Below are 115,343 nucleotides of genomic sequence, written 5' to 3'. Positions count from 1 at the left end.
CAAAACGAATGTGTTTTGCTATTTTTGCATTTGGCTGTAGTTTTAACGCTGATATATTAAATCCATGCGCCCAATTTAATTGCGTTTGAATAAGCGTATCAGCATTTAAATTACCAACTAACGGTGCTTCGTAAACACCTTCGGATTGGCTTAAGTAAGAGTGCTTGTTCCAATTAAAATCTCGTGCCTTGACCACTGTTTGCGCAAGCTCTTCGTCTGTTATTACTCGGTGCTGCGCTATTTGATCACTACTTGTAACAGCCATTGGTTTTACCCCATCTGGGATTTTCTCATTGAGCGTTGTGTCTACTAAGCTGCCATTTTCTAGCAAAATAAGACCGAACTCTTTTGCCATATCAAATACTTGTGGAGCCCAAAGCACTCTGCCAGGATCGTCACTGCCAAGTACTGCATACAAGTAACCTATACCATCACCTACGTTTTCAAATCCTCTAAAAATATCTAAAGGAATCGAAATAATATCGCCTTCATTTAAAATTACCCTGGCATCTTTACCACCTACACCGGTATAAAATGCCCATGTGCCACTGTGTACAACAAATATTTCTTCTGTTAAGTGGCTATGCTGCGAGTTTAAGCATCCAGCAGGTTGACGAGCACCACCAATATTAAACCCATGAGGTATGGAAATATGCACATGCTGATTAGGGTTCTCTGCAACACCTGGACCTATAATAGTAAAATTTTCTTTTTGATCACTACCAAGCGATCGCGTATCAATAAAGGCGTTCTTACACGGAATTAAATCATCGTATCGTACTAAGCGATCTGCAAATAAACTCATTATTCTCTCCTAAATTAATTACTGAGCGGTCCAGCCGCCATCAATTTTTATACTTGTTCCTGTGATCATTGCTGACAGTTCACTCAGTAAAAATACACAAGCATTTGCGACATCATCCGTTTGAGCAATTTTTTTCATTGGGATCATGTCATAAACAAATTTTTTGAAATCGGGATTTTCAAGCATGGGCTTAGTCATTGGGGTTTCAACAAACGTAGGAGCAACGGTATTAACACGTACATTTTGCGTTGCAAGTTCAACTGCCAGCGCCTTTGTTAACCCCTCTACTGCATGTTTACTCATGCAATACAAAGTGCGATTAGGCGAGCCTACAAATCCCATTTGCGATGACATATTAACCACAGCACCGGCACCAGAGTTGATTAAGGCCGGTAATGCCGCTTGGCTTATTCGATAAACACTGCGAATATTCATCGCAATAACATCGTCAATGTTCTCATCGGTTTGCTCAAGCATTGGCGCAACACGGTTAATACCTGCGTTGTTAAGTAAACCGTCTAATTTAGAAAGTCCGCGTAAACGCTCATAAAAAGCATCACTGTTTATATCAAGCGGCCAGATTTCTATTTGCGAAGGAGCATATTGCTTGAGCTGCTCCAAATCGTGTTTTGTACGCGCCACAGCAATTATATTTGCACCCGCATCTACACACTTTTGTACGCATGATTTACCAATCCCTTTACCTGCACCCGTTATCAAAATGGTTTTACCAAGTAAAAGAGTTTTATCAAATCCCATTTGTTCACCTAAAATCTATATTGCATTCGAAGTCATTATTAATTAGAGTACCCCCAGATGCAAGACATTATTTAACCAGTACGTCTCATCAACAGTGTATAAAAAAACTAATCACTAAGGATATAAAAAATGATAAAGCATTTAAAAAAAGGTCAGCCTGATGACTCAAAAAAAGAACAAAATCAGTCAGTAAGAGATATTGTAGAAAATATTTTAACGCGCGTTGAATCTGAAGGTGATGCAGCAATTCGTGAATATTCTGAAAAATTCGACAAGTGGACTCCGAAGTCTTTCAAACTTTCTGCTGACGAAATTAAAGCATGTTACGCACAGCTTGATGATCAATTAATCAACGATATAAAATGGGCACAAAGCCAAGTCCGTAATTTTGCTCAAATTCAACGCGACTCAATGAAAGACGTTGAAGTAGAGACGCTACCTGGCGTTACGCTTGGTCATAAACATTTAGCAATGGACAGCGTAGGTTGTTACGTACCAGGTGGAAAATATCCACTACTAGCATCTGCTCATATGAGTGTATTAACGGCTAAAGTAGCCGGTGTTAAACGTGTTATAGCTATGGCTCCGCCTTTTAATGGCAAGCCATCACCAGAAATTGTGGTTGCAATGGACATGGCAGGCGCAGATGAAATTTACTGCCTCGGTGGTGTACAAGCCGTTGCCGCAATGGCTATTGGAACACAAACTATTGCCCCAGTAGATATGATTGTAGGACCTGGTAACGCCTTTGTAGCCGAGGCTAAACGACAGTTATTTGGCCGAGTTGGTATCGATTTATTTGCAGGTCCTACCGAAACACTCGTTATTGCTGATGACAGTGTAGATGGCGAACTATGTGCTGCCGATTTACTAGGCCAAGCAGAGCACGGTCCTACTTCTCCCGCTATTTTACTAACTAACTCTGAGCAATTAGCAATTGATACAATGGCTGAAGTAGAGAGGCAACTTACCATATTACCTACTGCTGATATTGCAAGTGTGGCATGGAAAGATCATGGCGAAGTTATTGTATGTGATACCTACGAGGAAATGATTGACGTTGCTAACGATCTTGCATTTGAACACGTACAAGTAATGACTCGCAATACCGACTACTTTAAAGAAAACATGCAAAACTATGGGGCATTGTTCCTAGGGCCGCAAACCAACGTTTCTTATGGCGATAAATGTATTGGTACAAACCATACACTACCCACAGGTAAAGCAGCGCGTTATACTGGTGGGCTATGGGTAGGAAAATTCATAAAAACATGTACTTTCCAACGAGTAACAGAAGAAGCCTCGGTTGTTGTTGGTGAGTATTGTTCACGTTTATGTGCTGCAGAAGGGTTCGCTGGCCACAAAGAACAAGCAGACATACGAGTAAGACGATATAGGAAATAAATCATTGTCAAAGCAAAAACGAGTCACCTCATATGATGTAGCCCGCGAAGCGGGTGTATCACAATCGGCGGTATCGCGTGTATTTAGACCCGGATTTAGCGTGTCTAAAAAAACCCGCGAAAAGGTAGTCGCAACAGCCAATGAAATGGGCTATCGCCCTAATGCCATTGCCCGTATGTTGATCACTAAACAGTCTGGTATGGTCGCGGTTATTTTGTCATCGCGAGCAAACTTGAACTACCCTGAGGTACTCTCTGAGCTTAATAAAGAGTTGGCACTTAATAATAAACGAGTGCTGCTCTTTACTCTTGATGACGCAGACGAACTAGACGAATTACTCGAAAACATTTGGACCTTTCAGGTTGATGGCGTAATTGCTCTAGCGGCTCACTTTGATAGTAAAAGCTTAGATTTATTTGCCAAGCACAGCACACCGATTGTGCTTTATAACCGTAATGTGCCTGAATCGAATGCAAACACAGTTTGCTGTAATCACGATAAAGGCATTAAACAGCTAATTGATTTATTACACCAATCTAACCATAAGTCGTATTTAATTATTGCTGGCCCAGAAGATTCTGACGTTGCTAACGAGCGCCGCGAAATAGCTCAAAATTATTTACACACTTTAGGTATCCAAAATACGCCTGTTATTTATGGTGATTATGGCTATAAATCAGCACGAAGTGCATTAGAAGATTGGTTAAAAACAAACCCCCTACCTGATGCCATTATTTGCAGTAATGATGTAATGGCCATTGGCGTAATTGATGAAATCAAACAAAACTTAAACTTAAGCGTACCCGACGATGTGTCGGTGGTAGGGTTTGATGGTATTAGTGCTGCGTCTTGGTACAACTATCAAATAACCACAATACAACAACCTATGAAACAGCTAACTAAAGCCGCTGTAGATATACTCATGGAACGTATTGAAAACCCTCAAGCAGCTGCTGAAGCACGAGTTTTCACTGGTTCATTGATAACAGGGAACTCTATTAAAACACGTTAAGTTAAGGAATTTTTGTGGCCAAAAATCCTGTTTATATTTTACCTGGTACTTTATGTAACCACCGTATGTTTGAAGCGCAAATAATTGCTCTGCAAAATGCGGGTTATACTCCTCACGTTATTCCCTTTACAGAGCAAACAAGCATTGCACAAATGGCTGAGCTTACTAAAACTATAGCTCTAAAGCCTGCCCCTTTTATTGGTTTTTCAATGGGTGGCATTGTTGCTCTTGCACTTTTAAAATCAGATCCTGAGCTTATACAGTCACTGTGTTTAATTTCCAGCAATAGTTTGGCAGATAAACCAGAACGTCCATCTATTAGGCAAAAGCAAATAAAGCGGGCACAAGCAACTAGCACTGCTGATGTGCTAAAACACGACTTTATACCGCATTATTTTCACCAGCCAAACTCAGAGCACAATAAGCTTGTATTAAAAATGGCAAATGAGCTTGGCCTTAATGCTTTTAGTGCACAATTAAATGCACTTGCAACGCGCGAAGATACCTTAAACGTTATTGAAAAAACCAATAAAAAATTACTCTTTGTTGGTGGTGAGCATGACGTTCTATGTCCAAGCACTATTCAAAAAACAATGCATAAAGCCTGCCCTAATAGCGATCTTATTTTATTAGGTAATTGTGGACATTTCGTACCGCTTGAAAGAAGTAACACCCTAAACGCACTACTCTTAGATTGGTTGGAGTCAATATTATGAATTTAAAACAAAAGTTAAACAATAAAGAGCTACTATTAGGCACTTTTATTAAAAGTACTCATTATCATAATACCGAAGTACTTGCCCACACCAGCCTCGATGTACTGTGCCTTGATGCAGAGCATGCCCCGTTTGATCGAGGCGATTTAGACAGCTGTATTATGGCAGCGCGTACGAAAAACATGCCGACCCTTATTCGCGTAAGTAATACTGATCACGCCACTATACTGAGCAGTTTAGATATCGGTGCTGACGGCTTAGTACTACCTCATATTAAGACGCCAGCGCAAGCAAAAGCGATTATCAAAAACTGTTTTTATGGTAATAATGGTAGAGGTTACGCAGGTTCAAGCCGCTTTGCAGGCTACACTACACATGCATTAACCGATAACTTAGCAGCCAACAAATCATCTACCTGCATTATTGCTCAAATAGAGGATGCCGATGCGCTTAAGAGCATCGATGAATTGTGCCAAATAGACGAAATAGATTGTATTTTTATAGGCCGAATGGACTTAACTATTTCCCTCGGTGAAACCAACCCGAGCGCCCCTGTTGTTATTGATGCTGTTACTAAAATAGCTAACGCAGCAGCAAAATATAATAAATGCTGTGGCATGTTTGTTGGTAATTTAAGTGAGCTCAGTCATTGGCAGTCGTTAGGCGTAAGCTTTTATTTATTAGGCTCTGATCATAGCTTTTTACTAAGTGGTGCTAAGCAATTACGTGCAGACTTTGAATCAGCTACAAGTGAATCAAAAATATGAGTATTCATAATAAAAATAAAGAGTTACTTAAAAAATTTAGAAATGCACTTTATAACTTTGATATAAACACGCTCAAAAAAGAAGTGACAAACTTATTTGCTGATGACGCGTTAATACAACTTTGTTACCCGTTTGAAACACTTGCAAACCCTAATGCACTAATTGAAGATGTTTATAACCCCCTTAGCAATGCATTTGTAGGCCTTGAACGCCGCGATACCATTGTAATGGCGGGTAGCTCAATAAACGACTCTGATTGGGTTGGCTGCTGTGGATACTATACTGGCTCATTTGAAAAACCATGGCTAGGCATTCCACCCACAGGGCATCAAGTAAGCATGCGTTTTCATGAGTTCTATCGCATTAAAAATAATAAAGTGGTGGAATTACAAACTATTTGGGATATTCCCGAAGTAATGATGCAAGCAAACGTATGGCCACTGTCTCCAAGTTTAGGGAAAGAGTGGCATGTCCCAGGGCCTGCCACACAGGATGGGTTAATCACCCGTCCTTATAATAGCGAACAAGCTGCGCAAAGTTTAAAGCTTGTGGGCGATATGTGTGAGCATCTTGGATTTTATGCTAAAGGTGGCATTGAAGCCATGAAGCTAGATCAATTTTGGCATCCGCATTGTAGCTGGTATGGACCAAGCACAATAGGCACTGCACGCGGTATAAAAGGCTTTAGAAATTGGCATCAAATCCCGTTTTTAAATGCCCTCCCCAATCGTGTAGGCGATGCTAATAAAGGTTATTTATTTGCCGATGAAAACTACGTAGGCTTTACTGCATGGCCAGGTATGAGCATGACTATTAGTAACGGTGGTTGGTTAGGTATTGCACCCGCAAATCAGCAAATAACTATGCGTAGCCTCGACTTTTGGCGAGCCGAAAACAATTTAATTCGTGAAAACTGGGTGCTGATAGATATACTCGATGTGTACAATCAAATTGGCGTAGATATATTTGCCCGAATGAAAGAACTAACTAAAGCGCGCTACTTAAGCTTTGCTCCGTAGCCTTTTATATAACCGTTATAAAAAGCTCTGTCATTACAGAGCTTTTTATAACTTGAAAAAATTAAGTGCTCGGGTTTGCAATACTTTGCGTGCGTTTTAAAATATCTAAACCTTGTTGTTTTAACCAATACGGTAAGTCAATGATTACCCAGTTTTCAACTAATTTGTCACCTTCACGATGATATACATCAACCACGCGCATATCGGCAGGAGTATTAGCTCCAGGTAATCCTAAAAAGCCACCAATGGCGGTATTTGTTAAGTTTGGCCAACCAAAAAAGCATGCATACTCATCTTCAGCAAACCGGCAAATATGGCCATTAAATACTTTACCCGTTAACCCTTCCCTAAACGGATACATATGTTGTTGCTGATAACGCTCAATTGTATATGTAGCGCCAATCCCCGCAGGGCCATACCAAACCATGTTCTCGTCCCATGTTTTTGCAAGCACTTCGGGTGGGCAAGTATTTATACCGCTTTGATTAAGCGCGGTTAGGTTATCAATCATCTGATTAACCAAGTTCATTGTTCGCGTACCTTGCTCATCGCTACCCTTACCTAATCGCACGCCATCGTGTGTACGTGGTCCTGGGTATGTAAAATACTGCCCTGTAGAGAGCGGTAACGGGTTTAAGCCTACTTGCAGCATAACCCCAATAATATCGACAAAAAAACCAGTTTGAATAATTTTACCGTCTTTAACACAGTTAAATTCAGCGTAGCGAATTGTCGCCAATTTATGAGAAGGCGCAATACCTAACCAGTCACGATCAAACAAGCCCATAAAGTGGCCCATACTCATTACCCACTCGCCGCCATCAGCTTCGCTTTGCCCTGCAATAAAAATATCTTCGCGGCGCTGAAGTGCTTTAAAAGAGTGGAATAAAGGCTGCCAAACATGCTCAATTACATCATTGGCATTATTTAATTCATTAAACGGATGCACACCTTTAAAACTGTAATCATCTGCCAAGTATTCTTTAAATACAGCATTTAAATCATTACCTTGCGTTTTTTCTAATGCAGCATGAAACTGACGAACCAACTGCTTATTATTAATTATTTCTGCCATGATGTTCCCTTGTTGTTTGCGCAATCAAATTAACACTCTTAAACCGCAAATAAATACGCATTGCTAAAATGTATTCTATTTAAAGAGTAATTAAAAGCCTGTAAATACTAAGTTATAAATCGATTTAAAATAATACTAATGACAATTGACTTCGAAGTCAAAGTGATTCATGATGATTCAAAATAAAAAGTATAAATAGGCTAATTAGCCCGTAATACCTAATCTAACAGGATTAATTATGAATGATTTTGGATTATTGAATTGGAGCATTCTCATCGGGTACATTATTGCAAACCTCATACTTGGGTTTGTAATAAGTAAAAAGGTGAGCAGTGCTAATGATTTTTATATTGGCCGAAAAAATACACCTTGGTGGGCTATTGGTATATCAGTAGTGGCAACCTATGTTAGTGCGCTTACTTTTTTAGGTGCACCAGCGTGGTCTTACAAAGAAGGTTTATCGGTTATTGCCATACACTTAAACTACCCACTCGTTATAGTGGCTGTTGTGTGTTTGTTTTTCCCGTTTTTTTACAACGCGGGTGTCGCCTCAATATACGAATACCAAGAACGTCGTTTTGGTAAAAAGGCACGTATTTTAATATCAACAATCTGGCTTATTTCACAAACGATGGGGTCAGCCGCCGTACTTTATGCAACCTCTTTAGTACTTGCCTTTATTGTTGATATTAACGTTATTACCGCCATATTTTTAGTCACTATTATCGCGCTTATATATACCATGCTTGGAGGTATAACTGCCGTAATATGGACCGATGTAATCCAATCGGCAATATTATTTATTGGCGCCGGCATTATTATGTATGCACTTATTACCTCTATGGATGGCTCATTTAGCTCAACCCTTACTGAATTAAAAGCACAAGGCAAGTTAGACCCTCTTAATTTCTCGTTTGACTTCACAAAAGTCACCACCGTTTGGTCTGGCGTACTAGCAATGTCGCTCTATCACATCACCGTTTATGGTACTAACCAAATGATGGTACAGCGTACCCTTGCAGCTAAAAATATTGGGGATGCTAAAAAGTCGTACTTACTAATGGGCTTTATTGCATTCTTTATTTACCTGTTCTTTATATTTATGGGCGTGTTGTTTTACAGCTATTACGGCGGACGCACATTTGAAAACGACAACCTAATTATTTTACAGTTTGCATCCGACTATGGTCTGCCAGGATTAATGGGAATTATAGCTGCAGCAGTAATGGCTGCTTCTATGTCGAGCCTTGATTCAGCGCTTAATTCGCTTTCAACAATTAGTACTATCGACTTTTACAAAAAGTATTTTGCACCTGAAAAAAACGACGCACATTATTTAGCTGCAACACGTTTATTTACCCTTGGCTGGGCAATCATCATCATTGTACCCGCCATTATGTATCACCTTTACAGCGAAGGCTCTATTTTAGAAATACTCACCAAGGTAGGTTCATACTTTGTAGGTGCTCAGCTAGGTATGTTTGCACTAGGATTTTTCTCTAAGCACACCACCGAAAAAGGCCTACTTATTGGCACATTAGTATCGTTTGTAACCGTTGCAATATGCGCCCTTTACACCGATATAGCATGGCCTTGGTATTGTGCAATTGGTGCCCTAACGTGTGTAGTGTTTAGTATTGTTTTGAGTATCGCTTTTGATGGTTTTCAAGAGGAGTACAACGAGTACACAATTAAAGGCCAGTTAAAAGTATTTAAAGAGCAAAACCGACCAGAAAAAGAAAACGGCTGGTATTTGGTCCCTGGTAAATTTGACTCAATAAACTACTGGTTACTTGGCTTTTTTGTAGTGAGCTTCGCGTCTCTCATGTTATTTGAACATTTTGTATAAGGTGAAATAAATGAATATTTTAGAACAACTTTTTGAAAACTTCAGCGCTGCAAAATTACCAAATCAAGCATTGCTTGCTGATACCGTTCAATGGCAGGTAAGCCACCCTTTTGAACCAATTACATCTAAACAAAATGTAATTAATAATTACTTTGGTGTGCTTAAAAACTCATTACCCGATATAGAACGTAAACCCTTTATTTCTATTAAGGGCGACTACAAAGGCGAGCAATGGATATGTGCAACAGGCTACTTTACCGGCACATTTACAAAACCGTTATTAGGTATTCCAGCCACCGGTAAAAGTATTTTTATTCGCTATAGCGAAATGGCTCAAATAGAAAACAATAAAGTAATTAACGTTTATACCTTTTTAGATTTAATCGATGTAATGAACCAAGTAGGTGTAAACCCGCTGCGTCCAAGCTTAGGTTATCCGGGTTTAATAATGCCCCCCACTACACTTGATGGTGTGCCTGCTACAGCTAAAAACGACGAACTAAGTAAAGCCAACGAACAGCTCGTAATTGATATGCTTACTGAGCTTGGCCGCTACGATGGTAAAGATCTGTACAGCATCAATTTAGAAAAATACTGGCACCCAGATTTTATTTGGTATGGCCCTGCAGGTATAGGAACAACTCGAGGCATTAGTGGTTTTAGAGAACACCACCAAGCTCCATTCTTAAAAGGGTTCCCTGATCGTGGGATCAATAAAACACTCTGCTTAGTAAGCCACGACAACTTTGTAGCAACGGGCGGTTGGCCGCATATGTACGGCACTCATACAGGGGATGACTGGCTTGGTTTACCTGCATCGGGTAATAAGCTGTTTCCGCGTGTTATGGATTTTTGGCGCTGCGAAAACGGTATTTTAAAAGAGAACTGGGTCGCTATCGATATTCCTCACTTATTAGAGGGAATGGGTATTGATATATTCGAGCAAATGCAAAATAAAATAGCAGCAGCAAACTAAGAGATACTTATGAGCACACAAAACACAATTACCCAACCTTACTGGCTGCCTTTATCGAGCGTATTAAATCCGCAAAGTAAAAAACAGCAAGCGCTTGTAGGGTTTGACGAAGAGTTTGTTGATATTGTTGATTACATTTTACGTATTACGCACCGCATTTGGGAGCAAAAAAACATTGGTTTATGTTATCGCTATTACGCTGATGTATGTCCTGTTTTTACACTTGGTGCTTACGGCGAAAATATTGAAGATGTTATTCAAGGCACGCTTAAAACCATTGCCGCATTCCCAGATAGAAGCCTTATTGGCGAAAACGTCATTTTTTCAGAAGACGGTAATGAGCATTACTACTCATCACACTTAATTAGCAGTGTAATGAGTAATACCGGTAACTCAGAATTTGGCCCAGCTACCAATAAAACAGGCCGAGTAACAACCATTGCCGACTGCGTTTGTTTTGAAAATAAAATAGTAAAAGAATGGCTAGTACGCGACAACGGCTTTTTAGTTAAACAACTTGGCCTTAATATTATAAATGTAGCCAAGCACATGGCCAAAATACCAAGTAAAGAAAAACACATACAATGGCTTGATGAAGAGTTTACCCGGGTACAAGCAATTGATCATCGCACGCCAAGCACTCCAATTTTAGACGGTGAACTGGCCGCATTTGCGCATAACTGGTTAGATACGTTATTTAACCAAAAGCAATTTGCTAAAATACACGAGTTTTATAACTTAACGGCCACACAACAATGGCCAAGTGGCAGAATGGCAACCGGCCTTGCACAAATTAATGGTGTCTTTATACAGTTTTTTGCCAATTGCCCTGATGCCAAACTAACCGTCGATCACTTAGCAGTTACCCCCTTTGGTGAGAGCACCACAGATGTTGCTATTCGTTGGTCACTTGCAGGGCATTTCAATCCACAAAGCGATGAACTAAGTGAGCTAAAAAATCTTCCTTATTTTGTGTTAGGCGCCTCACATTTACGTATCAAAAATCAAAAGATTATTGAAGAAGTCACCGTTTTTGACGAAGTTGCGCTACTCGCAAACCTATTTAGATCACACGCATTAAATAGCCAAACAGAATTGGAGGTAAATGCATGATCAACGCAATTATCGATTTATACACCAAAGCAGATATTAAAACTATTTCAAGTAAATTGTTGCGTAGTAGCCGTTGGCAACAACATCACTTTACCGCGATGGGGTCATTGCAAGCACAACCGCTATGGCTTGATTTTTTGGCGCAATATGGCGTATCAGAATTAATATCTAAAACGCACAGTAAAGGCCAGGAACTTGAGACTTTACAGCTGATATTACAACCTAAAAAATTACTAAAACCAGTAAGACTTTCGTTTGTAATTAAGCACAATAATACCTTCATAAAATCAGTGAAATGTGTTGTTGATACGCTATTATTGGCTAACAACGAATTTACAGGTGAGGCAAGTAATAATACGCTGGTGATCCCTAAGTTACCTAAAAGCGACCCTATTATGGTTTGCGATTTAGATAACCAGCTGCACCCAACGACCTTTCATGCAACGCCCAGTGATATTTGTGAATTACCAACGCAAACCGCCGAAACATTAAATAATTGGTGGCAAATTTGGCAGCTTAATAACTTAACTAATTTTGAAAGTGTTTATGCTAAAAATGCAGACGTTATTCTTGCTGGCAGTAACGAAACACAATCAAAAGATGCGCTGTTAAATTGCCATTTAGCGCTTTCACAAACCCTAAGCAGATGCTACGCCCAATTAGAAACCGTACAGTTTGACAGTGCCTTAAACCAAGCAACAATTTGCTGGACACTCGATGGTACTTTTAATGCTAAAAACGTACGCGTTCGCCAACAAATACTCACCGTTATTACAATTACTAACACTCTAATATCAAGCGAAGTAATGCAATTTGACACCCTCGCGTTAAATCAGCAATTCGCACTGTAAACACTTATTACTTCCCTTCAAGCGCTCACTGAGCGCTTTTTTTGTTTATAATTTTAACTTTTTTAGGTACATTAAACCTCAAATTATAATAATTAAGGACAATAAATGAAGTATCTCAGTATCGGTATCGTCTTACTTTTAACTGGCTGCCAATCTACGCCTACATTATGTGAAGTAGAACCTAACGCGCTTTTGTGTGACTCAAGTACTTATAATGTAGCGACGGTAAATGCATTAACCACATTCGAGTCAAGAGCTGGCAGAAAAGCATTCGCACTAGGGAAAACCGAAAATGGTGGCGAGTTTTATGGCTTTTCAGAGGGTTACAGCTCACAATCTAAAGCAAATACAAGAGCCTTGGATGAATGCAAAAAAATACTCGCCAAATATGATACTAATGCTCAGTGCGAACTAATTCGATAGCTTTTTTTAAATAAAAAAGCCAGCTAATAAATTTATTAGCTGGCTGAAAGTTATGGCCATGCGGCCATTTAGGAAACCTTAAAACTGGTATTTCAAGCTCGCACCCCACGTACGCGGGTTGCTCCAGTTTGCTTGTACTGAGTTAGCTGGCAAACCATCAACAATTTGTGAATGCACCACACCACGCGTTAATATGGCTTTGTCACCAATATTCTTAACGTATGCTTCAACCTGTACGCTGTCGTTTATAAACCAGGTTAAACGCGCATCAGCCATTAAATGCGCATCTACTCTTACCTCAGGGATGTTTGTATCAAACGCGTAGTAATCGTCTAAGTAATTCATTTGAATATACGGTACTAAGTACGAATCGCCCCCTAAACTAAACTCATAACGCGCCGAAAGCCCCATGCTGTATTCTGGTGCCATTGCAGGTCGCCAGCCTTCAAAACTAAATTGGCTAGAATTATCGTTTATATCTTGGCGGCCACCTTGGTTACCAAGTGCTAGTAATGGACGAAGTTGCTCGTTACCCACAGCGTAACCATCAGCAAATTCGCTATCCAATAACGATAACGTACCGGTAAGCGTTAAATTATCAATTGGTACCCATTGAAGGTCGGCTTCAAGGCCTTTAGTCTCAACGTCACCGCCATTTTCGTAATATTCGAAAGTTGTGGCTGTACCTGCAGACACACATTCTAAAACGGTATCTCCCGTTGTTGTATCGTTACATGACGTTGCAAACAACTGTGCTTTTACGTCTTCGTACTTATTCATAAATACCGATATATTTAAGCGCATTGCACCATCTAGCAAGTAGCTTTTCATACCCATTTCATACGAAATAACATCTTCGTTATCATAAAGGGGGTCTGCACCACGTGCTACCACGCGCGAATCGTTTGCACCACCCGTTCTGTAACCAGTGGCGACGCTTGCATACACCATTATGTCTTTGTTTATATCGTACTCTGCAGCTGCTTTATATAACATTGCAGAATCATCCCAATCGGGAATGACATCACCAGTAAACGTTTTATCGTCTTGGTTTACACGTAAACCACCTACAATACGTAAGTCTTCACTAATTTGATAACGTAACTGCCCATACGCTGCGATAGATTTAGCTGTATGCGGGTCATAATCTGGATTCCCCCACGAAGGCACAACGACAGAGTCTGATACACCATCACCTGTTGTATCTGCATGCGATAACCAGCTCCAATCTGCTTCTTGATCAAAGTAGTAAAGTCCACCAATCCACGAAAAATCAGAGTCGTCATTATTTGATGCAAACTGTAACTCAGACGATAATGTTTTTTGGTCGTCCACTCGCCCAAAACCACCTACAAAATCAATACCGCCATCGCTATAGTCGTTGTCGTAGTATTGCTTGCCGTTAAGGGTTGAATAGTTAGTCGTCCACTTAATATCAGCAAAGTCGGTATACCACTCAAGTGCTACTGTGGTCGAAAAGCTTTCTTGTTTATCAAGCGAAAAGCTATTGCGATAAACATCATATGGACCAAGGTCGTCATGTTGCGTATCACTTGGCTGATAAATATGCCCAGCTGTAATTGTAGGGTTAGGATCAAATATGCCGGAGCCAGGTGACGTTTCGCTTATTTGGTAACCCGCAATTTGCTGATAGCCCCAAATAGCTTCTGAGTTTGAGTTTTTACGCGAGTAGTCAAAACGTACCGTTGCGTTAAACTTATCGTTTGGTTGCCACTTAGTGACATTACGCATATAAAACTGATTTTTTTCGCGTAAATCATCCGAAGGCCCTGGAATCACTAAGTTATTGATATAGCCATCGTGACGTTCAGAGGCCACTACAAAACGGGTCGCGAGCGTATCGCTTACAGGTATATTTATAATACCCTCGTAAGCACTGCGGTTATAACTCCCTGTTTCAACTTTTATACTCCCCAGTAAATCGTCAAAAACAGGTTGATTAGTAATTATATTAATACTGCCAGCAAAGGTGTTACGTCCGTATAGAGTACCTTGTGGGCCACGCAGCACTTCTATGCGCTGCACATCCACCAATGCTCCTAAACCAGATGAGGTAGTCGGTACGTAAATACCATCTTGAAATATACCGACTATTTGCTCAGCAATACCGGTGCCTGCTACACCCACCTCATTAGTGCGTGCGCCGCGCATTGCAGGACGAACCTCACCACCGGATGACCCCATACGTAAACCCGGTACAACCTGCTCAAGACCCGTAACATCAATAATACCTGCACGGGCTATATCAGCCTCCCCTAGTGCAGTGATTGATGATGATACTTCCTGTAGATCTTGTGAGCGACGGTTTGCAGTAACGGCTATGCGTTCAATGGCTGGTTCTTTAATTTGCTGCTGAGTTTGTGTTGATGTTGCTTCTTCGGCGCTGTGAGCATTCATTGTGGTTGCTGTAATAGCAGTTGTTACAGCAAAATGAACGAGAGTCCGTGTAAATTTAGCTTTCATTATAATTATTCTCCCGAGTTTAAAACGTGTCTACTTCTCCCCAACTCTACATTTTCAATTATTACATTAAACAAATTGTATCAATTGAAAATGCATTGATACAAAATAGACTTCGAAGTCAAAAAGATCAACAACTTTCTGCCAAATAATTAACCTGAACTATAAAAAACATAAATAACAATGATTTAAAATCAAAATAATAATGATTTCGAAATCTATAAAATAAAAAGGCCAGCAATACAATATTGCTGGCCTTTTAAATAATATCCAATTTTATTAATAACTTAACTTTAGTTAAACCCTAACCGAGTATAAAGCAGTTAAAACGATAACTGGCTTAAAAGTTATAACCTATTCTTACGCCATAAGTGCGAGGATTAGCATAGTCAGCAGCCGCTACGTTACCGCCAAAGCGAACCGTTCTAAGCAAGATAAGTTCATCGCCTGCATTTTGAACATATGCGCGTACAGCCCACTCATTATCGGCCGAATACCATGCAATACTGGCATCGTATTTTTGATAGCTACCTTGCGTACCAAACGAAAACGGGAGATCGTTGGTCGTATACGAATCCGATAACTGAATACTGGTAGCAGGCACAATGCGGCCTTTATCACCTAAATCAAACTCGTAACTCGCTAAAAGGGTAATGTTATATTTGGGACTTAACTGCACTTCGTTACCGTCAAGTTGCAGTAAGTTATCTACGCCATTTATAGTCTCTCCGCCTTCTTCAAACACATTTGGCGTAACAAAGTCACCATAAGTAGAATCTGTAAACGCGGCACGTGCACCTAGGCGCAATGCATCACTCGCTTGCCAATCAATTTCAAGCTCAAGACCAGCTGCATCAATTTCGCCCGCATTACCAAAAAATGATACCGCCGTACCGCCTACATTTTGAAAACGCGTAGAAAGTAAATCTTCGTATTGGTTGTAATATAAAGAGGCGTTAAATCTTAATGAATTATCAAGCAGCATGCTTTTAAAGCCTACTTCGTAAGCCGTTACTGTTTGCTCATCGTAACTGTTTTCACCGTTAAAAGCGCCCTGTGCATTACCAGCTAAAAAGCCTGTAGATACTGTAGCGTATAGTAGCTGATCGTTTGTTAAGTCGTGTTCAATACCAACTTTCCACGTTACTTTACTCCAATCGCCATCTGCATCTTTTACCTCTAACTCTGAAAAATCGATCGTGCTTAAATCATTGGTATTTTGACCGTAGATATCCCACTCACGTTTATCATTTGTGTACCTTATACCTGCTATACCGCGTGTATCATCACTAAATGTGTAGTTACCTTGAAAGTAAGCCGCCGCTGATCGCGTTTCTAGCTGAATTTGGTTTAACCATGGTGCATATTGAAGTGCTTGAGGCTGCGTTGTATCGGGTACATTATCAACCACAGCTCCGTAGCTCGCATTTAAAAAAGCGTTATCTAGGTCCTCTGAAAATAAGTAAATACCAGCCACCCATTCAAAATCACTTTCGTAGGTAGAGCTAACTTGTACTTCTAACGAGTTAGTTTTAGATTCAATTGCGTTACCATCTACTGTGGTTGCATAAGTCGAAAAATCACCATCGGTAAGGCGTGTTTCTTCGTAATCCATTGAGGCTGCAATTACTTTTAAATCAACCGACTCAAGCGACCAGTTTAACTCGGCGCTAATACTTACATCGCTCACATTGCGTGATGGCTTATAATCAAACTGCTGAGTAAATGGGTCTGACGATACACCTTGGGCAGTATCAAGCCCAGGCGTTGCTGCATTATCTAGGCCTGCACCAAAACGACCACAATTACTGCCACACACATCATCGCGACCAATGCGCTGAGTTAATGGTGCAGATAAGCTTGTTTTACCTGTCGCTGGGTTTATAGGCACACCTAAAATATGGTAACCAAAAGCACCGCCGCCATTTGACTCGTCCTGCCACGTTTCTACTTTTACATTTAAATTTACATCGTCGTTAAATTCAGTAAATACTTGGCCACGTAAAAAATACATATCGGCATCTTTCAAGCCTGCTGATTCATTAAACGAATTCTCTACGTACGGGTCACGTATTTCTCGCACCCCAGTAAAGCGTACTGCGGTGTCATCGGTTAAAGCAGCATTAAAAAAGCCTTCACCGCGCAAATGGCCATAATTACCAAACGTTGTAGCCATACCACCTTCGGTGATATCAAGTTCAGGCTTTTTAGCTATTACATCAATTGCGCCACCAAATGAGTTACGCCCGAACAACGTCCCTTGCGGGCCGCGTAGTACTTCAACACGTTCTAAATCAACAAAGCCAGCGAGTGCTTGCCCATGGCGTGGGCGATAAACACCGTTAGAGTAAAATGCAATAGCAACATCATTAGCCTCTACTTGCTCTGTTCTGGCACCGCGCATAGCTGGACGGGCATCGCTCCCCGACACACCCGACTTTAAACCCGGCGCTAGGCTATCAAGGCTTAAAATATCGGTAATGCCATTTTCTAGTAAATCTTTAGCCGACACCGCAGTAACTGCTAAAGGCACCGACTGAATACTTTTAACTCGCTTAGTAGAGGTAACAGAAATCACCTCCAGCTCTTTATTGGGGTTTAACTTTGCTTCTTGTGAAAATACAGATGCTGAGCCTAATAACGCCGTATTTACAGCAGCAAAAATAAGTGTTTTACGTAAAATATTCGTCGTCATGAGATAAATTCTCCACCTGTTGAAATGAATTTTATTAAGCATTTATGGACGCTATGCTCCACCACCGAATTTTTATTATTTATAATTATTAAAAACGCAGTATTTAAATGACTATTTTTTCGACTCATAAAAACTACCGCCTTTTGCATTCGAATGCAACAACGATTAATGCAACTTTTACATGTAACTAACAGGTGTTATAAAAACAAAAGCTTAAAACCCACTCAAGCAGCTAATAGTAAACAAATTTAATTTTTATGGCGGATTTAAAATTACTGGTTTGATCAGTTTAATGCGAGGGATTTAAACAAAGAAAAGGAATGAAATTCGAATAGAGCATATAATTTAGACTTCGAAGTCTAAATTATATTAAAGACCCACTTTAAGTGGCAGCACATAATTAATTTTCAATTAAGTGCTGATTATTCATGGCATAACTATTTAGTGGCTTTTAGTTAACCTGAAGATCTATTCACTACTTTGGGATTGCTGAATAAGTAACAATAACTCAGCAGTAGCCGTTGCATCAGCAAGTGCGCGGTGATGGCTGGTTAAATTTAAATTAAAATGCGATGAGAGATTACCAAGCGAATACGACTTTAAGCCTTTAAACGCTTTGCGCGATTCAACCACGGTGCACATTTTTGGCATTTTAAAAAAGTGCCCTGCCATCTCGCATTCTTTTTTAATAAAACCGTAGTCAAAATTAACGTTATGGGCTACAAAAATACTGCCTGCGAGTTTATCTAATAGCGGCTTGGCTATATCGGCAAATACAGGCGCGTTATAAACCATGCCGTCGCTAATACCAGTTAGTGACGTTATAAATCCAGGTATATGGCGCTCGGGGTTAACTAAGCTTGTCCAAGTATCAATTACTTTACCGTGCTGTACTTTTACAAGGCCAATTTCGGTAATACGGTTACCGCCTTTTAAGCCGCCCGTGGTTTCTATATCGACCACACTGTAAATACGGTTAGGATCTACAAACCATTTAACCGCAGCAATGTGTACTGTAAAGCCCACATTTTTTAAATTATCAATGGTGGTTAGTTGGTTGCGTCTAAGCTTATCGCCCGGGGCTTTTACCTCTTCAAAATGTACTTGTCCATTATTAATTACCATTAAGTCGGGGTAGCCGTCTTTTAGCTGTAAGTAATGTTTGCTCATGGCTGTTAAGTGCGCAATTAGCGCCTTAATAGGGCTGTTTAAAATAAGCGCCTCTAGTGGCTCTAATAAATTGCTGCGCCATCTAAACAAACCGTTAGGTTGATCAAAGTATTGCGCTGCATGTTTGCATACTAAATTAAGTAATGCTTGCGGCGTTTGACACTGTGCTAAGCGCTCATTTATCTGTGTTTGCTGCGCTTCATAAAAATTACCAAGCCTTAATACTTGCGGATAAATATCAAACTCATTGCATGGCGGATAAGGCGACTCCACAAATAACTCATGCCAAAATACTAAACCAAACAAACTTTGCCAAAGCGTGTTTTCGGTATTAAATACAGCCATACCTTGGCGAGTATAATAATCGTTTACGCCCTGCTCTACTTCACCTCGGTACAGTTCATCTATTTCTAGCACGCACTGAGTGTTGGCAAGCATTGCACTTAAACGCGAACGTGTTTTTTTATTAAACTTACGCATTAAAAAATCGTCAGCAAAATAAAGTAAATCATCAGTAAGCGGATTTTCGATAATGGCTTCTAACCGTGCTTTTACCCACTCTTTATTATCAAGCCTGTATTGCTCTCTTATTTGAATTTCTTGTGCTTCGCTATCATCCACGCACCCTTCAAGTAAGCTAAAAGCAAGTTCGCTATCAACTGTTTTTAGCTGCCTATAAAGCCTAACTAATAATTTGTTTTTTAACGCAACAGCAATGGCACCGTGCGCAGCTTGCACTAAAACCTTTGGCGCTAAAGCAACGTAATCGCTCTCATCGGTTATATTTTTAAATGCTAACCGGTAACGGTTTAATAAATAGTTTGATTGCGCTTCATCAAGTGTTTCAAAGCGCGACAAGCTCTCGCTGTGCCCTTCGCGCGTAGCGGTTAAACCTAAATCTCGCATTACAAAACGGTTTTGATGATTCACATCACCACGGCTTAGTTTACCTGCAAATAAAAACTCAAAATACTCGTAGTAATCACTGCGGTTGTTAATTACATACTGGCTATTAAGTGGCGCAAGCTCTTGTGGGCAGTCTTTAAAAAACTCCCGCGCAATATCCACCAGCGCGCCTTTAGCTGCGCTCTTTTTAAAGCTTATTTGCTCACTGTAATTACTTAGCAACTCAACCAAAGAAGGTTTGGTTAAGTGCGCTAAAAGCGGCGAATAATGCTGCTCGTTTGGCTCAAATAAAATATCGGCTTTTTTAAGCGTATAAATAGCCTGATGCGGCGATGTTATTTCTTCATAATTGAGCGATTGCGCCTGAACCAAATAAGGCTTTCGCGAGTATACCCGCGCTAACATGCACTGGCTTTGCTCATCTAGCTTGTTAATTTTACTAATAAATTCACTATGTTTAGGCTCAAGTAAATGCATACATTTACTTGTTACAAACTCAATAAGCTCTCTAAAATGCGCTAAATAGTATTTTGCTGGTAATTCTTTTTTCATAATATCGCCATAACTGTATATAAAAACAGTATCTAGTATTTGCGCTTATTATTCAATCTTAAACTTGTAATCAGTAATGGTTATAGTTGCCATATATAAATAATGTAGAGTCGATAAGCACTAAATGTAAAAAGCGACATATTACAAGCCATACAATACAAACAAACCATTGCCATACATTGCAAAGGCGGCGCTGGCCGCACAGAATTGGTAGCTGCACTTATTTTAAATTCGACAGGTTACACAAAAGAAGAGGTATACAACCTAGTACAAGGCATTCGCCCTAAAGCACTCACTATAGAATTACAAAAAGAGTACTTTGATAACTTTGAGGTGTAAGACAGAGGTTGGGGAAGATTTAGCACTATAAATAGTGCTAATAATTCTATTTATAGCCTGTAATGAATTAGCACTGATAAGATTGATCACTTGTTATGCAACTCATTTAAACTTTGCCAAGAAATCATTTTTAATACATGCCTTAATACAGAAACTACTATAATTGTTAAAACGCATTAATTGCCAGATGACACCTTGTCCAAAGTCCAAATAAACTGGTTTTGTTGCTTTAAACCAAACATATCTAGGCCTTTTCCACTCAAAGAGGAAGTGTCCTACATGCGTGGATTTAATTATTCCATCTATTTTATCTGAGCTATGTATTTCTACTAACTCATTCGGACCTCGATACTCAGAAATAAAAGAATAAACGAAATGAGTTTTATGATTACTTGAATGAATAGATATATCTTCCATTGATTCATGCAGAGGATCAGGAAGCATCGCACGTAATTTTATGTTTTTCGCTAGATTACGACCATTAATTACCCAAATCATATCCCCGTAGAAATCCTCTCTTGATTTCAACTCAGCTTCAGACATTGGGGAGTTTTGAAATTCAATTACAATATTCTGCTCATTAACAACATCTGCAATATGCTTTTCACCACTTTTATCAAAGTATACTATTTCTTGATTACGATCTTCCCAATGATTTTTCCAATCTCGATGCCATTGGGATTCATTATCCCACCAAGGATCACAACTACATTTTACCTTGTGCGCCCAATGCCATCTAATTTTTGAACCACACTTTGCTACGGTTGGACTACCACAATATATACAAACTCCTTTCATCTTGGGCAGAGGAGCTTGCTTAAATCCGTCAACTAATGAAAATTTCATAAGTACATAACACTCGGTTGTATAATGCCTCAATCAGCCGCTGCTGGATTGGCTTGTTATATTTATTTACCCAATTCAGGAGCGGGTAAAGTTTTTGTAATACTTTTATTTAGCGAATGATTGTCAAATGCTATAGAAACCATTGAAAGCTTCGCCACCAATTTTTTCCCCTTAAATAGAGCTAAATCCGTTCCTAATTCTGCACCGTCAAGATCGGAGAGTGGAAAAGTTTTGTCAATTTTTTTCCAGCCAGATAATCCTTTAAGTAGGATTACTTCACTGTCTATTTTGATTTCGTATTGCCGAAAGCTGAGTACCATCCACCAAGCAAAAATAGATGTTGTAACCAAAGCGAGAATTAACGCCAAAAGTTGTTCATTTGGCGATAACGAAGTATTACTCTCGCTAAGGAATAAAAGAGCGCCAGCATATATTGCAAAGAATCCGATACAGTTAAATAATAGTAAAAAAATTGATTTAAAAATGATTTGAAAAACTGAGCTACGAATTACAGACATGGTATCTCTATAAATATGACAATTTAATCTACGACATTTGACGCTTTATAAACCGACAAATGTCCCTATTTTATAATCTATTAACCTTAACCACCAAATAACCACATGTAAACAATTACTAAACCTCATATCAGTTTATGTAATTGCAAAAACATACCAAAATGGTAGAGAACAGTGATATTGCTCCAACAGGCACTTTCCATAAAGTGCATATTATTCTTTGAAATTTAGTTTTTGTTATTAAAAGGCGCTACTTAATTTCAAAGTATTGAATCTAACGCCTTTAGCTAATACCTTTAAATTGAAACCTTTAAAAACAACTTAATTTATACTTGCCAATCCCTTTATACCCGCACAAGCATATTCAACCATAACGCTTTACGATATTATGCTCTTTTATATTTAATTTAACTTTCAGGGCATATAATGACAACGCACACACCGCCTTCCAACACAGCTGAACACACCTCTCTTTTTTACGTAATATTTATATCGGCCGTGGCTGCTATTGGTGGCTTTTTATTTGGTTTTGACTCGGGCGTTATTAACGGCACGGTATCGGCACTCGGTAATGCGTTTAATTCAAGTAGTGTGGCTACGGGCTTTAATGTTGCCTCTGTGTTACTTGGCTGTGCCTTAGGTGCACTTGCTGCGGGGCCGCTGGCAGATAAGTTTGGCCGCCGTGCAATTATGATCATCACCGCGATTATTTTTGCCATTAGTGCCTTTGGGTCGGGCATTAGCGAAAGCTCTGCGGAGTTTATTTTTTACCGCTTATTTGGTGGTTTAGGTATTGGTGCTGCATCGGTATTGGCGCCAGCTTACATTGCTGAAGTTGCACCACCCGCTCTTCGTGGTCGTTTAGCGACACTACAACAACTCGCTATTGTACTGGGTTTGTTTGCGGCATTTTTAAGTAACTATTTAATTGCTGATGCAGCAGGTAGTGCGCAAAATATTTTAATGCTTGATATAGCCGCTTGGCGCTGGATGTTTTGGGCTGAGCTTGTGCCTGCAGTATTGTTTTTAGTCGGTGTTTTGTTTATTCCGGAGTCGCCTCGTTATTTAGTGGCGCAAGGTAAAGTGGATGATGCAAAATCGGTATTTAGCAAAATATCGAACGACAATGCCGATGCGCAAATAAGCGATGTTAAACGCTCATTGCATAGCGACACAAAGCCAAGTATTCGCGACTTATTTATTGATAACAGTAAAAAAGTACACCCAATTGTTTGGGTGGGTGTGGCACTGAGTGTATTTCAGCAATTTGTGGGTATTAATGTGGTGTTTTATTACGGCTCTGAGCTTTGGCAAGCCGCTGGGTTTGATGAGTCGCAATCGCTATTTATAAATGTGCTCGCAGGTACTACTAATATTGTATCGACCTTTATTGCCATTGCCCTAGTTGACAAAATTGGCCGTAAACCACTGCTATTAGTAGGCAGTATTGGTATGTTTATCAGCTTAAGCGCGCTTACTTATATATTTGGCAGTGCAGGCCTTGATGAAGCAGGCAAACTTGCCCTTAGCGATAACATGGGTACGTTTGCGCTTATTATGGCTAACTTATTTGTGGTATTTTTTGGCTTAAGTTGGGGCCCAATTGTATGGGTATTATTGGGCGAAATGTTTAATAACCGTATTCGTGGTGCAGCCCTTGCTGTTGCGGCTAGCGCACAATGGATTGCTAACTTTGCAATCACTATGACCTTCCCTATTATGCTGGCTAACATTGGACTTGCAGGCGCTTATGGCTTTTATGCGTTATCGGCACTTATAAGCATATTTTTTGTTGTTAAATACATTAAAGAAACCCGCGGTAAAACGCTCGAATCTATGTGATTTTTAAAAGCGGTGATATTAATCGCCGCTTTGCTTTTACATACAATAGCGCCATTTAATAATGGCGATTTAAATAACCTAAACGTTAAATAATAAATCTACTTTATGCAGCTATTAATACGCAAACGCCCTTTTGCCAGCAAACTTTTAATACCAAAGTGTATAGCTAACGGTTGCATACTTAAATATCATTATAGCTCAATACGTTAGTGAATCTTTTAACTTAAGCTAAGGCTGAATAGCAATCTACGCTCATTTATTTTAACTTTATAACCATTGCCGTATTACCTTTTATTATAACTAATCTATTTAAATTCCTTTTTAGAATATCAAAAATTAGCTATTGTCCGCCCATTCCAACTTTATGTATTTACTAAAATGAAAAAACAGTTAATTTCAGGCTTAGCTTTAACGTGCGCGTTAGGTTCGTTCAGTACATTTGCTACTAATGGTTATTTTACTCACGGCTATGGCATGACCCACAAAGGCATGGCTGGCGCAGGTGTAGCGCTGTCAGAAGAGTTAATGTCTGGCGCTAATAATCCAGCAACCTTTTTACCTAACGGAACAGAGCTATCTCTGGGCTTAGAGCTTTTTTCACCTGAACGAAAATATACTGCATCAAAAGTAGATACTTTTTACCCTGGCGCATTTTATCTTGAAGCAAAAACACAAAAAAGCGACAACACCGTATTTGCAATTCCAGAGTTTGCTATTGGCCATCAATTAAATGAAAAAGTAAATATTGGTTTATTAGTGTATGGCAACGGCGGTATGAATACCGAGTACGGCGCAGAATCCTCTACTGAGGGGACTTTTTACGCTGGTACGGCAGGCGTTGATTTAAAACAACTCTTTATTAGCCCAACAGTAAGCTATAAGTTGAATGAACAAACACGCCTTGGTGTATCCCCTATTTACGTGGTGCAACAGTTTGAAGCACAAGGGCTTGAAAACTTTGCTCCTTTTTCGCAATCGCCAGAAGCGCTTACAAATAATGGCACCGATACAAGCACAGGCTTAGGTATTCAACTAGGTATTAGCCAAGATATAAATTCGTCATTAAGCTGGGGGGCAAGTTACCGCTCATCTGTGTCTATGCAAGAGTTTGATAGCTATAAAGGTTTGTTTGCAGAGCAAGGCGGATTTGATCTGCCAAGTTCGTTTCAACTTGGTGCAGCTTATAAGCTTACCCCAGCTAATCAGGTTGTATTTGATTGGCAAAAAATAAATTACAGCGAAGTAAAAAGTATTGCAAATCCAATCAGTAACTTGATGTCAGCACCTTTAGGGGTTGATACAGGCGCTGGGTTTGGCTGGAACGATATGACTATTTATAAGCTTGGCTATCAGTGGCAACGTACATCGCAACAAAAAATTCGTTTTGGGGTATCTTATACCGAGCAACCTATTCCTTCATCAAACGTTTTGCTTAATATTTTAGCCCCAGGCGTTCAAGAGTGGCATTTTACTACTGGCTTTAGCCATTCTTTTACCAACAAGGTACAATTAAACGCTATGGCTTTTTATTCGCCAGCAAAAAAAGTAACGGGTGCTAACTACTTAGCACCTAATCAACAATTATCAATCGAAATGAAACAAACCGGTTTAGGCGTTTCTATTGTTTGGGAAATTTAAAAATGATAACAGAATTCACTCCAGTATCGGCTGCAATAGGCGGTGCATTAATAGGAATAGCGTGTACGTTATTACTGGTTTTATACGGAAAAATTGCGGGTATATCAGGCATTGTTAAGTCTGTATTCGCTAAAGCAAATTCAGACTCTCGTTGGCAGTTATACTTTATTTTAGGGTTATTGTTGGCAGGAGTCGCTGTAAGGGTATTTGCGCCTTCTTTATTAGAAGGCGAATTGCAATTGTCGCCTTGGCTTATTGTTGTTGCAGGACTTTTAGTTGGCGCTGGTACAACTTTAGCTAATGGGTGCACAAGTGGCCATGGTGTGTGCGGCATGTCGCGCTTTTCTGCTCGCTCTTGGGTTGCAACATGTACATTTATGCTTGTTGCCTTCATTACAGCAAACCTTGTAGGATAAATAATGAAAGCAATTATGATGGTTGTTATAGGCTTTATATTTGGCTTAGGGCTTATTATTAGCGGGATGACAAACCCTGCTAAAGTGATTAACTTTCTTACCTATGGAAACCAATGGGATGGAAGCTTAATTATAGTGATGGCTGTTGCCATGCTAATAATGATGCTTACATGGTTATGGGTTGCAAAAAAAGAGAAACCACTTATTTCAGGAACATTTAATTTAAGTAATTTAAAAAATATTGATGCGCGCTTAATTATCGGCTCAGTATTTTTTGGTTTAGGCTGGGGTTTAAGTGGCATTTGCCCAGGCCCTGGCTTGGTTCAATTGGTATCTCTTAAAATGGAATTTTTGTTATTTTTTGCAGCCGTCTTAGGCGGTATGTGGTTAGCCAAAAAAGTATAATATTTGCTGCCGACTAAAACTCGGCAGCTACTTTTCCAAACAAAGGTACATAACTTGCTGCAATATATATAAAACTATATTGAACAGGTTTAAGTTATGCTAAATAAAGCGCTGGAATTTTCCAACAGCACCCCCTGGTTAAGCGCGATTTCATCTCTCTTACTTATAGCTATACTACTGTTTTTAATTCGCTTTTTTGTAATGTACTGGCTAAAAAATGGACTTCAAAAACCAAGTTTATATTCGATACTTTACTTATAGAGTCAATATCTAAACCGCTAACACTGTGCACAATTATTGTGCTACTCACCATTTTAGAGCACGACACCTTCATTATTAGTACTTCTATTTCTCAACAAATTCCTTTTAATAGCATTAATATTGTACTAGCTCTACTGGCACTTATTATGTTTTTAGACCGCTTTATTATTGGCACTATTAATTACTACGGCAAACAATCTGCCGTTGTTTTTAATTCAAAAAGCATAATTAAAGGCGTGATACGCGTTACATTATCATCCGTAGGAATACTAGTATTAATGGGCACGTTAGGTATTTCTATTACACCCATTATTGCCTCGCTAGGTATTACATCACTGGCTGTTGCCCTTGCTTTACAACCTACCCTCGAAAACTTTTTTTCTGGCGTGCAGCTAGTGATAGATAAACCCATAAGAGTGGGCGATTTTATTGAGCTGGAATCAAAAGAACAAGGTTTTGTAGATCATATAGGCTGGCGCTCTACATGGGTTAAAATGCTACCGAATAATATGATTATTATACCTAATAGCCAATTATCTAAATCGCGTATTATTAATTACTTTTATCCTGAAAGAGAGCTAAGCGTCCCTGTAGATATAAGCGTGCATTACGATTCGGATTTAGAATTTGTTGAGCAAGTAACACTTGAAGTGGCTCGTGAAATACTTATTTCACACGAATGGGGCGTTGATGATTACAATACCTTTGTGGTTTTTCATACCTTTGACAGATCAAGTATTAACTTTACGGTTATGCTGCGCGCAAAAGAATACTTTAATCGCTTTTGGGTTAAATCTGCTTTTATAAAAGCCCTGCATAAACGCTATAAAAAAGAAGGCATTGTAATTCCCTTCCCTATTACGGCTATTAACACTACACAAGAATCCGCTAAATTTAATAGTGATAAAAAGGTGCAAGGCGATACTTAAAACAAAGCGCGAGAGACTCTCGCGCTAATAAGTATTAAAACTTGTAGGTTATTTGCCCAACAATTTCACGCGGGCTACCCGGAAAGTGACCGTTACGCTGGTTAAATCCGCTTACAGCATATTCCTTATCAAACAGGTTGTTAATATTTACACTCAGTAATACGTCATCAAAGCGACTCGTCCAGCTCATATCAAATACGGTAAATGGTTTTACTTTTTGGCCATCGGAGCTTACTTGCTCACTCACATAATTAGCGCCAAACGCAATAGAGGAATTAATCGAATCGAGCCCAAAGCGTGACCATAAACCCGCCTGGTGACGTGGTGCATTAGCAAAGCGCGAGCCATCACCAAATGTATCTGAAAGCGTATCACCCGTTACACCGTCTACTACTTGCGTATCGTTGTAAGCGTAGTTAGCCGTTACGGTCCAGTGCGCTGATAAATCGCCTACTAAGGTTGTTTCAAATCCACGGCTTTCTACTTCACCTATATTTAAAAGTGCAGCAATGCCATCTCCCGCGGCAGTATCGTCTGGGTTGCTCATTACCACGTTTTCTTTATTAATTTGATAAACAGCAAATGTACTCATTATTTTGCCATCAAACCATCTGTTTTTCATGCCCAACTCGGTTTGCTTACCTGTTTCCGGGTCTAAGTTGCCCTCGCCTACCACATCTTCCTGATCGCCCGACGAGGTTGGGTTAAAGCTTTCAGAGTAGTTTATGTAAACAGAGGTGTTTTCTATTGGCTGGTACGTTACTGCAACGCGAGGCGTTACACCGTTGTCAGAATAGCTAAAGCCTGTTTCCTTATTTAATTCTTTAAAATAATCGTAGCGTAAGCCTGCAATTACGGTCCATTGTTCGCCAATACTTATAACATCTTGAGCGTATACACCAAAGCGATCGGTATCTACACCATCACGATCTAAATCGGTTAAGTTATAGGTGCTAGGGTCTGTTTCACCGTAATTAAGTGTATAAATATTTAAGTTTGCTACACCATCAGCCTCATATCGGGCACGCAAGTAATCGTACTGCGTTTCTACCACATGGTAATCGCCACCAAATAAAAATTGATGCTCTAAATTACCTTGCTCAACGTTATATACAAAATCAGTTGTTAAGCTTATTTCTTCGTTTGCTCGAAACTGTTTGCGGTATTCTCGTCTTATGGTTTCATCATCTATATTAGCAACGCCATCACCATTTACGTCAACCCAATTTTGCGACTCGTGATACGCTTGGTCGCGCTCATTATCAAGGTATCGCACAGTAGTGCTAACAGAGAAATCATCAGAAAAACTATGATTTAACTCAGCTTGAAGCACCAAAGCTTCCATATCTTGATAGTCAAATGATTCGTTCGCGTTATACGAAGGATCTACCAGAAAGTTGCCGTTATCATCTACCGGTACTCCACGTAAGCGATTGCCACCTAAGTCTTGTTTTATGTAATCAACACTTGTTGTAAGCGTTGTTGAATCACTTAAATCAAATAACAATCCACCTGTTAGCTCGGTGTTTTTTGAGTCTGCATTGTTACGAAAGCTGTCTTGCTCTTCATAAAAACCACCCAACCTATAAGCCATTGTATCGCTTAAACCACCGGTCATATCGAGTGATGCGCCACGCGTATTGTAGTTACCCAAGGTGAGCTTTAATTCGCGCTTTTCTAAGTAGCTTGGTTTTTTGGTTACGTAATTAATCATCCCACCAGGTTCGCCACCGCCATACAAAGCAGAGGCTGGCCCTTTTAATACTTCAACACGTTCTACATTAAATAACTGCGGTACACCAAAGCCCGAATATGGGTCGCCACGCACACCATCGTAAAATACATTTGCGTCATCTCTAAAACCACGAAAAGTAACGCCTGAGTAGCTATATTCGCTCACTCCCGCAATAGATCGGTACAAATCGGTAATGTCACGCGCTGCTTGGTCAATTATAAGTTGCTCTGTTAAAACCTGAGCCGATTGCGGAAGCTTAATAAGATCTAAATTAGTTTTAGTACCAATTTTACTTTCGGTTTCTAGGTAAAATTGCTGGGCACGGCCAGTTACTTCTATTTTTTCAATATCGTTATTTTGCTCTGCAAATGCCATATTAGAAAAAGCAGATAAAGACGCAGCAATACTTAATGCCAAATAATTAGGGTTAAACATGATAATTCCTGGGAGAAGTGTAGATAGCCAACAAGCTAAATGATAACTCTTATCATTTTCATAATCAACACAGGAGCGGGTTTAATACATCTAAATATTAGAACTAATTTTACTTAAAACAGAGCGCTAGCCCTTTTATTGCAGTTAAAATAAAACCCCTACTGTATTAAATACAGTAGGGGTTATTAAGTAATTCTTAAATTAGTTTTAGCGTGTAATTTACCCAGCAATATTGCTAATTTGAATTACTGGAGACACGTTAGTAAAATTAACTAAATCAGCCGCTATTACTTCTTGATGAGGTGCAAAGGCTTGCTGAAAAGATTCTACCGATTCAAACACTAAATGCCCCATAGCAATATAAGTTGGCGCTTCGCCCGGTGCGCCACCAGCTAAACCTGCATCTGCACTACTTGATATAAGCGCTTTACCAACTAACTCTGCAACTAGTGGTAAATGTGTTTTACAGTAGTAGTCCATATCGAAAGTAGCACTTTCATTATTTGGGTATAATACGCTTACTTTAATCATTACATTCTCTCTTTTATTTACTAAAAAATTTAAAGCTGTGCTAATAAACAGCTTTACAAACTAGTGTTCAAAGCGTCTTTTGAAATAGTATGAATCATACTCAAGTAAAAAGCGCATAAGTGAGCAGTCGCTCAATTATGTAGTATTCATGCTCATAGCGCCAGTAATTTGATTGCAATGCGTATTTTAATTAAGGTGATACTTCGCTAATTTACTTAAGTGCGGGTCGTTTTTTAAAAGGTTTGGGCGGTAAAGACTCTACAAAGTTAACGCACGTATTTACCCAATATGTTAAATCAGAATCAGACTCAAAACCTTCAGGCAAAATATAAACCAAGCCCTTAACTGGCTTTCCGGTAAAGTCCATTTCAGTTACATGAGGTTTAGCTAAACAATCGCTGTAGTTTTCAGGCCCTACTCGCACCATCAGCTTGTTGCCTATTATTACGCAGCACATATACTCCGAAATTATAAAACATAAACCACCAAAGATTTTCTTTACTACTAAATCGTGGCGCGCATTAAACAACTCATAGAGTCGCTCTTCTAACCCTCTGTCAAAAGCCATTTAAGCATCTCTATTTTTTAATAAACACATTACACACTTAATAACGGTAATAGCACTTAAACCTAAGTAAATAAAATAATAAAAGGTGGCTGGAAAAGGTATGCAAAGAGTAGGTATAAAATTATTTTGGACTTAAAGTTTTTATTAAACCGCACTAATCAAAGCTGATTGAGCTGACACTAGTGCGGTTCAAAAGTAAGTATAAAACTAACTAATTCAATATTAATAAACTAAAATGCTTATGCTGACAGTTGCACTGGAGCATCTGCTGCAGATACTTTTTTCATGCTGCCTTGTTGTTCAAGGCGAATATGCCAACTAAATGCTTCTTCAAGTAAATGAGGGGTATGCCCGCCACGCTCACAAGCGCGATTGTAGTAATCTAACATATCGTCACGGTAATCTGGGTGCACACAATGCTTAATGACTTGTATCGCTCGCTCACGCGGCGCTAAACCGCGTAAATCAGCTAAGCCTTGCTCGGTTACTAAAATATCAACATCGTGTTCGTTATGATCAACATGACTGGCCATAGGCACTACGCTTGAAATAGCGCCATTTTTAGCAATCGATTTAGTCACAAATATTGCTAAATGAGCATTACGAGCAAAATCACCAGAGCCACCAATACCATTCATCATCCGTGTGCCACAAACATGTGTTGAATTTACATTGCCATACATATCAAACTCAAGCGCAGTGTTTATTGCAATAATTCCTAAACGGCGCACTATTTCAGGATGGTTCGAAATTTCTTGAGGGCGTAATACTAGCTTGTCTTTGTATTGTTCTAAATTATTAAATACTTGCGCATTACAACGCTCAGACAAAACAATTGAGCTGCCCGATGCAAAACTAAGCTTACCTGCGTCAATTAGGTCAAACGTCGAATCTTGCAGTACTTCAGAGTACATTGTTAGGTCTTTAAAGTCAGAGTCGAGTAGTCCCATCATCACTGCATTAGCAATGTTACCAATGCCTGCTTGTAGCGGGCCTAAATTAGCTGGCAATTTATTTTGAGCCACTTCGTCTTTAAAAAAGTTAACTAAATGGCGCGCAATAGATGCGGTATCTTCATCAGGGTCGGTAACGGTAGAAAACGAGTCGCTTTGGTTAGTAAAAACAATACCAACAATTTTTGCAGGATCGATAGGAATTGCAGTACTACCAATTCTATCATCTACCTTAACTAACGGCATTGGTTGGCGAGTAGGACGATACGAAGGGATGTATATATCATGCAAACCTTCAAGATTCGGGTTATGCAGCATATTAATTTCAACGATTACTTCTTTGGCAAAAATAGCAAAACTCGCTGAATTACCAACCGATGTAGTCGGCACAATATGCCCTTCTTCGGTAATGGCAACGGCTTCAATAACAGCCACATCAGGCATGGTTAGTTGATGGTTACGTAAATGCTCAACTGTTTCAGATAAATGCTGATCAATAAACATTACTTCACCGTTATTAATCGCTTTACGTAAAGTGCTATCTACTTGAAAAGGCATACGACGCGCTAAAATGCCCGCTTCTGTTAATAGCTTGTCGAGATCATTACCTAATGACGCACCCGTCATTAAATTTATTTTGATTGGATTTTTTTTGACTTGCTCAATTAATGCTCTGGGTACTGCTTTAGCTTCTCCGGCGCGAGTGAAACCACTCATCCCTACAGTCATTCCATCTTTAATAAATTGGCTTGCTTGTTCTGCCGGCATCACCTTGTCATGCAGGTTACTATTGCGAATACGTTCCAAGTGCATACTGAGCTCCTCTCTAAATTTGACATTATTCTAATCCTAACTTCGTACTACACAATCTAGACTTAAGTCGTATTTACGAATCGAGGATGAGCAACATGTTTAAAAGGGAGGTTAATTTACTTTTAATTAATACTATCATGTAGTTATTAGTAATATTTTTAACAAAAATGACATAACAATCTATAAAGTAATTTATAAAGTAATCTATAAATAAATAGTATTATTTAATTAGAGGAATTATTTTTGAGGAATTAAGTTTATTAGTTCAAACACCCAAATGAGGAATTTGGGTGGCAGTCTTACCAGCCACATCTCGGCACACACGTCACAAACTGTGGCTGCTCCCTTCCGGGCCTGACCAGGTTCGCCTGCTAGTGTTGCGAGAGGACCAATAAGACTACCATTGAGGGCCTTGGTTGGCGCGGGAGGGATTATCTCTACTTTTGCTCTGTTATTCAAGGGATAATCTAAAAAGAAAGTGCGATTGCATACTTCATATACAATCGCGGCGTATTTAGCTATTTTAGTGCGTATTAATTGTTCTCTAACTGCGCTTTTATATTACGTAATGCTGCTTTTACTTTTTTCATGTTTTCTGGACCCATACGTAAAAGCTGTTTTTGTGCATCTGGTAATTGCTCCCACTCCGAAAACGCATACTGGTACGTTACTGAATCACGAAGTAACGGCAAGTCACCTTCAGGCTCTGGCGTATCAAGTAATAAATCGATTGCATCGGTTAGCGTTTGATTAAACTCGTCATCGCCGTAACCAATTTCACTGTATGCATTATTAATAAGTGGCTTGTACTCTTCGTACATGCGAACGGCTTGCGCTGCACTCATACTGGTAAATATTTTCACATACGGTGTATAACGCTCGTAGCTGTTAGGGTTAATCGTTAGGATATCACCTTCATTCACGCTAAATTTTTCTTCTGGCTGTACAACAGGCATGTGTTTTTTAGCTATTTTTCCTTTTGCTAAGTTATCTACATATACCACACCACGACGAATAACATCGTCGGTCACCATTAAGCTCATTACTGAGTCGCTTAGGTACTCGTCCATTTTAGCAACAACAACTGCATCACTTTCGTTAAGCGTTGGTAGTGGCTCTACTTCTGGCACTGGCTCACTTGGACTTTGTGCTGGTACTTCAAGCTCTGCTGGCTTTTCTGGATTTACAGACGGCGCATCTACCACGGGGTCGTTCTCGGGTTTAAGCTCCATCATAGGTTGTTCTTTAACTGTGGGCTCTACCTCAGTGCGTGTTGCTTGCTCGTCACTGGGTGTTAGCAATACGAAGGCGGCCGCACATGCTACGACTATTAAAATAATAACGGCGAAAAGAATATTGTTATTAGGTGGACGTTTTTGAACATCTGATGCTTCTGGTTTATCTGACATACGAACTCCATAAAAATTAAAATGCGATATCACTTAGAGTACGCTAAGTGGATTAAATTCATTCTTACACAAATACTATTACATTTTATAATACGGCAATTATAGCAAAGTAAGTTACGTACTAAATTGGGTGATTAAACAATGTAATAAGTATTAGGGCAGTTATCCTTTGATTCTTCTAGCTTAAAGACTTACAGTTAATAAATAAAGTAAAGACGTAGAACAGTTTAACCACCAATATGAAAATCAAGCAAGTTGATCCACAAAAACCTAAAATTGCCTTATTACTCACAGGTGGTGGCGCACGTGCTGCTTATCAAGTGGGTGTCCTTAAAGCGCTAGCTCATAGTATGCCTCGTACCGCTCCATTGCCATTTAGAGTAATAAATGGCACCTCTGCTGGGGCTATTAACTCAGCTGCGTTAGCATGTTACGCCTCCTGTGCGCATTTGGCTGTACGAAAGCTTGAATCAGTTTGGAAAAACTTTTCAACCTCTATGGTCTATAAAAGTGATTTTTTAAGCGTATTTGGTCATATTGCGCGTAATATTTTAACGAGCTTTCAGTCAGAACATATTAACCATCCACCAGCGAGCTTGCTAAACAACCGCCCTCTGCGTGGTTTATTAAACGAAATTTTAGATTTACACCGCATTGAGCGCAATTTACATCGTAATTATTTAGATGCGCTGTCTATTACGGCCTCAAGTTATACAACGGGCGACTCTGTTGCATTTTTTCAATCTAATACGCAAACATCTTGGCAGCGTGCTAAACGCGAAGGCCGTGCAACTCGTATTAATGTTGAGCACTTAATGGCATCGAGTGCCATCCCTATGGTGTTTCCAAGTGTAAATATTTATAACCATTACTTTGGGGATGGCTCTATACATCAACTTTCTCCGCTGAGTCCGTCGATTCATTTAGGCGCTGAAAAAATATTTATTATTGGGGTCGACCAACCCAAAGAATTACACCCACCGGGTTACTCGCCACATTATCCGGGTCTATCTGCTGTTGCAGGGCATTTACTCGACAGTGTATTTACCGACACTATGCAATCGGATTTGGAGCGTTTGGCTCGTGTTAACCGTACATTAGGGTTATTACCCGCTCGCGACAAACATCAAGAACTTAAACAAATAGATACCTTTGTCATTAACCCTTCGCAAAACTTTAATGCCATTGCAGCGCAGTATTACGACGATATGCCATGGGCCATTAAAGTATTGCTACGTACCATAGGTGTAAAAAAGCATTCGCAATCGAGCTTAACCAGTTACCTATTGTTTGAAAAACGCTACACCCAGCATTTAATGCAAATTGGCTATGAAGATGGTATGGCGCAGCTGCCTAAGATGCGTGAATTTTTAGAGTTAGATTAATCTTTTAGAGTTAGATTAATCTAAGTCACTATTCGATTCCGTCGAGCAGATAGTGCTCTACCCGCTCAACACGCCTTGGTTTACCTTGTAATACTAAAACGTCATTAGCCAATAATGTTGTTTGCGCTGATGGCGTATCTATTTCGGCTCCTTCTCTGCGCAGTGCTTTTACGAGTACTCGCCGCTTTTCTAAATTAAGATCTTCAATTGTTTTACCCACGGCATAAGCTTGTTGAGGTAGCGCTACAACATGTAAGTATTCTAATCGTTCACTTGAGGCATCTTCGCTATCTTTAAAATACCCAGCGTAAAAGCTTTGCATTAACGGATAGCGATTACGACGTTCTTTACTTACTCTACGCACAATACGCGTCATCGGTACGCCCGACATAGACAACACATGCGACACGAGCATTAAGCTCGCCTCTAACGACTCTGGCACTACTTCGGTTACGCCTAGCCCTTTTAAATAATCTAACTGGCTATCGTCACGAGTACGAATAAGTATTTTAACGTTGGGCGCTATTTGTTTTATGGCATCAATAACAACTTGTGCGTGATCAAGCTCTGTAAAAGTAATAATAACCAAGCGAGCTCGCTCTACTCCTGCGCACTTTAAAATATCTTTTTGTTTAACATAGCCAAATATAACAGGCTCACCTGCCGCTTTGCCTTCTTGTACTAAAATTGGGTTACTTTCAATGGCAACGTAGTCTATTGCTTCGGGCTTTAAAAAACGCGCTATAGTTTGCCCAACACGCGAAAAACCACAAATAACAATATGGTCACTATAAAGTGTACTACTTTGTGGCTCACTCTCCAGCGCTAAACTAGGGCGATCGAGTATACCCAAACGCTTTAAAATAAATGGCGTTTTATCAATCAAAAATGGTGTAAATGCCATTGATAACACACCAAGGGCAATTAAAAATGAAGCTTGCTCTGAGTTTAATAACTGATGCTGGCCAGCAAGTGCGATAAGTACAAAACCAAACTCCCCCATTTGCCACAGCATAATGCCACAGGCGAGCGAGTCTTGGTTTCGCTCATGCATTAGCCGCGCACTAAGTGCTACTACTGTAATTTTTAATACGAGTAACCCAAGCAATGCGCCAATAATTATTACTATATGCGCCAGTACAAATAAAATATCCAACTGCATACCCACAGTTACAAAAAACAGCCCCATTAAAATATCGCGAAATGGACGTATATCGGCCTCTAACTGATGCCTGTAATTGCTCTCACCTAACATCATTCCCGCTAAAAAAGCGCCCAATGCCATAGACAAGCCAAACATATACGTTAAAAAGCCCGCAAATAAGGCGACTAATATAGTGGTAAGCACAAACAACTCATCGGTTCGTACTTGCGCTATTTCTTTAAACACAATGGGCAATACCCATTTACCAATTGCCCAAAGAAGCACGCATACAAATGCGCCCTTACTTAGGGCAAACGCTAAAGCCCAGCCAATACTTTGAGAGTCGCTTGATGCAAATAAAGGAAGTATTATTAATAGAGGAACAACAGCAATATCTTGAAAAAGCAGTACACCAACGGCCAATTGCCCACGGCGCTGATTAAGCTCACCCGTTTCCTTTAATAGCTTAACCACTACAGCCGTAGAAGAAAGCGCCATAATTGTACCAATGGTAAAACTGGTGAGTAGGGAAAAGTCTAAACAATATAAAATAATAATGAAGAGTAAGCTGGTTATACCTACTTGTAACGAGCCCAGCCCAAATACTAGGCTTCGCATTGCCATTAGCCGCGAGATAGAAAATTCTAACCCCAAACTAAATAACAAAAACACAATCCCAAGCTCTGCTACAAACTCTATTTCATGAGATTGCGCTAACCAACCAATACCATGACTACCGGCTAAAACCCCCGTTGCTAGGTACGCCAAAATAGGCGGCAAGCCAATGCGTTTAAAAAACCACACAAAAAGAACTGCTGCCACTAGCAAGCCAAAAATTTGAACGTTAATACTCTGCAAATTCGGCCTCACGCGTCAATTAAACCAAGGGACTTACTTTAAATATAGCAACCTTCTGTTTTTCAGCCAGTTTTAAAATATGGCACAAAAATCGCTTAGTAATTGCAAAGTAACACCCTCGGGGGAGAATTTAATGGAAAACGTCCATATTTTGACGCAGCGTGTGTCTGGTCGCGGTGATTTTTTGCCGTTTTCGGCTGAACATTCGCCAACAAATGAAATAACAGAAACACATAAACTCGTTACAGAGCTACAAACTAGCTTAGTGATTGAGGATGTTTTAGCTATATACGCAAAATTTACAAAACAATTGTTGAATTTCTCTGGTTTACAGTTTCAGTCAACACTGGGAACTACGCAAACATCACAGAGTGATACAAATAGTACACCCTATATTTTTGATTTGGCGATTGGTAAAGAACACTTAGGGCAGCTAATTTATTTTAGTAAATTCCCGCTTGGTCAAGCCATTGAGAAAAAGCTACATACTTTGCATACTGCGCTGGTTTATCCACTTCGTAATGCGATGATGTATAGCCGAGTATTAAAACTTGCCACAAAAGATGCGTTAACAGGCTTAAATAACCGTAGTCAGTTTAATGACTTTTTACTACAAAAGCTTGAAAACTGCCGTCGTTACCAGCGTCCATTTAGTTTAATGCTGCTTGATTTAGATAATTTCAAACAAGTTAACGACAACTTTGGCCATAAAATTGGTGACGATACACTTAAAGAGTTTTCAAAAGTACTGTGTAGCAGCATACGCGGCACTGATTCGGTATTTAGATTTGGTGGTGATGAGTTTGCTTTACTTATTGAAGACCCTGAGTTTACAACGAATAAAGTGATTGCTGAGCGGATAATGTGCTTAGTAAGAAAATCGCCTCTAATGTCTAAGTATAAAGTAACAACCAGTATTGGTTTTACTTTAGCTAACAGCCAAGACAGCGAAACTGAAATATTTGCTCGCGCCGATAAAGGCTTATACAAAGCAAAAGCATCTGGTAGAAACTGCGCAAAAGCATATTAGTCTTTACTTAACTGCATTAAATAAAAAGCCTAGCTTCCCCCGCTAGGCTTTGCACTTACCAATTTATAAATAAACAACGCGGCACAAAAACCAAAAAAGAATCCGCTAATTAAATTAAGTAATGCGGTAATAGTAGCAAGCGGTGTAAATAATACTAAAAGCAGTGGCAGGCTCACGCCTAAAATAAAAAACAATCCACCTTTACCTAACCAATAAGCTAATAAAAGCACTGCAGATACAATTCCACCCGCAACTGCATAACCTAGCGTAACTATATTTAGCTCAAGTAAAATATTAGCAATAATAGCTATAACGGCCGTTATTAGCATACCCACTGGCGCTTTTGTTACTAACGACAAACCAACATGCGGCTGTTTACTCATTTATTTACACTCCCAAAAAATACCATTTTCATCAATATGCTTAGCACTTATAAAATAACCAACCACTTGAACTAATTCATCATTATAAAAAATAAGCGGCACACTGGCGCGAAGCCAGGGCGCTATTTTTGCATCTTTAAACCAATGCTTAACTGTATTACTACCAGGCTTTTTAAGTGGTTTAATGCGTGCGCTATTGCAATCAAAGCGCACTATTACTTGCTCATTGGCGTGTGGAGGTCTTACTCCACAACCGGTGCTTTTAATTAATAAGCGCCCGTCTGCCAGTTTTAGCTGTGAATGATTCAGCTCAATATCTGTTAATACTTCACTTGGTGTTACAAAATACAAATAACCTTGATGACGACGTATTTGCCCATCGAGCAAATCAATACGCATTTGTGCATCGTTTTTTGCGCACATTGCTTGATTAATAATTTGCTCGAGCTGCTTTTGCGATGGCATCACTTGTGTAAATAGTGCAAGCCACGCACGTACTATATTTGCAATGCGCGCTGCGCTGTATTCGCTTATCTGGCCAATGCAAAGTGCTTGATGCTCGTTAATACACTTATTTAAATCAAGCTGAGTATATTCATCAAGTAATGTTTGTTGCTGCTGTAGTAGCTCAATACTTCGTGCAGTGCATTGTTCAAACCCATTAAAGCGCTCAGCTAACACAGGTACTATTTTTGAGCGTAAAAAGTTACGATCAAAACTTTCATCTGTATTAGAGTCATCGGTTATGTGGCTAACACTAAACTGCGTTGCAAACGCTTCTATATCGCTGCGAGCTACATTTAGTAATGGTCTAAAACATATACGCCCACTTTGCAGCAAGCGCTCTTTATACATAGAACCTAGCCCTTTTAAACCTGAGCCACGCTTTAAGCGCAGTAAAAACGTTTCTACTTGGTCGTTTAAGTGTTGGCCCAGTAAAATAATGCTGCCTTGTGGGCTTAGTTCATCAAGTGCTTTATAACGGACGTCGCGTGCTTGGGCTTCAAGACTTGTGCGCGACTGCGGCTCAATAACAACTTTCGCAGCTTCAAAAGGCACATTAAGCTCAATGCATACGTTTTTGCAAAAGTGTTGCCAGTCATCAGCATACTGGCTCAAACCATGGTGAACATAAATAGCCGATACATTAATTGCAGGGTTATCTTCTTTTAAAGTGCGCATTAAATGCAACAGCACCACAGAATCAACGCCACCAGAAAGCGCCACTGTAAAAGCGGTGTTACCTTGCTCAATATAGCTATTTAATGATTTTTTTAATTGCTGATAAATTGCTGATGTATACATATGGGCGCACTTTTATATAAAAACTCTGAACATTTTAAAGCAAAAAAGCCGCATAAGCGGCTTTTTTTAACATTTAATGTGTTTAGCAATAACCAAACGACATTAAACGTTTATAACGTTGATCAAGCATTTCTTCAAGCGTAAGCGCTTGTAGGTCTGCTAAGTCACGTTTAAGGCGAACTTTTAAGTTACGTGCCATAGCATCGTAATTGCGGTGCGCGCCACCTAGAGGTTCATCAATTAAGTTACTGATTAAATCTAGTTCTTTAACTCGCTCTGCGGTTACACCCATTGCTTCTGCTGCAAGTGGTGCTTTGTCGGCGCTTTTCCAAAGAATAGACGCACAACCTTCAGGAGAAATTACAGAGTAAGTGCTGTATTGCAACATGTTAACTCTGTCGCCAACACCAATCGCTAATGCACCACCTGAACCGCCTTCACCGATAACCGTACATATTGTCGGCACTTTAAGTGTCGCCATTACTTTTAAGTTACGCGCGATTGCTTCAGATTGACCACGTTCTTCAGCGCCAACACCTGGGTATGCACCCGGCGTGTCGATAAAAGTCATAATTGGCATTTTAAAACGCTCAGCCATTTCCATTAAGCGTAATGCTTTACGGTAACCTTCTGGCTTTGGCATACCAAAGTTGCGTTTAATTTTTTCAGCAGTGTCACGGCCTTTTTGTTGGCCAATAACCATTACTGGTTCGCCATCTAAACGCGCAACGCCTCCTAAAATAGCCGGATCGTTAGCAAAAGTACGATCGCCAGCAAACTCGTCAAATTCCGTGAAAATGCGCTCGATATAATCTCGAGTGTAAGGACGCAACGGATGACGTGCTAACTGTGATACTTGCCAAGCGCCTAAATTAGAAAAAATCTCCTGTTTTTGTTTGGCACTTTTTTCTTTTAATTTGCTGACTTCCTCTTCTAACTCAAGGTCTAATTCGCCAGCGCGGCTTATATTTTGTAATTCTTCAATTTTTGCTTCTAATTCTGCAATTGGAAGCTCAAAATCAAGATAATTGAGGCTCATGCTCTAAACTACCTAATCAGTTAAATTCTAGTTCTACATCTTGCGCAGCCATTAGTGATAACTTATGAATTAAGTCGTCACTTGGCGTAACACACCATTCGATCCCAAGAGTTAATTGCGCCAACGCATCTGGACGTTGGTAATAAACCTTGATCGGACACGTTCCCATTTTATAGGGTTCGAGTACTTTTTGTAATTTATCGAAGAAACCTGCCTCGACTTGCACCATGTTCAGCGTCATTTTAATCGCTTTAATACGCTTTTCACGCGCTTGAGCAATGGTGTTTATTTCTCTGGCGGTCATTGTAATACCACCGGAGAAGTTATCAAAGCTGACCTGTCCAGATATTACCAAGATATTGTTAACTTGGAGCATATCTTGGTACTTTTCAAACTCGTCTGAATACAAGCGTACATCAATCCGTGCACTCTTGTCATCTAAAGTTACTAAGGCCCAACGATTTCCTTTTTTGTTAATTAATACCCTAGAAGCAATCACCAAACCTGCGGCTGTTGCAAATACATCGCGGTTCGTTGGCTGTAAATCAACTATTTTTCCGCTGGTATAATGCCTAAGTTCGCGGCGGTACTGATTTATCGGATGCCCAGTTAAATAAAGGCCTAGGGTTTCTTTTTCACCATCTAACCATTCGTTATCAGTTAGGCCTGTGGCTTTAATAAAGGCTTGTTCTACTTCATCAGGCTCAGTGGCTAATAAACCAAACAAATCACTTTGCCCTAATAGCTCAGCTTTGTTGTGTTGGTCGGCTGCCCGCATTGCACTTTTTAAACTCGCTAGTAATGTAGCACGGCCAGCTTGGGTTTTTTCTGGCCCTAAATTATCTAGTGCACCTGAATAAATTAATTTTTCGGTCACGCGTTTATTTAAGCGTTTTAAATCAACTCGGGCACAAAAATCAAATAAATCTTTAAATGGGCCCCCTTTTGCACGCGCTTCTAATATTGCATCAACCGGTGCTTCACCTACGCCTTTTATCGCGCCAATGCCGTAAACAATCTCGCCTTGCAAGTTTACTGTAAACTTAAACTCACCTGCATTCACATCTGGCGGCAATAAGGTGAGCTTCATGTTTTCACATTCATCCACCAAAATAACGATTTTGTCGGTGTTATCCATATCAGCCGACATTACCGCAGCCATAAACTCTGCAGGATGATGCGTTTTCATCCACAGCGTTTGATACGAAACAAGTGCATACGCCGCCGAGTGAGATTTATTAAAACCGTAACCTGCGAACTTTTCTACCAAGTCGAAGATTTTTATTGCGAGTTCGCCGTCAATGCCGTTATTTCTTGCGCCATCTTCAAACGTTGAACGCTGCTTTGCCATTTCTTCGGGTTTTTTCTTACCCATTGCACGACGCAGCATGTCGGCACCACCTAGCGTGTAACCTGCTAGTACTTGCGCAATTTGCATTACTTGTTCTTGATACAAAATAATGCCGTACGTTGGATCAAGTATTGGTTTTAAGCTTTCGTGCTGATACTGCGCATCTGGGTATGAGATTTCTTCGCGGCCCAGTTTTCGGTCGATAAAGTTATCTACCATGCCTGATTGCAGCGGACCTGGTCGGAACAAGGCCACGAGTGCAATCATATCTTCAAAGCAGTCGGGCTTAAGTCGGCGTACTAAGTCTTTCATACCGCGCGACTCTAGCTGGAATACAGCAGTCGTTTCAGCGCGAAGTAGCAACTCAATACTTTTTTTATCATCCAGTGGGATGGTATTTATATCAACGAGGTCTTTACCTTGGCGCTCCATGCGCACATTGGTCATTTCGACCGCCCACTGCAATATAGTCAGTGTACGTAAACCCAAGAAATCGAACTTAACTAAGCCTGCAGTTTCTACGTCGTTTTTATCAAATTGCGTTACCGGAAACTTACCTTCGTCATCGCAATAAAGCGCGGCAAAGTCGGTAATAGTGGTTGGCGATATTACTACGCCACCCGCATGTTTACCGGCGTTACGTGTACACCCTTCTAGGATGCGACACATGTCGATTAAATCTTTTACTTCGTTATCGCCATCGTAGGCTTCTTGCAAGCGCGGCTCTATATCAAACGCTTTAGCAAGTGTCATCCCAGGATCGCCGGGGATCATTTTAGAAATACGATCAACAAACCCGTAAGGGTGCCCAAGCACTCGCCCTACATCGCGTATTACTGCTTTTGCAGCCATGGTGCCAAAGGTAATAATTTGCGATACCGCATTACGCCCATACAAAGCCGATACGTGATCAATTACTTCGTCTCGTCTATCCATACAAAAATCGACGTCGAAATCGGGCATTGATACACGTTCTGGATTCAAAAACCGCTCAAAAAGCAAGTCGAATTCAAGTGGGTCCAAATCGGTAATTTTAAGTGCGTACGCAACTAACGAACCCGCACCTGAACCACGACCAGGTCCAACAGGAATATTGTTATCTTTACTCCACTGAATAAACTCCATTACGATTAAGAAGTAACCTGGGAATCCCATTTGGTTAATTACGCCAAGCTCTATATCAAGTCGCTCATCGTATTCTACACGTTTTACTTTTCGCTCTTCTTCGTCGGGGAATAAAAACTGTAATCGCTCTTCAAGACCATCTTCTGACACTTTAACTAAAAACTCATCAATCTTAAGTGAGCCAGTTGGGTAATCAGGTAAAAAGTAAGTCCCTAGCTGAACCGTTACATTACAACGTTTAGCTATTTCTACTGTGTTTTGTAGCGCTTCTGGAATGTCGCTAAACAGCTCAGCCATTTGCTCTGATGTTTTTAGGTATTGTTCTTCAGAGAATCGTTTAGGCCTGCGTTTATCGTCAAGCGTGTAGCCGTCAAAAATAGCAACGCGAATTTCGTGCGCTTCAAAGTTTTCTGGCTTTAAAAACACTACTTCATTGGTTGCTACAACAGGTAACTGCTCTTTGGTAGCAAGCTCTACCGCCATGTGTAAGTAGTCTTCTTCAAGCGGTCGGTTAGTGCGAACAAGCTCAAGGTAGTAGTTATCGCTAAAATGCTGCTTGTAAAAGCTAACTACCGATTCAATAACACTTGGATTATTTTTTAATAACGCTTTACCTAAGTCACCATCTTTAGCGCCCGAGAGAATAATTAAGCCCGTTTTATGCTCCACCAGCCATTCTCGGTCAATCACTGGGCGATGAAACACATGCCCACGTTGATACGCTTTTGATATTAATAAGGTAATATTTTTATAGCCGTCGTTGTCTTTGGCTAATATGGTTAAGCGGCTTGGCTCATCAGGAAATTCTGGGCTACGAACCCAAAAGTCAGCACCCACAATAGGCTTAATACCGGCGTTATGTGTTGCGCCGTAAAAACGCACTAAGCCACAAAAGTTCATTTGATCGGTAATCGCAATAGCGGGCATTTGCAGCTCTTGCGCTTTAGCAACTATTGGCTTTGTTTTAGCAAGGCCGTCAACCATCGAAAAATCTGAATGAACTCTTAAATGAACAAAATCAGGAGCAGCCATGCTTAACCCTCACCATTGGCTTGCGCCAATACACGCTGCACAGGTTTAAAGCTTTTACGATGCTCATCAATCGCGCCGTACTGCTCAAGCGCTGCAAAATGTGCTTTTGTTGGATACCCTTTGTGCCCTGCAAAGCCATATTCAGGGTGGCGTTTATCAAGCTCAATCATTTCGTCATCACGTGCTACTTTAGCTAAAATAGACGCCGCTGAAATTTCTGCCACTAAGCTATCGCCTTTAACAATAGCTTGCGCTGGCATAGTGAGTTTTGGCAAACGATTACCATCTATAAATACAAATTCAGGTTGCGTACTTAATGCCTCTACTGCACGGGTCATGGCAAGCATAGTCGCGTGCAGAATATTTAACTCATCAATTTCTGTTGGATTGCAGCGCCCATAGGCATAACACAATGCTTTTTCTTTTATTTCAATCGCAAGCGCTTGGCGTTTTTTATCTGTTAATTTTTTAGAATCCGCTAAGCCAGCAATTGGTTTAGTGGGATCTAAAATGACGGCGGCAGTAACTACATCACCAACAAGCGGGCCGCGCCCTACTTCATCTACACCGGCAATTAAGGATACATTAGGTCTATCAATTTGCATTTATTAACTCCGCCACAGCGTTGGCTGCTTGTTCGCTGGCATTTAATCTAATTTTTTCGTGAATAGCTAAAAAGCGTGCTTTTAGCTCTTTGTTATCAGTGTTGAGCATAGGAGTAAGCGCATTTGTCAAATTAGCCACATTACACTCACTTTGTAAAAACTCAGGCACTAACTCTTCGTCTGCTAATAAGTTAGGCAACGAAAAATACTTAATATTAAACGTAAATAAAGTTTTAAATATCCAATAGCTCAAAGGCTTTATTTTATAGCCCACTACCATTGGCTTTTTATAAAGCATGCCTTCGAGTGTTGCAGTGCCCGACGCTAATAAAATAGCATCAGCAGCTTGCATCGCTAATTTTGATTGTCCATCAAGCAGGTTAACATTAAGGTTTGGCGCGGTAGCGTTTAATATATCAGTAAACTGCGCTTTGCGTTTTTCGTTAACCAGTGGCACCACAATTTTAAGATTGGGGTTTTTAGCTTGCAGCTCTGCGGCTGTTTTAATGTAAGTTTCACTTAGTAAACCAACTTCTGAGCCTCGGCTACCAGGAAGTAACGCCAGTACTTTGTCATCAAGGCTTAAGCCGAGTTCTGCACGTGCTTTAGTATCGTCGTGCTCAAGTGCTATATCGTCAGCCAAGGTATGTCCTACAAATGTACATGGCACTTGGTGTTTATCGTAAAACTCTTTTTCAAATGGCAGTAACGCAAGCACTAAGTTAGTGGCTGCACTTATTGTATGTATACGCTTTTCGCGCCACGCCCAAACAGATGGACTTACATATTGTACTGTTTTAATGCCCGCATCTTTAAGTGGCTTTTCAACGCGTAAGTTAAAATCGGGTGCATCAATACCAATAAATACATCAGGTGGGTTATCTACAAAATGCTGCACGAGTTGTTTACGTATTTTAAGCAAACGCGGTAGACGCCCTAGCACCTCAACAAGCCCCATTACCGAAAGCTCATCCATGTCGTAAAGTGTTTTACAGCCCTGCGCTTGCATTTTAGGTCCTGCTATTCCTTCAAAAATAGCGTCCGGAAAATGTTTTTTAAGGGCTTTAATTAAACCTTCACCTAAAATATCGCCCGACAGTTCACCTGCCACAATACCAATTCGTAGTTGTTTTTTATCTTTATTCATTTGATTTTATTTCACAAGTAAACCAGGCGTTCATGCTTGTTAGTTTACCGTGTTTTACTGTTTGGTTAAACGCTTTAAATAACTGGTTTTTTATCACGTAAGTTAAGGCTTTATGTTGTTTGTTTTTAATACTGATGTAGCATAGGAAATATATATTAAGTTTTACTAATATGTATGTTGACAAAAATTGCACAAAAGTAAATACTATTACAAACTTTCAGTAATTACTGAAAGTTCATTAAACCTTAACTTTGCCAATTAAATGTTGCCCTGTTAATCCGTCACTCTCAAGGAGCCAATAATGATAGATGAAACCTTTGTGGATCTATCGCGATTACAGTTTGCTGTTACCGCTCTCTTTCATTTCTTATTCGTACCGTTAACGATAGGTATGACCTGGATTTTAGTTATTATGGAATCGGTTTATGTTATGACCGGTCGCGAAATTTATCGTGATATGACTAAGTTTTGGGGAAAATTGTTTGGTATTAACTTTGCAATTGGTGTGGCAACAGGCCTTACCATGGAATTTGAGTTTGGTACTAACTGGTCTTATTACTCCCATTACGTAGGTGATGTTTTTGGGGCTCCCCTGGCTATTGAAGGTTTAATGGCATTCTTTTTAGAATCGACCTTTGTAGGTATGTTCTTTTTAGGCTGGGACAGACTCTCTAAACGCCAACATTTAGGTGCAACCTTTTTAATGGCCATTGGTACTAACATGTCAGCCCTGTGGATTTTGATTGCCAACGGTTGGATGCAAAACCCAGTAGGTGCTGAATTTAACTATCAAACCATGCGCATGGAAATGACCAGCTTTGCAGAGCTTGTGTTTAACCCTGTAGCACAAGTTAAGTTTATTCATACCGTATCGGCAGGTTATGTAGCTGCGTCTATGTTTGTACTGGGCATAAGTAGTTGGTACATATTAAAAGGTCGTGATTTAGCGTTTGCTAAACGTTCTTTTTCGGTCGCATCGGGCTTTGGTTTAGCATCAATTTTATGTGTAATTTTACTTGGTGACGAATCAGGCTACGAAGTAGGTGAAGTTCAAAAAGTAAAACTTGCCACGATTGAAGCTGAATGGCACACAGAAGAAGCTCCGGCTGCGTTTACCGCATTTGGTTTTCCTGATTCAGAAGAGCAAGTAACACATGCTGCGGTTAAAATACCTTACGCACTTGGGTTAATTGCTACGCGTTCACTTGATGAGCAAGTAACGGGTATTAACGACCTAGAAAAACAACACGAAGTACGTATTCGCAACGGTATGATTGCTTATGAATACCTTACAAAACTCAGAAACGGTGAAGATACGCCAGAAAATGTTGCTAAGTTTAATACCCTAAAAGATGATTTAGGTTATGGCTTGCTACTTAAGCGCTACACACCTGATGTTGTAGATGCTACCGAAGAGCACATTCAAAAAGCCGTTAAAGACTCTTTCCCTAAAGTAGGCCCTATGTTTTGGTCATTTAGGATTATGGTTGCCTGTGGTGTAGCCATGTTGGGTGTATTTATATTGGCATTTTACTACAACGCACATCGCGTTATTGAGCAAAAGCGCTGGTTGTTATGGGCTGCCGTATTGAGCATTCCACTACCTTGGATAGCGATTGAATTTGGCTGGATAGTTGCTGAGTATGGACGTCAACCTTGGGCTATATCTGAAATACTGCCGACCTTTTTAGCCACGTCGTCACTAACAGTAAACGATATTTTAATTAGCTTAACTGGATTTATTGTTTTCTATACTGGTTTAGCCATTGTTGAAGGTTGGTTGATGATCCGCTTTGTTAAGCAAGGACCAAGCTCGCTACATACTGGTAAATATCATTTTGAATTGCCAAATAAAACTGATCAAACTGAAGGAGAGCAATCATGATTTTTGATTATGAAACATTAAAAATGCTTTGGTGGTTGATCATTGGTGTGCTGCTTATTGGCTTTGCTATTACCGATGGCATGGATATGGGCGTTGCTATGTTGCTTCGCCTAGTTGGTAAAACAGATTCAGAGCGCCGTACGGTAATTAATACCATTGGTCCACACTGGGATGGTAACCAAGTATGGTTTATTACCGCAGGCGGCGCGTTATTTGCAGCGTGGCCTATGGTTTATGCAGCTGCATTTTCGGGCTTTTACTTTGCCATGATGCTAGTACTCTTTGCTCTATTTTTTAGACCACTAGGGTTTGATTACCGCAGTAAAGTAGACTCAAAACGCTGGCGTAATAACTGGGATTGGGGCTTGCTTGCAGGCAGCGCAATTCCAGCATTAGTTTTTGGTGTTGCTTTTGGTAACTTATTTTTAGGCGTACCATTTAATATTGATAACTTAATGCGTGTTAGCTACCAAGGTTCATTTTTTGGTTTACTTAACCCGTTTGGTTTGCTTGCTGGTTTAGTGAGTATCACTATGCTAATTGCTCATGCGGGGATGTGGTTACAGCTTCGTACAGCTGATGCAGTAGCAGATCGCTCAGGGCAATATGGTCGTTATTCACTGATTGTGTTTATTATACTGTTTGCAGGCGCTGGTTTTTGGGTTGCTAATTTAACGGGTTACCAAATTGTATCTATGCCTGATACACAAAGCCATGCAGATCCATTAGCTAAAGTAGTAACAACAGCCCAAGGCGCGTGGCTTAGCAATTACAGTGAACGCCCATGGACTATGACCTTTCCTATTTTAGCGTTTGCAATGGCACTAAGTGCGCTATTTTTTTCTAAATTGAACAAACCAGCACTTGGACTTATTTCAACAAGCTTAATGTTAATTGGCGTGATTATGACGGCCGGTGTTTCACTGTTCCCATTTATTATGCCATCAAGCAACAATCCAAATATTAGCTTAACAATTTGGGATGCGGTATCGAGCCATAAAACGCTCAATGTAATGTTTGTTGCAGTGTGTATTTTTGTCCCACTTATTTTAACTTACACCACCTGGTGTTATGTAAAAATGTGGCGCAGAGTAACGGTTGAAGAAATTGAAAACAACACTCACGGTAGCTACTAAGGAGACTAAACTATGTGGTATTTCGCTTGGATTTTAGGTGTACTTTTGGCCTGTACCTTAGGTGTAATAAATGTAATGTGGTACGAATTTCATCAAAATAAAAACAGCATTGCTGATGATGAACAAGCCATGCACGATTTATTAAACGATGCTAACAACACAAAAGATGACGACTAACCCCCGACCAGATCGCGCGCAGCAGCAATCACTGCGCGCTTTTTTAAAGCGTCAAAGTAAACCCGCTGCAGTGTGGTTAAAGTTAAGCATTGCACTGGGTACTTTTAACGCATTACTGATGATTGCAGGTGCTTATTTACTTGCGCAAACTATTCACAACGTTATGTTTGAAGGTAATAATTTAGCCCAAGTTACTCATTTATTATGGCCCTTAGCAGGCATTATTTTATTGCGCGCGGTGTTTTTAGCATTAAGCGAACGCTTGAGTGCATATGCTGCACTTAAAATAAAATCGGCTATGCGCCAAACACTTCTAAATAAGCTCAGCTTACTTGGCCCAAGCTATATAGAACAACACGGCCAAGGCGCTACATTAAATACCCTACATAATGGCGTAGAAGCACTCCACGACTATTATGCTAAATACCTACCCGGTGCTGCTTACAGCGCGCTTATTCCGCTGGCAATATTGGTTGTTATTTTTCCGACAGATTATAAAGCTGGGTTGATATTTTTATTAACCGCCCCGCTCATTCCTTTTTTCATGATTTTGGTAGGCTCAAAAGCCGAAGCTTTAAACCAAAAACGCTGGAAGCAACTTGCTGTACTGGGCAATTACTTTTTTGACCGCGTACAAGGTTTAACTCAACTCAAGCTATTTAATGCAACACGTACCGAGCTTAAACAAATAGCTAAAATTTCAGATGATTTTAGACACGCTACACTCGATGTTTTAAAGATCGCGTTTTTATCATCATTTGCACTTGAGTTTTTAGCCACCATTAGCGTGGCATTAGTCGCAGTAATTATTGGTTTTAGACTGTTTTTTGGCACTCTTGATTTTGCTACTGGCTTTGTGGTGCTACTTTTAGCGCCTGAATTTTATTTACCACTGCGCCAGCTAGGTAGCCATTACCATGCACGCTTACAAGGCATTAGTGCCGCTGCCGATATGGTTGCGATTTTAAATGCACCACTGCCAAGTGACGAAAATGCGTCAGCGACTACAAACACGCCTGAAAACAATTTAACTTTAAATACAATTAACTCCATAAGTATTACCGACCTTAATTTTATATACCCAGATAGTAACGAAGGGATTAAAAATATAAATTTAACACTGCCAAATAAAGGCTTAATTGCAGTTGTGGGCAGTAGTGGCTCAGGTAAAAGTACGTTGTTTGATTGCTTATTAGGGTTTCACCCTGAGGTGATAAACCACCTATCTATTAATGATCAGAGTTTAAGCACAACCGATATTACTTACCTGCAAAATAACATTGCATGGATACCACAAAAAGCGACGCTGTTTTACGACACCATTGCTGCCAACATTAAATTGGCCAAACCAACTGCCACACAGCAAGAGCTTGAACATGCAGCAAAGCAAGCTGGTGTGCTTGAATTTATAAATACCCTACCCGATGGTTTTAACACACTGATAGGTGAGCAAGGGGAAGGACTTTCTGGCGGGCAAAAGCAACGTATCGCACTCGCACGTGCATTCATAAAACAAGCACCAGTTTTAGTGCTTGATGAGCCTACAGCGCACCTTGATAGCCAAACAGAGCAGCTTATTCAAGATGCTATTAATGAATATGCTAAAAATAACTTAGTATTAGTCATTGCTCATCGACTAAATACCGTTAAACATGCCAGCAATATCATTGTTATGCACGATGGGAAAATAGCTGAGCAAGGTCACTTTGAAACACTTGCAGCGCAAAATGGTGCATTTGCTGATTTATTAAAAACGGCCAAACAAGGGGTTGCGCATGCATAATTTTATTCGCTTATTAAAGCTTTGTGCTCCTCATTATAAAGCGATGCTATTGGGTACATTTTTAGCAACGATTACGGTATTAGCTAATGTGGGCTTGTTGGCTATTTCTGGCTGGTTTTTAGCATCAATGGCAGCTGCAGGTCTTGCGGGCGTGCAAATGAACTACTTTACTCCAGCAGGCACGATTCGTTTTTTAGCAATTGTACGAACTGCATCGCGCTATGGCGAACGCCTAGTTACTCATAACGCCACGTTTTTATTACTAAGTGAAATACGTACCAATGTCTTTGCAACGTTAAGTAAGCTTAACAATGTTGATTTAGCAATGAGCCGCAGCGCTGATCTAGTTAACCGATTACAAAACGATGTAGACGCACTCGACAAGTTTTATTTAAACGTTTTGCTTCCTATGCTGGTCGCTCTTTTAAGTGTGCCAATCATCATGCTGTTTATGTCGGCCTATAATGGCAACGTCGCCCTTATTTGCTTTACTGGCATTATACTTATAGGTGTGGTTATACCTGCCCTACTCAGCGCAAAGCTCACTAAAAACAGCCATAAAGAAACACAACTTAGTGCACAACTTCGCTCTGAGCTTTCAGATACACTCACAGGCCTTAGAGAGCTTAGTATTTATCAAGCCCGTTCGCAGCAACTTAATAAGTGCGACGAATTAAGCGAGCAGTACAATCAGCAATTATTTATTCGCCACAAAGCACTAGCAAACTCAGATGGGTTAAGCTTGTTGGTTGTTCAATTAGCGATGCTTGCTAGCATAGTAACCATTGTCCCACTGGTTTACACCAACAGTATGGTAAATGTAGAACTTGCTATGTTAAGTTTATTTGTACTGGCAAGCTTTGAAAGCGTATTGCTACTACCCAATGCGTTTATAGAGCTTCCTAGTGTATTAAAAGCAGCAGAGCGGTTGTTTACACTTGAAGATAAAGCCGCTAACTCACAAGCTAAAGATGCACATGTAGACGTTGATGAAAACTTTAGCGCGCAAAACCACACGTTAGCACTTAACAATATTAGCTACCAATATGGTGAGCAAACAGCGCTTACTAATATCAGTTTTGAGCTAATGCCCCAGCAAAAAGTAGCGATTGTAGGTAGAAGCGGCAGCGGTAAAACAACGCTTGTAAATCTACTTACTGGTTTATGGCCTTTACAACAAGGCAGCATAACGCTAAACAATCAAAATAGCGTTGTTGACTTACATTCGTTAAATAATGATATACGCGCAAGTGTGATAAATATATTAGCCCAGCAACACCATATTTTTGATGGCACACTGAGTGAAAATTTACGTTATGCCGCGCCAAATGCAACTAAAGAGCAAATGATTGAAGCCCTCTCGTTAGCGCAATTAAGCCCGTGGTTTAATGAGCTAAAAGAAGGTTTAAAAACACGATTAGGCACTGGCGGGCGTAATGTGTCGCAAGGTCAGTCTAGACGTATAGCCATTGCACAAGCATTACTTAAAAGCCCAGCTATTTTAGTTCTTGATGAACCAACAGAAGGTCTTGATAATCAGTCTAAGCAAGGGGTAATGCAAGCAATAATGCATGTTATGAATAACGCGAACGTACTCACAATTACGCACGATCCCGCTCTACTTGCTCAAATGGATAATGTTGTATGGTTGGAAGGCGGTAAAGTAGTCGCACAAGGCTCTCATAAAGAGCTCAGTGGGGCTTATCCTGGTTATGTTGCGCTAACTACCCGGTTTTAAAACCTTTACTGATACATCAATAACGCCGACCTTAGGGTCGGCTATCTTTTTAAACATACTTTTTGATAAATCAATAATACGACCTCGCACATACGGGCCTCTATCGTTAATTCTTACCGTGACTGATTTGTTATTGGCTAGATTAGTAACAACCACCGTAGTACCAAAATCGAATTCTAAATGGGCTGCCGTGGCGGCTTGTTGACTAAAGCGCTCTCCGTTGGCGGTTGTTCTTCCGTGGTATTTATCAGCATAAAAAGATGCTTTCCCAACTTGAGTGATTTCTCCAGCAGATGATTTAACAATAGGCTGGCTACTACAAGCGGCTAAAACTGAAGTAATAAAAAGAGTGACAACTAACTTAGGTAAACGCATAGGACGGCTTTTATTATATAAATTACCCGCATACTAACTCAATTACCCTGAGTATTAACTGAATTAGCTTAAAGCAGGGCAATAAAAAACCACCTTCGATTTATCATCTAGGGTGGTTTTTTAATGCTTAAAGCAAACCCGCGAATTATCTTACGATGCCGCGCTCTGAGTTTTTAACAAAGTCGACCATCAATTTCACAGCAGGATACTTTGCGGCATCTTCACTAAGCGACTCAATAGCTTCTTCAGCACCTAAGCTTTTACGATAAAATGCTTTGTATGCACGGCGTACAGCCATAATTTCATCACTTTCGAAACCACGACGCTTCATGCCTTCTTTATTGATAGCTGCAGGACCTGCTGGCATACCAATGGTAGTAACAAATGGTGGTACATCTTTGTTAACACCTGAATACATACCAATAAAGGCATGTGCACCAATTTTACAAAACTGATGAACACCCGAATTACCACCAAGGATAACCCAATCGCCTACATGTACATGGCCGGCCACACTTGCGTTGTTAGCAAAAATTACGTTATCGCCAATTACCGCGTCATGTGCAACGTGTGTATAAGCCATAAACAAATTATTACTACCAATTTTAGTAACACCTTGGTCTTGAATCGTACCACGGTGAATAGTGGCACATTCACGGATAACGTTGTTATCACCCATTATTAAAGTGGTTGGCTCGTTGTTGTATTTTTTGTCTTGGCAGGCTTCACCCACAGACGCAAACTGAAAAATATGATTGCCAGAGCCAATAGTTGACGGCCCTTTAACAACAACGTGAGACTCAATAATACAGTTATCACCGATAACAACATCATTGCCAATATAACTATACGGACCAACTGAGACATTGTTGCCTAGTTTAGCGCCAGGTTCGATTATTGCTGTAGAATGGATCACTATTAAAACTCTCTTCTCGCACACATAATTTCGGCACTACACACTATTTTGCCGTCGACTCTAGCTTCTGCAGCAAACTTCCAAATGTTGCGACGTTCTTTTAAAAACTCAACATGAAGATGCATTGTATCACCAGGAATTACAGGTTGTTTAAAACGTGCGTTATCAACAGCAGCAAACAAATACAATTCGTTTTCGCTACGGTTTTCTACTGTTTTAAAACCTAATAAACCCGTTGCTTGCGCCATTGATTCTAATATTAGCACACCAGGAAAAATTGGCTGATTTGGAAAGTGCCCAGTAAAAATCGGTTCATTTATAGAAACATTTTTAATAGCATGTAAAGACTTGCCAGGTGTAAAATCAATAACACGATCAATTAATAGCATCGGGTAACGGTGCGGTAATAAACTTAAAATTTCTTGAATATCAAGGCTATTTAATTCGTTTGCCAAAATAGCATCCTTATTAGTGTTCAACGTTATGACTTAGCCAATGCTTCAAGCGCTTTAAGACGAGATTTCATGTCTGAAAGGTTACGCAAGTGAGCTATTGATTTACGCCATTCTTTGTTTGTTGTATGGGGCATACCAGATGAGTAAATACCTGGTTCGGTGATTGATTTTGTCACCATACTCATGCCGGTAATTATAACACCATCACATACAGACATGTGACCATTAATTGCAACCATGCCACCAATTTGACAGTTCTTGCCAATGGTAACGCTTCCTGCAAGTACAGTGCAGCCCGCTATTGCGGTGCCTGAATTAACTTCAACGTTGTGCGCTATTTGACACTGATTATCGATAATAACATTGCTATGAATGATGGTATTGTCCAGTGCACCACGATCAATTGTCGTACTTGCACCAATTTCAACTTTGTTGCCTATGATCACTGAACCAAGCTGAGGTATTTTAACCCACTGCCCGCGCTCATTTGCATAGCCAAACCCATCACTACCTACAACACTATTTGCTTGAAACAAACAATCTGAACCAATTTCAACATCGTGATAAATAGTCACACTAGGCCAAAGCTTAGTGCCAGAACCTATTTTAACACGTTCCCCGATAAAACTGTTCGGACCAATTTGCGCGTTGTCACCTATCACTGCATGAGCTTCAATGACTGCGTTAGCACCAATAGCGGCGCTATCACTAACAATCGCTGTTGAATGAACAGTTGCACTTGGATGAATACCCGTCGAGGCTGAGCGTGGTGTTGTATCCATAAATTGCGCTAATTTTGCGTAACTTACATACGGATTAGCAACAATAATTTTGCTGCCACTAAAGTACTCTGCATCGGCTTGGCTTACTATTACAGCACTCGCTTGAGTAGTTTCAAGTTGCGATCGATATTTTGAGTTCGCTAAAAATGCAATATGCCCAGAATGGGCATTTGCAAGTGTCGCTATTTTTTTTATTTCTAAAGCGCCATCACCCTGAAGTTCGGCGCCTAGAAGTTCCGCAATTTGCGAAAGCGTATAATTTTGCATAGAGTGATTATTTCTTACTAACAGCGGCTACAACTTTAGATGAAAGATCAGTCACTTCTTTAGGGTTAAAGTAAATAGTAGTGTCTTTTACTTTAACTTCGTCGAAGTCGCCGTCTTTAGCAATCTCTTCAATTGTTTTGATGATTACACCTTGAACTTTAGCAAGCTCTTGGTTTTGACGCGCTTTAATCTCTTGCTCTAAAGGGCGACCTTGTTCAGCAAGATTTTTTTGCATGCCTTGAATTTTTTCACGCAGAGTATCTTTTTGAGCTTGGCTCATCGTTGTACTTTCACGTTTAAATTTTTCAGCTTCAAAACGAATATCGCCTTGTAACTTTTCAAGCTCTTGACGACGTTCAGCAAACTCAGTTTGTAAAGACTGTTCAATTTTAGCCATTTGAGGAATTTGCTTGTAGATTTCCTGCATATCAACAATACCTACTTTGTGTGCAAATGCATTCACAGAAGTACCCATCATTAACGTTGCTAAAACTGCTACAGCTGTTGATTTAAATAATTTTTTCACAAAAAACTCCTTTAGAAAGTGTTACTAATGTTAAAGCTGATGGTTTTCGTATCGTCATCTTCTTCTTTTTGCAATGGATACGCAAAACTGATCAGCATTGGACCCATTGGAGAGATCCATTGTAATGAAAGACCGGTTGAAACCCTAAAACGCATTGGGTCTGAATAGTCATCTAATTTAGCACGTTCATCAACGCCTAAGTTTTGATAGCGGTCTACGTTAAACTCAGTATCCCATACGTTTGCAGCATCAACAAAGAAGCTAGTACGTACAGAGCTGGTATTTTCTTCATCTAAGAATGGTGTAGGAACAATTAGCTCCATACCTGCCACTGCTTTAGCATTACCACCAATGCGACCTTGTGGCACTAGAATATCAAATTCTGATGCACCACCAATGCTACCGGTTGTAGTACCGTCTGCACCTGGCGTACCCGGAATAGACTGCGGTATACGCGACACAGCACGTGGTAATATCGTATTACGGTCAAAGCCACGTAGTTCCATTTCCGTTATACGGAAGTACTCTTGGAATGGAAGTGTTTGCTCATACCCGTTTGTAGAACCATAACCGTTACCATAACCAAGTGCTGCACGCGTTGAGAATACCCAACGGTGGTCATTTGATATAGGCCAGTAAAAACGCGAATCGTAATTCAGTTTAAAGTACTGAAGATCTGAGTTAGGCGTTGTTGCTGTTAAGTTTAGAGTTTGACGCGAACCCGCTGTTGGGAATAAACCACGGTTAACGGTGATACGCGACCAGCCAACACTCAGCTCATACTTAGTAAAGTCAAAGCCTGCATCTGGGTTATCTGGATCTAAGAATGTTTCACGAAGTACACGCGTTTGCTCGTACTCTGCAATATCTGAAAGCTCTTCTTTAATCCAGCGGGCGCCAAAGTTAACACGATTTACAGCATCAATTGGAAAACCAATATTTGTGCCTAAACCATAACTTTTCGATTTATATTCAACAAGACTGAATTTACTTGCATCGTAGTTTCTGTAAAAGATGCTACTGCCTTGCGATACACCATCTGGCGTAAAGTATGGGTCTGTGTACGATAAGCTTAAGCTTTCAGAACCTGTAGACGTATTAAGGTTTAAACCAATTTGGTTACCTGTGCCTAAAAAGTTAGATTCTGTTACACCAATATTAAACTGCAGACCTAAGTAAGAACCATAAGCAAGACCAGCATTAAAGCTACCTGCAGATTGCTCTTTTACAGTAAAGTCTACATCTACTTGGTCATCCACACCGGGTACAGGCACTACGTTAAAATCAACAGTTTCCATGTAAGGTAGGCGTTGAATTTGCAGTTTTGAACGCTCAAGGTTTTGATTAGATAACCATGCGCCTTCAAGTTGTGTCATTTCACGACGAAGTACTTCATCTGCCGTATTTTGGTTGCCACCAACAATAATACGACGAACGTATACACGCTTACCTGGGTTAACCGATAGTGTTAATTGTACTTCTTGCTTTTCGTCGTCAATTTCTGGAATTGTACGCACTTCAGCATTAGCGTAACCAAAACGTGCTAAGTAGCTTTTAATAAACTCTTCAGATGAAGTAACTACAGAACCGTTATAAAGCTCACCCGCTCTAAGTGGGATAACACTTTTAATTAAGTCTTCACGGCCAAGCAAGTCACCAATAAAGTCAAAACCTTTAACTTTATATTTTACGCCTTCAGTTAAGTTAGCTGTAACGTAAACTGATTCACGTTCAGGGCTCACTGAAACTTGTGTTGAGTCGATATTAAAACGCAGGTAACCACGGTCTAAATAATAACTACGAATTTTTTCTAAATCGCCTTCAATGGTTTGCTTTTGGTAACGGTCGCTACCCATAAACTGCCACCAAGGTAAATCTTGCTGCGATTCAGCAAGTTTAAGAAGCTCTTCATTAGAAAAAAGTTCATTACCCACTAAGTTAATTTGGCGGATAGAAGCAGCATCACCTTCATCAAACTCTAACTTAAGTTTAACGCGGTTACGTGGCAGCTTAGTAATACTGATATCTACTTTAGCGTTGTATTTACCAATGCTGTGGAAAAACTCAACTAAGCCTTTTTCGATACTATCGATAACGGTTTTATCAAGTGGTTCACCTTGGCGAATATCTTGCTGATCAAGAGACTCATTAAGCTGCTCGTCTTTAATGTCTTTATTGCCTTCAAACTCAATAAAGCTGATGGTAGGACGTTCCGTTACTTTAAAAATAACGTTGTTGCCATCACGAAGTGCTTTTATGTTATCAAAGTGCCCAGAACGATAAAGTGACTTTATTGTTTTTGAAATCGTATAGTCATCAACATTATCGCCTACGTTAATAGGAATATGTGTTAGCGCTGCACCAAGTGCTACGCGCTGCAAACCTTCAACTTTCAGGTCTTCAACAATAAAGGAGTTTTGGCCTAGGGCTGCAAAACTTGCACCCAATAAACTTGTTATTGCCAAATGTTTTTTTATAGCCATTTTATTATCTTTATCCTTTACAACTGTATTACCGCATAACACCTTACTAGTGGTGCTTTACAATCGTGTTCTAATTAGTAATTTGCCACGCTGTAACTACAAACGCGATACATCATTGAACAAAGCGAAACATGTTAGAAAAATGAGCAACAAGGCACCCACTTTAAAACCAAACTCTTGTGTCTTTTCAGAGACCGGCTTTTTACGAAAAAGTTCAATTATGTAATACATTAAGTGTCCGCCATCAAGCACTGGTAAGGGTAATAAATTAAATACACCCAAGTTAACGCTTATTAAGGCTAAAAAGCTTAAAAAGGCCACTAACCCATAGCTTACGCTAGTTCCAGCGCCTACTGCAATGCCCACAGGACCACTTAAATTTTTAACCGAAACCTGGCCTGTAATTAAATTACCAATCATGTCAAAACTGAGTGTAATTAAGCGCCAAGTTTCTTTTGTGCCTCGCACAATACTATCGAGCGGGCCGTAATGCCTTGTCTCTACATAGCCATCAGGCCATTGCTGTACAACAGGAGCAACACCTAAAAAGCCTTGCTCAATACCGTTATTATCAATGCGCCCTTTAGGGGTAACTGTAATGGCTTGTATAGTATCTTGTCTTTTTACACTAAATTGTAAAGATTTGTTAGCTGATTGCGTAATAAGATTAACTAATTGCTGCCAATTGCTTATTGTTTCACCGTTTACAGCCAAAATTGTGTCGTTAACTTGTAAATTAGCGTGTTCTGCGGCTGAGTCTTTAGTTACGGCGGCAATTGTTAAAGTTGCTTGAGGTCTAAATGGCACAATACCTAACGAACTTAATGGTGGTACGTCTCGCTGGTCAAGCTTCCAACCCTCTAAATTAAGCGTTTTAACGCGTGGTTGAAGGTTTTTATCACGAACAATAACTTCAACGCTTTCTTCGCCTAAGTTAGACATAAGCGCAAACGTGGCATCTTGCCATGTCGTTATGTCATCATCACCAATTTTTATAATATGTTGAGAAGGCATAATGCCCGCCTGCTCTGCGCGACTGCCTTCGGTTATGCTGCCAACAACTGGCTTAACCGATTGCACACCTACCATATACATCACCGCAAGAGCAAAAATGGCAAACAAAAAGTTAGCCATTGGTCCCGCAGCAACAATAGCAATACGCGCTTGTACAGATTTAGAGTTAAACGACAAGTGGCGTTGATTTGCTGGTACGTCATCAACTCGCTCATCAAGCATTTTTACATAACCACCTAATGGAATAGCGGCAATCACGTATTCGGTATTATATTTGTCATGCCATTTTAACAGTGGCTTACCAAAACCAATTGAAAAACGCAGCACTTTAACGCCCATTTTTCGTGCAACCCAAAAATGGCCATATTCATGTATGGCCACTAAAATACCAAGCGCTAAAATAAATGAGCCAAGATTCCAAAAAAAATCAAACATATTAATGCGCCACTTTTGTTATAAATTCTGAAGCGCTAATACGCGCTAATTTATCACACTCTAAAATTTCATCTAGGCTTTGCACATTGGTGTAAGTTGCAGCTTCTAGCGTCTGTGCATTTATTTTGTATATATCGGTAAAACCAATTTTACCGTTTAAGAATGCGCCCACAGCTATTTCATTTGCTGCATTAACCGTTGTTGTCGCGCCCTGCCCTGCACTACACGCATCAATCGCTAATTGTAAATTTGGATAACGAGAAAAATCAGGTTTAGTAAACGAAAAATCACAAATGTCAGAGAAGTTTAACGGTTTAACACCCGCATTAATTCGCTCAGGATACGCAAGTGCATGGGCAATTGGCGTGCGCATATCGGGGTTACCCATTTGCGCTAAAATAGAACCATCGTGGTACTGCACCATTGAATGAATAATACTTTGCGGATGAATAACTACATCAATATCACTAGCATCACAATTGAATAACCACTTAGCTTCAATAAACTCTAAGCCTTTGTTCATCATAGTTGCGGAATCTACTGATATTTTTTGTCCCATCGACCAGTTAGGGTGTGCAACGGCTTCACTTACGGTTACATCTTTTAACGTATTTATATCACGCGTTAAAAACGGGCCACCAGAGCCGGTAAGCAAAATTTTACTTACGCCATGTTGCTGTAGTTTTTGATCGCCTTTGGCATTTTGTAACGAAGAAGGTAGGCATTGAAAAATTGCATTATGTTCGCTATCTATTGGCAGCAAAGTGGCTTTATGTTGTTTAACTTTATCAATAAACAACTGACCTGACATAACTAAAGATTCTTTATTAGCTAGTAGTACTTTTTTACCCGCTTCAACAGCACTTAATGTAGGTAGTAAACCAGCTGCACCTACAATTGCCGACATTACAATGTCAACATCAGGATGAGCACATAAGTCACTCATTGCTTGCTCACCGTGCATAACAAGAGTTTGGCACTGAGTATTAGCTAAATACGCAGATAACTGCTCTGCGGCCTGCTGGTTAGCCATAATCGCATAAAGCGGTTCATGTTCAATACACAACTCCGCCATTTTCTTTGCATTTTGTCCTGCAGCCAAAACAAAAACATCAAATAACTCTTTATTGCGCGACACAACATCAAGTGTACTTAAACCAATTGAGCCTGTTGCGCCTAAAATAACCAGCAATTGCTTTTGGCTCATAAACTAAGAGTCCACGCATAGCACATAACAAACATTGGAGCAGCAGCCGTTAAGCTGTCAATTCTATCTAAAATACCGCCGTGCCCTGGTAAACATCGACCGCTATCTTTTAAACCAGCTTCACGTTTAAACATGCTTTCCAGTAAATCACCTACCGCAGAAAACAACGCAATAAATGCTGTCATTATCGCGTACACAGGCCATACAACTAAATCAACATCGGTAAAGTGACAAAATGCTAATACAAAAATAATAGAAGCAACTACACCGCCTGCTAACCCTTCAATTGTTTTATTAGGGCTTACTTTAGGCATTAACTTATGTTTACCAAAACTTTTACCCGTAAAGTAAGCACCCACATCTGCGCTCCATACAATACCGAGTACCACTAAAATTAGCACCGAACCAAAATGAGTTGATTCAGCATATTGCGCGCTACGTAGTGTATTTAGTGCAAGCCATAGCGGTACAAGCGTGAGTAGCCCTGCAATGCCGCGCATAACTAGGCCTTCATTCCACGCTTTAGCCATTTCTGGGTAGCGCCAAATTAAATAGCTAGCAACAATCCACCAAGCAAACGAAAGCGTAAATACGTAATTTGCATCACCGACTAGCTTGCCATTTTCCCATAATGATTCAATAGGCCAATGTAAATTAAGCAAGGCAAGTAAAGCGCCAATAAACACAACAAAGGCAGCACGTTTAAGCTTGTCGCAAAGGCCCATAAATGCAGACCATTCCCATGCGCCTAATAATACAATTGCACCAGCAAAGTAACTAAATAACGTAAGCGGTGTATAAAAAACCAAAGCCAATGCTAATGGAGCTAGCACTAGAGAGGTTAAAATTCGTTGTTTTAACAAAATGTGACCCTTATTCTATTTAGGTTTGAGCGAGTAATTGTTTTATTTGTTCGCCCGTACAACCAAAACGTCGCTCTCTGGCAACGTAACACGCAATGGCCTCAGCAAATGCTGCTTCATTAAAATCTGGCCAAAGTGTCTCGGTAAAGTAAAGTTCTGCATAAGCAACTTGCCATAGTAAAAAATTACTAATACGAACATCGCCACCAGTGCGAATAAGTAAATCAGGTTCAGCCTGATCTGCCATGCTCATATGCTGTGCTAAGCGCTCTTCTGTAATATCTTCTGCGTTTAGTGTGCCCTGCGCAACTTGCAAAGCAAGTTGTTTTGCCGCATTGGCAACATCCCAACGACCACCGTAATTAGCTGCAACATTTAAACGCAACCCGGTGTTATTTTCAGTCAGCTTATGCGCAGCGTCTACCTTGCTACGTAATCCTTCAGAAAATCGTGATAAGTCTCCAATAATGGTCAGTTTTACATTGTTTTTATGAAGCTTTTTAACTTCCTTTGTTAAAACAAATAAGAAAAGCTCCATTAAAGTGTTTACTTCGTCTTCAGGGCGGCGCCAGTTTTCACTACTAAAAGCAAATAAGGTTAACGATTGTATCCCTAATTTAGTACAAAACTGAACAGATTGACGAACTGCGTCTACGCCTTTTTTATGCCCATACACACGAGGTCTATTTCTAGCTTGCGCCCAACGTCCGTTCCCATCCATGATGATAGCAACATGTTTGGGTAAACATTGCTGTGAAATTGTGTCAGCATCTAGAACCATAAATATCGAGTATTCCATAAAAAAACGCCGCCTAGTATACCCTAGACGGCGTTTCAAAACTAATAATTTTAGTTGCTTAGATTTCCATCAATTCTGTTTCTTTGGCAGCTAATAAAGTATCCATTTCTTTAATAAACTTATCAGTAAGCTTTTGAATCGCATCATCTGATTGACGCGCTTCATCTTCAGATATGTCTTTATCTTTTAATAAACCCTTTACATCGCCATTAGCATCACGACGAATGTTACGAATAGCAACACGACCGCCTTCAACTTCAGCGCGTACAATTTTAATTAGGTCTTTACGACGCTCTTCTGTAAGTGGAGGAAGTGGTACGCGAATAACAGTACCTGCCGACATAGGGTTTAAACCTAAGTCAGATGCCATAATTGCTTTTTCAACAGCTTGCGCTAAAGACTTATCAAATACACCAATAGCCAGTGTACGAGAATCTTCAATTGTTACGTTAGCAACTTGGTTTAAAGGCGTTGGTGCACCGTAGTACGACACCATAATGCCATCTAGGATTGCAGGATGTGCACGGCCAGTACGAATTTTAGATAATTGGCTACCTAGTGCAGTTACACTTTTTTGCATGCGCGCTTGCGCGTCTTTTTGAATATCGTTAATCACGGTTTAATCCTAATTATTTGATTATTTCATCTGAGGCTTGTGAAGAAATAAGTGTACCTTCTTCTTCACCCATAATTACGCGTTTTAGCGCGCCTGATTTATTCATGTTAAATACGCTCAATGGCATATTGTGATCGCGGGCTAGAGTAAATGCCGCTAAATCCATAACTTTTAATTCTTTTTCAATGATTTCATTGTAGCTTAAGTGGGTATAAAGCGTCGCATCTGGGTTTTTAACAGGGTCATCACTGTATACGCCATCAACCTTAGTCGCTTTAATTACTGTATCCGCTTCAATTTCGATACCGCGTAAACATGCTGCAGAATCGGTAGTGAAAAATGGGTTACCAGTACCCGCTGCAAAAATGACTACGCGGCCAGTTTTCAATAAACTAATTGCTTCAGCCCAGTTATAAGCGTCACATACACCATTAAGCGGAATAGCCGACATAAGACGACAATTTACAAATGCACGGTGTAGCGCATCACGCATTGCAAGGCCGTTCATAACCGTTGCAAGCATACCCATGTGATCGCCTACTACGCGATTCATACCTGCTTCTGCAAGTGATCCACCGCGTAAAAAGTTACCTCCACCAATAACTAAACCCACTTCTACGTCGAGCTCTACTAGCTCTTTAATTTCTTGTGCCATACGGTCTAAAACTTTAGGATCGATGCCGAAGCCTTCGTCTCCCATTAAAGCTTCACCACTTAATTTGAGAAGAACACGTCTAAAAATAGGTTTGCGATTGATAGTCATAGTATTGGGGCCAACTTTTATTGAATTATGGATAAAAAATAACCGCGCTTATGTTAAACATAAAAGCGCGGTTATTTTAAAGAATTTCTAGCTGCGAAGCAAAACCAAATAGTACTTTAATTGCATCTAATTTCATTATCCTTCACAAATAGTAATCTTACTTAGCTTTAGCAGCAGCAATTTGAGCAGCAACTTCAGCAGCAAAATCTTCTTCTTTCTTCTCGATACCTTCACCAACTTCTACACGTACGAAGCTAGTAACTGTTGCGTTTTTCTCTTTAAGAATATCGCCAACAGTTTTCTTAGGCTCCATGATGAAAGCTTGACCAGTAAGAGAAACCTCACCAGTGAATTTTTTCATGCGGCCAACAACCATCTTCTCAGCGATTTCAGCAGGCTTGCCTTCATTCATCGCGATTTCGATTTGTACTTGCTTTTCTTTAGCAACAACATCGGCTGGTACATCTGAAGGTGTTAAGTATTCAGGGCTAGATGCAGCAACGTGCATTGCAACGTGCTTAAGTGTTTCTTCATCAGCAACACCCGCAACAACAACACCGATACGATCGCCATGACGGTACTCAACTAGGTTTTCACCCGTTACGTACTGTAAACGACGTACATTGATGTTTTCGCCAATTTTAGTCACTAGCTCAACACGGTCTTCTTCAAACTTAGCTTGTAAGTCTTCGATAGAGATAGTGTCAGCAATTGCAGCGTCAGCAACTTTGTTAGCAAATGCTAAGAAGCTTACGTCTTTTGCAACGAAATCTGTTTGACAGTTAACTTCTACTAGTACTGCAACACCCGCGTTTTGCTTGATGATGATAGTACCTTCAGCAGCAATGTTACCTGCTTTTTTAGCAGCTTTAGCAGCGCCACTTTTACGCATGTTTTCAATCGCTAACTCGATGTCGCCATCAGTCTCAGTTAACGCTTTTTTACAATCCATCATGCCAGCGCCTGTGCGCTCGCGTAATTCTTTAACTAGGGCAGTAGTTACAGCCATTAGTAAATCCTCAAATCTGAAATCAGGTTAGATAAGCGGGTTACCCGCTCGACAAGAATAGCAAGTCTTCACCTTAAAAAGATGAAGACTTGATGACAGCTAATTACTCAGCTTCAACGAAATCGTCTTTCTCAGCTTGAGCAACGATGTTATTCTCGCGACCTTCAGTAATAGCAGCTGCAACAGCGCTAGTGTAAAGGCTTACAGCACGGATAGCATCATCGTTACCAGGTACGATGTAATCAACACCGTCTGGGTTAGAGTTAGTATCTACGATTGCAACAACTGGAATACCTAGGTTGTTTGCTTCACGGATAGCAATGTGCTCGTGGTCAGCATCGATAACGAAAAGCGCGTCTGGAAGACCGCCCATGTTTTTGATACCACCAAGGCTCTTTTCAAGCTTTTCCATTTCGCGGTTAAGCGTTAACGTTTCTTTCTTAGTTAACTTCTCGAAAGTTCCGTCTTGGCTTTGTGCTTCAAGGTCTTTAAGACGCTTGATTGATTGACGTACAGTTTTCCAGTTAGTCAACATACCACCTAACCAACGGTGATTTACGAAGAACTGGTCGCTTTCTAAAGCAGCTGATTTAACTGCGTCGCTTGCTGCGCGCTTAGTACCAACGAAAAGAACTTTACCTTTGTTTGCTGCAGCACTTGATAAAAACTTAAGTGCGTCGTTGAACATTGGTACAGTTTGCTCAAGGTTGATGATATGTACACGGTTACGTGTGCCGAAGATGAAAGGCTTCATCTTAGGGTTCCAGTAACGTGCTTGGTGACCAAAGTGAACACCAGCTTGAAGCATATCGCGCATTGAAACGTTTGCCATTTTATAGATCCTCTATAGTTGTTTAGGGTTAGGCCTCCACATATCCCATAGCACCAACACCGAAGTAATTAAACTTCAAATGCACCCAAGTGTATGTGACGATACGTGTGTGTGTTAAAATAAAATTGTGTTTGCCTTAAATACAAAAAATCATTTAAGAATTTATTTGTAAAAAGACGGCGCGCTTTATACCATATTAAAATTAAATACTCAACGTCGCGTGCAAAATTTGTTCGACGATAAATGTTAAAAACTCAACTTTGGAGCCTCAATGAGCGCTATTATCAAGACCCCTGAAGAAATAGAGAAAATGCGCGTAGCTGGGCGCTTAGCGGCCGATGTACTTGAAATGATCGGCCCTCATGTAGTGCCAGGTGTTACCACCGATGAGCTAAATACACTTTGTCATGATTATATTGTTAATGTGCAACAAGCAATCCCTGCTCCGTTAAATTATCATGGCTTTCCAAAATCAGTTTGTACGTCAGTTAATCATGTTATTTGTCACGGAATTCCAAATGACAAAGCATTAAAAGAAGGCGACAGTGTAAATATCGACGTAACTGTCATTAAAGATGGTTACCACGGCGACACATCTAAAATGTTCCACGTTGGTACACCAAACATTCAAGCTAAGCGTCTTGCAGAAGTAACACAAGAAAGCTTATACCTTGCTATTAAAATGGTAAAACCAGGTGTGCGCTTGGGTGATATTGGCTCAGCAATTCAAAAATATGCAGAGAGCTTTAACTACTCAATTGTACGTGAATATTGCGGCCACGGTATCGGCGCAGGATTTCATGAAGAACCACAAATAATGCATTACGGTAAAGCCGGTACTGGCGAAGCCTTAAAAGCAGGTATGTGTTTAACTATTGAACCTATGGTTAATGCGGGTAAACGCCAATGCAAACTTCTTAAAGATGATTGGACAGTAGTAACACGCGACCGTAGTTTGTCTGCACAGTGGGAACATACTTTATTAGTGACTGAAAATGGTGTTGAAATTTTAACGCTACGATCAGATGATACTATCGAGCGGATCATAGAACACTAATAAAACCGAAACACTTGATAAGAAAATTCTTATCCGTGTGAAAGGTTCAACAAGGAGCCAGCCCACGTGGCATTACCCAACAAAGTAAAAAAGTTGCTTAGCGATGCAGAGCAACTTAGTGATTATCGCGATTGTTCTAGCTATTTTTATAAATGGTTACATAACGAATTTTCTAAACAACCGGTTGGGAATTTAATTAATGCCCGGGCTGAGTTTATTGACCGCCTACTCATTAAGCTTTTTCATGTTTACGACTTAGCGCGCGAACCTGATTTAGCATTAATAGCGGTAGGCGGATACGGACGTGGTGAGCTACATCCCTACTCCGACATCGACTTTTTATTGCTTGTAACTAAACCGCCAAGCGAAGAAATATGCGAAAAAATAGGCCAGTTTGTCACCATGCTATGGGATCTCAACTTAGAGATTGGTCACAGCGTGCGTACGATAGAACAAGCCATTGAGCAAAAACGTGAAGACGTTACTTTTGCCACCAGCTTGCTCGAAAGCCGCCTTATTTTTGGTAACCACATTGAGTTTGAAAAACTCAAAATGCATATTCTTGAAACGCCAGTATGGCGCTCAGGTGAATTTTTTACTGCCAAAGTTCAGGAGCAAAATTTACGCCACAGAAAGTGCCACGGCACCGCGTATAATCTTGAGCCAAACATTAAAGAAAACCCCGGTGGTCTGCGCGACTTACAAACCATTATTTGGGTGGCAAAAAAGCATTTTAGAACCGAAACCCTGCAAGAGTTAATAAGCCACGGATACTTAACTCACGAAGAGTTTCAAGAGCTTTCTGAGTGTCTAGAAAACCTATGGAACATTCGCTTTGCACTGCATTTAGCTGCAGGTCGAGCTGAAAACCGCTTACTGTTTGATCATCAACCGCAAGCCGCCGAAATTTTAGGTTTTGGTAGCGACGGTAAAGCCTCTGTTGAGCGTATGATGAAACGCTTATTTAGAATAATGAGCCGCGTGCGCGAGCTTAACCAAATGCTACTTTCATACTTTGAACAAAGCATAATGCCCGAAAGTAGTGCTGTGGCAGCAATTGAACTCGACAGAAACTTTGAGCAAGTAGGTCATCAAATACGCGTAAAAGATCCGTCGGTATTTTTTAGACGCGACCAACTCTTTGTATTGTTTGAGCACATAGCCGATAACCCAGCAATAACGCATATTTACCCAAGTACTATTCGTACTATTCGCCAAGTGCGCCGTCGTTTATTGGGCGATTTGCAAGATTACGCAGCCTGTCGCGAAGCCTTTTTACGCTTAGTTAAACACCCTAACGGTATGGGCCGCGCATTTACGCTCATGCACAAGCACGGCATGCTTGCCGCCTACTTACCGCAGTGGCGTAATATATTTGGGCAAATGCAGTTCGATTTGTTTCACGCGTACACCGTAGATGAGCACACTCACAAATTAATCAAAAACATTTACGAATATTTTGATAAAACAGGCATTAGCGAGTTTCCTATTTGTAGTGAAATAGTCACTCGAATGGACAAACCAGAGCTACTTTATTTAGCCGGTATATTTCACGACATTGCTAAAGGCCGAGGTGGCGACCACTCAGAACTTGGCGCTGTTGACGCAATAGCATTTGCTAAATTACATGGTTTTTCATCGGTGGATGCAAAACTCGTTGCATGGCTTGTAAGTAACCATTTACTTATGTCGGTTACCGCACAGCGTAAAGACATTAACGATCCTGCTGTAATAAAAGACTTCGCTACACGCGTTAAAACAGAGCGCCAACTCGACTACTTATATTGTTTAACCGTTGCCGACATACGTGCAACCAACGACAACTTATGGAACGATTGGAAAAACACCCTACTGCGTGAGCTATACTTACACACGCAGCGCGCTTTGCGTCTAGGGCTCGAAAACCCAATGGATCAACGCGACCAAATTCGCGATAAAAAGCACCAAGCTAAACAACGCTTAATAAATCTGGGTTATCAAGAGGAAAAAATTGATTTAATTTGGAGCCGCTTTAAAGCCAACTACTTTACCGCCTTTAGCGAACAACAAATATCATGGCAAAGTGAGCATTTATTAAGTAGCACAGACTTAAGTCAGCCAAGTGTTGTTGTATCTAACAAAGCTATGCATGGTGGCACACAAGTATTTGTATACAGCCCCTACTCTGGCCCACTGTTTGCCCGATTAGTAAGTGTGATTGGCTCTAAAAAAGCGCAAATACAACACGCGCAAGTACTGACCACAAAAGACGGTTACGTCTTGTTTAGCTTTGTAATACTTGAAGTAAGTGGCGACCCTATTGCAAGTGGTCGAGCGCAATCAATTAAACGCGGGCTTGAGCAAGCACTAAGCGATCCGCGTAAAAAGATTCGCTTTAAAAAGAGCCGCTCTCAACGCTTTAAAGATTTTAATATTAAACCTAAAATTGTGTTGCGCCCACATGCACGCAAAGACCGTAGCTTAATAGAAATTCAAGCCGTCGATATACAAGGTTTACTAACCAAAATAGCCGAAGTTTTCCAAGCGCATTTACTACACATTCACGCTGCCCGTATTACAACGGTGGGTGAACGTGCCGAGGATTTCTTTGTCGTATCTAATAACGAATACCAAGCGCTGACTGATGAAGAGCAAGCAAAAATTCATCAGGCATTACGTAAAAAATTCAACGCCGAAACAGAATAGAGGACACACATGTCAGATTTAAAAACGATGATCGAAAACGCATGGGACAACCGCGATAGCATTAGCCCAAGCACAGTATCAAGCGACGTAAAACAAGCCATTATCGACGCACTTGATTTACTTGATAGCGGCGCAGCACGCGTTGCTGAAAAAATATCAGGTGAATGGGTTGTACACCAGTGGCTTAAAAAAGCAGTCTTACTGTCGTTTCGTATTCGCGACAACCAACCAATGAACGACGGCGTAAACCAGTTTTACGACAAAGTACCGCTTAAATTTAGCGACTACACGCCAGAGCAATTTCAGCAAGGCGGTATGCGCGTAGTGCCAAACGCAGTAGCGCGTAAAGGCAGCTTTGTAGGTAAAAACGTCGTACTTATGCCATCGTACGTAAACATTGGCGCATATGTTGACGACGGCACCATGGTTGATACATGGGCGACTGTAGGCTCATGTGCACAAATTGGTAAGAACGTACATTTATCAGGTGGCGTAGGCATAGGCGGCGTTTTAGAGCCTCTACAAGCTAACCCAACTATCATTGAAGACAACTGCTTTATTGGCGCACGTTCTGAAATTGTGGAAGGCGTAATTGTTGAAGAAGGCGCGGTAATTTCAATGGGCGTTTACATCAGCCAAAGCACCCGTATTTATGACCGCGAAACTGGCGAAATTCACTACGGCCGCGTACCAGCAGGCGCAGTAGTTGTACCAGGCGCACTACCGTCAAAAGATGGCACCCACAGCCTTTACGCTGCAATCATCGTGAAAAAAGTAGATAAACAAACACGTGAAAAAGTAGGCATCAACGCCCTACTACGCTCAATTGATGAGTAATAGTAGGTTGGGTTGAGTGAAACGAAACCCAACGATACGTTGAAGTGAAATGTTTTAGCTGAACTTTAATTGTATATAGAAAGCTCTAAGCCCTTTGGTTTTGAGCTTTTTTCTCGAAAGAAAGCTTTAAGCGTTACAACATCTTTCTCTAATCTACTTTTAATTTATATTTTCCCTCAACCATTTTAGCTTGAATGATTGGGATGTCTTTTTTTAATTTCTGTGATAAATCATTTACTATTTGTGTCAGCCTTTCAATGTCTTTACCTGAGGTTTTAACTCCAAATATAATTTTATTTATCTTATTTAAATTAAAATCATGGATACCAGGGCCCTTGTTACGAGTCAAAACTCTGTATTCTTCTTCGTAAGACCAATCATTAGACTTAGTCAAAAAAACATCTTTTACCGCATCAAAGCTACCTTTTCCAACCTTGATAATTGGCATCTCATCCTTGTAAACAATATCGTAGCCAATTAAATTACTTTCGCTATTATATAAATTCAGAGTAGGGTCATTAAGATCAATATCAAACTCTATTACAAAACCAGTGTGGTTGTGTGCATAATGTGACCACATCAGAATATTATCTGGCTTTTTACTAAAACAACAAATTCCTATTCTATCAATTATATCTTTATGAAAATCCCCAGAAGTTATCGAGTTCTCAATCCCTTTATACATTTTATTTTTGTTCTCAATTCGTCTGCTAGGACTCAGCTTTAAATGTTCTGATGCTTTTAGGAACAAATCTTTTCTCGATTTAAGATAGCTTAGTGATGCTTCCGTATTATAAGAAACAATACAATCAAACGGATCGTTAAAATCTTTATGACTGCTAAACTTTAAAGTCCCATCAATTAATATTGCTTGAGAACCAAAAGAGATAGGTAAATATTTATAAACTTTCATAAAACTCAAATACCCTCAATTAATCATTTAGCATTATAAGCTTTTTTATACGTTTTTAAATTAAACATGAGCTGTATACCTGTCTCCCTGAAACTAAACGATTTATGATACTACCTAGCTGTTGGGTTTCGTTTCACTCAACCCACCCTACATCGTTAAATTAATACCGAGCTGCTGCTCATTATTAGCAATAACCTCCTAAAAAAAATGCAGCGATAAAATAAGTGCTTTTGTGTAGCAACGTAGTAATTACTTTGCCCTGCTTCATCAACAAACAAGATAATCAAACCTTTCTTCCACTAAATTCCATTAAAATAAAATTTACATAGTTAACTTAGTGGTGATATAACTGAATGTATTTTGGGAACGGAGTTGGTGATAAATCAAACCATTAACTGCCAGCTAAAAAACATTACTCAGCTAGCTTACCCTCACACCCTTTACTTAAGGTAAGTGAAAACTCTAACTAAAACAGCGTTTCCCACATTTTAAAATAACGAAAGCACAAGTAGGTTGTACTAATGGAAGAGTATTTAATCGTTAAACAAAAAAGTAAATATCCTATCGCTATTGCGGCTTTATTGTTGTTATTGGCTTTGGGTTATTTAATTAAGATACTACTTTTCTCAAATGATATTCCTGAACGTTATTTAAAGCCAATATTAGTCTCTCAAGTATCATTACCCAATGTATTAAAAGGGATTGGTACAATAGAGCCTACACAAAGAGAGCTTTTGTCTGCGCCGCTAAAAGGCAATATCAACACACTTACAATTCGTGAAGGGCAAGCTATAAAAAAAGGCCAAGTATTAGCAAAGCTGACTAACTACGAATTGGAGCAAGATATACATAATGCGAGTTATGAGCAGCTTAATTTAGAATCCCAAGTAGCTATTGATAAAAGTAATTTAGCAATTAAGCTCTCGCAAATTAAAGTCGACTTATCAAAGGCTAAAATGGCATTGCAGCAACAAGCGCTTGAATTAAATGCTAATAAAGTTTTAATGGAACAAGGTATTATTTCTGCAATTCGCTTTAAACAGAGCGAAATGCTTTACAAGCAAAGTGAACTTGAAGTTAATGCCAAAAATGATGAACTTAGCCTATTTGAAGAGGCATTTGATCAGCAATTAATTGCGCTTGATAACAAAGTAAACATCGCAAAAAACAAACTTAGCTATTTACAAAGGCGTCAAGAGCAACTAACACTCACAGCAAACTTTGACGGTACCGTAAGCCAAAACTTAGCTAAATTAGGTCAAGCGGTTACTCAAGGGCAATCGCTGTTTGAGTTAATAGAGACCGACAACTTACTGGCTAAAATACAAGTTCCTCAGTATTCATCTAATCAGTTAAAAATAGGCCAAAAAGCAGACATAGTTACACCCAGTGGCACAATTGCAGCTAAGGTTGATTATATTGATACAGTAATAAGAAATGGCGCTATTAATGTATTTTTAGTATTAGACGCTTCCCCTCCATCATGGCTTAGAAGCAGCCAAGCAATAGAAGCTCATATTTATTTGGAGCAATCTTTAGTAGCTCAAAACATTAAAAAACCGAATGATTTTGATAACTACAGTCTGTGGAAAATATATGAAATAACGCCCTCCAGCAAAGCTATTCTTACTCATATAAATTACAAAACAACTGAGCAAGACACTTTAAGCTTTGATGAGTCGCTACAAGGTAACTATGTTTTATTACTACCAGCAGCTTATGCCACTCAAAGTTACCTTGATTTGAAAGAAGTATTTTAATGAGGTGTCAGTTATGAGTTATCCGTTAATAGAGTTTAATAATGTTTTTTATCAATACCCTAATACCAAAATTGATACCCTCAAAGCTGTAAGTTTTAAAATAAACAGTGGTGACTACATTGCAATAACTGGTACTTCTGGCAGTGGTAAAAGTACCCTACTTTCTATTTTAGGTTTACTAAACTTACCTAGCCAAGGGCAATACACTATTTTAGGCACTAACACAGCAGACTTAACATCCGACTCTATTGCAGCCATTAAAAACAGAGAACTTGGTTTTATATTTCAAAACTTTAATTTATTAAATCATTTAAGCGTATTTGATAACGTGGCTTTGCCACTCAGTTACAACAAATCGGTGCCTAGAAAGGATTACCAAAAAAAAGTAGAAGCTGCGCTTAATAAAGTAAATATGCTTGAATTTATTGATAGAAAGCCAAGCCAATTGTCAGGCGGGCAACAACAAAGAGTTGCTATTGCTAGAGCATTAATAAATGAGCCTTCTATTATTTTAGCCGACGAGCCAACGGGTAATTTAGATTCGAGTAATAGCGAACAAATATATCAGTTACTCAATAAGCTAAACGACGAAGGCAAAACAATTTGCTTAATAACACATGATGAAAACCATGCTAAAACAGCAAAAACGCGTTTGTATATTCAAGACGGACAGCTTAGTGCTCAGGGTTTTTGATGCTGAACTTAATTACTGATCTGACCTTTAACTGGCTAAAATATGCTAAGCAAAATACTAAATTATGGCTTAGCTGCTTGTTGCTGAGTATTCCTTTATGTTTAATTTTAAATATAAGTAATATTCATAGTCAGTTTTTGTCTGCCGATTACACGGCAATAAATAACATCCACAACATTAAACAAGTTTACTTAAGTGACACTCAAAATGACTTACCCGTTGATGAATACATTTTTGATGAAATAACCGTATTGCACCAAGATTTAGTCGGCGTTTTTGAGCGTTCTATTGATTTATCATTAAAGCTTTCGGTTAATCATGATAGCGAGCCTGTTAAGGTAAGCTTTATATCGGGGGGTTATAAACAATTAGGTATCATTCCTGCCTTAGGCAGCTTTGAGAAATTAGATTTCCCAAAACAAGGCAGCGCACTAAGTGCCGCCATTAGCTATTCGTTTTGGCATACTCATTTTAAAGGTGTCACTGATATTATTGGCAAACAGCTTGTTGTTAATAATAAAAGCATAAACATTGTTGCTGTAATGCCAAAAGAGTTTAAAAGCTTTAAACGTGCCTATGAACCTAAACTCGTTATTTCTTACTCGCAACTCAAGCGTATTTTGCCTCAAGAAAGTAGCCTGACCCCAGATACATTTACGTATATTTTAGGAAACATTAAAAATAAAACACTCTTTTTAAGCTTTATAAATAAGCACTTACAAAACGAAATGTTTATATTTGATAACACTGAACTTAAGTTTAGTGATGGTATTGGCGTAAACCCTACTCACTTCAATAAAATAATAAAGCGTCTAAACTTATTGCAGTTACTTTATTATATTTTACTCACATTTAGCTTTATAGCCTTTTGTGCATTTTACTGTGCAGAGTCAATTAAAAAGCAACAAGAAGAAACTATACGCAAACTATGTGGAGCCAATAACAAACACATTTTTGTGCAGCAAATTATTGATATTGCACTCACAAGCCTACTACTTATTATTGTAATGTGCGCTTTGTATCCACTGAGCGACCGCATCAGCACAATTTTATTACCAAGCCTGAATCAGCTAAGCAGCTCTTTTTCATTATTTACGCTGGCGGTATTTTACATTGTTATTATTACTTTTTTATCGACGCTTAGTTATTTTCAACGAAGGTGGATACACAGCAGTATTGGACGCGGCCAAAGCGCAACAACAAGCGAAAAAGTACAAGTGTTCTCATTGCTTTCGTTACTTACTAGCCTTGCTATTACAAGTGTTTACATTAGTAGTTTGGTTATTTACAGCCAGATTAATTTAAATAATAAAAGTATGGGTTTTAATGCAGATAATATTCTAATTGCCAGCTTTAGTTTTCCACAATCACCTAGCGAGGCCTTTAATGCAAATAACTCTGCTCAACAATTAATTCAGCAATTAAATTCACTGCCTATTATTGAAGAAGTATCACTTAGCTCTTCCCCACCACTATCAGATCGCAGTGGGTTTAGTGCATGGTACACCGTTACCGGACAAGCTATCAGTTCGGGTAAAAGCGCCAGTACCGCAAGCCATAGAGTGAGCCCACATTACTTTAAAACTATTGGCGCTAAGCTTATCTCTGGGCAAAGCGTGCAATGGCAACAGTACCAAAACATTGTCGTTAACAGCGCGTTATGGGATCAATACTTTGCAGGCACAGAACTAAGCCAAGCTTATTTATTAGCCCAATTTGATACTGGAAAAGTAAAACATAAAGTAGTTGGCGTTGTTAATGATATTTATAACGAAGGAGCCGACACACCGGTTCAGCCAACTGTATATAATGTAATAAGTGCCCTGACAGGTTTTGAAACAATTATAATTAAAACTTATGCGCCCATCACACAAGTTGAAAGTGAACTCCAAACGGCAGTAAGAGCATTAAGTGTTAACTTTAACGATTTATCACTTACCCCCCTTTCGTCTTTAGTAAAAAATGAGCAAGCCCCTAGAAATGCATTACTAATAATTACCGTTGTGTGTTCCTCAATTCTTCTACTCTCTGCGTTTTTATACAACTACAGCAGTATTAAACAGCTTACGGCTAAATCATCCACAGAGCTTGCATTAAGACGTGCTATGGGCGCTCGCAGCTACCAAATATGCTATTTATTTTTAAAGCTCTTTTTCACTGCATTTGTGATAACCCACATAGTTATTATTGCGCTATTTTTCACCCAACATGAAAAACTACAAACTTTTTTATTTCAACAATCCGTTTTTGACCTAAACACGGTACTTACAGTGCATTTAGTCATTTTGTTAGCGGTTATATGTATTATTGCTATAGAGATTAAAAAAACACTTAACAATTCGTGGAATAACTTAACTTAAGGATAAGCATGTATAAATTACTACTAGCTACACTACTTATATACGGCGGAAATACATACGCTGAGCAGTACAGTTTCTCTCATTACCAAATGGTTAAATCGCCCATTAATAATACCGCACCGCAAATGTTTTTATTTAACAGCAAAGGCGAGTTGATGCATTACTCTGATAAATATTTACCAAATATTTTATCCATTTTTAAAAATAAACAAAGCCATCCTGATTCTGATTTAATTAAAAGTAATTTAGAGCGGCTATTAACAACATTGCCCGATTTTACACAGCAAAAGTATACGTTGTTTTACACCTCAATAGATGAAGATATAGGCCCCTGTCCGCCTTGTAGGCAACAAGAAAAAACCATCGACATGCTTAAAAGTAAGTTTTCAGATAAGCAGCTAAAGGTTCATTCAATTTCTATAATTGCCAGTGACAACGGTATATAAAAAAAGCCCGCTAAATAACTTTAGCGGGCTTTTTGTTGCGAAGGTTAAACCTTTAAAAAGTTTACAGCGCGTTAAATACGTCGTCTGTTTTAGCTGCGCAAATAAAATCGTTTTTGTGTAGGCCTTTAATTGAATGGCTCCACCATGTAACCGTTACTTTGCCCCACTCGGTTAATAAACCTGGGTGATGGCCTTCGTCTTCTGCCATGTCGCCTACTTTATTGGTAAACGCGATAGCTTGCTTAAAGTTTTTAAATTTATAAACACGCTCAAGCTGCATAATGCCGTCGCGTACTTCTGGTACCCAGTCTGGGATTTTAGTAATTAATTGCGCTAACTCTTCGTCAGATACTTTTGGCGCATCTACATGACAGGCTTCGCATTTTTGTGCACTTAATGAAGTCATTCTAAATCCTTACTTTTAGCTTTTTTAGCATTAATGTTTAACTGGCTAATTTTTCTTTTGGTGGAAATTTTGGGTCGTGCAAACCAAGTTCTTTAGCTCGCTCGACCAAAGTCATAATATCCATTTGCGATATATCAAACAGATCATGAATCGAATTTATGGTGTAGTACTGTGGTTGCATAATATCAATACGGTACGGCGTACGCAGTACATCAAGCACATTCATTGGGCTAATTTCTGGCGTGTTTGAGTATACGTACTGAGTTTCACCTGGGCTTGATAAAATACCACCGCCGTAAATACGCAGACCGTCTTCGGTTTGCATTAAACCAAATTCGACTGTAAACCAGTATATACGCGCAAGGTATACACGGTCCTTTTTCTGCGCTGCGTAACCTAATTGCCCGTACTTATGCGTAAACTCGGCAAAGTCAGGGTTAGTTAGCATGGCGCAGTGGCCAAATATTTCATGAAAAATATCTGGCTCTTGTAGGTAGTCAAATTCTTCGCGGCTACGAATAAATGTAGCTACCGGAAACTGTTTGTTTGCCAGTAATCTAAAAAACTCATCAAAGTCGATAAGCGCAGGTACTGGTGCAACTTGCCACCCGGTAGTGGCTAACAATACTTCGTTTAGTTCACTTAACTGCGGGATACGATCGTGCGGCAGGTTAATCTTTTTTAACCCTTGCATGTACTCGTTGCAGGCTTTGCCTTCAATACATGCAAGTTGGCGCGCTACAAGCTCAGACCAAATTTTATTTTCTTCATCACTCCAGTGTATAACACCATTTTCGTCTGGTGTTTTGGATGTGTATTTACTTGCTTTAGCCATAAGTACCTTCTTGGGTGTGAGCCCTAAATCGGTGTCAGTGTGATACTCAAACCTATTGAATATCGAATGACCCCATACTATGCAAAAGTGAAGAAAAGTTTAATAGATAGGCTAACATCAGTATTTGGCGCGATCACCCCAATCGTAAAGTTAAAATTACACCTGTGGCACACTAAAAATACGGACCTTTAAATAAAGGCCTGCAGCTTGTTTTTATGTGTATACAATTAATTACACCTAACCAATTTTAGTAAAAGCTTGGTTTAAATCACTAATAATGTCGTTAACATCTTCAAGCCCAACCGAGAGTCTGATCAGCCCATCACTTATTCCAGCGGCGGCTCGCTCCTCTGGCGTATAAGGCGAGTGAGTCATAGATGCAGGATGCTGAATCAGTGTTTCAGCGTCGCCAAGGCTTACTGCAAGTGTACAAAGTTTCATACTATCAATAAATTGTGCGCCATCTTGTAGCGTACCTTTTATTTCAAACGCAATAACACCACCAGCGGCTTTCATTTGGTTACCAATGAACTTATAACCTGGGTGCGATTTAAGCCCCGGGTAATATACGGTGCTTACTTGTGGATGCGCTTCTAGATATTCGGCTATTGTTTGTGCGCTTTGACAATGGCGCTCTATTCTAATAGCGAGTGTTTTTAGGCCTCGATTAATTAGCCATGCATCGTGCGGGCTTATAGTTGCACCAATGTCTTTTAGTACGGTCATTTTAATGTGTGTTATGTGCTCAAGCGATCCACATACAATACCGGCGACTACGTCTCCGTGGCCGTTTAAGTACTTGGTCGCACTGTGCATTATTATGTCGATACCGTATTTTTTGGGCGATTGCAGTAGCGGCGTTAAAAAGGTGTTGTCGACCACACTAATTAAGTTGTGCTCTTTAGCAACTGCGCCAATGAGTGCCAAATCAATCACCGCCATAGTGGGGTTGATTGGCGTTTCTACAAATATCATTTTTGAATTAGGTTTGATGGCAGCGCGTAGTTCGTCCTCGTTGGTCATATCAACAAAAGTGACTTCGATTCCCCAGCGCGGCAACATATGCGAGAAAAACGCAAAGGTACAACCATACAAAGCACTTGAAGCAACAAGGTGATCTCCTTGCGATAAAAAGCTCAGTACTGAGGCAGATACAGCCCCCATACCCGTTGCGGTTGCAGCTGCTGCTTCACAACTCTCGAGTTGAGCAACTTTTTGTTCAAGTTCTGTGGTTGTAGGGTTTCCTAAACGCGTATAAATATAGCCAGGTTCGTCGCCTGCAAAACGCGCAGCACCTTGTGCGGCATTTTCAAAATGAAAGGTAGAGGTTTGATACAAAGGAGAAGTGAGTGCGCCGTGCGGGTCGTTTGCTTTTTGTGGTCCGTGAATACACTGGGTGTTTATATGATGCTTGCTCATTGTAGGCTCATTTTTTGATTATTATGTTTTTGCGATTCAACAATCAAAACGTATGCGCTTACAAACAGCAAGCATGCCGGATGCTCAGATGGCTATTTGTGTAAAAACCGTGCAGCGCACGTTTGTACACAAATATTGCCACTGCTAATCTAGTGTGTTGGTTCAGCCTTTTTACGGCTCATAATTTTACCTGCGATGCTTTGCACAGTGCCTTTTAGTAAGCTGCGTTTGTTTTCAAGCCGTGGTAATGGGCGACTAAGCTCCATTGCTTTGTAACCAATACGCGCTGTAAAAATACCTGCGCTGACACCTTGCGCAGCCCGCCCCGAAAGCTTACCTAAAAGCTCAGCACTTAGTGCAGTTGCAGCAAGGTCAGATACAAGCTCAGCACTGCCTACAAACATCACTTGTTTTATCAGCATACGGTATAACTTTATACGGCTCGCGTAGCCAAAACCAATGCCGTAAATTTTACCAATTTGTTCTATTAACTTAGTACCGCGCCAAAGCACGGCCATCATATCCACCAGCGCAAGTGGGCTTAGGGCAACTAGCAGTGCAGATTCAGTCGCAAAACGATTTATAAGCTTTTTAGCTTTGGTGTCTTGGGTTATTAATAAACTATTGGCGTACAGCGTCATTATTTCTTTGTCGCTGTGATGCGTCGCTACTTGGTTTTTAAAGGTTTCAAAGTTATCAAGCTCCTGATGTTTATTAAGCTTTTCGAGCCAAGGTAATGCACCGCCTACTTGCTCGCTGTTTAAAAGCCTGTCGGCTTCAACTCGGTGCAATTGGTTACGCTTTAAACTGCGCAGCATTCGGTACTCTCGCCACAATAAGCGCCCTATTAGCAGCACGCCACTTACAACTGCTGTTAAATAAACGCTGCCTAAAATAATTGACTGCTCGAAAGCAAATACTAACGAGTACGCAAACTCTAAAAGCACCAGTACTATAAAACTAATAGCAAAAACACCTTTAAGCGTTTGCCACTTTGACTTTTTGTACACAGGTTCCAGATCTATTTCTGGCTCTAGTGCTTCATCTTCAAGTTCTTCGTAATCACTTTGTCCGTGCTGAATAATTTTTGCAGGTGCTAAAACGGGTTCGTTTTGCTCAATGCTTTGCGTATCTATGCGACGCCCTGCTTGAAATGGTTGGTTTGACTCACTCATGTTAATTTGTCTCCTAGCAGGTACTGCATGACATGATCTAATCGAATATGTTTTAGTTGTTTATCGGGGCTCGGCATTGGAGAGAACGATAAAAACTCAAATCCCTGTGCTGGCCACTCACTTTTATTAAGCATCCGCGAGGGAGGTTGCGGCGGTAAATACGTAAGCCAATCAGGCTCGTGTAATGGTTTACCGTAAATGCAGTCAAGCGTTTGGCCTTTGTCGGCAATTTGGCGCGGCTGCGTTGCTGTAATTGACGACATAGCCATGGTTTCTATTTTTACACCATCAAACTTTAAATGATTGCTTTGCTCATGCACGAGCGAATCAAGTAGCAGTGCTAAATCTTTATGGTGCTTAGCACTTATATGATCTGACTTATTAGCTGCAAATAATATTTTGTCTATGTTGGGCTTAAATAAACGTTTAAAAAAGCCCGACTCGCCATAGTTAAAGTGTGCGAGTAATTGGTTTATTACACTGCTTTGCTCTTGGAGTGTTTCGTGCCCTTCGTTTAATGCACTAAGTACATCTACAAGTACGATTTGGCGATCGAAGTGTCTAAAATGCTCATTATAAAATGGTTTTACAACTTCTTTTATATAAGCGTTAAAGCGCTTAATTAAATGCGCTAAATTAGAACCCGCAACAACATCGTCACTATTTACTTCACCCGATACCGGAAAAAACAATAACAATGGCGCGCCTTGTAAGTCGCCAGGCATTAGCATGCGCCCAGGTTGTAACATGGCAAGTTTGGTGTCTTTTTTAAGCCCTACTAACATGCTTTGATAAAGCTGAGCAATATGAGCAAGTGCGTTTTCATCAACGGGAGCGTTTAAGTCAAGTTGCTCAACGGCCATTAAAAAATCACTTGATGTGTTTACGCGCGAAGGCTGAGTTAATAACGGATATTGTTGCTCGCACCATTGAGCATAGCTTTGCTCAAGCATAGGTAAATCAAGGAGCCATTCACCCGGGTAGTCAATAATATCTAAATAAAGCGTTGATTGCGGCGAAAAGTGGCCGCGCAGCCCTGCGTTACTTTGATACTTTATTGCCAAGCGCAGCGTATTAATCCGCTCGGTTGATGCAGGCCATGTAGGCGCCCCATCGCTTGGTAATAATGAATTTAGCGCGCGCGTATAATTAAACGTAGGAACTTTTAACGCCTCTTGCGGCACAACTTTAGTGGCCACATGGCGGTGCTCGCGCATTACATCAAAAAAAGGTAAGTTTTTATCGTCAGCTTGGGTTGTTAAGTGTTTAACAAGCGCGGTAATAAAGGCTGTTTTACCACTACCACTTAGGCCAGTTACGGCAAGTTTTACGTGTTGGTCTAAACTGCGATGAAGGGCTTTTTGTGCTTTGCCTTTAATACTTTTAAAGGTCTTTTTTGCAAATGATTGGCTCATAAAGTGTCTTGCACCTAATTTGCCGTAATTTATCACGCTGCAAATAAGGTGCTATTAAATCCTTTAAAGTTTGTTAATTTCACGGCTCACCGTAAACTCGCTTGAAGTTACATGGCGCTCCATATCTTGAAGGCGAGTATCTACACGCGTTAAACGCTCTTTTAAATCTTGCAATGCGCGGCGCGGTGGCTCGCCTTTTTGCCATACTTTAAATTTTACTTCTAGCGGATCGTCATGTTTAGTTGAGCTGTTAGTTTGCACTGTTGCGGGCTCTTTTTTATCTAAAATGAACCAGGCTGCAATATACGCTACCACAAATAATGGGCCACCCGTTAGCAGTACCGCACTAACAAATATAATGCGAACTAACCATAACTCCATATTAAAGTAGTCACTTAATCCCGCACATACTCCGGCTATTTTACCGCGTTGTGGGTCTCTTAATAATTCGCGTTTGGCACTCATACTTTGCGTCTCCATTGTGGTGACTCTTGATCAAGCAATGCTTCAAGTGTTTCAACCCTGTCTGCCATTTTTTCGGCTTTATGTGCAAGCTCAAGTAACTGGCGATGTTCGTGCTCACTTAAACCTTGGCTTACTTGTTTTTTGCTACGGTAGTGCAAAATTAGCCACAGCGGGGCAACAAAAATCATAAACAAGATAAATGGTGCAACTAGTATCTCTGGATCAAACATAATCCTCTCCTGACAATCCGTTTTGATGTTTTTAAGCTGGGGCACATGGGCCCCATATATTTTTATATGTAATTATTTATCAGCTAGCTTCTTTTTAAGTTCGGCTAGCTCATCATCTATCTTTTCATTTTTTTGTAGATTAGCAATTTCGTCCGCTAACGTCTTTTTACCTAAATCGTAAGACTCAATTTGAGATTCTAGTCCATCAATTTTAGTTTCGTAACGTTCAAAGCGGTTAAGTGCGTCTTCTACTTTTGAGCTATCAAGTGTCTTTTTCACTTCAAGGCGCGACTCAGCCGAACGTTGGCGAAGTATAATTGCCTTTTGACGAGATTTCGCATCTGCTAGCTTTTCTTGTAGTGTCGTTACTTCTTGCTGTAATTTCTCAATATGAGACTCTACATGTTCAAGTTCACTAGCGACTGAAGCAACGGCATCTGCCGACTTTTGCTTTTCAAGTAGGGCTGAGCGCGCTAAATCGTCGCGGTCTTTACTTAAAGCCAGTTCGGCTTTATCTTGCCAATCACTTACCTGTGCTTTAAGCGTATCTAAGCGGCGTACGATTTCTTTTTTCTCAGCCAATGTTTTAGCTGATGTAGAACGTACTTCAACAAGCGTGTCTTCCATTTCTTGAATAATCAGACGAACCATTTTTTCTGGGTCTTCTGCTTTATCTAAAATGGCGTTGATATTAGAATTAACAATATCTGCAAAACGTGAAAAAATTCCCATAACATTTACCTCTGTAATTAAAACTTAGTTAGTCTGCTATAACTAGTATCAATATGCTTGCCAACTTTTTAAAAGTTAAAATACACTTTATTTTCATTACGTTAAACTAAATATACAAATTTCTTTAGTTATCCCTACTTATGAAATACACTAACTGTTAGTAAAAATGACCAAGAGTTAGGAAATATGAGCCAATATCGCCAACAGGATAATTTACTCGGCCAATCAGATAGCTTTCTGTCTGTATTAGATCAGGTATCGCAACTGGCTAATTTAGATAAACCGGTACTTATTATTGGTGAACGCGGCACAGGTAAAGAGCTAATAGCAGCACGCTTACACTTTTTATCAAAGCGTTGGGATCAAAACTACGTAAAACTTAACTGTGCAGCACTTAACGAAAACTTACTCGAAAGTGAATTGTTTGGCCACGAAAGCGGGGCTTTTACGGGGGCAAGCAAACGCCACGAAGGTCGTTTTGAACGCGCTAACAGCGGCACACTGTTTTTAGATGAATTAGCTAATACCTCAGCTATGGTACAAGAAAAATTGCTGCGCGTTATAGAATACGGTGAGTTTGAACGTGTTGGCGGCAAACAAACTGTAAAAGTAGATACACGCTTAGTGTGTGCTACAAACGAAGATCTTCCTTATTTAGCTGAGCAAGGTGAATTTAGAAGTGACTTACTCGATCGCCTTGCCTTTGATGTAATTACCCTGCCGCCACTGCGCGAACGCCAAGACGATATTATGCTTCTTGCTGAGCAGTTTGCGATGAATATGGCGCGCGATTTAGAGTGGGAACTGTTTAGCGGTTTTACCCGAAGCGCAACAGAAACACTGCTTAGTTATGATTGGCCTGGTAATATTCGTGAACTTAAAAATGTGGTTGAACGCAGTTTGTATCGCCACGGTAGTGAACATATCCCCGTTCACCAGATTATTTTAGACCCATTCGATAGCCCATTTAGACCAAAAGCGCGCATTAAAGCACCTATAGCGGCTCAAACTGTTAATGCCGAGCCTATTGTTGTTGCGCCGCCGATTGCTCAAGCAAGCGGTAATATAGCCGTCGATATTCAATTTCCGTGCAGCTTAAAAGAGCGCTCAAACGACTTTGAAATAAACATGATTAATAAAGCGCTCGAACATAGCCAATTTAATCAAAAGAAAACTGCAGAAGTACTTGGTTTAACGTATCATCAATTACGTGGTTATCTTAAAAAATACAACTTGTTGGATCAACAATAGTCAGAGGTTATGCGGGTGCATAAATTATTACTTGTTTTGCTTGCCACCACTTTAGTTGGTTGCCTTGATAGCAAAGAAGAAATCATAGAAGAAAAAAACCAAGGCTTAGTTTATTGCGCTGAAGCTAACCCTGTGTCGTTTAATCCGCAAGTCACGACCACCGGTTCAACTATTGATATAATTGCTAACCAATTATACGACCGTTTAATTAGCATTGACCCTGTTACGGCAGAGTTTCAAAGTGAGCTGGCGACCGATTGGAGAATTAGTAAAGATGGTAAATCGGTTACCTTTACCCTGCGTAAAGATGTAAAGTTTCATACAACTTCTTATTTTACCCCATCGCGGGATTTTAACGCCGACGACGTTATATTCACCTTTAGCCGATTATTCGATGTATACAATCCATATCACTTTGTGGGCGATGCCAATTATCCGTATTTTCAAAGTGTGGGGATTGATCAACTCATTCGTAAAATTGTGCGTGTGTCTGACTACCAAGTGCGTTTTGAATTGTTTAATCCTGAAAGCAGCTTTTTAGCTAATATGGCCACCGACTTTGCCGTGGTGCTTTCAGAAGAATACGCCATGGAACTTAAGAAAAAAAACGAAGAAAACTTATTTGATCAGTATCCTATTGGCACTGGTCCGTATATTTATAAAGAATACCGCCGAGATCACCTTGTACGCTTTTACCGTAACCCACTTTATTGGAAGCACGACGTTGCACTTGAACAATTGGTTTACGACATAACCCCTAACGGCACTACGCGTATAGCAAAAATGCTGACTAAAGAGTGCGATGTAACGGCTCATCCAAGTAGTGCGCAATTGAGTATTTTAGCGCAACGTGATGATATAAACGTTGAAAAAGAAACGAACTTAAACATAGGTTATTGGGCGTTTAATACAGAACGTGCCCCGTTTGACGACTTGCGTGTACGCCAAGCACTTGCTCATGCAATAGATGTAGATAAAATAATGCAGGCGGTTTATTACGGTAACGGTACTCGCGCACAATCTATTTTGCCGCCAACCTCTTGGGCGTTTGAGCCACAAGAAGATATACCTACGTTTGATCCAGAACTTGCTAAAAAGTTACTAATTGAAGCAGGCTTACCTGATGGCTTTGATATGACGATATGGGCTATGCCTGTGAGTCGTATTTATAACCCTAACGCGCGAAAAATGGCTGAGCTTATGCAAAGTGATTTACGCAAAGTGGGCGTTAATGTAAGCATTGTAGAATATGAGTGGAACACGTTTATTCAACGTATTGGCGAGCATAGGCACGACAGTGTATTACTTGGTTGGGCCGCAGATACACCCGATCCTGATAACTTTTTTAGCCCACTGCTGAGTTGTACCGCTACTTTTAGTGGTAAAAACCCAGCAAACTGGTGTAATCCCCAATTTGACTTATTGCTTACTCAAGCACTAGACACTACTGATTTAAACAAACGTAAAAAATACTACGAAGACGCACAAAGCTTAATTATTCAAGAGCTGCCGTTATTACCGATTGCTCATGGCCTGCGCTTTCAAGCGAGTAGCGCCGACGTGGAAGGCATAACACTTGGCCCATTTGGCGCTATTTCGCTTGCCAATGCGAGGAAAAAATAATGATCTTAGATTATATTTTACGTCGCCTAGGTTTGTTCTTTTTTATGATACTGATGCTCAGCGTATTTACGTTTTCACTGGCGTATTTATTTCCCGGTGATCCGCTAAGTAATTTAAGCGGCATACCAAGTAGTAACTTTGCACAGCATAGTGAGCTTGAAGACAAATATTTATATAACAGCAATTACTTTATGCAATACATTGCCTTTTTAGGGCGAATATTTCAGGGTGATTGGGGGCTTTCGTTTGCCTCTGGTAATAGTGTGTTTAGCCATATTGTTGATTTGCTACCGGCTACTTTAGAGCTAAGCGTATACGCATTAATTGTATCGGTTATTATTGGTGTACCGACTGGCATTTTAGGCTCTGGGTATCATAAACGTTGGCCCGACAAGCTTATAAACTCTACCACTATGGTGGGTTATTCAATGCCTGTATTTTGGCTCGCATTGTTATTAATAATGGTTTTTTCATTAAAGCTTGGCTGGTTTCCTATGTCGGGCAGAATGGGGCTCCTTTACGAAATACCCGCCAGTACTGGATTTATTTTAATTGATATTGCACTGGCTGGCTTTCCATATAAAGGAATGGCCTTTGTTGATGCGCTGCGCCATTTAACACTTCCAACTATTGTACTGGCTATGTATCCAACCACTGTATTAGTGCGCTTTACTCGCGAGTCTATGCTTAAGGTTATGGATCAAAACTTTATTAAAACAGCTAGGGCAAAAGGCCTTAACCGCCGCCAACTTATCATGCACCATGCACTGCGCAATGCATTACTGCCGGTAATTAAGCAAATTGGTTTGCAATTTAGTACGCTAATAACGCTTGCGATGATTACCGAAGTTATTTTTTCGTGGCCGGGTATTGGCCGATGGTTAATCGATAGTATTTATCAGCGTGACTTCCCTGCAATTCAAGGCGGGTTAATGGCAGTGTCTTTATTTGTTATTTTAGCTTCTATTACAGCTGAGCTTACTTACACTTTATTCGATCCACTCTCGCGGAATCAGGCCCATGGCAAAGTTTAATTTATTTTCTGAAGAGTCGAATAAATCGCCACTGGCGCGATTTTGGCGAAAGTTTAAAAATAACCACCCTGCTTTGGTTGGTTTATGGATATTTATGGCGTTTGCACTATTAGCCGCCACCGCTCCTTTTTTAGCCCCGTATGGTGTAAACCAACAACACACTGATGCACTGCTTATTCCGCCATCGTGGCGAGAAATGGGCGATGTACGCTTTCTTTTAGGTACCGATGATTTAGGCCGTGATGTACTCTCGCGCTTAATGAATGGTGCTACGTATACGTTTGGCCTCTCTGTTGTAGCCGCCCTAATCACGACTATTTTTGGTGTGTTAGTGGGTACTTTTGCAGGGATTAGTAAAGGGCTGCGTTCAAGCTTTTTAAATCACTTGCTTGATATAACGCTTTCTATTCCTTCTTTGTTACTGGCAATAATAATAATCGCCATACTCGGCCCGGGTTTAATGAATACCGTATGGGCAATTATTTTAGCATTACTGCCGCAGTTTATTCACTCAGTGCGTAACCTGATTGTTGATGAATTAAGTAAAGATTACATTACTGCGTTTAGACTCGATGGTGCGTCTAATTGGCATATTATATCGCGTGGTATTTTTCCTAATATTTATGAGCATATTGTGGTTATATTCACGATGGCGCTTTCTACCGCTATATTAGATATTTCAGCACTGGGATTTTTAAAATTAGGGGCTCAGCCACCGACGACCGAATGGGGCGCAATATTAGCCGAAAACCTAGGCCTCATTTATTTAGCACCGTGGACTGTAGCGCTACCTGGTATACTGTTATTTTTAGCCGTGTTATCTACTAATTTAGTAGGCGATGGCCTGCGACAAGTGCTAAAAGCACGTAAGGCTGATTAAATGCAATTACTCGATGTTCGTAACTTAACAATTGAACTACGTACCTCTGAAACTGTAATTAGAGCCGTAGACAGAGTGAGTTTTAGCTTAAAAGAAGGCGAAGTACATGCGCTTGTGGGCGAGTCTGGCTCTGGTAAAAGCCTAATAGCAAAAGCGATTATTGGTGTATTGAACGAACGCTGGGATATTACTGCCGACCGTATTCATTGGCGCGGCGTAGACTTAATGCGTTTAAGTCCAGAGAAACGCCGTAAAATAGTAAGCCAAGATATAGCGATGATCTATCAAGATCCAAGTCGCTGCCTTGACCCAACCGCTAAAATATTTGACCAAATTGCCGAAACATTGCCAGAGATCGCAACTAAAGGTTTCTTTTTAAAGCGCAACCGCGAGAGAAAAGACAGAGTAAAAGCGCTTATTCATAAAGTGGGCATTAAAAACCACGAAGCAGTACTAAGTAGTTACCCTCATGAGCTCTCAGAAGGCGTATGTCAAAAAGTAATGATTGCAATGGCCATTGCCCGCACTCCAAAGCTATTGATAGCAGATGAGCCAACTACAGCGCTTGAGAGCACAACTCGCGCACAAGTATTTAGATTACTAAAAAGCTTAAACCAACTTAAAAATATGTCTATTTTGATGATCTCTCATGAACTTGAAGAGATTGCACATTGGTCGCATGGCATTCATGTTTTATATTGCGGGCAAATGGTTGAAGCAGGCCCAACCCATGAAATATTCAAACAGCCTCGCCATCCATACACGCAAGCATTACTAAAAAGCTTGCCAGACTACGAACAAGGTTTAGCGCATAAAGAACCTTTTTATGCACTTAAAGGGACTATCCCTACCCTGCAACATTTGCCCATTGGCTGCCGCCTCGGGCCGCGTTGTCCGCAAGCACAAAAAGCCTGCGTGGTAACTCCCACCCTTACTAAGCATCATGGTCATAGTTATGCGTGCCATTTTCCGTTAATTAAGGACATGAAATAATGCAGCCACTGTTAAAAGTACAAGCGCTTTCAAAAACATTCAATGTGCGAGCAGGGCTTTTTTCACGTAAAAAGTTTGAAGTACTTAAAAATATTTCGTTTTGTGTCGGTAAAGGCGAAAGTATTGCCATAATTGGTGAAACAGGCGCGGGTAAAAGTACATTAGCAAAACTACTTTCAGGAGCTGATACTGCTGATAGCGGGCAAATTTTGCTCGAGAATAATATTATCGAAGATAATGGCGTACGCGATAATCAATGCCGGGATATTCGTATGATTTTTCAAGATTCAGCTGCATCGCTCAACCCGGGGTTGACCATTGGCGAAATGCTTGATGATTGCCTGCAATATAATACTGAGCTTGATGCTAGTGAACGCACTGAAAAGATCGATGCAACGCTTTCAAAGGTGGGTTTGTTAATCGATCATAAACACTACTACCCGCATATGTTTAGTGTGGGGCAACTACAGCGTGTTGCATTTTCTCGTGCATTAATTTTAGATCCTAAGGTGATTGTGCTTGATGAAGCCGTTTCGTCTTTAGACCCTTCTATACGCGCTCAAATAGTGAATTTATTACTTAAGCTGCAGCGCGACACAGGCCTAACATATGTAATGATCACCCACCATTTAAGCCTAGTGCGCCACATCAGTGATTTTGTGGTTGTACTCGATAAAGGCGAAGTAGTTGAATACGGCCCTACTGAAGACGTTTTCCAAAACCCCCAATCAAAAGTAACGCAGCGATTACTGAGCTGCTAAAAGCAGCTTATAAATTTATACCTTTTTTGTAAGGTAACCGCATTTAGGTGGGTCTTGTTGTTAACTACATTTAATTAACAAGAAATCTTATGCTTAAAAAAACGTTACTACTTAGTCTTTCTCCCCTACTGCTACTATCTGCTTCAGCTATTTCAAATACATCACAAGAAGTTAAAAGCTGGGTAGGCGGCGTTGATCACCTCGGTTTAACAGTTTCTAATTTAGACTCATCTAAAGTGTTTTTTACTGATGTACTTGGTTTTAAAACGCTAGGAAGTGATCCAACCTACCCCGCTTATTTTTTATCAAACAATAAAATAACCATTACATTATGGCGCGTAAAAAATGATGAAAAACGTGTGGAGTTTAATCGGGCAGAAAATGTGGGCTTACACCATCTAGCACTCAGTGTAGAAAGTATCAAAAAGTTAAGCGAGCTACATACACACTTAAAAATGCAAAATAATATTATTATAGAGTTTGCACCAGAAAACTTAGGTAACGGCCCAACCCAACATATGATGATAAGAGAGCCTAGCGGCAATCGGATTGAGTTTATTGCCAGAGGTAATTAATACCAACCTGCAATAATACTTAATTAAGCGAATTGGTAATATACCAACTTTATTTAAGACAATAAAAAAGGCGCTTTAAAAGCGCCTTTCTTTATGAGCTAAAATTAATTATTCAACAGTTTGTGTAGCCGTTGGTAAGTTAAGTTCAGCATTGGCTTTAAGCGCTTCAATAAATACCATGTAGTTTTTATTAGCTTGCGCCATAGTAATGCTTTGTTTTGCTTGAGGGTCAATATTAGCTGCAACTTGTGCATCTGTTACCGACTTAAGCGCAACAATTGCTGCATCACCATTATTTAAATTAACAAGCTCAACTACCGCAGAATCTGCTGGGTGAGCCATTTTAAATGCTTGAGTCACAATAGCAGGTGAAACAGTGTAGCTTTGACGTGTTAACTGCGCTTCTTGACGAACCGTCAAGCTTTGCTCGTTTGCTACATCGTTTAAGCTCTTACCTGCTTGTACTTCTGCAAATAAGCTACGCGCTTTTTCTTTAGCAAGCTCAGATGATTTTTCATTAACTAAACGCGCTTTAATTTGCTCGCTTACTTCATCCAGCGGTTTAGTAGCAGCAGGTTTATGCTCGTTAATACGAACAATAATTGCATGCTCCTCACCAAGCTCAATCACTTCAGAGTTTACTTTATCTTCAAGTAAATCAACTGATGTTAGTGCTGTTACAACTGCAGGGCTGTTTAAAGGCTCTGGTAGAGCATTAAGTGCTAAAAGAGGTGTAGATTTAACTTCCACTTCAGCAACTTCTGCAGCGTCGTCTAAGCGGTCTGAAATTTCAAATGCAAGTGCGCCCATTTCTGTTTGCTTTTCGTAAAACGCATCTACTTTTTCAGCTTGTTCTAATTCAGCACGTAAGTCAGCTTTAACATCGTCATACGCTTTAACTTGTTGTGGTTGAATGTCTGTAAGTTTAATTATGTGATAACCAAACTCAGAAGCAACAACCTCAGAAATGTCACCTTTGTTTTGCAGTGCGAAAGTCGCATCTTCAAATGCAGGGTCCATTACGTCACGTTCAATCCATTCAAGGTCGCCGCCCATTTCGCCACTAACGATATCGTCAGATGATGATTCTGCTAACTCAGCAAAGTCTGCACCTTGCTCTAGTTGTGCATGAAGTGCATTGGCTTTTTCTTTTGCTGCATCATCGTCTTCACTGTTATCAATTAAGATATGTGATACGCGACGCTTTTCAGGTTCTATGTACTGCGCTTTGTTTTGCTCGTAATACGCTTTAACGTCATCCTCGGTTACCGATTCAACATTAATATCTGCTGCTTTAAGCTCAATATAACTTACTGAAATAAGCTCTGGAGATAAAAATTGTGATGCGTTTAGCTCGTAGTAATCAGACACTTCTTGCTCTGATACTTCTACGTCCGCGGCAAGCGCTTCTTTATTAATGACTAAGTAGTCAATACTACGAGTTTGCTGCTGCAGAGCAATTGCGCTTTTAAGCTCGCTCTCTAGGGCAAAGTCTGTACCTGCAACAGCAGATACTACCTGACTACGTGTCATATCTTTACGTAAGTATTCACGAAAAGCATCTGGTTGAAAGTTCATTTGACGAATTACTTGTAAGTAACGATCGTTATTAAACTTTTCACCAATTTGAAAGTACGGTAGCTCTAAAATTGTTTTACGTACACTTTCGTCGCTTACGCGAAGGCCTAAATCAGCCGCTAGCTGTGATTGCAATTCTTGTTGTACTAAGCGGTCAACTACACCTTGGCGAATTTGCGCCATGTAATTTGGATCAGCGGCAATTTGTGTAAAATATTCACCAAATTGTTGCTCTAAACGGCTACGTTCATTTTGGTAAGCACGGTTAAAATCGGTTTGACTAATTTTAATTCCATTTACTTCAGCAACGGGTTGTTCTGTGGTTTGACCTAAGTAACTACCGATCCCTGCTAAGGCAAAAGATAAAATCACCGCGCCTAAAATTATTTTGGCTACAGGTCCTTGCGAACCTTCTCTGATTTTCTCAAGCATTTGTTTATCTCTTTTTGATCAAGGTATTTTACCTTGTCACATGTAAAAAAAGCGTATCTTACCAGATACGCTTTTTCACTTGAAGTAACTGGCGGTAAAGTTACTTAATTCATCTGTTGTGGTGAATCAGTAACTTTACACTCGCCATAACTAATGTGTTTAAAACAGTGATTAGTTTACTGCGTCTTTAAGCGCTTTACCGGCTTTGAAAGCTGGAATAGTTGCAGCAGCAATTTGGATTGTTTCACCAGTTTGCGGGTTACGGCCTGAACGTGCAGCACGGTCACGTACTGAGAAAGTACCAAAACCAACAAGTGCAACTGAGTCGCCTTCTTTTAGCGCGCCAGATACAGATTCGATGAATGAATCTAGTGCACGACCTGCAGCCGCTTTAGAAATGTCAGCATCAGCTGCGATTTGATCGATTAATTGAGATTTATTCACAATATCATCCTCTTTCATTGTTATTATCAAGAGCGATGGTTTTTTAAACTAACATCACTTTTTTGAAAATTGTAGAGCAAACATTTAATGCTCACATGATTATATTTTTCTTAAGCCTACGCCCCATAAGGGCTAGGCTTGAAAACCAGTGCTTAACTTATCATACCGTTTAGATTTGAAAAGCCCTAAAAAGCACTTTTTTTAGCTTTTTTCTTGGTTTTTAGGTGTTTCGACCGAAAAACTCTCAACAGGATGCACTAAAGCAAGCTTTAACACCTCGTCAATCCAAGTAACAGGGTGAATATCAAGACCTGCCAGCACGTTCTCTGGAATCTCTTTTAAGTCACGTTCGTTAATTTTTGGAATGATTACTGTTTTAATTCCACCACGATGCGCCGCCAATAATTTCTCTTTTAAGCCACCAATAGGAAGTACTTCACCACGTAGCGTAATTTCACCGGTCATTGCAACATCTGCTCGTACAGGGTTACCCGTTAAGCTAGATACAAGACCTGTTACCATTGCTGCGCCCGCACTAGGACCATCTTTTGGTGTTGCGCCCTCAGGTACGTGTACGTGAATATCACGTTTTTCGTAAAAGTCGCTATTAATACGAAATGTATCTGCGCGATTACGTACTACCGTCATTGCCGCTTGAATCGACTCTTGCATCACATCGCCCAGTGAACCGGTATAAGTAAGTTTACCTTTACCTGGTACAGCCGCACATTCGATTGTTAGCAAATCACCGCCAACTTCTGTCCATGCTAAACCTGTAACTTGACCAATACGGTCGCCATCTTCAGCTTTACCATAATCAAAGCGTTGCACACCTAAAAAGTCTTCTAAGTTATCTTGATTGATAGTCACTGTTTTAGTGTCTTTTTCAAGTAAGATATTTTTAACTGCTTTACGGCATAGTTTTGAAATTTCGCGCTCTAGGTTACGTACACCCGCTTCACGTGTGTAGTAACGAATAATGCCAATAATTGCACTATCTTCGATAACTATTTCAGACTCTTTTAAGCCGTTACGTTTTACTTGTTTAGTAATTAAGTGCTCTTTTGCAATGTTTAGCTTTTCATCTTCGGTGTAACCCGATAAACGAATAACTTCCATACGGTCCAATAATGGGCCAGGAATGTTAAAGCTGTTTGATGTTGCTACAAACATAACATCAGATAAATCGTAATCTACTTCAAGGTAATGATCGGCAAAGTGGCTGTTTTGCTCAGGATCAAGCACTTCTAATAGTGCTGATGCTGGGTCGCCACGCATGTCTGATGACATTTTATCGATTTCATCTAACAAAAATAATGGATTTTTAACGCCCACTTTTGTCATGTTTTGAATTAGCTTACCTGGCATTGAACCAATGTATGTACGACGATGACCACGGATCTCAGCTTCATCACGTACGCCGCCAAGCGCCATACGAACATACTTACGACCAGTTGAACGCGCTATAGATTGCCCAAGCGATGTTTTACCAACACCTGGTGGCCCAACTAAACATAAAATTGGCCCTTTAAGCTTATTAGTACGCTGTTGTACTGCGAGATACTCAATAATGCGTTCTTTTACTTTATCTAAGCCGTGGTGATCGCTATCAAGAATTTTTTGCGCGCCCGCTAAGTCTTTTTTCACTTTAGAGCGTTTTTTCCATGGCACATTAATTAATGTGTCAATGTATGAACGCACTACAGTCGCTTCTGCAGACATTGGCGACATCATCTTAAGCTTATTAAGCTCTGTCGTCGCTTTGTCTTGTGCCTCTGCTGGCATACCCGATTCTTCGATGCGTTTTTTAAGTGCTTCAAATTCGTCAGGTACATCGTCAAGCTCACCCAGCTCTTTTTGAATGGCTTTCATTTGCTCATTGAGGTAATACTCGCGCTGAGACTTTTCCATCTGCTTTTTAACGCGAGTACGAATTTTCTTCTCAACTTGCAGTAAGTCTATTTCGCCTTCCATTAATGCCATTAAATATTCAAGACGTTCTGTAACGCTTGAAATTTCGAGCACTTTTTGCTTTTCAGGTACTTTAAGCGGCATATGGGCTGCCATTGTATCGGCAAGGCGTGCTGGCTCATCAATACCTGAAACTGAAGTTAGTACTTCAGGTGGAATTTTTTTGTTTAGCTTTACATAGCCTTCAAACTGGCTAATTGCGCTACGAATAAAAATATCTTGTTCTTTCTCGTCTACCGAATCAGATTCAATAAATTGAGCATTAGCAACAAAAAAGTCATCGTTATCTACAAATTCTTCAATTTGTGCGCGCTGTGTACCTTCAACTAAAACTTTAACTGTACCGTCTGGTAATTTTAATAACTGAAGTACAGTGGCAATAGTACCGATACGATAAATATCATCTTGCTCTGGTTCATCTACAGTTGCATCTTTTTGTGCAACCAAGAAAATTTGTTTGTCTTTGTCCATTGCCGCTTCTAGGCATTTTATTGATTTTTCACGGCCAACAAAAAGCGGGATCACCATGTGCGGGTATACCACAACATCGCGCAGTGCAAGGACTGGGATTTCGACTCGGTCGGTTCTCTCAAGCGTCATTATAGTTTCTCTTCGCACTTCATTTATTTTAAAGATTACTCAAGTATATGGGGATAACCTAATTAAAGTTCAACAATTTTCCCATACTCGATTAAATTAATTATAAAAAAAGGAGCCTAAGGCTCCTTTTTTCATTCAAATAGCTTAAAAACTATTCTGATGCAGCTTTATCTTGTTTATTATTTTCATAAATCAGGATTGGATCTGACTCACCTTTAATAACGGTTTCATCAATAACCACTTTGCTTACGTCATCCATTGAAGGAAGTTCGTACATAGTATCAAGTAACACACCTTCAACGATTGAACGAAGACCACGTGCACCTGTTTTACGCTCCATTGCTTTGTGGGCAATCGCAGCTAAGGCATCATCGCGAAACTCAAGTTCAACGTCTTCCATACCAAACAATACTGAGAACTGTTTAGTAATCGCGTTTTTAGGTTCACTCAATATTTGCACAAGAGCAGCTTCGTCAAGTTCTGTTAACGTAGCAACTACTGGCAAACGACCTATAAACTCCGGAATTAAGCCGTATTTAACTAAATCTTCTGGTTCTACGTCTTTAAATGTTTCACTTAAAGAACGACTCGCCGCAGATTCTTTTACGCTAACGCCAAAACCGATACCGGTATTTTTATGGCTACGTTGCTCAATTACTTTATCTAGGCCTGAAAATGCACCACCACAAATAAACAAGATTTTAGACGTATCTACTTGTAAAAACTCTTGTTGTGGATGTTTACGACCACCTTGCGGTGGAACAGAAGCAACGGTGCCTTCAATCAGTTTAAGTAGCGCCTGTTGAACGCCCTCGCCCGATACATCACGTGTAATTGACGGGTTATCTGATTTACGAGAAATTTTGTCAATTTCATCAATGTAAACAATGCCACGTTGCGCTTTTTCAACATCGTAATCGCATTTTTGTAAAAGCTTTTGAATGATGTTTTCAACATCTTCACCTACATAACCTGCTTCGGTTAATGTAGTGGCATCGGCCATAGTAAACGGCACATCAAGTAGACGCGCTAATGTTTCTGCAAGTAATGTTTTACCACTACCTGTTGGGCCGATAAGCAAAATATTACTTTTACTTAATTCAATGTCTTGCTTAGTCGATTGGTTACGTAGGCGTTTATAATGGTTATAAACGGCAACAGACAATACTTTTTTAGCATGATCTTGACCAATAACATAATCGTCTAAGTGTTTACGAATTTCTTTTGGTACAGGTAGTTTGTCAGACGTATCATGCTTAGGAGCAATGTCTTTGATCTCTTCCCTGATAATATCGTTACACAACTCTACACATTCATCACAAACGTATACTGAAGGGCCTGCAATTAATTTACGCACTTCATGTTGGCTTTTGCCACAAAAAGAGCAGTATAACAATTTATTACTTTTGTCGCCGTCTGTAGGAGTGTCAGACATTCAGCTACCTCATTTTATTACGTTGGCCACCAAAACTGTTGGCGGCTATTTCAATACGCTTTAACTATACCAAAATTTATTGGTTTTCGCATAGTAACTCAAAGTGGCAAACAGGCAATCCTGCTCGCCAAGCGCTTACTTTTTGTCGCGATTTGTAAACACAGAGTCTACCAAGCCGTAATCTACAGCTTGCGTGGCACTCATAAAGTTATCACGATCTGTGTCTTTAGAGATAATATCTAATGGTTGGCCTGTATGCTCAGCCATTAAGCGGTTAAGCTTATCTTTAATAGACAGAATTTCTTTAGCATGTATTTCAAAGTCAGATGCTTGACCTTGGAAACCACCTAATGGTTGGTGAATCATCACACGTGAGTTTGGTAGGCAAAAACGCTTACCTTTAGCGCCAGCAGTAAGTAAAAAAGCACCCATGCTTGCAGCTTGACCTACACATATTGTACTTACATCTGGTTTGATGAAGTTCATTGTGTCGTAAATAGCCATACCCGCAGTTACTGAACCACCTGGTGAGTTGATGTATAAAAAGATATCTTTATCAGGATTTTCTGATTCTAAAAATAGCATTTGCGCTAAAATCAGATTTGCCATGTTGTCTTCAACTTGACCTGTTAAAAAGATAATACGCTCTTTTAATAATCTCGAATAAATATCATACGAGCGCTCGCCTTTCGGTGTTTGTTCAACAACCATTGGGACCAATGCATTTAGGGGATCTGTAATACCAGTATTCATACTTATTTAATTCCTTATGCGCTTATACTTATCCTTATTATAAGGAAGCATAGTTATCGTTTTTCGCAAATTTAGAGCCAAAAACTAAAATGGCCCGGGCACGCTGTATAAACAGAGTAGCACGAGCCATTTAATCGTTAGCGAGAGCTTAAGTCAATGACTTATTAAGCACCTTGCTGTGGATTCATGATGTCATCAAATGCTTTTTCAACATCAGTAACAACTGCTTTAGCTAAAATAGCTTCAACAGCTTGCTCTTCCATTGCTACATTACGCATTTGCTGCATAAGTTGATCATTACCTTTGTAGTATTCTACTACTTCAGTTGGATCTTCGTATGCAGAAGCTACCGTTGCGATTAATGCTTCAACTTTAGCGTCATCAACTTTAATCTCGTTAGCTTTAATCACTTCACCTAATAAAAGGCCAGTTTTAACACGTGTTACAGCTTGCTCGTGGAACAATTCAGCTGGAAGCTCTGGCATGTTTTGAGCGTCGCCGCCAAAACGTTGAGCTGCTTGCTGACGTAGAGCATCAACTTCTTGATCAACAAGTGCTTTAGGCACTTCGATTTCGTTGTTAGCTAAAAGACCTTTGATTGCTTGGTCTTTAACGCTTGCTTTAACCGCTTGGTCTAGCTCACGTGTCATGTTCTTTTTAACTTCTTCTTTAAGCGCGTCTACGCCGCCTTCGGTAACACCGAATTTAGTTGCAAACTCTTCGCTTAATTCTGGTAATTCTTGCGCTTCAACTTTTTTCACTGTGATAGTGAATTGAGCCGCTTTACCTTTTAAGTTTTCAGCGTGGTAATCATCAGGGAAAGTTACATCAGCAACTACTTCTTCGCCTGCTTTTTTACCTACGATGTTATCTTCAAAACCTGGGATCATACGACCTTGGCCAAGTTCTAATGGGAAGTCTTCAGCTTTGCCGCCTTCAAATACTTCACCGTCGATAGTACCTACGAAATCAACTGTTACACGGTCGTTTTCGCCAGCAGCTGCATCAACATCAGCCCACGCTGCGTGTTGCTTACGAAGTGTTTCTAGCATGTTAGCTAAATCTTCGTCAGTCACTGTTACCGCTGGTTTCTCAACAGTAATTTTATCTAAACCTTGAACTTCAACTTCAGGGTAAACTTCAAACGTTGCTGAGAATTCTAAATCTTTACCTGCTTCAAGTGATTTAGGTGCGAATGTAGGCGCGCCAGCTGGATTGATTTTTTCAGAAACGATTGCTTCAATGTAATTACGTTGCATTACTTCGCCAGCAACTTCTTGACGAACTGCAGGGCCAAAACGCTTGTTAATTACAGATACTGGAACTTTACCAGCACGGAAACCATCTATACGCTGTGTTTTTGACAGTTGTTGTAGGCGTTTTTTTACTTCGGTCTCAACGTTCTCTGAAGGAACGGTGATAGTTATACGGCGCTCAAGGCCTTGGGTCGTCTCAACAGAAACTTGCATGATTTACCTCAATATTCAATTTTGGCGACTGTTCGCCTTCCTTTACAAACAAAGTGATCTGCATGAGTCTTGATAAAGTTTAAGCGGTTTTTCACACTTAAAAGCATCCGTCGCTACCATGAGATACCATTGCTGCTTTGCCCTTCGGGCACTATGTTAAACAATAGACGCGGCATTATAACCTAATATTTATGATAGTCGAGTATAGGGGGCAATTATTTGGACTAGATAAGGGACTATAGAGACTAACTGAATAAAAAACAGGCTAACTAGGCATTGAATGGATTAAAGTAGAAATTATTTAATAGAATTATAGGCTAACAGATTTAGATTTATAACTTAGAGGAATTTACTTATTATTCTTATTAGATAAGAAAATGGTCGGCGATGCAGGATTTGAACCTGCGACCCCTTGGACCCAAACCAAGTGCGCTACCAAACTGCGCTAATCGCCGACATTGAAGAGTTAACTTCTTTTTTCATACTGAACACTTAAACTGAGAGTTTAAGACCATTTTAAGAAAATGGTCGGCGATGCAGGATTTGAACCTGCGACCCCTTGGACCCAAACCAAGTGCGCTACCAAACTGCGCTAATCGCCGATATTCGTTGTAAATGGGGTGACTGATGGGGCTCGAACCCACGACAACCGGAATCACAATCCGGGGCTCTACCAACTGAGCTACAATCACCGCTATATTTACATGTTTTCAAATGGTGCACCCAGAAGGATTCGAACCTTCGACCCACGCCTTAGAAGGGCGTTGCTCTATCCAGCTGAGCTATGGGCGCATCGAAAACTTCATAGTTTACCAATAAGCTATTCGATTATAATAAATTATAAAAATGGTCGGCGATGCAGGATTTGAACCTGCGACCCCTTGGACCCAAACCAAGTGCGCTACCAAACTGCGCTAATCGCCGAAACTTATTATTGTTAGCGAGTGACCTCGTTGACAACGGGGTGCATAATAGTGATTTGACGGGGTTAGGTCAAACGTTTTTTTAATAAAACCAATCAAGTGCTCATTTTTAGTGCACAATGGTTAAATATTACAATAGTAGGCTGAAATTTAAACTATTTAATAACTCAAATGTTATATACATTAAAAGCAACTTGGCGCTGCTATGCTTTTCTGCGAAAATAGTAGACACATTATAAAACGAGTTAAATAAAGAGTATGTTTTCTTTATTAGCATTTTTACCCCTATTTTATTATGCATTCGTTTTTAGAGTATCGGTATCTAGTTAATTAACCCCAATTAAAGGTCACCCATGACGGCAAACATCATTGATGGTAAGGCAATCGCAAAACAAGTACGTAGCGCTGTAGCAGAACGCGTAAGTGAACGTGTAGCAAATGGTTTACGTGCACCAGGACTTGCAGTAGTACTTGTAGGACTTGATCCAGCAAGCCAAGTTTATGTTGGTTCAAAACGTAAAGCCTGTGAAGAAGTAGGTTTTATCTCCAAATCATTTGATTTACCAGCAGACACGCAAGAGCAAACTCTTTTAGATTTAATTGACGAGCTAAATAATGATGCCGAAGTTGATGGAATTTTAGTGCAGTTACCACTGCCAAAAGGTCTTGATGCTGAAAAGATTTTAGAACGCATTACCCCACATAAAGATGTTGATGGATTTCATCCATATAACATTGGTCGATTAGCACAGCGTATGCCTGCCCTTCGCCCATGTACCCCTAAAGGTATTATTACATTACTTGATTCAACGGGTGTACGTTATAAAGGGATGCATGCAGTTGTCGTTGGCGCGTCAAATATTGTTGGTCGTCCAATGTCGCTAGAGCTTTTATTAGCGGGTTGTACTACCACAGTATGCCATAAGTTTACTCAAGACTTAGAAACGCATGTTCGCCGCGCTGACTTATTAGTTGTGGCTGTAGGTAAACCTGAATTTATACCTGGAGATTGGATAAAAGAAGGCGCTATAGTCATCGATGTAGGCATTAACCGTTTAGACACGGGTAAATTAGTCGGTGATGTTCAATACAGTGTGGCTGAACAAAAAGCGCATTTTATTACACCTGTACCAGGTGGCGTTGGCCCGATGACGGTCGCGAGCTTAATTGAAAACACACTTGAAGCGTGTGAGAAATATCACAGCTAAGCTGTTAAAAAATCAAAAAAGGGTTGCCATTTGGCAACCCTTTTTTTGTTTAACGTGTATTACTTTAAACGCTTACGCTTTACGCCACGTTGTTTTACCGGCTGAATCTTCAAGTATTACACCTAACGCATTAAGCGCATCACGTGCTTCATCAGCAGCAGCCCAGTTTTTACTCGTACGTGCTTCATTACGTTTTACAATTAATGCTTCAATTGTCGCAACTTCGTCGTCATCTTGCCCGCCTTGTAAAAAGGCTTCCGGTGCTTGTTGAGCAACACCTAAAACGTTACCAATACTGCGTAATATAAACGCAAGTTGCCCAGCTTGAACTGCGTCACTTTCTTTTACGCGGTTTAATTCTTTAGCAAGTTCGAACAACACAGGTAGTGCTTCTGGTGTATTAAAGTCGTCATTCATTGCTTTTCTAAATTTAGCAACAAACTCATTACCTTCTAAATCGCACTCTACCGGTTCGACATCACGAAGCGCTGTATAAATGCGCTCAAGTGATGAACGCGCTTGGTCTAAATTTTCTTGTGAGTAATTTAGTTGGCTGCGGTAATGACCTGAAATTAAAAAGTAACGAACAGATTCAGGATCGTATGCTTTTAAAACTTCACGCACTGTAAAGAAGTTATCTAACGACTTAGACATTTTTTCTTTGTTTACTTGAACCATGCCAGTATGTATCCATGTATTTACATACTTGCCGTTGTTTGCACAGCACGATTGGGCAATTTCGTTTTCATGATGTGGAAACTGTAAATCAGACCCCCCACCGTGAATATCAAAATGCTCACCTAAGTGCTTTGAGCTCATTGCCGAACATTCAATATGCCAACCCGGACGCCCTTCACCCCACGGTGATGACCATGATGGTTCACCTGCTTTTGCTTTTTTCCATAACACAAAATCAAGTGGATCGTCTTTATCTTGCGCTACTTCAACGCGAGAGCCTGATTGCAACATAGTTAAATCTTGCTGAGAAAGTGCACCGTATTGCTCAAACGTTGATACATCAAACAAAACATCGCCGTCGGCTGCGACATAGGCATGGCCTTTTTCAATCAAGCGCTTAACCATAACGATAATTTCATCCATATGGCTTGTAACTGTTGGTTCAATATCTGGGCGTAGCATATTTAGGCTATCAAAATCTTCATGCATCGCTTTAGTCATGCGCACAGTTAAGTCGTTTATTGACTCACCATTTTCGTTCGCACGTTTAATTATTTTATCGTCGATATCTGTAATGTTACGTACATATTTTAAATCGTAACCAATATGCCGTAAGTAGCGCACAATTACGTCAAAACCTACAAAAGTACGAGCGTGTCCAATATGGCAGTAATCATAAATGGTGATACCACACACATACATGTCGATTTTTCCTTCGACCATAGGTTTAAATTGCTCTTTTTGTCGCGTGAGTGTGTTGTATATATTTACCATTTACTTTGAGTCCTTGACTATTTACTTGAACAGTTATGTTACCACTTGAAAAGCCCCTGCTCTAGCGCTTTATAACAAACCAAACATCTACTTTGTTAATCTTAGCCAACTACGATAAAATAGCGCCAATATTTAAACCGGATATAGGAAAACACATGGTTGTTCTACACACTAATTTTGGTGACATCACCATTAAAATGTTTGAGCAAGAAGCTCCAAACACAGTTAAAAACTTTTTAGAGTATGCAAATGCTGATTTTTTCAACGGCACTATCTTTCATCGCGTAATCGATGGTTTTATGGTTCAAGGCGGTGGTTTTGTTCCAGGTATGGAACAAAAAGAAGTAAACGACCCAATTCAGAATGAAGCGAATAATGGCCTGTCTAATAAAGTAGGCACTTTAGCTATGGCACGTACACCTGATCCTCATTCAGCTACAGCACAGTTTTTCATTAACGTGAACAACAACGACTTTTTAAACCACAGCAGCGAAACATCGCAAGGTTGGGGTTATTGTGTTTTTGCTGAAGTAGTAGAAGGCATGGACGTAGTAAATAAGATTAAAGCAGTTGCAACAGGTAGTACTGGTTTTCACCAAGACGTACCTCTTGAAGATGTGATCATCGAAAGCGTTACTGTTAACTAGTAACGTTTACTCATATTATGTGAGTATATAAGCGGGTGTATACTATTAGTATATGCCCGTTTTTTTAAAACTAGAATAGACTGACCTATGACACGCCAAACTTACTTTATTGCAGATTTACACCTAAGCGAAAACCGCCCCGACATTAGCGCTGCATTTTTTGACTTTTTAAATACACATATATTAAATAAAGATGTAGATGCACTTTATATTTTGGGTGATTTTTTTGAAGTATGGGTTGGAGATGACTACATTACTGCACTGAGTGCCGATGTAGCAAAACATTTAAGCGCCGTTAATGATGGTGGCACACCTGTTTATTTTATACATGGCAATCGTGATTTCATTATGCGCAAGCAATATGCCGACATGGCCGCAATGACATTACTCGATGAACAAACAGTCATTGATTTATATGGCACGCCTACCGTTATTTTACATGGCGACGAAATGTGCACTCAAGACACTGAATATCAAAACTTTCGTAAAAAGAGCCGTGGTTGGTGGTGGCCAAAATTGATGCTTGCAATGCCGCTTTGGTATCGTAAAAAAATAGCGCGTAATGCCCGCGAAAAAAGTAAGTTAAGCCAAGCTGATAAACCTATCGAAATTTTAGACGTTGTCGATGAGGCTGTACTTGCCACCTTTGCCAAACATAACGTTACGAATATGATTCATGGTCATACTCATCGCCCTAATGTTCATACGTATAAAGTTAATGAACAAACACTTACTCGCACAGTGCTAGGTGACTGGTATACCCAAGGCTCTTATTTAGTCGTTACCCCTCAATCACAAGAATTAATTAGCACACCTTTCGCATAATTTAAAATTCTGACTATTATTTATCTATATATATGAATAATAGTGAGAGGTTGAATGATTAAGCTGTTAATTTTCATCGTAGTAATTGCCATTCCTACACAAGTATTTAGCAAGCAAACATGGCAAATTGTTACAGAAAACTACCCTCCCTATTTTAGCGAAAACCTACCTAGTAATGGCTGGCTATATGAAATAGCCGAATCAGCTCTTAAAACGCAAGGTATTAATAGCGAAGCCGAGTTTACGACCTGGGACCGCGCCCTAAAGCTATTAGAAAAAAACAGAAAAACCGCTATTTTAGGTGCTTTTTATTCATTAAAAAGAAATGAAGTTTTTTACTACTCTCGTCCACTTGCAGTTGCTCACTCAGGAGTTTTCAAACGAAAAGAGAGTGTTATTAATTTCGATGGTACAGTTCAATCATTAACACCTTATAGTATTGGCACAGAATACAATGCCTTTGTAAGCCAAGAGTTTGCTAGAAATAGGGAGCTGGCAATAACGTCCACTAAAAGCCTTCCTACAAGCTTATATTTACTACAACAAGGGCGTATTGATTTAGTCGCGGGTACTAAAGAGGTTGGAAATTATTGGCTTGAACACACTAAAACCGAAGATTCAGATGATAATAATATTGAGTACTTATCGCCAGATCTTGCTTCTCACAAACTATATTTAGTTGTCTCTAAATCAAATTATAGAGCCAAAGAATACTTACAAAAATTTAATAGAGGAATTGATATAATAACTAAAAATGGACGCATTGCTAAAATTATGAAAAAACATAATTTCAGCAATCAGAAAATAGCAGAATATATTAATTTTTTAAAAGAAAATTAGCTTTGCGCTATTGGAACACCGCTGTGAAATTTAAAATCAGTATCGGTTGTCGAAATTAACTCTTTTTCTTTTTCACCAAAAAAGTTTACGCGATCGGTAATATCAAAATCAGCAATTTCTTGCGCTAGAGTTAAATAATCTTGGTAATGACGCGCTTCTGAACGTAACAACGAAATATAAAAATCACCTAAACGTTTGTCAACATGCGGTGCAAGCTTTGCAAAACGCTCACACGAACGCGCCTCAATATAAGCGCCTACTATTAGCTTATCGACTAATGCATCGGGCTCGAACGTTTTAACATGACGGAGCATGCCTTTTGCGTAACGACATGGTGTAATACTTTGATACTCAACACCGTACTCGTCCATAATTTCGAGCACTTGATAAAAGTGATGCAGCTCTTCTTTTATCAGCAAAACCATTTTATCGATTAGACCTTGCCCGTATGGAGAACTCGATTTAGGAATTATTGATTTAGTGAGCTTATTTTTAGCAGCCAGATCGCGCCAATTCCCTTCTCGTTTGTAAATAAGCGTTTCAAATGGCTTTAGCCACTCGAGTAATGCATCACTACCCTCTTTATCTACCGCGTATTTACGTATTAAAAACATCGCACTTTGAGCTGCTTTTAATTCACAAATTAAGTGATCTATTAAAATGACTGATAAGTTTTCTTTTTTAATTGCTTGCTCTACCCATTGCTCTGGGGTGGTACACAATAAAAAGTTATTAATCGGCTCTAAAAGTTGGCTATGTGGCACGTTGACTGCTCATTACTAAATAAATTTGATAGACCGTTATTTTAACACGAAATTTTGCTTGGGATAAATCAAAGCCCTTATCTGCGCCTAAATGTTAATAACGAGTTAACTTGACTTTGCAAAATAAGTGAACCATAACTGTACATAGACTGTATAAAAATAAACCAACCAAAACAATAATACGTTCCTTTTATGGAGTAAGTACTATGATACTAAATCACCTCTGGGGCATTTATGCTCACCCACTTGAAGAATGGCAAACAATAGATAATCGCCATGAAAGTTTAACCTATAGTTTGTCGCATATTTTACTGATTGCTTTATTTCCTTCAATAATGGGCTACTACTCATCTGTTTATTTAGGATGGAGTATAGGTGCAGGCAATCCCGTATTTTTAACGCACGATAGTGCACTGCTAATTGCAGGTGCAATGTATTTTGCTTTAATAGCGGGTGTTTTTGCATTGGCGTATTTAGCCCATTGGATGGCGGTTACATTTGGCTCTAAACCTACATTTACACAAACACTTGAACTTGCAGCATATACTGCAACACCAGTGTTTATGTCGGCACTCGCCGCTTTTTGGCCTGTACTTTGGTTTGTAGTGTGTATTGGAATTATTGCACTGGCTTACTCGGTTTATTTACTCTATACCGGCGTACCAATACTTATGCATATCCCAGAAGAGCGCGGCTTTATTTACGCCAGCTCGGTAGTAACGTGTGGATTAATATTACTGGTTATTATTTTAGCTGTAACAGCTATGCTTTGGACTAATGGGATTGTTAGCCCAATGTTTACTTAATAAATTTCACCTAAAAAAAGAGTCATGTTTGATAGAAATGTTCCCTTTCTTTCCTTCGCAAAAAAGGAGCTAATTAGCTCCTTTTTTTGTGTAACGACTTTTTATTAACTAATCATTAATCAGCTTCGTTTTCGTCTTGGTTGTGTATTTCTAAACCTGAAGACATCGCACTTTCGCGGGTGCTTTTTGCTGAATCGTTACGTAGCTTATCAATACGATTTAAATAGTTTTGATCAATATCGCCAGTAATATATTGGCCATCAAATACTGAAGTTTCAAACTTAGTAATTTCAGGGTTTTCTTGGCTAACCGCAGCTATTAAATCTTTTAACGATTGAAAGATTAAACCGTCAGAACCAATACTTGCATTAATATCTTCTACTTCACGTCCGTGAGCAATAAGCTCAGCTGCTGAAGGCATATCAATACCGTACACATTAGGGAAGCGTATTTCAGGTGCCGCTGATGCAAAGTAAACGTTTTTAGCGCCAGACTCTCGGGCCATTTCAACAATTTGTGCTGATGTTGTACCACGAACAATTGAGTCATCAACTAATAATACGTTTTTACCTTTAAACTCGCGATCAATTGCATTTAGCTTTTGACGCACTGATTTTTTACGCATCTCTTGGCCAGGCATAATAAATGTACGGCCAATATAACGGTTTTTAACAAAACCTTGGCGATACGGTAAATCAAGCACACGTGCAATTTCCAGTGCTACATCACATGAAGTTTCTGGGATTGGGATAACTACATCAATATCTTTGTCAGCCCATTCACGTGCAATTTTTTCGCCTAGTTTAGTCCCCATGTTTACGCGTGTTGCGTACACAGACATACGGTCTATTGTTGAGTCAGGTCGAGCAAAATAAACAAATTCAAAAATACACGGCGAGTAAGATGCCTTATCAGCACAACTAAGTGAATGGAATTCACCTTCTTCTGTAACATATATAGCTTCACCAGGGGCTACATCACGTACAAACTCAAAACCGTCCGGTTTCAACGCAACGCTTTCTGAGGCAAACATGTACTCAGTACCTTTTTCGGTTTCGCGTTTACCAAATACAAGTGGGCGAATACCATTAGGGTCGCGAAAAGCAACAATGCCGTGGCCGATAATCATAGCAATAGTTGCATAACCACCGCTTACTTTATTGTTTACTTCGGTTACCGCAGTAAAAATATCTTCAGGGTCTAAATGCAACTTATCAGATTTGCTTAATTCATGTGCCATGATATTAAGTAAAATTTCAGAGTCTGATGTTGTATTAACGTGACGACGTGCTTCAGAGAATAGCTGCTCTTTTAAAGCTTCTGCATTAGTAAGGTTGCCATTATGGGCAAGTGCTATACCAAACGGTGAGTTAACATAAAAAGGCTGTGCTTCAGATGAGCTTGAAGATCCTGCTGTAGGATAGCGCACATGGCCAAGACCAATTGTACCTTGTAGTCGTTTCATATGACGTGTGTGAAAGGCATCTTTCACTAAGCCATTTGCTTTGCGCAAGCTAAACGTATTATTCTCAATGGTAATGATACCCGCGGCATCTTGACCACGGTGCTGCAAAACAGTTAAGCCATCATAAATCGCCTGATTAACAGGGGATGTTCCGACTATTCCAACGATACCACACATGTAATTTATCCTCGCCGATTAACGGTTTACTGAATTTAAAAAGCTCGAGTTGTTTTCTAGGTACGAAAAGAACCATTCAACAACAAAGCCAAATTCTGGAATCAAAATAGAATTGCCCCACCAGTGCGTATTGGGTGCACCAGTAAAAGCATCAAGAAAGAAGAGTAACGCGCTCACGACCAACACGCCTCGTAGAGCACCAAACACTATGCCAAAGACACGGTCGGTACCCGATAAACCAGTACGATGTACAAGTTCACCTAAAATGTAGTTTAGTAAACCGCCTAACAGTAGCGTCGCAAAGAATAATATGGCTATGGCCGCAGCATTTCTTAAAAGGGGTTCAGAAATGGTTGTTAGGAAGGAAGCTAAATATTGGTAAAATAAGCTAGAGATGATAAAGGCGCCAGCCCATACCGCTAATGACATTGCTTCTTTTACAAAGCCGCGTATTAAACCGATTATGGTAGACAATGCAATGATGCCAATAATGGCGTAATCAACCCAGATCATAAGAACCAATTAGTCGCTAATTTGGGGCGCATTCTATACCCAAACATCGTTAGTATGCAAGTTTAAACGGGAGATTACTGGGTTGTAGTCAATACAAAAAATTAACATTATAGAATGGGTATTGTGAGATAAAGATAATGATAAAAACAAATATAAATAAATAAAAAAAGGCTTGTGATACAAGCCTTTTATAATTATTTTGTTACTTCGTATTGCGTAACTTTACCATTTAATTTAGTAAGCTCTTTCAGCTGGGGAAGCTGCTTTTGTAATTCATTTTTATCAAGCGAAGGACCAACAAATACCTTGGTTAACGTCCCATTTGGGGTTTTAATCGGTTTAGTAAACGTTTTAAACCCTTCAACTTTTAATTTAGCCTGTAATGCTTTTACATTTGCAACATGTGAAAAACTACCTAATTGAATAACGTAAGCCATACTTGTTAGGTTTTCATCACTTTTACGAGGCGCAATAGGTTTTGGTTTAGCCTGAACCGGTGCCTTAGTGATCGGTGTAGCTTTGGGTTCAATAGTCGCTTCAACAACTTTATTCTCTACAGCGTAGTCACTTTCATCCATAGCGTTTTGCTGCTCAAAAGCTTCATCGTCAGCTTGAATATCTTCAATTTCATCTTGTTTTAGTGGCTCAGCATTAGCCATGTTTTCATCAATTGACTCTTGAAGATCGATTGTTTTGAACTCAGGGCGATCAGGTATCGCTTTAAAGCCTTCTTTATAATGCACTTTTTCGCCATCGAGTATATTAGGGATAAACACAATTGCTGCGATCACTACTATACTTGTTCCGACTAAGCGATTAATAAAACTTGAGTTCACCGACATCCTCTCTATTTTTTAAAGTAATTAATAGCGCCGGCCACTGTAAAAAATGAACCAAATACAATCAACATAGTATCATTTTGTTGTTTTGGTAAAATTACACTCAGTGCCTGTGCCACACTATCATAGCTATTGATAGTATTATGATGAGATATACCCTGCAGTGCATTTTGTAAATTACTTGCAGTGTCGCCTCGCGGACCACTTAAGCTCGCTAATGACCACTCATCGACCATGTGACTTACTTCTTTAAGTACACCCACTTTATCTTTATCAGCAAGCATAGCGGCTAATGCATGAATTTTAAAGCCTTTATCTTTATAGCTTGATAACTTATTGGCTAAATAACGCGCCGACTCAGGGTTATGTGCTACATCGGTAAAGACTAAAGGCTCAGCGCTTAACTGCTGAAACCGCCCTTCTACAACTAAATTAGCGAGGCAACTTCGTATGACTTGCTCACTAGGTAATAAGCTTAAAACACTTAGCGCAGTTAACGCAGTTGCTGCATTTTGACACGGTATTGCTGGCTTATCTATTACAAGATTATGTTCTTTATATTGCCAATTAAAGCTCTCAGCATTCTCTTTGAAAATAAAGTCACTGCCCGACAACGTCATATTGGCATTAATTTCTTTGCCGTAATCAGTCATTGTGTGAGGAATATTTAAATCCCCTATAATAGCAGGCGTATTTTCACGAAAAATACCGGCTTTATCATAAGCCACTAACTCTCGTGTATCACCTAGGTACTCTTTATGATCTAAATCGATAGTGGTGATCACGCTTGCAAAGGGAGTTACTATATTTGTAGCATCAAAGCGCCCGCCTAGACCAACCTCTAGTAATACATAATCGACCTTACAGCGTTTAAAAATTGCCAACGCACCCAAAGTACCATATTCAAAATAAGTCAAAGGAGTGTCTTTACGGCCTTGCTCAAGCTGGTGAAAAGCATCTATATGAAATTGGTCTGCCAGTTCTTCGCCATTAACTCGTACACGCTCGTTATAACGAATTAAATGAGGAGATGCGTAAGTACCCACGCTAAAACCTTGCGCTAGCAATAGCGACTCTAAGCAACGTGCAGTGGTGCCCTTACCGTTTGTACCGGCAATAAGAATAATTTTACTTGGAGTGTTTAAAAGGCCAATATTGTTGGCAACATTAGCAACTCGTTCTAGGCCCATTGCAATGTTAGCTGGGTGAACACTTTCTAAATAAAAAAGCCAATCATCAAGGCTTGATGATTGGCTAGGAATTGTTTTTGTCATAGCGTGTAATCAGTAAAGCTGAAATTTACGCTACTCTATGCTCTTGTTCCGTAGAAGGCAAGTTCATAAATTTAGCTAAAATGCGTGCAAGGGTATCGCGCATTTCACGGCGGTCAATAATCATGTCAATTGCACCATGTTCTAGCAAAAATTCACTACGCTGAAAACCTTCAGGTAATGTTTCGCGAACAGTCTGCTCAATAACACGAGGACCTGCAAAACCAATTAACGCTTTAGGTTCAGCAACGTTAATATCACCCAGCATAGCAAGTGATGCAGATACACCACCCATTGTCGGGTCGGTCATTACTGAAATAAATGGAAGACCTTTTTCCGTCATTTTTGCAAGTGCAGCACTTGTTTTAGCCATTTGCATAAGCGACATAAGCGCTTCTTGCATACGTGCTCCGCCTGATGCAGAAAAACAAATAAGCGGCATGTTATGCTCTAAACATTGATCAACAGCATCAACAAAGCGAGCGCCAACAACAGAAGCCATTGAACCACCCATAAATGAGAACTCAAATGCTACCGCTGCCACTGGAATACCTTTTAATCGGCCTTTCATAGCTACAAGTGCATCTTTTTCACCACTTGCTTTTTGGGCTGCACTGATACGGTCAGAGTACTTTTTAGAATCTTTAAACTTAAGAATGTCTTTAGGCTCATGTTGTGTACCAAGCTCTTGACGATCACCTTCATCTAAAAAGTGCTCTAGGCGCTTACGGCCACTAACACGCATGTGATGGTCACACTTAGGACATACGTTTAATGACTTTTCTAATTCAGCTTTATATAAAATTGAATCACACGATGTACACTTAGCCCAAACACCTTCTGGGATTTCTTTACGACCTGATGATTTTGTCGTTTTAGGTAAGATTTTTTCTAGCCAACTCATTTGCAACTCTCTTAATACTGTTCTGTGTCGCGAGCCTGCTAATAGCAATTAGCAGACAAATTTTTTCAATTAAAACATGAATTACACTAACGCGGTATAAAAAACTGGTCTTAGTAGTTAAAAGTGCTTATAAAAAGTACTTATACCACATCTATATCAGGCAAAAATAAAGGGCCTAAAGGTGTTTGAGGAATATTAAATTGCTCAGGGTAGTCAACATCCACTAAATACAAACCAGCAGCCTTAGCGGTAGCACTGGCCTTTGCGCGTTCTTTACAATCAAGTAGCTCTTTTATCCATATAGGTTGTTGTTTATGTAAACCAACATCCATTAAGCTGCCTGTGATATTACGTACCATGTGATGTAAAAACGCATTCGCTTTAATATCAATAATAACGTAAGTACCTTGGCGCTGTACCGACAGATGATGAATTGTTCTTGTCGGTGTATTCGCTTGGCAATGTATCGCTCTAAAAGAGGTGAAATCGTGTTTACCTATTAAGTACTGACACGCCTCTTGCATCTTTGTTTCATCAAGATGATGATGAAAATGCGTAACCCCCTCGTTTAATACCGCACCTCGTAGGGGGGAGTTATAAATAACATAGCGATAACGACGAGCTGTAGCACTAAAACGGGCATGAAAGTCATCAGCAACCGGTTGGGCAAAGCGAATAGCAATATCTTTAGGCATTAAAGTATTCATACCTAGTGTAAATGCGACCATATCGCGATCGGCTTGCGTTTCAAAGTGTATTACTTGGCCTGTGCCGTGCACACCAGCATCTGTACGCCCTGCACATATAACTTCAACAGGATGATTACAAATACGCGACAACGCTTTTTCTACTTCTTGCTGTACGCTATTTACATGTGATTGACGCTGCCAACCACTATAACGTGCGCCGTTGTATTCAACTCCAAGTGCTACTCGCATAATTACCGTTTTACCTACTGTGCTAATGAACGAGGCATTTTATGCTATCTAACGATGCAATAAAAGGAGACCTGTCGTAATCAAACCAATACACATAAAAAAACCCGTATTTAGCTAAGCTAGATACGGGTTCTTATAAACATTTTAATTATTTTAGTTTAGCTTTTAAGCTAAGTGCTTCCTCTTGAACTTCTTCAGGACCTTTGTTAATGACATCCTCAATAACTTTAAGCGCAGAATCAAAATCATCAATTTCAATATAAGCACGCGCTAAATCAAGTTTAGCTGAGTAGCCACCACTTTCAGCATCAACATCCGTTGGGTTATCACCTGCAAGTAATGCATCAAACTCACTCAAACCGACATCCATATTAACGTCGGTGTAAGGTTCGTGTTCAAGTTCAGCGTCGTCACTTTCTTCTAATAATGAATCAATATCTACAAATTCGTCATTATCAAGTTGCTCAACATCACTACCTTCAACAAGTGACTCTTTTGTAGTTAATGAATCATCTGTCTCTAAGTCTTCTTTTAGCAAGCTGTCAAAGTCAACATCAAATTCACTGCTGTCATCAACACTTAACTCTTCAGGCTCTGCTAACTCACTAAGTAATGAATCAAAATCAGTTTGCGTCAAATTCGACATAAACTCTTCATCAAGTTCGTCGTCAGAGCTAATATCAGTGCTACCCACTTCATCTAAGCTTGTTAACTGTGCTTCGCGCTCTGCATTTGTTTGCTCTTGCGATTCGTCTGATAACTCATCAGTTAGCGCTTGCTCTAAACTATCTTCGTCAAATTCAGCATCTAATTCAGAAAAATCATTTTCAATTAAAATCTCATCATCAAAATCATTTTCTAAACTATCTAAATCAGCATCTGCCATAAGTGCGTTTGCTAAATCTTGCTCAGCTTGGCTGGAAGCGACTCCCGGTGCCTCACCATCTAAATCATCCCCTTGTAATTCTTCAGGGGTAAATGGCAACTCACTTTCTAATGTTTCTTGAACTTCATCAAGGTTAAGAGGTTTGATGTCATCTTCAATACTTGGTGGTTCAACAGAATCAACCTCATTATTAATTTCTTGAAGTAAATCATCATCAAGCGACTCATCTTCAATCTTCGTTTCAGTTTCTAATTCAGAGAAGTCATTATCAATTAATAGTTCATCATCAAAATCATCTTCTAAACTATCTAAATCACCATCTGCCATAAGCGCATTTGCGAGATCTTTCTCTGTTTGACTAAGTGCTACTGCATTTTCATCACCCGATGCATCTCCTTTAAGCTCTTGCGGCTCAAACGAAGGCTCATTCTCTAATAATGATTGATCATCGTCTAATTCAAGTTCAGGATATTCATCCAATTCTTCACTTGGCGTTACAAGCTCGCTATCAAGCTGCTCTTCAATTTCAGTAAGATCTGAGTCATCGTCGCCCGCTAGCGGATCGTCACCAAGATCAACTTCTATTTCTTCAAGATCATCATCAAGCTCATCTAAAGACCAATCAGGTGTTTCTATATAGTCGTCATCAGTGGCCTGTTGTAGCTCACTTAAAAGCTCATCAACGCTCTTTAAAGTATCATCTGTATATTCTTCAAGTGCATCTTCAGGATCAAGAAGCGACTCTGATGTGTCTGAAAAATCATCAACCGTTACATCTATAAGCTCTGGCTCTTCTTCAAGCTTAGGTTCTTCTGCAAGCTTAGGCTCTTCTTCAAGTTCTGGTTCTTCTTCAAGCTCTGGTTCTTCTTCAAGCTCAGGCTCTTCTTCAAGCTCTGGCTCTTCTACAAGTTCTGGTTCTTCTTCAAGCTCTGGCTCTTCTACAAGTTCTGGTTCTTCTTCAAGCTCTGGCTCTTCTTCAAG

Annotated in this window: 98 protein-coding genes, 5 tRNA genes, 1 other RNA gene and 2 pseudogenes (1 of these 106 running past the window's edge); 42 read left to right on the top strand and 64 right to left on the bottom strand. The window is 39.9% G+C overall.

What is annotated here, in order from left to right:
- Nucleotides 1-805, bottom strand: partial view of a cupin domain-containing protein gene (locus GQR38_RS11790; protein WP_165721636.1) — the 5' portion only. It extends 194 nt beyond the left edge of the window; 805 of the gene's 999 nt are visible here — the first part of the coding sequence; the start codon lies at nucleotides 803-805; its stop codon lies beyond the left edge, outside the window.
- Nucleotides 806-823: 18 nt separating this feature from the next.
- Nucleotides 824-1,564, bottom strand: a complete 741-nt coding sequence (locus tag GQR38_RS11785; RefSeq protein ID WP_010553706.1) for an SDR family oxidoreductase — start codon at nucleotides 1,562-1,564, stop codon at nucleotides 824-826.
- A 129-nt stretch (nucleotides 1,565-1,693) separates the two neighbouring features.
- Between GQR38_RS11785 and hisD the strand changes: the two genes are divergently transcribed.
- The 5 genes from hisD to GQR38_RS11760 are packed head-to-tail and all read left to right on the top strand — an operon-like array spanning nucleotide 1,694 to nucleotide 6,482.
- Complete coding sequence (gene hisD / locus GQR38_RS11780; RefSeq protein WP_165721635.1) at nucleotides 1,694-2,968, top strand: histidinol dehydrogenase; 1,275 nt, start codon at nucleotides 1,694-1,696, stop codon at nucleotides 2,966-2,968.
- A gap of 4 nt (nucleotides 2,969-2,972) precedes the next feature.
- The gene (locus GQR38_RS11775) at nucleotides 2,973-3,980 is read left to right on the top strand and encodes a LacI family DNA-binding transcriptional regulator (protein ID WP_010553708.1); all 1,008 of its coding nucleotides are present in this window, start codon (nucleotides 2,973-2,975) and stop codon (nucleotides 3,978-3,980) included.
- 14 nt (nucleotides 3,981-3,994) lie between these two features.
- The gene (locus GQR38_RS11770) at nucleotides 3,995-4,696 is read left to right on the top strand and encodes an alpha/beta hydrolase (protein WP_165721634.1); all 702 of its coding nucleotides are present in this window, start codon (nucleotides 3,995-3,997) and stop codon (nucleotides 4,694-4,696) included.
- Nucleotides 4,693-5,463, top strand: coding sequence for an aldolase/citrate lyase family protein (locus GQR38_RS11765; RefSeq protein ID WP_165721633.1), 771 nt, complete (start codon nucleotides 4,693-4,695; stop codon nucleotides 5,461-5,463). Before GQR38_RS11770 ends, GQR38_RS11765 begins: the two co-directional genes overlap by 4 nt.
- Nucleotides 5,460-6,482 carry an ester cyclase gene (locus tag GQR38_RS11760; protein ID WP_165721632.1) on the top strand — a complete coding sequence of 341 codons (1,023 nt, stop codon included), beginning with the start codon at nucleotides 5,460-5,462 and terminating at the stop codon, nucleotides 6,480-6,482. Before GQR38_RS11765 ends, GQR38_RS11760 begins: the two co-directional genes overlap by 4 nt.
- Before the next feature lie 61 nt (nucleotides 6,483-6,543).
- On the opposite strand, the gene GQR38_RS11755 is transcribed toward GQR38_RS11760, so the two are convergent.
- Nucleotides 6,544-7,557: a nuclear transport factor 2 family protein gene (locus tag GQR38_RS11755; RefSeq protein ID WP_010553711.1), complete on the bottom strand. Its 1,014-nt coding sequence runs from the start codon at nucleotides 7,555-7,557 to the stop codon at nucleotides 6,544-6,546.
- 238 nt (nucleotides 7,558-7,795) lie between these two features.
- On the opposite strand from GQR38_RS11755, the gene GQR38_RS11750 reads away from it, so the two are divergent.
- From GQR38_RS11750 to GQR38_RS11730, 5 genes are all read left to right on the top strand, one after another.
- Nucleotides 7,796-9,406, top strand: a complete 1,611-nt coding sequence (locus tag GQR38_RS11750) for a sodium/solute symporter (protein WP_010553712.1) — start codon at nucleotides 7,796-7,798, stop codon at nucleotides 9,404-9,406.
- A 10-nt stretch (nucleotides 9,407-9,416) separates the two neighbouring features.
- Nucleotides 9,417-10,382 carry an ester cyclase gene (locus GQR38_RS11745; protein WP_010553713.1) on the top strand — a complete coding sequence of 322 codons (966 nt, stop codon included), beginning with the start codon at nucleotides 9,417-9,419 and terminating at the stop codon, nucleotides 10,380-10,382.
- A 9-nt stretch (nucleotides 10,383-10,391) separates the two neighbouring features.
- Complete coding sequence (locus GQR38_RS11740) at nucleotides 10,392-11,495, top strand: ester cyclase (protein WP_010553714.1); 1,104 nt, start codon at nucleotides 10,392-10,394, stop codon at nucleotides 11,493-11,495.
- Nucleotides 11,492-12,346, top strand: a complete 855-nt coding sequence (locus GQR38_RS11735) for a hypothetical protein (protein ID WP_165721631.1) — start codon at nucleotides 11,492-11,494, stop codon at nucleotides 12,344-12,346. Before GQR38_RS11740 ends, GQR38_RS11735 begins: the two co-directional genes overlap by 4 nt.
- Before the next feature lie 105 nt (nucleotides 12,347-12,451).
- On the top strand, nucleotides 12,452-12,769 hold the full coding sequence (locus tag GQR38_RS11730; protein WP_010553716.1) for a hypothetical protein: 318 nt from the start codon (nucleotides 12,452-12,454) through the stop codon (nucleotides 12,767-12,769).
- A 78-nt stretch (nucleotides 12,770-12,847) separates the two neighbouring features.
- On the opposite strand, the gene GQR38_RS11725 is transcribed toward GQR38_RS11730, so the two are convergent.
- The 3 genes from GQR38_RS11725 to GQR38_RS11715 all read right to left on the bottom strand — a co-directional run bounded on the left by GQR38_RS11725 (nucleotide 12,848) and on the right by GQR38_RS11715 (nucleotide 20,573).
- Nucleotides 12,848-15,253 (bottom strand): TonB-dependent receptor, encoded by a 2,406-nt coding sequence (locus tag GQR38_RS11725; RefSeq protein ID WP_165721630.1) that lies wholly within the window; start codon nucleotides 15,251-15,253, stop codon nucleotides 12,848-12,850.
- A gap of 337 nt (nucleotides 15,254-15,590) precedes the next feature.
- Nucleotides 15,591-17,945, bottom strand: a complete 2,355-nt coding sequence (locus tag GQR38_RS11720) for a TonB-dependent receptor (RefSeq protein ID WP_165721629.1) — start codon at nucleotides 17,943-17,945, stop codon at nucleotides 15,591-15,593.
- Between the two features lie 468 nt (nucleotides 17,946-18,413).
- A complete protein-coding gene (locus tag GQR38_RS11715; protein WP_165721628.1) occupies nucleotides 18,414-20,573 on the bottom strand; it encodes an exonuclease domain-containing protein in 2,160 nt (719 codons plus the stop codon).
- 129 nt (nucleotides 20,574-20,702) lie between these two features.
- Between GQR38_RS11715 and GQR38_RS11710 the strand changes: the two are divergent.
- Nucleotides 20,703-20,912: pseudogene (locus GQR38_RS11710) on the top strand (protein phosphatase); the annotation flags it as partial.
- A 102-nt stretch (nucleotides 20,913-21,014) separates the two neighbouring features.
- Here GQR38_RS11710 and GQR38_RS11705 read toward each other — a convergent pair.
- Nucleotides 21,015-21,758, bottom strand: coding sequence for a competence protein CoiA family protein (locus GQR38_RS11705; protein ID WP_165721627.1), 744 nt, complete (start codon nucleotides 21,756-21,758; stop codon nucleotides 21,015-21,017).
- A 62-nt stretch (nucleotides 21,759-21,820) separates the two neighbouring features.
- Nucleotides 21,821-22,276, bottom strand: coding sequence for a hypothetical protein (locus tag GQR38_RS11700; protein WP_096793441.1), 456 nt, complete (start codon nucleotides 22,274-22,276; stop codon nucleotides 21,821-21,823).
- A gap of 426 nt (nucleotides 22,277-22,702) precedes the next feature.
- Between GQR38_RS11700 and GQR38_RS11695 the strand changes: the two genes are divergently transcribed.
- The 5 genes and pseudogenes from GQR38_RS11695 to GQR38_RS11675 all read left to right on the top strand — a co-directional run bounded on the left by GQR38_RS11695 (nucleotide 22,703) and on the right by GQR38_RS11675 (nucleotide 27,767).
- Nucleotides 22,703-24,118 (top strand): sugar porter family MFS transporter, encoded by a 1,416-nt coding sequence (locus tag GQR38_RS11695; RefSeq protein ID WP_165721626.1) that lies wholly within the window; start codon nucleotides 22,703-22,705, stop codon nucleotides 24,116-24,118.
- 378 nt (nucleotides 24,119-24,496) lie between these two features.
- Complete coding sequence (locus tag GQR38_RS11690) at nucleotides 24,497-25,756, top strand: outer membrane protein transport protein (RefSeq protein WP_165721625.1); 1,260 nt, start codon at nucleotides 24,497-24,499, stop codon at nucleotides 25,754-25,756.
- 2 nt (nucleotides 25,757-25,758) lie between these two features.
- A complete protein-coding gene (locus tag GQR38_RS11685) occupies nucleotides 25,759-26,172 on the top strand; it encodes a YeeE/YedE thiosulfate transporter family protein (RefSeq protein ID WP_165721624.1) in 414 nt (137 codons plus the stop codon).
- 3 nt (nucleotides 26,173-26,175) lie between these two features.
- Complete coding sequence (locus GQR38_RS11680) at nucleotides 26,176-26,577, top strand: DUF6691 family protein (protein WP_165721623.1); 402 nt, start codon at nucleotides 26,176-26,178, stop codon at nucleotides 26,575-26,577.
- Nucleotides 26,578-26,673: 96 nt separating this feature from the next.
- Nucleotides 26,674-27,767, top strand: a pseudogene (locus tag GQR38_RS11675) (mechanosensitive ion channel family protein).
- Nucleotides 27,768-27,801: 34 nt separating this feature from the next.
- Here the strand turns inward: GQR38_RS11675 and GQR38_RS11670 are convergent.
- The 6 genes from GQR38_RS11670 to GQR38_RS11645 all read right to left on the bottom strand — a co-directional run bounded on the left by GQR38_RS11670 (nucleotide 27,802) and on the right by GQR38_RS11645 (nucleotide 34,211).
- Nucleotides 27,802-29,937, bottom strand: a complete 2,136-nt coding sequence (locus GQR38_RS11670; protein WP_165721622.1) for a TonB-dependent siderophore receptor — start codon at nucleotides 29,935-29,937, stop codon at nucleotides 27,802-27,804.
- Between the two features lie 219 nt (nucleotides 29,938-30,156).
- On the bottom strand, nucleotides 30,157-30,468 hold the full coding sequence (locus tag GQR38_RS11665) for an EthD family reductase (protein WP_002958288.1): 312 nt from the start codon (nucleotides 30,466-30,468) through the stop codon (nucleotides 30,157-30,159).
- A gap of 211 nt (nucleotides 30,469-30,679) precedes the next feature.
- Nucleotides 30,680-31,036: a TfoX/Sxy family protein gene (locus GQR38_RS11660; protein ID WP_121954038.1), complete on the bottom strand. Its 357-nt coding sequence runs from the start codon at nucleotides 31,034-31,036 to the stop codon at nucleotides 30,680-30,682.
- A 239-nt stretch (nucleotides 31,037-31,275) separates the two neighbouring features.
- Nucleotides 31,276-32,802: an acetyl-CoA hydrolase/transferase family protein gene (locus GQR38_RS11655; RefSeq protein WP_121954037.1), complete on the bottom strand. Its 1,527-nt coding sequence runs from the start codon at nucleotides 32,800-32,802 to the stop codon at nucleotides 31,276-31,278.
- Between the two features lie 297 nt (nucleotides 32,803-33,099).
- Nucleotides 33,100-33,196: signal recognition particle sRNA small type (ffs, locus tag GQR38_RS11650), an RNA gene on the bottom strand.
- Nucleotides 33,197-33,335: 139 nt separating this feature from the next.
- Nucleotides 33,336-34,211, bottom strand: a complete 876-nt coding sequence (locus tag GQR38_RS11645; protein WP_101164364.1) for a DUF3014 domain-containing protein — start codon at nucleotides 34,209-34,211, stop codon at nucleotides 33,336-33,338.
- Between the two features lie 239 nt (nucleotides 34,212-34,450).
- On the opposite strand from GQR38_RS11645, the gene GQR38_RS11640 reads away from it, so the two are divergent.
- Nucleotides 34,451-35,596, top strand: a complete 1,146-nt coding sequence (locus GQR38_RS11640; RefSeq protein ID WP_007584072.1) for a patatin-like phospholipase family protein — start codon at nucleotides 34,451-34,453, stop codon at nucleotides 35,594-35,596.
- Between the two features lie 28 nt (nucleotides 35,597-35,624).
- Here the strand turns inward: GQR38_RS11640 and GQR38_RS11635 are convergent, their stop codons facing one another.
- Nucleotides 35,625-37,598 carry a monovalent cation:proton antiporter-2 (CPA2) family protein gene (locus GQR38_RS11635; RefSeq protein ID WP_165721621.1) on the bottom strand — a complete coding sequence of 658 codons (1,974 nt, stop codon included), beginning with the start codon at nucleotides 37,596-37,598 and terminating at the stop codon, nucleotides 35,625-35,627.
- Nucleotides 37,599-37,731: 133 nt separating this feature from the next.
- Here GQR38_RS11635 and GQR38_RS11630 point away from each other — a divergent pair, with 133 nt between their 5' ends.
- A complete protein-coding gene (locus GQR38_RS11630; protein ID WP_024590733.1) occupies nucleotides 37,732-38,628 on the top strand; it encodes a GGDEF domain-containing protein in 897 nt (298 codons plus the stop codon).
- A 29-nt stretch (nucleotides 38,629-38,657) separates the two neighbouring features.
- Here the strand turns inward: GQR38_RS11630 and GQR38_RS11625 are convergent, their stop codons facing one another.
- From GQR38_RS11625 to lpxB, 6 genes are all read right to left on the bottom strand, one after another.
- A complete protein-coding gene (locus GQR38_RS11625) occupies nucleotides 38,658-39,011 on the bottom strand; it encodes a hypothetical protein (protein WP_010553734.1) in 354 nt (117 codons plus the stop codon).
- Nucleotides 39,012-40,316 carry a tRNA lysidine(34) synthetase TilS gene (tilS, locus tag GQR38_RS11620; RefSeq protein WP_165721620.1) on the bottom strand — a complete coding sequence of 435 codons (1,305 nt, stop codon included), beginning with the start codon at nucleotides 40,314-40,316 and terminating at the stop codon, nucleotides 39,012-39,014.
- A gap of 82 nt (nucleotides 40,317-40,398) precedes the next feature.
- On the bottom strand, nucleotides 40,399-41,355 hold the full coding sequence (gene accA, locus GQR38_RS11615; protein ID WP_007581016.1) for an acetyl-CoA carboxylase carboxyl transferase subunit alpha: 957 nt from the start codon (nucleotides 41,353-41,355) through the stop codon (nucleotides 40,399-40,401).
- A gap of 16 nt (nucleotides 41,356-41,371) precedes the next feature.
- Entirely contained in the window at nucleotides 41,372-44,863 is a 3,492-nt protein-coding gene (gene dnaE, locus GQR38_RS11610; RefSeq protein WP_010553736.1) for a DNA polymerase III subunit alpha, read from the bottom strand.
- A 2-nt stretch (nucleotides 44,864-44,865) separates the two neighbouring features.
- Nucleotides 44,866-45,468 (bottom strand): ribonuclease HII, encoded by a 603-nt coding sequence (gene rnhB, locus GQR38_RS11605; protein WP_010553737.1) that lies wholly within the window; start codon nucleotides 45,466-45,468, stop codon nucleotides 44,866-44,868.
- Entirely contained in the window at nucleotides 45,458-46,615 is a 1,158-nt protein-coding gene (lpxB, locus tag GQR38_RS11600; RefSeq protein ID WP_165721619.1) for a lipid-A-disaccharide synthase, read from the bottom strand. Before lpxB ends, rnhB begins: the two co-directional genes overlap by 11 nt.
- A gap of 301 nt (nucleotides 46,616-46,916) precedes the next feature.
- On the opposite strand from lpxB, the gene GQR38_RS11595 reads away from it, so the two are divergent.
- Genes GQR38_RS11595 through cydC form a run of 5 tightly spaced genes read left to right on the top strand, consistent with a single transcriptional unit; the run spans nucleotide 46,917 to nucleotide 53,334 of the window.
- A complete protein-coding gene (locus tag GQR38_RS11595) occupies nucleotides 46,917-48,500 on the top strand; it encodes a cytochrome ubiquinol oxidase subunit I (RefSeq protein WP_010553739.1) in 1,584 nt (527 codons plus the stop codon).
- Complete coding sequence (gene cydB / locus GQR38_RS11590; protein WP_007581007.1) at nucleotides 48,497-49,636, top strand: cytochrome d ubiquinol oxidase subunit II; 1,140 nt, start codon at nucleotides 48,497-48,499, stop codon at nucleotides 49,634-49,636. Before GQR38_RS11595 ends, cydB begins: the two co-directional genes overlap by 4 nt.
- A 12-nt stretch (nucleotides 49,637-49,648) precedes the next feature.
- Nucleotides 49,649-49,813, top strand: a complete 165-nt coding sequence (gene cydX, locus GQR38_RS11585; RefSeq protein ID WP_002958303.1) for a cytochrome bd-I oxidase subunit CydX — start codon at nucleotides 49,649-49,651, stop codon at nucleotides 49,811-49,813.
- Nucleotides 49,803-51,596: a thiol reductant ABC exporter subunit CydD gene (cydD, locus tag GQR38_RS11580; protein WP_007581004.1), complete on the top strand. Its 1,794-nt coding sequence runs from the start codon at nucleotides 49,803-49,805 to the stop codon at nucleotides 51,594-51,596. Before cydX ends, cydD begins: the two co-directional genes overlap by 11 nt.
- Nucleotides 51,589-53,334, top strand: coding sequence for a thiol reductant ABC exporter subunit CydC (gene cydC / locus GQR38_RS11575; protein ID WP_165721618.1), 1,746 nt, complete (start codon nucleotides 51,589-51,591; stop codon nucleotides 53,332-53,334). Before cydD ends, cydC begins: the two co-directional genes overlap by 8 nt.
- Here the strand turns inward: cydC and GQR38_RS11570 are convergent.
- From GQR38_RS11570 to rpsB, 14 genes are all read right to left on the bottom strand, one after another.
- The gene (locus tag GQR38_RS11570; protein ID WP_010553743.1) at nucleotides 53,317-53,709 is read right to left on the bottom strand and encodes a septal ring lytic transglycosylase RlpA family protein; all 393 of its coding nucleotides are present in this window, start codon (nucleotides 53,707-53,709) and stop codon (nucleotides 53,317-53,319) included. The genes cydC and GQR38_RS11570 overlap by 18 nt on opposite strands.
- Before the next feature lie 145 nt (nucleotides 53,710-53,854).
- Nucleotides 53,855-54,625, bottom strand: a complete 771-nt coding sequence (gene lpxA, locus GQR38_RS11565) for an acyl-ACP--UDP-N-acetylglucosamine O-acyltransferase (RefSeq protein WP_007580998.1) — start codon at nucleotides 54,623-54,625, stop codon at nucleotides 53,855-53,857.
- A gap of 2 nt (nucleotides 54,626-54,627) precedes the next feature.
- A complete protein-coding gene (gene fabZ, locus GQR38_RS11560; protein ID WP_007580997.1) occupies nucleotides 54,628-55,080 on the bottom strand; it encodes a 3-hydroxyacyl-ACP dehydratase FabZ in 453 nt (150 codons plus the stop codon).
- A 26-nt stretch (nucleotides 55,081-55,106) separates the two neighbouring features.
- Complete coding sequence (gene lpxD / locus GQR38_RS11555; RefSeq protein WP_007580995.1) at nucleotides 55,107-56,129, bottom strand: UDP-3-O-(3-hydroxymyristoyl)glucosamine N-acyltransferase; 1,023 nt, start codon at nucleotides 56,127-56,129, stop codon at nucleotides 55,107-55,109.
- Between the two features lie 7 nt (nucleotides 56,130-56,136).
- Nucleotides 56,137-56,655, bottom strand: a complete 519-nt coding sequence (locus tag GQR38_RS11550) for an OmpH family outer membrane protein (RefSeq protein ID WP_007580993.1) — start codon at nucleotides 56,653-56,655, stop codon at nucleotides 56,137-56,139.
- Between the two features lie 11 nt (nucleotides 56,656-56,666).
- Nucleotides 56,667-59,138 carry an outer membrane protein assembly factor BamA gene (gene bamA / locus GQR38_RS11545; protein ID WP_007580991.1) on the bottom strand — a complete coding sequence of 824 codons (2,472 nt, stop codon included), beginning with the start codon at nucleotides 59,136-59,138 and terminating at the stop codon, nucleotides 56,667-56,669.
- A 96-nt stretch (nucleotides 59,139-59,234) separates the two neighbouring features.
- Nucleotides 59,235-60,587: a sigma E protease regulator RseP gene (gene rseP, locus GQR38_RS11540; protein WP_010553745.1), complete on the bottom strand. Its 1,353-nt coding sequence runs from the start codon at nucleotides 60,585-60,587 to the stop codon at nucleotides 59,235-59,237.
- Nucleotide 60,588: 1 nt separating this feature from the next.
- Complete coding sequence (gene ispC, locus GQR38_RS11535) at nucleotides 60,589-61,794, bottom strand: 1-deoxy-D-xylulose-5-phosphate reductoisomerase (RefSeq protein WP_024590724.1); 1,206 nt, start codon at nucleotides 61,792-61,794, stop codon at nucleotides 60,589-60,591.
- A complete protein-coding gene (locus tag GQR38_RS11530; RefSeq protein ID WP_007580986.1) occupies nucleotides 61,791-62,657 on the bottom strand; it encodes a phosphatidate cytidylyltransferase in 867 nt (288 codons plus the stop codon). Before GQR38_RS11530 ends, ispC begins: the two co-directional genes overlap by 4 nt.
- Before the next feature lie 19 nt (nucleotides 62,658-62,676).
- On the bottom strand, nucleotides 62,677-63,456 hold the full coding sequence (locus GQR38_RS11525; RefSeq protein ID WP_007580985.1) for an isoprenyl transferase: 780 nt from the start codon (nucleotides 63,454-63,456) through the stop codon (nucleotides 62,677-62,679).
- Nucleotides 63,457-63,514: 58 nt separating this feature from the next.
- Nucleotides 63,515-64,072, bottom strand: coding sequence for a ribosome recycling factor (gene frr, locus GQR38_RS11520; protein WP_024599058.1), 558 nt, complete (start codon nucleotides 64,070-64,072; stop codon nucleotides 63,515-63,517).
- 13 nt (nucleotides 64,073-64,085) lie between these two features.
- Entirely contained in the window at nucleotides 64,086-64,835 is a 750-nt protein-coding gene (gene pyrH, locus GQR38_RS11515; RefSeq protein ID WP_007580982.1) for a UMP kinase, read from the bottom strand.
- A 157-nt stretch (nucleotides 64,836-64,992) separates the two neighbouring features.
- Complete coding sequence (gene tsf, locus GQR38_RS11510; protein WP_007580981.1) at nucleotides 64,993-65,844, bottom strand: translation elongation factor Ts; 852 nt, start codon at nucleotides 65,842-65,844, stop codon at nucleotides 64,993-64,995.
- 103 nt (nucleotides 65,845-65,947) lie between these two features.
- The gene (gene rpsB, locus GQR38_RS11505; RefSeq protein WP_007580978.1) at nucleotides 65,948-66,676 is read right to left on the bottom strand and encodes a 30S ribosomal protein S2; all 729 of its coding nucleotides are present in this window, start codon (nucleotides 66,674-66,676) and stop codon (nucleotides 65,948-65,950) included.
- Between the two features lie 271 nt (nucleotides 66,677-66,947).
- Between rpsB and map the strand changes: the two genes are divergently transcribed.
- From map to dapD, 3 genes are all read left to right on the top strand, one after another.
- Nucleotides 66,948-67,733, top strand: coding sequence for a type I methionyl aminopeptidase (gene map / locus GQR38_RS11500; RefSeq protein WP_007580976.1), 786 nt, complete (start codon nucleotides 66,948-66,950; stop codon nucleotides 67,731-67,733).
- A 66-nt stretch (nucleotides 67,734-67,799) separates the two neighbouring features.
- The gene (gene glnD, locus GQR38_RS11495) at nucleotides 67,800-70,418 is read left to right on the top strand and encodes a [protein-PII] uridylyltransferase (RefSeq protein ID WP_007580974.1); all 2,619 of its coding nucleotides are present in this window, start codon (nucleotides 67,800-67,802) and stop codon (nucleotides 70,416-70,418) included.
- 9 nt (nucleotides 70,419-70,427) lie between these two features.
- The gene (gene dapD, locus GQR38_RS11490; RefSeq protein ID WP_002958324.1) at nucleotides 70,428-71,255 is read left to right on the top strand and encodes a 2,3,4,5-tetrahydropyridine-2,6-dicarboxylate N-succinyltransferase; all 828 of its coding nucleotides are present in this window, start codon (nucleotides 70,428-70,430) and stop codon (nucleotides 71,253-71,255) included.
- Nucleotides 71,256-71,403: 148 nt separating this feature from the next.
- On the opposite strand, the gene GQR38_RS11485 is transcribed toward dapD, so the two are convergent.
- Nucleotides 71,404-72,168 (bottom strand): DUF2971 domain-containing protein, encoded by a 765-nt coding sequence (locus GQR38_RS11485; RefSeq protein ID WP_165721617.1) that lies wholly within the window; start codon nucleotides 72,166-72,168, stop codon nucleotides 71,404-71,406.
- Nucleotides 72,169-72,689: 521 nt separating this feature from the next.
- Here GQR38_RS11485 and GQR38_RS11480 point away from each other — a divergent pair.
- The 4 genes from GQR38_RS11480 to GQR38_RS11465 are packed head-to-tail and all read left to right on the top strand — an operon-like array spanning nucleotide 72,690 to nucleotide 77,428.
- Nucleotides 72,690-73,928 carry an HlyD family efflux transporter periplasmic adaptor subunit gene (locus GQR38_RS11480; RefSeq protein WP_165721616.1) on the top strand — a complete coding sequence of 413 codons (1,239 nt, stop codon included), beginning with the start codon at nucleotides 72,690-72,692 and terminating at the stop codon, nucleotides 73,926-73,928.
- A gap of 13 nt (nucleotides 73,929-73,941) precedes the next feature.
- A complete protein-coding gene (locus GQR38_RS11475; RefSeq protein ID WP_101217239.1) occupies nucleotides 73,942-74,622 on the top strand; it encodes an ABC transporter ATP-binding protein in 681 nt (226 codons plus the stop codon).
- Nucleotides 74,622-76,982: an ABC transporter permease gene (locus GQR38_RS11470; RefSeq protein ID WP_101217240.1), complete on the top strand. Its 2,361-nt coding sequence runs from the start codon at nucleotides 74,622-74,624 to the stop codon at nucleotides 76,980-76,982. The genes GQR38_RS11475 and GQR38_RS11470 overlap by 1 nt, the downstream gene beginning before the upstream one ends.
- An 8-nt stretch (nucleotides 76,983-76,990) precedes the next feature.
- A complete protein-coding gene (locus GQR38_RS11465; protein ID WP_101217241.1) occupies nucleotides 76,991-77,428 on the top strand; it encodes a hypothetical protein in 438 nt (145 codons plus the stop codon).
- A gap of 61 nt (nucleotides 77,429-77,489) precedes the next feature.
- Here GQR38_RS11465 and GQR38_RS11460 read toward each other — a convergent pair whose 3' ends face one another.
- The 8 genes from GQR38_RS11460 to pspA all read right to left on the bottom strand — a co-directional run bounded on the left by GQR38_RS11460 (nucleotide 77,490) and on the right by pspA (nucleotide 84,105).
- Nucleotides 77,490-77,834, bottom strand: a complete 345-nt coding sequence (locus tag GQR38_RS11460) for a 4a-hydroxytetrahydrobiopterin dehydratase (RefSeq protein ID WP_024612411.1) — start codon at nucleotides 77,832-77,834, stop codon at nucleotides 77,490-77,492.
- 37 nt (nucleotides 77,835-77,871) lie between these two features.
- Nucleotides 77,872-78,669, bottom strand: a complete 798-nt coding sequence (phhA, locus tag GQR38_RS11455) for a phenylalanine 4-monooxygenase (protein WP_002958327.1) — start codon at nucleotides 78,667-78,669, stop codon at nucleotides 77,872-77,874.
- 237 nt (nucleotides 78,670-78,906) lie between these two features.
- Nucleotides 78,907-80,088 (bottom strand): methionine gamma-lyase, encoded by a 1,182-nt coding sequence (megL, locus tag GQR38_RS11450; protein WP_007580969.1) that lies wholly within the window; start codon nucleotides 80,086-80,088, stop codon nucleotides 78,907-78,909.
- A 149-nt stretch (nucleotides 80,089-80,237) separates the two neighbouring features.
- On the bottom strand, nucleotides 80,238-81,263 hold the full coding sequence (locus GQR38_RS11445; RefSeq protein WP_165721615.1) for a TIGR01620 family protein: 1,026 nt from the start codon (nucleotides 81,261-81,263) through the stop codon (nucleotides 80,238-80,240).
- Nucleotides 81,260-82,678 carry a YcjX family protein gene (locus GQR38_RS11440; RefSeq protein ID WP_165721614.1) on the bottom strand — a complete coding sequence of 473 codons (1,419 nt, stop codon included), beginning with the start codon at nucleotides 82,676-82,678 and terminating at the stop codon, nucleotides 81,260-81,262. The genes GQR38_RS11445 and GQR38_RS11440 overlap by 4 nt, the downstream gene beginning before the upstream one ends.
- Before the next feature lie 63 nt (nucleotides 82,679-82,741).
- Nucleotides 82,742-83,143, bottom strand: coding sequence for an envelope stress response membrane protein PspC (gene pspC, locus GQR38_RS11435; protein ID WP_165721613.1), 402 nt, complete (start codon nucleotides 83,141-83,143; stop codon nucleotides 82,742-82,744).
- The gene (pspB, locus tag GQR38_RS11430) at nucleotides 83,140-83,373 is read right to left on the bottom strand and encodes an envelope stress response membrane protein PspB (RefSeq protein ID WP_024612319.1); all 234 of its coding nucleotides are present in this window, start codon (nucleotides 83,371-83,373) and stop codon (nucleotides 83,140-83,142) included. The genes pspC and pspB overlap by 4 nt, the downstream gene beginning before the upstream one ends.
- A 72-nt stretch (nucleotides 83,374-83,445) precedes the next feature.
- Nucleotides 83,446-84,105 (bottom strand): phage shock protein PspA, encoded by a 660-nt coding sequence (gene pspA / locus GQR38_RS11425; protein WP_002958333.1) that lies wholly within the window; start codon nucleotides 84,103-84,105, stop codon nucleotides 83,446-83,448.
- Between the two features lie 186 nt (nucleotides 84,106-84,291).
- Here pspA and pspF point away from each other — a divergent pair, with 186 nt between their 5' ends.
- From pspF to GQR38_RS11390, 7 genes are all read left to right on the top strand, one after another.
- Nucleotides 84,292-85,356: a phage shock protein operon transcriptional activator gene (gene pspF / locus GQR38_RS11420; protein ID WP_024607852.1), complete on the top strand. Its 1,065-nt coding sequence runs from the start codon at nucleotides 84,292-84,294 to the stop codon at nucleotides 85,354-85,356.
- A 15-nt stretch (nucleotides 85,357-85,371) separates the two neighbouring features.
- The gene (locus GQR38_RS11415; protein ID WP_165721612.1) at nucleotides 85,372-86,979 is read left to right on the top strand and encodes an ABC transporter substrate-binding protein; all 1,608 of its coding nucleotides are present in this window, start codon (nucleotides 85,372-85,374) and stop codon (nucleotides 86,977-86,979) included.
- A complete protein-coding gene (locus tag GQR38_RS11410) occupies nucleotides 86,979-88,013 on the top strand; it encodes an ABC transporter permease (RefSeq protein WP_101217618.1) in 1,035 nt (344 codons plus the stop codon). The genes GQR38_RS11415 and GQR38_RS11410 overlap by 1 nt, the downstream gene beginning before the upstream one ends.
- Complete coding sequence (locus GQR38_RS11405) at nucleotides 88,000-88,893, top strand: ABC transporter permease subunit (protein WP_007580954.1); 894 nt, start codon at nucleotides 88,000-88,002, stop codon at nucleotides 88,891-88,893. The genes GQR38_RS11410 and GQR38_RS11405 overlap by 14 nt, the downstream gene beginning before the upstream one ends.
- Entirely contained in the window at nucleotides 88,894-89,886 is a 993-nt protein-coding gene (locus GQR38_RS11400) for an oligopeptide/dipeptide ABC transporter ATP-binding protein (RefSeq protein WP_007580952.1), read from the top strand.
- On the top strand, nucleotides 89,886-90,647 hold the full coding sequence (locus GQR38_RS11395) for an ATP-binding cassette domain-containing protein (RefSeq protein ID WP_165721611.1): 762 nt from the start codon (nucleotides 89,886-89,888) through the stop codon (nucleotides 90,645-90,647). Before GQR38_RS11400 ends, GQR38_RS11395 begins: the two co-directional genes overlap by 1 nt.
- Before the next feature lie 89 nt (nucleotides 90,648-90,736).
- The gene (locus tag GQR38_RS11390) at nucleotides 90,737-91,222 is read left to right on the top strand and encodes a VOC family protein (RefSeq protein WP_165721610.1); all 486 of its coding nucleotides are present in this window, start codon (nucleotides 90,737-90,739) and stop codon (nucleotides 91,220-91,222) included.
- Nucleotides 91,223-91,330: 108 nt separating this feature from the next.
- On the opposite strand, the gene GQR38_RS11385 is transcribed toward GQR38_RS11390, so the two are convergent.
- The 11 genes from GQR38_RS11385 to GQR38_RS11335 all read right to left on the bottom strand — a co-directional run bounded on the left by GQR38_RS11385 (nucleotide 91,331) and on the right by GQR38_RS11335 (nucleotide 100,828).
- Nucleotides 91,331-93,232, bottom strand: coding sequence for a SurA N-terminal domain-containing protein (locus tag GQR38_RS11385; protein WP_007580946.1), 1,902 nt, complete (start codon nucleotides 93,230-93,232; stop codon nucleotides 91,331-91,333).
- Nucleotides 93,233-93,403: 171 nt separating this feature from the next.
- Nucleotides 93,404-93,694: an HU family DNA-binding protein gene (locus GQR38_RS11380; RefSeq protein ID WP_157823336.1), complete on the bottom strand. Its 291-nt coding sequence runs from the start codon at nucleotides 93,692-93,694 to the stop codon at nucleotides 93,404-93,406.
- Between the two features lie 183 nt (nucleotides 93,695-93,877).
- Entirely contained in the window at nucleotides 93,878-96,247 is a 2,370-nt protein-coding gene (gene lon / locus GQR38_RS11375; RefSeq protein WP_024592760.1) for an endopeptidase La, read from the bottom strand.
- A 151-nt stretch (nucleotides 96,248-96,398) separates the two neighbouring features.
- Nucleotides 96,399-97,682 carry an ATP-dependent protease ATP-binding subunit ClpX gene (clpX, locus tag GQR38_RS11370; protein WP_002958344.1) on the bottom strand — a complete coding sequence of 428 codons (1,284 nt, stop codon included), beginning with the start codon at nucleotides 97,680-97,682 and terminating at the stop codon, nucleotides 96,399-96,401.
- Nucleotides 97,683-97,817: 135 nt separating this feature from the next.
- Nucleotides 97,818-98,435 (bottom strand): ATP-dependent Clp endopeptidase proteolytic subunit ClpP, encoded by a 618-nt coding sequence (gene clpP / locus GQR38_RS11365; RefSeq protein WP_007580937.1) that lies wholly within the window; start codon nucleotides 98,433-98,435, stop codon nucleotides 97,818-97,820.
- Between the two features lie 164 nt (nucleotides 98,436-98,599).
- Nucleotides 98,600-99,904, bottom strand: a complete 1,305-nt coding sequence (gene tig, locus GQR38_RS11360) for a trigger factor (protein WP_007580935.1) — start codon at nucleotides 99,902-99,904, stop codon at nucleotides 98,600-98,602.
- A gap of 378 nt (nucleotides 99,905-100,282) precedes the next feature.
- Nucleotides 100,283-100,359: transfer RNA gene (locus tag GQR38_RS11355), tRNA-Pro, on the bottom strand.
- A 70-nt stretch (nucleotides 100,360-100,429) separates the two neighbouring features.
- A tRNA-Pro gene (locus GQR38_RS11350) sits at nucleotides 100,430-100,506 on the bottom strand.
- Between the two features lie 14 nt (nucleotides 100,507-100,520).
- Nucleotides 100,521-100,596: transfer RNA gene (locus tag GQR38_RS11345), tRNA-His, on the bottom strand.
- A 23-nt stretch (nucleotides 100,597-100,619) separates the two neighbouring features.
- A tRNA-Arg gene (locus tag GQR38_RS11340) sits at nucleotides 100,620-100,696 on the bottom strand.
- 55 nt (nucleotides 100,697-100,751) lie between these two features.
- Nucleotides 100,752-100,828 (bottom strand) — tRNA-Pro (locus GQR38_RS11335).
- A gap of 352 nt (nucleotides 100,829-101,180) precedes the next feature.
- Here GQR38_RS11335 and folD point away from each other — a divergent pair.
- Nucleotides 101,181-102,035 (top strand): bifunctional methylenetetrahydrofolate dehydrogenase/methenyltetrahydrofolate cyclohydrolase FolD, encoded by an 855-nt coding sequence (gene folD / locus GQR38_RS11330; RefSeq protein ID WP_002958348.1) that lies wholly within the window; start codon nucleotides 101,181-101,183, stop codon nucleotides 102,033-102,035.
- A 72-nt stretch (nucleotides 102,036-102,107) separates the two neighbouring features.
- Here folD and cysS read toward each other — a convergent pair whose 3' ends face one another.
- Complete coding sequence (gene cysS, locus GQR38_RS11325; protein ID WP_024592761.1) at nucleotides 102,108-103,487, bottom strand: cysteine--tRNA ligase; 1,380 nt, start codon at nucleotides 103,485-103,487, stop codon at nucleotides 102,108-102,110.
- A 155-nt stretch (nucleotides 103,488-103,642) separates the two neighbouring features.
- Here cysS and GQR38_RS11320 point away from each other — a divergent pair, with 155 nt between their 5' ends.
- The 3 genes from GQR38_RS11320 to GQR38_RS11310 all read left to right on the top strand — a co-directional run bounded on the left by GQR38_RS11320 (nucleotide 103,643) and on the right by GQR38_RS11310 (nucleotide 105,799).
- Entirely contained in the window at nucleotides 103,643-104,134 is a 492-nt protein-coding gene (locus tag GQR38_RS11320; RefSeq protein ID WP_007580931.1) for a peptidylprolyl isomerase, read from the top strand.
- 87 nt (nucleotides 104,135-104,221) lie between these two features.
- Nucleotides 104,222-104,959, top strand: coding sequence for a UDP-2,3-diacylglucosamine diphosphatase (locus tag GQR38_RS11315; RefSeq protein ID WP_007580929.1), 738 nt, complete (start codon nucleotides 104,222-104,224; stop codon nucleotides 104,957-104,959).
- Between the two features lie 54 nt (nucleotides 104,960-105,013).
- Nucleotides 105,014-105,799, top strand: coding sequence for a transporter substrate-binding domain-containing protein (locus GQR38_RS11310; RefSeq protein ID WP_165721609.1), 786 nt, complete (start codon nucleotides 105,014-105,016; stop codon nucleotides 105,797-105,799).
- On the opposite strand, the gene miaE is transcribed toward GQR38_RS11310, so the two are convergent.
- Nucleotides 105,796-106,563 (bottom strand): tRNA isopentenyl-2-thiomethyl-A-37 hydroxylase MiaE, encoded by a 768-nt coding sequence (gene miaE / locus GQR38_RS11305; RefSeq protein WP_008139048.1) that lies wholly within the window; start codon nucleotides 106,561-106,563, stop codon nucleotides 105,796-105,798. The genes GQR38_RS11310 and miaE overlap by 4 nt on opposite strands.
- Before the next feature lie 206 nt (nucleotides 106,564-106,769).
- On the opposite strand from miaE, the gene GQR38_RS11300 reads away from it, so the two are divergent.
- Nucleotides 106,770-107,369, top strand: a complete 600-nt coding sequence (locus GQR38_RS11300) for a Yip1 family protein (RefSeq protein WP_007580923.1) — start codon at nucleotides 106,770-106,772, stop codon at nucleotides 107,367-107,369.
- Between the two features lie 115 nt (nucleotides 107,370-107,484).
- Here the strand turns inward: GQR38_RS11300 and purF are convergent, their stop codons facing one another.
- From purF to GQR38_RS11265, 7 genes are all read right to left on the bottom strand, one after another.
- A complete protein-coding gene (gene purF, locus GQR38_RS11295) occupies nucleotides 107,485-109,011 on the bottom strand; it encodes an amidophosphoribosyltransferase (RefSeq protein ID WP_007580920.1) in 1,527 nt (508 codons plus the stop codon).
- Between the two features lie 18 nt (nucleotides 109,012-109,029).
- Nucleotides 109,030-109,524: a CvpA family protein gene (locus GQR38_RS11290; protein ID WP_007376853.1), complete on the bottom strand. Its 495-nt coding sequence runs from the start codon at nucleotides 109,522-109,524 to the stop codon at nucleotides 109,030-109,032.
- A gap of 194 nt (nucleotides 109,525-109,718) precedes the next feature.
- The gene (locus tag GQR38_RS11285; protein ID WP_024590975.1) at nucleotides 109,719-110,360 is read right to left on the bottom strand and encodes an SPOR domain-containing protein; all 642 of its coding nucleotides are present in this window, start codon (nucleotides 110,358-110,360) and stop codon (nucleotides 109,719-109,721) included.
- Nucleotides 110,361-110,371: 11 nt separating this feature from the next.
- Nucleotides 110,372-111,637, bottom strand: a complete 1,266-nt coding sequence (folC, locus tag GQR38_RS11280) for a bifunctional tetrahydrofolate synthase/dihydrofolate synthase (RefSeq protein ID WP_165721608.1) — start codon at nucleotides 111,635-111,637, stop codon at nucleotides 110,372-110,374.
- 25 nt (nucleotides 111,638-111,662) lie between these two features.
- A complete protein-coding gene (gene accD, locus GQR38_RS11275; protein ID WP_007376856.1) occupies nucleotides 111,663-112,538 on the bottom strand; it encodes an acetyl-CoA carboxylase, carboxyltransferase subunit beta in 876 nt (291 codons plus the stop codon).
- A 140-nt stretch (nucleotides 112,539-112,678) separates the two neighbouring features.
- Nucleotides 112,679-113,476 carry a tRNA pseudouridine(38-40) synthase TruA gene (gene truA, locus GQR38_RS11270; protein ID WP_007584098.1) on the bottom strand — a complete coding sequence of 266 codons (798 nt, stop codon included), beginning with the start codon at nucleotides 113,474-113,476 and terminating at the stop codon, nucleotides 112,679-112,681.
- Nucleotides 113,477-113,624: 148 nt separating this feature from the next.
- On the bottom strand, nucleotides 113,625-115,343 hold a 1,719-nt coding region (locus GQR38_RS11265; protein ID WP_277344167.1), incomplete at its 5' end, for a FimV/HubP family polar landmark protein.

The organism is Pseudoalteromonas sp. c7(2019) (assembly GCF_011378625.1).
Lineage (GTDB): Bacteria > Pseudomonadota > Gammaproteobacteria > Enterobacterales > Alteromonadaceae > Pseudoalteromonas > Pseudoalteromonas arctica.
This window is presented reverse-complemented; position numbering and strand designations above follow the sequence as displayed.

Bases quoted from the DNA above. Each gene is read 5' to 3' on its own strand.
- GQR38_RS11785 (WP_010553706.1), bottom strand. From the start codon at position 1,564: ATGGGATTTGATAAAACTCTTTTACTTGGTAAAACCATTTTGATAACG.
- hisD (WP_165721635.1), top strand. From the start codon at position 1,694: ATGATAAAGCATTTAAAAAAAGGTCAGCCTGATGACTCAAAAAAAGAA.
- GQR38_RS11765 (WP_165721633.1), top strand. From the start codon at position 4,693: ATGAATTTAAAACAAAAGTTAAACAATAAAGAGCTACTATTAGGCACT.
- GQR38_RS11760 (WP_165721632.1), top strand. From the start codon at position 5,460: ATGAGTATTCATAATAAAAATAAAGAGTTACTTAAAAAATTTAGAAAT.
- GQR38_RS11755 (WP_010553711.1), bottom strand. From the start codon at position 7,557: ATGGCAGAAATAATTAATAATAAGCAGTTGGTTCGTCAGTTTCATGCT.
- GQR38_RS11750 (WP_010553712.1), top strand. From the start codon at position 7,796: ATGAATGATTTTGGATTATTGAATTGGAGCATTCTCATCGGGTACATT.
- GQR38_RS11745 (WP_010553713.1), top strand. From the start codon at position 9,417: ATGAATATTTTAGAACAACTTTTTGAAAACTTCAGCGCTGCAAAATTA.
- GQR38_RS11740 (WP_010553714.1), top strand. From the start codon at position 10,392: ATGAGCACACAAAACACAATTACCCAACCTTACTGGCTGCCTTTATCG.
- GQR38_RS11735 (WP_165721631.1), top strand. From the start codon at position 11,492: ATGATCAACGCAATTATCGATTTATACACCAAAGCAGATATTAAAACT.
- GQR38_RS11730 (WP_010553716.1), top strand. From the start codon at position 12,452: ATGAAGTATCTCAGTATCGGTATCGTCTTACTTTTAACTGGCTGCCAA.
- GQR38_RS11725 (WP_165721630.1), bottom strand. From the start codon at position 15,253: ATGAAAGCTAAATTTACACGGACTCTCGTTCATTTTGCTGTAACAACT.
- GQR38_RS11720 (WP_165721629.1), bottom strand. From the start codon at position 17,945: ATGACGACGAATATTTTACGTAAAACACTTATTTTTGCTGCTGTAAAT.
- GQR38_RS11715 (WP_165721628.1), bottom strand. From the start codon at position 20,573: ATGAAAAAAGAATTACCAGCAAAATACTATTTAGCGCATTTTAGAGAG.
- GQR38_RS11705 (WP_165721627.1), bottom strand. From the start codon at position 21,758: ATGAAATTTTCATTAGTTGACGGATTTAAGCAAGCTCCTCTGCCCAAG.
- GQR38_RS11700 (WP_096793441.1), bottom strand. From the start codon at position 22,276: ATGTCTGTAATTCGTAGCTCAGTTTTTCAAATCATTTTTAAATCAATT.
- GQR38_RS11695 (WP_165721626.1), top strand. From the start codon at position 22,703: ATGACAACGCACACACCGCCTTCCAACACAGCTGAACACACCTCTCTT.
- GQR38_RS11690 (WP_165721625.1), top strand. From the start codon at position 24,497: ATGAAAAAACAGTTAATTTCAGGCTTAGCTTTAACGTGCGCGTTAGGT.
- GQR38_RS11685 (WP_165721624.1), top strand. From the start codon at position 25,759: ATGATAACAGAATTCACTCCAGTATCGGCTGCAATAGGCGGTGCATTA.
- GQR38_RS11680 (WP_165721623.1), top strand. From the start codon at position 26,176: ATGAAAGCAATTATGATGGTTGTTATAGGCTTTATATTTGGCTTAGGG.
- GQR38_RS11670 (WP_165721622.1), bottom strand. From the start codon at position 29,937: ATGTTTAACCCTAATTATTTGGCATTAAGTATTGCTGCGTCTTTATCT.
- GQR38_RS11665 (WP_002958288.1), bottom strand. From the start codon at position 30,468: ATGATTAAAGTAAGCGTATTATACCCAAATAATGAAAGTGCTACTTTC.
- GQR38_RS11660 (WP_121954038.1), bottom strand. From the start codon at position 31,036: ATGGCTTTTGACAGAGGGTTAGAAGAGCGACTCTATGAGTTGTTTAAT.
- GQR38_RS11655 (WP_121954037.1), bottom strand. From the start codon at position 32,802: ATGCACTTGGAACGTATTCGCAATAGTAACCTGCATGACAAGGTGATG.
- GQR38_RS11645 (WP_101164364.1), bottom strand. From the start codon at position 34,211: ATGTCAGATAAACCAGAAGCATCAGATGTTCAAAAACGTCCACCTAAT.
- GQR38_RS11640 (WP_007584072.1), top strand. From the start codon at position 34,451: ATGAAAATCAAGCAAGTTGATCCACAAAAACCTAAAATTGCCTTATTA.
- GQR38_RS11630 (WP_024590733.1), top strand. From the start codon at position 37,732: ATGGAAAACGTCCATATTTTGACGCAGCGTGTGTCTGGTCGCGGTGAT.
- GQR38_RS11625 (WP_010553734.1), bottom strand. From the start codon at position 39,011: ATGAGTAAACAGCCGCATGTTGGTTTGTCGTTAGTAACAAAAGCGCCA.
- tilS (WP_165721620.1), bottom strand. From the start codon at position 40,316: ATGTATACATCAGCAATTTATCAGCAATTAAAAAAATCATTAAATAGC.
- accA (WP_007581016.1), bottom strand. From the start codon at position 41,355: ATGAGCCTCAATTATCTTGATTTTGAGCTTCCAATTGCAGAATTAGAA.
- dnaE (WP_010553736.1), bottom strand. From the start codon at position 44,863: ATGGCTGCTCCTGATTTTGTTCATTTAAGAGTTCATTCAGATTTTTCG.
- rnhB (WP_010553737.1), bottom strand. From the start codon at position 45,468: ATGCAAATTGATAGACCTAATGTATCCTTAATTGCCGGTGTAGATGAA.
- lpxB (WP_165721619.1), bottom strand. From the start codon at position 46,615: ATGAATAAAGATAAAAAACAACTACGAATTGGTATTGTGGCAGGTGAA.
- GQR38_RS11595 (WP_010553739.1), top strand. From the start codon at position 46,917: ATGATAGATGAAACCTTTGTGGATCTATCGCGATTACAGTTTGCTGTT.
- cydB (WP_007581007.1), top strand. From the start codon at position 48,497: ATGATTTTTGATTATGAAACATTAAAAATGCTTTGGTGGTTGATCATT.
- cydX (WP_002958303.1), top strand. From the start codon at position 49,649: ATGTGGTATTTCGCTTGGATTTTAGGTGTACTTTTGGCCTGTACCTTA.
- cydD (WP_007581004.1), top strand. From the start codon at position 49,803: ATGACGACTAACCCCCGACCAGATCGCGCGCAGCAGCAATCACTGCGC.
- cydC (WP_165721618.1), top strand. From the start codon at position 51,589: ATGCATAATTTTATTCGCTTATTAAAGCTTTGTGCTCCTCATTATAAA.
- GQR38_RS11570 (WP_010553743.1), bottom strand. From the start codon at position 53,709: ATGCGTTTACCTAAGTTAGTTGTCACTCTTTTTATTACTTCAGTTTTA.
- lpxD (WP_007580995.1), bottom strand. From the start codon at position 56,129: ATGCAAAATTATACGCTTTCGCAAATTGCGGAACTTCTAGGCGCCGAA.
- bamA (WP_007580991.1), bottom strand. From the start codon at position 59,138: ATGGCTATAAAAAAACATTTGGCAATAACAAGTTTATTGGGTGCAAGT.
- rseP (WP_010553745.1), bottom strand. From the start codon at position 60,587: ATGTTTGATTTTTTTTGGAATCTTGGCTCATTTATTTTAGCGCTTGGT.
- ispC (WP_024590724.1), bottom strand. From the start codon at position 61,794: ATGAGCCAAAAGCAATTGCTGGTTATTTTAGGCGCAACAGGCTCAATT.
- GQR38_RS11525 (WP_007580985.1), bottom strand. From the start codon at position 63,456: ATGGAATACTCGATATTTATGGTTCTAGATGCTGACACAATTTCACAG.
- pyrH (WP_007580982.1), bottom strand. From the start codon at position 64,835: ATGACTATCAATCGCAAACCTATTTTTAGACGTGTTCTTCTCAAATTA.
- tsf (WP_007580981.1), bottom strand. From the start codon at position 65,844: ATGGCTGTAACTACTGCCCTAGTTAAAGAATTACGCGAGCGCACAGGC.
- rpsB (WP_007580978.1), bottom strand. From the start codon at position 66,676: ATGGCAAACGTTTCAATGCGCGATATGCTTCAAGCTGGTGTTCACTTT.
- map (WP_007580976.1), top strand. From the start codon at position 66,948: ATGAGCGCTATTATCAAGACCCCTGAAGAAATAGAGAAAATGCGCGTA.
- dapD (WP_002958324.1), top strand. From the start codon at position 70,428: ATGTCAGATTTAAAAACGATGATCGAAAACGCATGGGACAACCGCGAT.
- GQR38_RS11485 (WP_165721617.1), bottom strand. From the start codon at position 72,168: ATGAAAGTTTATAAATATTTACCTATCTCTTTTGGTTCTCAAGCAATA.
- GQR38_RS11480 (WP_165721616.1), top strand. From the start codon at position 72,690: ATGGAAGAGTATTTAATCGTTAAACAAAAAAGTAAATATCCTATCGCT.
- GQR38_RS11475 (WP_101217239.1), top strand. From the start codon at position 73,942: ATGAGTTATCCGTTAATAGAGTTTAATAATGTTTTTTATCAATACCCT.
- GQR38_RS11470 (WP_101217240.1), top strand. From the start codon at position 74,622: ATGCTGAACTTAATTACTGATCTGACCTTTAACTGGCTAAAATATGCT.
- GQR38_RS11465 (WP_101217241.1), top strand. From the start codon at position 76,991: ATGTATAAATTACTACTAGCTACACTACTTATATACGGCGGAAATACA.
- GQR38_RS11460 (WP_024612411.1), bottom strand. From the start codon at position 77,834: ATGACTTCATTAAGTGCACAAAAATGCGAAGCCTGTCATGTAGATGCG.
- phhA (WP_002958327.1), bottom strand. From the start codon at position 78,669: ATGGCTAAAGCAAGTAAATACACATCCAAAACACCAGACGAAAATGGT.
- megL (WP_007580969.1), bottom strand. From the start codon at position 80,088: ATGAGCAAGCATCATATAAACACCCAGTGTATTCACGGACCACAAAAA.
- GQR38_RS11445 (WP_165721615.1), bottom strand. From the start codon at position 81,263: ATGAGTGAGTCAAACCAACCATTTCAAGCAGGGCGTCGCATAGATACG.
- GQR38_RS11440 (WP_165721614.1), bottom strand. From the start codon at position 82,678: ATGAGCCAATCATTTGCAAAAAAGACCTTTAAAAGTATTAAAGGCAAA.
- pspC (WP_165721613.1), bottom strand. From the start codon at position 83,143: ATGAGTGCCAAACGCGAATTATTAAGAGACCCACAACGCGGTAAAATA.
- pspB (WP_024612319.1), bottom strand. From the start codon at position 83,373: ATGTTTGATCCAGAGATACTAGTTGCACCATTTATCTTGTTTATGATT.
- pspA (WP_002958333.1), bottom strand. From the start codon at position 84,105: ATGGGAATTTTTTCACGTTTTGCAGATATTGTTAATTCTAATATCAAC.
- pspF (WP_024607852.1), top strand. From the start codon at position 84,292: ATGAGCCAATATCGCCAACAGGATAATTTACTCGGCCAATCAGATAGC.
- GQR38_RS11410 (WP_101217618.1), top strand. From the start codon at position 86,979: ATGATCTTAGATTATATTTTACGTCGCCTAGGTTTGTTCTTTTTTATG.
- GQR38_RS11405 (WP_007580954.1), top strand. From the start codon at position 88,000: ATGGCAAAGTTTAATTTATTTTCTGAAGAGTCGAATAAATCGCCACTG.
- GQR38_RS11400 (WP_007580952.1), top strand. From the start codon at position 88,894: ATGCAATTACTCGATGTTCGTAACTTAACAATTGAACTACGTACCTCT.
- GQR38_RS11395 (WP_165721611.1), top strand. From the start codon at position 89,886: ATGCAGCCACTGTTAAAAGTACAAGCGCTTTCAAAAACATTCAATGTG.
- GQR38_RS11390 (WP_165721610.1), top strand. From the start codon at position 90,737: ATGCTTAAAAAAACGTTACTACTTAGTCTTTCTCCCCTACTGCTACTA.
- GQR38_RS11385 (WP_007580946.1), bottom strand. From the start codon at position 93,232: ATGCTTGAGAAAATCAGAGAAGGTTCGCAAGGACCTGTAGCCAAAATA.
- GQR38_RS11380 (WP_157823336.1), bottom strand. From the start codon at position 93,694: ATGAAAGAGGATGATATTGTGAATAAATCTCAATTAATCGATCAAATC.
- lon (WP_024592760.1), bottom strand. From the start codon at position 96,247: ATGACGCTTGAGAGAACCGACCGAGTCGAAATCCCAGTCCTTGCACTG.
- clpX (WP_002958344.1), bottom strand. From the start codon at position 97,682: ATGTCTGACACTCCTACAGACGGCGACAAAAGTAATAAATTGTTATAC.
- clpP (WP_007580937.1), bottom strand. From the start codon at position 98,435: ATGAATACTGGTATTACAGATCCCCTAAATGCATTGGTCCCAATGGTT.
- tig (WP_007580935.1), bottom strand. From the start codon at position 99,904: ATGCAAGTTTCTGTTGAGACGACCCAAGGCCTTGAGCGCCGTATAACT.
- folD (WP_002958348.1), top strand. From the start codon at position 101,181: ATGACGGCAAACATCATTGATGGTAAGGCAATCGCAAAACAAGTACGT.
- cysS (WP_024592761.1), bottom strand. From the start codon at position 103,487: ATGGTAAATATATACAACACACTCACGCGACAAAAAGAGCAATTTAAA.
- GQR38_RS11320 (WP_007580931.1), top strand. From the start codon at position 103,643: ATGGTTGTTCTACACACTAATTTTGGTGACATCACCATTAAAATGTTT.
- GQR38_RS11315 (WP_007580929.1), top strand. From the start codon at position 104,222: ATGACACGCCAAACTTACTTTATTGCAGATTTACACCTAAGCGAAAAC.
- GQR38_RS11310 (WP_165721609.1), top strand. From the start codon at position 105,014: ATGATTAAGCTGTTAATTTTCATCGTAGTAATTGCCATTCCTACACAA.
- GQR38_RS11300 (WP_007580923.1), top strand. From the start codon at position 106,770: ATGATACTAAATCACCTCTGGGGCATTTATGCTCACCCACTTGAAGAA.
- purF (WP_007580920.1), bottom strand. From the start codon at position 109,011: ATGTGTGGTATCGTTGGAATAGTCGGAACATCCCCTGTTAATCAGGCG.
- GQR38_RS11290 (WP_007376853.1), bottom strand. From the start codon at position 109,524: ATGATCTGGGTTGATTACGCCATTATTGGCATCATTGCATTGTCTACC.
- folC (WP_165721608.1), bottom strand. From the start codon at position 111,637: ATGACAAAAACAATTCCTAGCCAATCATCAAGCCTTGATGATTGGCTT.
- accD (WP_007376856.1), bottom strand. From the start codon at position 112,538: ATGAGTTGGCTAGAAAAAATCTTACCTAAAACGACAAAATCATCAGGT.
- truA (WP_007584098.1), bottom strand. From the start codon at position 113,476: ATGCGAGTAGCACTTGGAGTTGAATACAACGGCGCACGTTATAGTGGT.